This is a genomic window from Devosia submarina (genome assembly GCF_003056345.1).
Classification (GTDB): domain Bacteria; phylum Pseudomonadota; class Alphaproteobacteria; order Rhizobiales; family Devosiaceae; genus Devosia; species Devosia submarina.
On record NZ_PYWB01000009.1, the window covers coordinates 1 to 115343 of the forward strand.

General features: G+C 61.7%; 103 protein-coding genes, 2 tRNA genes and 2 pseudogenes (1 of these 107 running past the window's edge). 59 read left to right on the forward strand and 48 right to left on the reverse strand.

The window, feature by feature from the left end:
• The 3 genes and pseudogenes from DDE77_RS14015 to DDE77_RS14025 all read right to left on the reverse strand — a co-directional run.
• Positions 1-457: pseudogene (locus DDE77_RS14015) on the reverse strand (copper-containing nitrite reductase); the annotation flags it as partial.
• Between the two features lie 178 nt (positions 458-635).
• On the reverse strand, positions 636-980 hold the full coding sequence (locus tag DDE77_RS14020) for a hypothetical protein (protein WP_108398115.1): 345 nt from the start codon (positions 978-980) through the stop codon (positions 636-638).
• A gap of 10 nt (positions 981-990) precedes the next feature.
• Positions 991-1665 carry a helix-turn-helix domain-containing protein gene (locus DDE77_RS14025; RefSeq protein ID WP_170116527.1) on the reverse strand — a complete coding sequence of 225 codons (675 nt, stop codon included), beginning with the start codon at positions 1663-1665 and terminating at the stop codon, positions 991-993.
• A gap of 147 nt (positions 1666-1812) precedes the next feature.
• On the opposite strand from DDE77_RS14025, the gene DDE77_RS14030 reads away from it, so the two are divergent.
• Positions 1813-2544 (forward strand): response regulator, encoded by a 732-nt coding sequence (locus tag DDE77_RS14030; RefSeq protein WP_108398117.1) that lies wholly within the window; start codon positions 1813-1815, stop codon positions 2542-2544.
• A 1-nt stretch (position 2545) separates the two neighbouring features.
• Here the strand turns inward: DDE77_RS14030 and DDE77_RS14035 are convergent, their stop codons facing one another.
• The 4 genes from DDE77_RS14035 to DDE77_RS14055 form a co-directional block, all read right to left on the reverse strand.
• Positions 2546-4093 carry a PAS domain S-box protein gene (locus DDE77_RS14035; protein ID WP_108398118.1) on the reverse strand — a complete coding sequence of 516 codons (1548 nt, stop codon included), beginning with the start codon at positions 4091-4093 and terminating at the stop codon, positions 2546-2548.
• A gap of 106 nt (positions 4094-4199) precedes the next feature.
• Positions 4200-4646, reverse strand: a complete 447-nt coding sequence (locus DDE77_RS14040; protein ID WP_108398119.1) for a pseudoazurin — start codon at positions 4644-4646, stop codon at positions 4200-4202.
• A 454-nt stretch (positions 4647-5100) separates the two neighbouring features.
• Complete coding sequence (gene murB, locus DDE77_RS14050; RefSeq protein WP_108398121.1) at positions 5101-6093, reverse strand: UDP-N-acetylmuramate dehydrogenase; 993 nt, start codon at positions 6091-6093, stop codon at positions 5101-5103.
• Positions 6094-6215: 122 nt separating this feature from the next.
• The gene (locus tag DDE77_RS14055) at positions 6216-7325 is read right to left on the reverse strand and encodes a hypothetical protein (RefSeq protein WP_210204399.1); all 1110 of its coding nucleotides are present in this window, start codon (positions 7323-7325) and stop codon (positions 6216-6218) included.
• A gap of 209 nt (positions 7326-7534) precedes the next feature.
• On the opposite strand from DDE77_RS14055, the gene DDE77_RS14060 reads away from it, so the two are divergent.
• Positions 7535-7972, forward strand: a complete 438-nt coding sequence (locus DDE77_RS14060) for a DUF305 domain-containing protein (protein ID WP_108398122.1) — start codon at positions 7535-7537, stop codon at positions 7970-7972.
• An 89-nt stretch (positions 7973-8061) separates the two neighbouring features.
• Here the strand turns inward: DDE77_RS14060 and DDE77_RS14065 are convergent, their stop codons facing one another.
• Positions 8062-9624: an MDR family MFS transporter gene (locus DDE77_RS14065; protein ID WP_108398123.1), complete on the reverse strand. Its 1563-nt coding sequence runs from the start codon at positions 9622-9624 to the stop codon at positions 8062-8064.
• Positions 9625-9756: 132 nt separating this feature from the next.
• Between DDE77_RS14065 and DDE77_RS14070 the strand changes: the two genes are divergently transcribed.
• Positions 9757-10374: a MarR family winged helix-turn-helix transcriptional regulator gene (locus tag DDE77_RS14070; RefSeq protein ID WP_108398344.1), complete on the forward strand. Its 618-nt coding sequence runs from the start codon at positions 9757-9759 to the stop codon at positions 10372-10374.
• Positions 10375-10513: 139 nt separating this feature from the next.
• On the opposite strand, the gene DDE77_RS14075 is transcribed toward DDE77_RS14070, so the two are convergent.
• A complete protein-coding gene (locus tag DDE77_RS14075; protein ID WP_108398124.1) occupies positions 10514-11794 on the reverse strand; it encodes an NAD(P)/FAD-dependent oxidoreductase in 1281 nt (426 codons plus the stop codon).
• A complete protein-coding gene (locus DDE77_RS14080; RefSeq protein WP_210204400.1) occupies positions 11782-12786 on the reverse strand; it encodes a polysaccharide biosynthesis protein in 1005 nt (334 codons plus the stop codon). The genes DDE77_RS14075 and DDE77_RS14080 overlap by 13 nt, the downstream gene beginning before the upstream one ends.
• Before the next feature lie 405 nt (positions 12787-13191).
• Between DDE77_RS14080 and DDE77_RS14085 the strand changes: the two genes are divergently transcribed.
• Entirely contained in the window at positions 13192-14472 is a 1281-nt protein-coding gene (locus tag DDE77_RS14085; RefSeq protein WP_108398345.1) for a sensor domain-containing phosphodiesterase, read from the forward strand.
• A gap of 540 nt (positions 14473-15012) precedes the next feature.
• On the opposite strand, the gene DDE77_RS14090 is transcribed toward DDE77_RS14085, so the two are convergent.
• Positions 15013-16323, reverse strand: a complete 1311-nt coding sequence (locus DDE77_RS14090) for an MFS transporter (protein ID WP_108398126.1) — start codon at positions 16321-16323, stop codon at positions 15013-15015.
• Positions 16324-16529: 206 nt separating this feature from the next.
• On the opposite strand from DDE77_RS14090, the gene DDE77_RS14095 reads away from it, so the two are divergent.
• A complete protein-coding gene (locus tag DDE77_RS14095; RefSeq protein WP_108398127.1) occupies positions 16530-18368 on the forward strand; it encodes an ABC transporter ATP-binding protein in 1839 nt (612 codons plus the stop codon).
• Between the two features lie 45 nt (positions 18369-18413).
• On the opposite strand, the gene DDE77_RS14100 is transcribed toward DDE77_RS14095, so the two are convergent.
• Positions 18414-19544: a YihY/virulence factor BrkB family protein gene (locus tag DDE77_RS14100; protein ID WP_108398128.1), complete on the reverse strand. Its 1131-nt coding sequence runs from the start codon at positions 19542-19544 to the stop codon at positions 18414-18416.
• A gap of 186 nt (positions 19545-19730) precedes the next feature.
• On the opposite strand from DDE77_RS14100, the gene DDE77_RS14105 reads away from it, so the two are divergent.
• From DDE77_RS14105 to DDE77_RS14165, 13 genes are all read left to right on the forward strand, one after another.
• Positions 19731-22499, forward strand: coding sequence for a glycoside hydrolase family 2 protein (locus DDE77_RS14105; RefSeq protein WP_108398346.1), 2769 nt, complete (start codon positions 19731-19733; stop codon positions 22497-22499).
• A 177-nt stretch (positions 22500-22676) separates the two neighbouring features.
• Entirely contained in the window at positions 22677-23762 is a 1086-nt protein-coding gene (locus tag DDE77_RS14110; RefSeq protein ID WP_108398129.1) for an ABC transporter ATP-binding protein, read from the forward strand.
• Between the two features lie 171 nt (positions 23763-23933).
• Positions 23934-25211 carry an extracellular solute-binding protein gene (locus DDE77_RS14115; protein ID WP_108398130.1) on the forward strand — a complete coding sequence of 426 codons (1278 nt, stop codon included), beginning with the start codon at positions 23934-23936 and terminating at the stop codon, positions 25209-25211.
• 60 nt (positions 25212-25271) lie between these two features.
• Positions 25272-26150 (forward strand): carbohydrate ABC transporter permease, encoded by an 879-nt coding sequence (locus DDE77_RS14120; RefSeq protein WP_108398131.1) that lies wholly within the window; start codon positions 25272-25274, stop codon positions 26148-26150.
• A 26-nt stretch (positions 26151-26176) separates the two neighbouring features.
• Positions 26177-27037 (forward strand): carbohydrate ABC transporter permease, encoded by an 861-nt coding sequence (locus tag DDE77_RS14125; RefSeq protein ID WP_108398347.1) that lies wholly within the window; start codon positions 26177-26179, stop codon positions 27035-27037.
• A gap of 78 nt (positions 27038-27115) precedes the next feature.
• A tRNA-Cys gene (locus DDE77_RS14130) sits at positions 27116-27190 on the forward strand.
• 123 nt (positions 27191-27313) lie between these two features.
• On the forward strand, positions 27314-28615 hold the full coding sequence (locus DDE77_RS14135; RefSeq protein WP_108398132.1) for a PQQ-dependent sugar dehydrogenase: 1302 nt from the start codon (positions 27314-27316) through the stop codon (positions 28613-28615).
• 2 nt (positions 28616-28617) lie between these two features.
• Positions 28618-29619: an ABC transporter substrate-binding protein gene (locus DDE77_RS14140; protein ID WP_210204401.1), complete on the forward strand. Its 1002-nt coding sequence runs from the start codon at positions 28618-28620 to the stop codon at positions 29617-29619.
• Positions 29620-29645: 26 nt separating this feature from the next.
• Positions 29646-30392 carry an ABC transporter permease gene (locus tag DDE77_RS14145; RefSeq protein ID WP_245895271.1) on the forward strand — a complete coding sequence of 249 codons (747 nt, stop codon included), beginning with the start codon at positions 29646-29648 and terminating at the stop codon, positions 30390-30392.
• Entirely contained in the window at positions 30371-31081 is a 711-nt protein-coding gene (locus tag DDE77_RS14150) for an ABC transporter ATP-binding protein (RefSeq protein WP_108398133.1), read from the forward strand. Before DDE77_RS14145 ends, DDE77_RS14150 begins: the two co-directional genes overlap by 22 nt.
• Before the next feature lie 74 nt (positions 31082-31155).
• Positions 31156-31668, forward strand: coding sequence for a hypothetical protein (locus tag DDE77_RS14155; RefSeq protein ID WP_157959836.1), 513 nt, complete (start codon positions 31156-31158; stop codon positions 31666-31668).
• Positions 31669-31777: 109 nt separating this feature from the next.
• Positions 31778-33187, forward strand: coding sequence for a FecR domain-containing protein (locus DDE77_RS14160; protein WP_170116528.1), 1410 nt, complete (start codon positions 31778-31780; stop codon positions 33185-33187).
• Between the two features lie 43 nt (positions 33188-33230).
• On the forward strand, positions 33231-35912 hold the full coding sequence (locus DDE77_RS14165) for an EAL domain-containing protein (protein WP_108398136.1): 2682 nt from the start codon (positions 33231-33233) through the stop codon (positions 35910-35912).
• 134 nt (positions 35913-36046) lie between these two features.
• On the opposite strand, the gene DDE77_RS14170 is transcribed toward DDE77_RS14165, so the two are convergent.
• The 4 genes from DDE77_RS14170 to DDE77_RS14185 form a co-directional block, all read right to left on the reverse strand.
• The gene (locus tag DDE77_RS14170; RefSeq protein WP_245895273.1) at positions 36047-36460 is read right to left on the reverse strand and encodes a VOC family protein; all 414 of its coding nucleotides are present in this window, start codon (positions 36458-36460) and stop codon (positions 36047-36049) included.
• 75 nt (positions 36461-36535) lie between these two features.
• Positions 36536-37804, reverse strand: a complete 1269-nt coding sequence (locus DDE77_RS14175) for an RNA polymerase sigma factor (RefSeq protein WP_108398138.1) — start codon at positions 37802-37804, stop codon at positions 36536-36538.
• Positions 37801-38175 carry a YciI family protein gene (locus DDE77_RS14180; protein WP_108398139.1) on the reverse strand — a complete coding sequence of 125 codons (375 nt, stop codon included), beginning with the start codon at positions 38173-38175 and terminating at the stop codon, positions 37801-37803. Before DDE77_RS14180 ends, DDE77_RS14175 begins: the two co-directional genes overlap by 4 nt.
• 78 nt (positions 38176-38253) lie before the next feature.
• Entirely contained in the window at positions 38254-39174 is a 921-nt protein-coding gene (locus DDE77_RS14185) for an EamA family transporter (RefSeq protein WP_108398140.1), read from the reverse strand.
• Positions 39175-39384: 210 nt separating this feature from the next.
• Here DDE77_RS14185 and DDE77_RS14190 point away from each other — a divergent pair, with 210 nt between their 5' ends.
• The 6 genes and pseudogenes from DDE77_RS14190 (at position 39385) to DDE77_RS14215 (ending at position 46343) form a co-directional block, all read left to right on the forward strand.
• Positions 39385-40446, forward strand: coding sequence for an aldo/keto reductase (locus DDE77_RS14190; RefSeq protein ID WP_108398141.1), 1062 nt, complete (start codon positions 39385-39387; stop codon positions 40444-40446).
• On the forward strand, positions 40439-41122 hold the full coding sequence (locus tag DDE77_RS14195; RefSeq protein WP_108398142.1) for a fumarylacetoacetate hydrolase family protein: 684 nt from the start codon (positions 40439-40441) through the stop codon (positions 41120-41122). Before DDE77_RS14190 ends, DDE77_RS14195 begins: the two co-directional genes overlap by 8 nt.
• Complete coding sequence (locus DDE77_RS14200) at positions 41122-42210, forward strand: ATP-dependent DNA helicase (protein ID WP_108398143.1); 1089 nt, start codon at positions 41122-41124, stop codon at positions 42208-42210. Before DDE77_RS14195 ends, DDE77_RS14200 begins: the two co-directional genes overlap by 1 nt.
• A complete protein-coding gene (locus tag DDE77_RS14205; protein ID WP_108398144.1) occupies positions 42207-43097 on the forward strand; it encodes a transglutaminase family protein in 891 nt (296 codons plus the stop codon). Before DDE77_RS14200 ends, DDE77_RS14205 begins: the two co-directional genes overlap by 4 nt.
• Before the next feature lie 351 nt (positions 43098-43448).
• Positions 43449-45236 (forward strand): annotated as a pseudogene (locus tag DDE77_RS14210) (cation:proton antiporter domain-containing protein); the annotation flags it as partial.
• Between the two features lie 678 nt (positions 45237-45914).
• The gene (locus DDE77_RS14215) at positions 45915-46343 is read left to right on the forward strand and encodes an RrF2 family transcriptional regulator (protein WP_108398146.1); all 429 of its coding nucleotides are present in this window, start codon (positions 45915-45917) and stop codon (positions 46341-46343) included.
• A gap of 234 nt (positions 46344-46577) precedes the next feature.
• On the opposite strand, the gene purU is transcribed toward DDE77_RS14215, so the two are convergent.
• The 5 genes from purU to DDE77_RS14240 form a co-directional block, all read right to left on the reverse strand.
• Positions 46578-47432, reverse strand: a complete 855-nt coding sequence (gene purU, locus DDE77_RS14220) for a formyltetrahydrofolate deformylase (protein ID WP_108398147.1) — start codon at positions 47430-47432, stop codon at positions 46578-46580.
• 305 nt (positions 47433-47737) lie between these two features.
• Positions 47738-48547 carry an ABC transporter permease subunit gene (locus tag DDE77_RS14225; RefSeq protein ID WP_108398148.1) on the reverse strand — a complete coding sequence of 270 codons (810 nt, stop codon included), beginning with the start codon at positions 48545-48547 and terminating at the stop codon, positions 47738-47740.
• A complete protein-coding gene (locus DDE77_RS14230; protein WP_108398149.1) occupies positions 48548-49510 on the reverse strand; it encodes an ABC transporter permease subunit in 963 nt (320 codons plus the stop codon).
• 123 nt (positions 49511-49633) lie between these two features.
• Positions 49634-50782, reverse strand: coding sequence for an ABC transporter ATP-binding protein (locus DDE77_RS14235; RefSeq protein WP_108398150.1), 1149 nt, complete (start codon positions 50780-50782; stop codon positions 49634-49636).
• Between the two features lie 163 nt (positions 50783-50945).
• Entirely contained in the window at positions 50946-52037 is a 1092-nt protein-coding gene (locus DDE77_RS14240) for a polyamine ABC transporter substrate-binding protein (protein WP_108398151.1), read from the reverse strand.
• Between the two features lie 425 nt (positions 52038-52462).
• Between DDE77_RS14240 and DDE77_RS14245 the strand changes: the two genes are divergently transcribed.
• Both DDE77_RS14245 and DDE77_RS14250 read left to right on the forward strand, forming a co-directional pair.
• The gene (locus DDE77_RS14245) at positions 52463-53398 is read left to right on the forward strand and encodes a pseudouridine-5'-phosphate glycosidase (protein WP_108398152.1); all 936 of its coding nucleotides are present in this window, start codon (positions 52463-52465) and stop codon (positions 53396-53398) included.
• Positions 53395-54279 carry a carbohydrate kinase family protein gene (locus tag DDE77_RS14250; protein WP_108398153.1) on the forward strand — a complete coding sequence of 295 codons (885 nt, stop codon included), beginning with the start codon at positions 53395-53397 and terminating at the stop codon, positions 54277-54279. The genes DDE77_RS14245 and DDE77_RS14250 overlap by 4 nt, the downstream gene beginning before the upstream one ends.
• A 76-nt stretch (positions 54280-54355) precedes the next feature.
• Here the strand turns inward: DDE77_RS14250 and DDE77_RS14255 are convergent, their stop codons facing one another.
• Entirely contained in the window at positions 54356-55750 is a 1395-nt protein-coding gene (locus DDE77_RS14255; protein ID WP_108398154.1) for a M20/M25/M40 family metallo-hydrolase, read from the reverse strand.
• Between the two features lie 122 nt (positions 55751-55872).
• Here DDE77_RS14255 and DDE77_RS14260 point away from each other — a divergent pair, with 122 nt between their 5' ends.
• Genes DDE77_RS14260 through DDE77_RS14270 form a run of 3 tightly spaced genes read left to right on the forward strand, consistent with a single transcriptional unit; the run spans position 55873 to position 57745 of the window.
• Complete coding sequence (locus DDE77_RS14260) at positions 55873-56637, forward strand: FadR/GntR family transcriptional regulator (protein ID WP_108398155.1); 765 nt, start codon at positions 55873-55875, stop codon at positions 56635-56637.
• 30 nt (positions 56638-56667) lie between these two features.
• The gene (gene rhaM / locus DDE77_RS14265) at positions 56668-56985 is read left to right on the forward strand and encodes an L-rhamnose mutarotase (protein ID WP_108398156.1); all 318 of its coding nucleotides are present in this window, start codon (positions 56668-56670) and stop codon (positions 56983-56985) included.
• Positions 56986-56998: 13 nt separating this feature from the next.
• Complete coding sequence (locus DDE77_RS14270; RefSeq protein WP_108398157.1) at positions 56999-57745, forward strand: SDR family NAD(P)-dependent oxidoreductase; 747 nt, start codon at positions 56999-57001, stop codon at positions 57743-57745.
• Here the strand turns inward: DDE77_RS14270 and nudC are convergent.
• The 3 genes from nudC to DDE77_RS14285 all read right to left on the reverse strand — a co-directional run bounded on the left by nudC (position 57735) and on the right by DDE77_RS14285 (position 60358).
• A complete protein-coding gene (nudC, locus tag DDE77_RS14275) occupies positions 57735-58706 on the reverse strand; it encodes an NAD(+) diphosphatase (RefSeq protein ID WP_108398158.1) in 972 nt (323 codons plus the stop codon). The genes DDE77_RS14270 and nudC overlap by 11 nt on opposite strands.
• Before the next feature lie 21 nt (positions 58707-58727).
• Positions 58728-59846: an alpha/beta fold hydrolase gene (locus tag DDE77_RS14280; protein WP_108398159.1), complete on the reverse strand. Its 1119-nt coding sequence runs from the start codon at positions 59844-59846 to the stop codon at positions 58728-58730.
• A 68-nt stretch (positions 59847-59914) separates the two neighbouring features.
• Positions 59915-60358 (reverse strand): Rrf2 family transcriptional regulator, encoded by a 444-nt coding sequence (locus DDE77_RS14285; RefSeq protein ID WP_108398160.1) that lies wholly within the window; start codon positions 60356-60358, stop codon positions 59915-59917.
• Positions 60359-60524: 166 nt separating this feature from the next.
• On the opposite strand from DDE77_RS14285, the gene DDE77_RS14290 reads away from it, so the two are divergent.
• Both DDE77_RS14290 and DDE77_RS14295 read left to right on the forward strand, forming a co-directional pair.
• On the forward strand, positions 60525-62372 hold the full coding sequence (locus DDE77_RS14290) for a glycoside hydrolase family 2 protein (RefSeq protein ID WP_108398350.1): 1848 nt from the start codon (positions 60525-60527) through the stop codon (positions 62370-62372).
• A gap of 156 nt (positions 62373-62528) precedes the next feature.
• A complete protein-coding gene (locus DDE77_RS14295) occupies positions 62529-64193 on the forward strand; it encodes a diguanylate cyclase domain-containing protein (protein ID WP_170116529.1) in 1665 nt (554 codons plus the stop codon).
• 7 nt (positions 64194-64200) lie between these two features.
• On the opposite strand, the gene DDE77_RS14300 is transcribed toward DDE77_RS14295, so the two are convergent.
• The 10 genes from DDE77_RS14300 to DDE77_RS14345 form a co-directional block, all read right to left on the reverse strand.
• Entirely contained in the window at positions 64201-65823 is a 1623-nt protein-coding gene (locus tag DDE77_RS14300) for an MGH1-like glycoside hydrolase domain-containing protein (protein ID WP_108398162.1), read from the reverse strand.
• Positions 65820-66896 (reverse strand): ABC transporter ATP-binding protein, encoded by a 1077-nt coding sequence (locus tag DDE77_RS14305; protein ID WP_108398163.1) that lies wholly within the window; start codon positions 66894-66896, stop codon positions 65820-65822. The genes DDE77_RS14300 and DDE77_RS14305 overlap by 4 nt, the downstream gene beginning before the upstream one ends.
• Positions 66897-66907: 11 nt before the next feature.
• The gene (locus DDE77_RS14310; protein ID WP_108398164.1) at positions 66908-67801 is read right to left on the reverse strand and encodes a carbohydrate ABC transporter permease; all 894 of its coding nucleotides are present in this window, start codon (positions 67799-67801) and stop codon (positions 66908-66910) included.
• 3 nt (positions 67802-67804) lie between these two features.
• Entirely contained in the window at positions 67805-68698 is an 894-nt protein-coding gene (locus DDE77_RS14315; RefSeq protein WP_108398165.1) for a carbohydrate ABC transporter permease, read from the reverse strand.
• A 79-nt stretch (positions 68699-68777) separates the two neighbouring features.
• Positions 68778-70079: an ABC transporter substrate-binding protein gene (locus DDE77_RS14320; protein WP_108398166.1), complete on the reverse strand. Its 1302-nt coding sequence runs from the start codon at positions 70077-70079 to the stop codon at positions 68778-68780.
• Positions 70080-70166: 87 nt separating this feature from the next.
• Positions 70167-71021, reverse strand: a complete 855-nt coding sequence (locus DDE77_RS14325; protein WP_157959837.1) for a phytanoyl-CoA dioxygenase family protein — start codon at positions 71019-71021, stop codon at positions 70167-70169.
• Positions 71022-71316: 295 nt separating this feature from the next.
• Positions 71317-71946 carry a class I SAM-dependent methyltransferase gene (locus DDE77_RS14330; RefSeq protein ID WP_108398168.1) on the reverse strand — a complete coding sequence of 210 codons (630 nt, stop codon included), beginning with the start codon at positions 71944-71946 and terminating at the stop codon, positions 71317-71319.
• Positions 71947-72080: 134 nt separating this feature from the next.
• Positions 72081-72156: transfer RNA gene (locus tag DDE77_RS14335), tRNA-Ala, on the reverse strand.
• A 62-nt stretch (positions 72157-72218) separates the two neighbouring features.
• Positions 72219-73025 carry a siderophore-interacting protein gene (locus DDE77_RS14340; RefSeq protein ID WP_108398169.1) on the reverse strand — a complete coding sequence of 269 codons (807 nt, stop codon included), beginning with the start codon at positions 73023-73025 and terminating at the stop codon, positions 72219-72221.
• Positions 73026-73094: 69 nt separating this feature from the next.
• Positions 73095-74405, reverse strand: a complete 1311-nt coding sequence (locus tag DDE77_RS14345; protein WP_108398170.1) for an NAD(P)H-dependent oxidoreductase — start codon at positions 74403-74405, stop codon at positions 73095-73097.
• A gap of 152 nt (positions 74406-74557) precedes the next feature.
• Here DDE77_RS14345 and DDE77_RS14350 point away from each other — a divergent pair, with 152 nt between their 5' ends.
• The 5 genes from DDE77_RS14350 to DDE77_RS19510 all read left to right on the forward strand — a co-directional run bounded on the left by DDE77_RS14350 (position 74558) and on the right by DDE77_RS19510 (position 78619).
• Entirely contained in the window at positions 74558-74938 is a 381-nt protein-coding gene (locus DDE77_RS14350; RefSeq protein ID WP_108398171.1) for an STAS domain-containing protein, read from the forward strand.
• Between the two features lie 7 nt (positions 74939-74945).
• Positions 74946-75305, forward strand: a complete 360-nt coding sequence (locus DDE77_RS14355) for a response regulator (protein ID WP_108398172.1) — start codon at positions 74946-74948, stop codon at positions 75303-75305.
• Between the two features lie 37 nt (positions 75306-75342).
• Entirely contained in the window at positions 75343-77655 is a 2313-nt protein-coding gene (locus DDE77_RS14360; protein ID WP_108398173.1) for a chemotaxis protein CheA, read from the forward strand.
• A gap of 54 nt (positions 77656-77709) precedes the next feature.
• Positions 77710-78198, forward strand: coding sequence for a chemotaxis protein CheW (locus tag DDE77_RS14365; RefSeq protein ID WP_108398174.1), 489 nt, complete (start codon positions 77710-77712; stop codon positions 78196-78198).
• Positions 78199-78388: 190 nt separating this feature from the next.
• Positions 78389-78619: a hypothetical protein gene (locus tag DDE77_RS19510; RefSeq protein WP_157959838.1), complete on the forward strand. Its 231-nt coding sequence runs from the start codon at positions 78389-78391 to the stop codon at positions 78617-78619.
• 24 nt (positions 78620-78643) lie between these two features.
• Here DDE77_RS19510 and DDE77_RS14375 read toward each other — a convergent pair whose 3' ends face one another.
• Positions 78644-78997 carry a hypothetical protein gene (locus DDE77_RS14375; protein WP_108398176.1) on the reverse strand — a complete coding sequence of 118 codons (354 nt, stop codon included), beginning with the start codon at positions 78995-78997 and terminating at the stop codon, positions 78644-78646.
• 163 nt (positions 78998-79160) lie between these two features.
• Here DDE77_RS14375 and DDE77_RS14380 point away from each other — a divergent pair, with 163 nt between their 5' ends.
• From DDE77_RS14380 to DDE77_RS14435, 12 genes are all read left to right on the forward strand, one after another.
• Complete coding sequence (locus tag DDE77_RS14380) at positions 79161-79751, forward strand: hypothetical protein (RefSeq protein ID WP_108398177.1); 591 nt, start codon at positions 79161-79163, stop codon at positions 79749-79751.
• Positions 79752-79854: 103 nt separating this feature from the next.
• Complete coding sequence (locus tag DDE77_RS20090) at positions 79855-81396, forward strand: methyl-accepting chemotaxis protein (protein WP_108398178.1); 1542 nt, start codon at positions 79855-79857, stop codon at positions 81394-81396.
• Between the two features lie 47 nt (positions 81397-81443).
• Positions 81444-82289 (forward strand): CheR family methyltransferase, encoded by an 846-nt coding sequence (locus DDE77_RS14390; protein WP_108398179.1) that lies wholly within the window; start codon positions 81444-81446, stop codon positions 82287-82289.
• The gene (locus tag DDE77_RS14395) at positions 82286-83335 is read left to right on the forward strand and encodes a protein-glutamate methylesterase/protein-glutamine glutaminase (protein ID WP_108398180.1); all 1050 of its coding nucleotides are present in this window, start codon (positions 82286-82288) and stop codon (positions 83333-83335) included. Before DDE77_RS14390 ends, DDE77_RS14395 begins: the two co-directional genes overlap by 4 nt.
• Positions 83336-83451: 116 nt before the next feature.
• Positions 83452-83841: a response regulator gene (locus tag DDE77_RS14400; RefSeq protein ID WP_056233086.1), complete on the forward strand. Its 390-nt coding sequence runs from the start codon at positions 83452-83454 to the stop codon at positions 83839-83841.
• 216 nt (positions 83842-84057) lie between these two features.
• Positions 84058-86571: a methyl-accepting chemotaxis protein gene (locus DDE77_RS19940; protein WP_245895274.1), complete on the forward strand. Its 2514-nt coding sequence runs from the start codon at positions 84058-84060 to the stop codon at positions 86569-86571.
• Positions 86572-86735: 164 nt separating this feature from the next.
• Positions 86736-88808 carry a methyl-accepting chemotaxis protein gene (locus DDE77_RS14410; RefSeq protein WP_245895275.1) on the forward strand — a complete coding sequence of 691 codons (2073 nt, stop codon included), beginning with the start codon at positions 86736-86738 and terminating at the stop codon, positions 88806-88808.
• A gap of 30 nt (positions 88809-88838) precedes the next feature.
• Complete coding sequence (locus DDE77_RS14415) at positions 88839-89201, forward strand: methylglyoxal synthase (RefSeq protein ID WP_108398182.1); 363 nt, start codon at positions 88839-88841, stop codon at positions 89199-89201.
• 108 nt (positions 89202-89309) lie between these two features.
• Positions 89310-90092 (forward strand): ABC transporter ATP-binding protein, encoded by a 783-nt coding sequence (locus DDE77_RS14420; protein WP_108398352.1) that lies wholly within the window; start codon positions 89310-89312, stop codon positions 90090-90092.
• A complete protein-coding gene (locus tag DDE77_RS14425) occupies positions 90092-90796 on the forward strand; it encodes an ABC transporter ATP-binding protein (RefSeq protein WP_108398183.1) in 705 nt (234 codons plus the stop codon). The genes DDE77_RS14420 and DDE77_RS14425 overlap by 1 nt, the downstream gene beginning before the upstream one ends.
• A gap of 3 nt (positions 90797-90799) precedes the next feature.
• Positions 90800-91804 carry a branched-chain amino acid ABC transporter permease gene (locus tag DDE77_RS14430; protein WP_108398184.1) on the forward strand — a complete coding sequence of 335 codons (1005 nt, stop codon included), beginning with the start codon at positions 90800-90802 and terminating at the stop codon, positions 91802-91804.
• Positions 91801-93126 carry a branched-chain amino acid ABC transporter permease gene (locus tag DDE77_RS14435; protein ID WP_108398185.1) on the forward strand — a complete coding sequence of 442 codons (1326 nt, stop codon included), beginning with the start codon at positions 91801-91803 and terminating at the stop codon, positions 93124-93126. The genes DDE77_RS14430 and DDE77_RS14435 overlap by 4 nt, the downstream gene beginning before the upstream one ends.
• Before the next feature lie 408 nt (positions 93127-93534).
• Here the strand turns inward: DDE77_RS14435 and DDE77_RS14440 are convergent, their stop codons facing one another.
• Together DDE77_RS14440 and DDE77_RS14445 are read right to left on the reverse strand one after the other, a co-directional pair.
• Positions 93535-94452, reverse strand: coding sequence for an oxidoreductase (locus DDE77_RS14440; protein WP_108398186.1), 918 nt, complete (start codon positions 94450-94452; stop codon positions 93535-93537).
• 96 nt (positions 94453-94548) lie between these two features.
• The gene (locus DDE77_RS14445; RefSeq protein WP_108398187.1) at positions 94549-95757 is read right to left on the reverse strand and encodes an ABC transporter substrate-binding protein; all 1209 of its coding nucleotides are present in this window, start codon (positions 95755-95757) and stop codon (positions 94549-94551) included.
• A 230-nt stretch (positions 95758-95987) separates the two neighbouring features.
• On the opposite strand from DDE77_RS14445, the gene DDE77_RS14450 reads away from it, so the two are divergent.
• From DDE77_RS14450 to pyc, 3 genes are all read left to right on the forward strand, one after another.
• A complete protein-coding gene (locus tag DDE77_RS14450; RefSeq protein ID WP_108398188.1) occupies positions 95988-97007 on the forward strand; it encodes a glycine betaine ABC transporter substrate-binding protein in 1020 nt (339 codons plus the stop codon).
• Positions 97008-97137: 130 nt separating this feature from the next.
• Entirely contained in the window at positions 97138-97554 is a 417-nt protein-coding gene (locus DDE77_RS14455; RefSeq protein WP_108398353.1) for a protein tyrosine phosphatase family protein, read from the forward strand.
• A 224-nt stretch (positions 97555-97778) separates the two neighbouring features.
• On the forward strand, positions 97779-101219 hold the full coding sequence (pyc, locus tag DDE77_RS14460; protein ID WP_108398189.1) for a pyruvate carboxylase: 3441 nt from the start codon (positions 97779-97781) through the stop codon (positions 101217-101219).
• Positions 101220-101456: 237 nt separating this feature from the next.
• Here pyc and DDE77_RS14465 read toward each other — a convergent pair whose 3' ends face one another.
• Positions 101457-101708 (reverse strand): hypothetical protein, encoded by a 252-nt coding sequence (locus DDE77_RS14465; protein WP_157959839.1) that lies wholly within the window; start codon positions 101706-101708, stop codon positions 101457-101459.
• Positions 101709-101881: 173 nt separating this feature from the next.
• Entirely contained in the window at positions 101882-102649 is a 768-nt protein-coding gene (gloB, locus tag DDE77_RS14470; RefSeq protein WP_108398191.1) for a hydroxyacylglutathione hydrolase, read from the reverse strand.
• Between the two features lie 102 nt (positions 102650-102751).
• Between gloB and DDE77_RS14475 the strand changes: the two genes are divergently transcribed.
• Complete coding sequence (locus tag DDE77_RS14475) at positions 102752-103483, forward strand: class I SAM-dependent methyltransferase (protein WP_108398192.1); 732 nt, start codon at positions 102752-102754, stop codon at positions 103481-103483.
• Here the strand turns inward: DDE77_RS14475 and DDE77_RS14480 are convergent.
• Positions 103480-104196: a transglycosylase domain-containing protein gene (locus DDE77_RS14480; protein ID WP_108398354.1), complete on the reverse strand. Its 717-nt coding sequence runs from the start codon at positions 104194-104196 to the stop codon at positions 103480-103482. The genes DDE77_RS14475 and DDE77_RS14480 overlap by 4 nt on opposite strands.
• 76 nt (positions 104197-104272) lie before the next feature.
• Between DDE77_RS14480 and DDE77_RS14485 the strand changes: the two genes are divergently transcribed.
• From DDE77_RS14485 to DDE77_RS14495, 3 genes are read left to right on the forward strand one after another with little or no spacing between them, the layout of a single operon-like run.
• On the forward strand, positions 104273-105175 hold the full coding sequence (locus DDE77_RS14485) for a polyprenyl synthetase family protein (protein WP_108398193.1): 903 nt from the start codon (positions 104273-104275) through the stop codon (positions 105173-105175).
• Between the two features lies 1 nt (position 105176).
• A complete protein-coding gene (locus DDE77_RS14490; RefSeq protein ID WP_108398194.1) occupies positions 105177-105809 on the forward strand; it encodes an MOSC domain-containing protein in 633 nt (210 codons plus the stop codon).
• Between the two features lie 10 nt (positions 105810-105819).
• Complete coding sequence (locus DDE77_RS14495; protein WP_108398195.1) at positions 105820-106293, forward strand: YbaK/EbsC family protein; 474 nt, start codon at positions 105820-105822, stop codon at positions 106291-106293.
• A 139-nt stretch (positions 106294-106432) separates the two neighbouring features.
• On the opposite strand, the gene DDE77_RS19515 is transcribed toward DDE77_RS14495, so the two are convergent.
• Both DDE77_RS19515 and ispG read right to left on the reverse strand, forming a co-directional pair.
• On the reverse strand, positions 106433-106600 hold the full coding sequence (locus DDE77_RS19515) for a hypothetical protein (RefSeq protein WP_157959840.1): 168 nt from the start codon (positions 106598-106600) through the stop codon (positions 106433-106435).
• A 114-nt stretch (positions 106601-106714) separates the two neighbouring features.
• Positions 106715-107956 carry a flavodoxin-dependent (E)-4-hydroxy-3-methylbut-2-enyl-diphosphate synthase gene (ispG, locus tag DDE77_RS14500; RefSeq protein WP_108398196.1) on the reverse strand — a complete coding sequence of 414 codons (1242 nt, stop codon included), beginning with the start codon at positions 107954-107956 and terminating at the stop codon, positions 106715-106717.
• 172 nt (positions 107957-108128) lie between these two features.
• On the opposite strand from ispG, the gene DDE77_RS14505 reads away from it, so the two are divergent.
• Positions 108129-108482, forward strand: a complete 354-nt coding sequence (locus DDE77_RS14505; RefSeq protein WP_108398197.1) for a YkvA family protein — start codon at positions 108129-108131, stop codon at positions 108480-108482.
• A 56-nt stretch (positions 108483-108538) separates the two neighbouring features.
• Here the strand turns inward: DDE77_RS14505 and DDE77_RS14510 are convergent, their stop codons facing one another.
• From DDE77_RS14510 to DDE77_RS14530, 5 genes are all read right to left on the reverse strand, one after another.
• Entirely contained in the window at positions 108539-108997 is a 459-nt protein-coding gene (locus DDE77_RS14510) for a hypothetical protein (protein ID WP_245895276.1), read from the reverse strand.
• An 892-nt stretch (positions 108998-109889) separates the two neighbouring features.
• Positions 109890-111290 (reverse strand): class II fumarate hydratase, encoded by a 1401-nt coding sequence (gene fumC / locus DDE77_RS14515; protein ID WP_108398198.1) that lies wholly within the window; start codon positions 111288-111290, stop codon positions 109890-109892.
• A 126-nt stretch (positions 111291-111416) separates the two neighbouring features.
• A complete protein-coding gene (gene rpmF / locus DDE77_RS14520; RefSeq protein ID WP_035097219.1) occupies positions 111417-111596 on the reverse strand; it encodes a 50S ribosomal protein L32 in 180 nt (59 codons plus the stop codon).
• A gap of 130 nt (positions 111597-111726) precedes the next feature.
• On the reverse strand, positions 111727-112137 hold the full coding sequence (locus tag DDE77_RS14525) for a response regulator (protein ID WP_108398199.1): 411 nt from the start codon (positions 112135-112137) through the stop codon (positions 111727-111729).
• Positions 112137-113036 (reverse strand): DUF3426 domain-containing protein, encoded by a 900-nt coding sequence (locus DDE77_RS14530; protein ID WP_108398200.1) that lies wholly within the window; start codon positions 113034-113036, stop codon positions 112137-112139. Before DDE77_RS14530 ends, DDE77_RS14525 begins: the two co-directional genes overlap by 1 nt.
• Positions 113037-113259: 223 nt before the next feature.
• Here DDE77_RS14530 and ftsE point away from each other — a divergent pair, with 223 nt between their 5' ends.
• From ftsE to DDE77_RS14545, 3 genes are all read left to right on the forward strand, one after another.
• Complete coding sequence (gene ftsE, locus DDE77_RS14535; protein WP_108398201.1) at positions 113260-113922, forward strand: cell division ATP-binding protein FtsE; 663 nt, start codon at positions 113260-113262, stop codon at positions 113920-113922.
• Entirely contained in the window at positions 113915-114844 is a 930-nt protein-coding gene (locus tag DDE77_RS14540; protein WP_108398202.1) for a cell division protein FtsX, read from the forward strand. Before ftsE ends, DDE77_RS14540 begins: the two co-directional genes overlap by 8 nt.
• A gap of 77 nt (positions 114845-114921) precedes the next feature.
• Positions 114922-115343: the 5' portion of a lysophospholipid acyltransferase family protein gene (locus tag DDE77_RS14545; RefSeq protein WP_108398203.1), read on the forward strand. Its footprint extends 400 nt past the window's final position; 422 of the gene's 822 nt are visible here — the first part of the coding sequence; the start codon lies at positions 114922-114924; its stop codon lies off the right edge, out of view.

Consider the following 115343-nt stretch of genomic DNA (forward strand, 5'->3'; position numbering starts at 1 on the left):
CATTGTGGGCCATCCAGCTGTCCTCGGCATTGCGGAGGTAGCACTCAACCGTGTCGCCGACGCGCACGCGAATGAAAGGGCCCGGTACGCGGCCGTTGAACGTCCAATAGCGGTAGACGCTGTCCCCGCCGAGATGAGCTTCAAGTTCGACGGTCTCGAGATCCACGCGAATGGTCTGCGGCTCGCGACGACCAATCGGAGGCGGGATGTCGGTGGGATCATGTGCAATGTCGGCATGCTCCGTCATTCCGGGGTTCACCTGGTAGAGCCGGCCACTCAGGCTGGTGCCGCCAGCATGAGACATGTGGTGGTGCGCCGTTGTTTGTGCCTGGGCGGCAGCAACGCCCATGGCACCCAGGGTCAGCCCTGCTGTGCCCGCCAAAAGGCTGCGCCGGCTCAGGCCTGCTGGCTCACCTTGAACCGTGGTGTCCTTGATCGTCTCGCCTTTTTTAAACATGGTTGCTTCTCCAAGCACTTATCTATTTTGGCCCTGCCGGATGGAGCTGGTGAGCTCAACTTCCAGGGCGCTGAAGCAGGTTTAAGCTAGAGATTCCGCCCCATCCTTGCGCCAGATCAATCTAGGCGTGAATTCCTGAGATGGCCGGCTGGTTGTTGTCTGAGAGTGGGATGGGGCCTTAGGAGTTGAGCAGGCAATCATGAAGCTGGACCGCATCAGCATGGCTGGCGAGCAGTACTTCTGCGACAGCTTTTTCGGTGGCTCTGCCGCCGATCTCCGCATAGACCGCTATGGATCCGACCGCGATCCGCTCTGCGAGGGCTGATACCAATGTGCCAGGCAGCAAGGACGCAAGGGCACTGAGGTCGCGGCTGGGGAATCCCGATGCGCAAAGAGGCGCCGATTGGTTGGTCAGGATGGCAGGCTCACGCACGCCAACGCGTCGAAGCTGCTCCAGAGTTTCGTTGACGCCAGCCCGGTCGCTGAAAACAGCGATTGCAATACGTCGTGTTTTTCGAAGCATCGGCACCTCCCTAGTGCAGAGTTTCTTCGCCTTCAGCCATTTCGGAGAGCTTGGATAGGTTGCGCACGGCGAAGGTGCCGCGACTGGGCAGGTCGATCACGCGCAGCGCGCGCAGTCTGGTCATGTTCCGGCTTACCGTTTCGATCGTGAGACCAAGATAGTCAGCAATGTCCGCGCGGATCATCGGCAGGGGCAAGGCAGTACCGACGGGCTTGCCAGATGCTCGTGTGGCAAGGCTCAACAGGAAGCCAGCAACGCGCTCCATGGCGGTTTTGCGGCACAGCAGGATCGAGTGATCCTGCATGTTGGCCACTTCACCGCCGGCCGCTTCAAGCAGCTTGCCGGCGAGCTCGGGGCGTTCCCGTACGATGTGAAGCAGGGAGGCTTTGGGCACTGCGCGGACGCGGGTCGTGCCGAGGGCGTCGCAATCGAAACGATAGTCTTCGCCATGTCCGAAGCCGACGATATCGCCTTCAAAGGCAAAGGAGATGATCTGGCGGCGTCCATCCGCAAAAATCTTGTAGGAGCGCAGCACACCACTCAAAACCTCATAGAAGCCGGTCGTTTCTTCACCTTCCCGGAACAACACATCATGGCTTTCAAGGACCTGCACGCCTTCGGAACCCAGGCGCGAAGCCCATGGTGCTGGAGTAGCATTTACGGAAGCGCTCGAAATTGCATGCATTGTGCTGGTCCTTAGCCGGCAATGTTTGTGCCGGCTTGGACAATTAAACAGAGCCATGTAAGCAGCATGTGCGCTGTACGTATCAGTTTGTAACCGATTGTAACCGATTGTAACCGATCGGAGCAGGCGGCAAGAAATGGAGGCCGGATGAAAGAGGGGCAAGCCCACATCCTGGTGGTCGATGATGACGACCAAGTGCGCAAGCTCTTGCGCCGATGCTTTGAGAGCGAGAACTACCGGGTTACTGAAGCCAAGGACCAGGCAGGCGTCGACAAGGCCTTGCTCGACGAGGTCGATCTGATCACACTGGATCTTAACCTTGGCAGTGCTGACGGGCTGACAATCGCCCGCGAAATCCGCCAGCAATGGGACCTCCCCATCATCATGATCACGGGCAAGGGCGACATGATCGACCGGATTGTGGGGTTGGAGATCGGAGCAGACGACTACATAGCCAAGCCCTTTCACTTGCGCGAAGTAATTGCACGTGTTCGGTCGGTCCTGCGCCGGACCGGGTCACGAATTCCCACCGCCAAACCGGCTGCTGAGCCGCAGGGCGCCCAGATCAGTTTTGATGATTTCGTTCTGGATATGGACCGGCGTGTTCTGACCCGCGGGGGGCAAGATATTCGGCTCACGACAGGTGAATTCAATCTTCTTGCGCTTTTCGCCCGCCAGCCACACAAGGTGCTCAGCCGCGATCGCATCATGGATCTGCTGAAGGGCCATGATTGGGCGCCAAACGACCGCAGCATCGACAACCAGATCGCACGGTTGCGCAAGGTGATCGAGGCGGACAATCGCAACCCGTGCTTGCTCAGAACAGTGCGCGGGGCGGGCTACAGCTTCACCCCTCAGCATCACAGCAGCACTGAATAGCTTAGCGCCTTAACGCATCCGATACAGCCGCTGCCAGTTCGGCTTGCCTGTAAGGCTTGCGCAGGATTCTCAGCTGCTCGTCGGCCATAGGCTGCTCGCGCGCGAGCTCTTCGGCAAAGCCTGAAGTCAGCAGGATACGAATATCGGGATAGAGCTTGCGAACACGTGAGCTCAACTCGTAGCCCGAGAGCCCGCCGGGCATAACAATATCGGTAAAGAGCAGGTCCACCTTTGCTCCGCTCGAAAGAATAGAAAGCGCCTCGTGGCCGCTTGCAGCGGGCAAAACCTCGTAGCCCAACTGACTCAGGCGCGATACGGTCAGTTTGCGCAGGCGATCGTCGTCCTCCACCGCCAGCACGATCTCCCCGGTGCCAGCAGGAAGGCCCGTTTCCTCTCCAGATTGTTTCTCCGGCGCCGGAGCTTGGTAGCGCGGAAGGTAGATGCTGACGGTGGTGCCCCGCCCGGGCTCGCTATAAATCGCGCTATGGCCGCCCGATTGCTTGGCAAAGCCATAGATCATCGACAGCCCAAGACCCGTGCCCCGTCCCTGCGGCTTGGTCGTAAAAAATGGCTCGAAGGCGCGGTCGCGCACCTGCTCGGGCATGCCGGTGCCAGTGTCCGATACGGATAGCCTGACATAGTCCCCGGGAGCCAGGCCATCCAGTTCATCGGATTGCTGCGCTTCCACTCTTGCGTTGGCGGTCTCGATAATCAGCCTTCCGCCTTCCGCCATGGCATCGCGGGCGTTTACCGCAAGGTTCACAATGGCGCTTTCCACTTGCGAAGGATCAACGCGGGTAGACCAAAGGTTCGGTGCCAGGGTGTTGGACAGATAGATCGTTGCGCCCAGGGTGCGGTGCAACATGTCGGTCAGCCCAAGCACAAAGGAGTTGAGGTTTACGACTTCCGGCTCAAGGAGCGAGCGGCGCGAGAAGGCGAGGAGACGCGCCGTGAGGCGGGCCCCCAGTTCGGCCGCCTCCAGCGCTTCCGTGGCCAGTTCACGCTGGAGTGGAGTGGTCAATTGCCCTTCCAGCATCTCGAGATTGCCCAGGATCACCGTCAGGAGATTGTTGAAGTCGTGCGCAATTCCCCCGGTCAGCTGGCCGAGGGCTTCCATTTTCTGCGCCTGTCGCAGGGCCATCTCTGTTGCCTTGCTGGCGGATAGATCGTGGATGATGCCGGTGAAATAGGTGCGCTCATCCATTTCGAATTCGCTGACGGCCAAATGCATGGGAAAGAGCGATCCGTCTCGGCGGCGTCCGGTAACTTCGCGACCGATCCCGATGATCCTTTTGCGGCCAGTAGTGCGATAATTGTGGATGTAGCCATCATGTTCGGAATGGTATGGTTCCGGCATCAGGAAATGAACGTTTCGGCCGACAAACTCTTCCAGCTGGTATCCAAACAAGCGTGCTGCGGCTGGATTGACGGTGGTGATCAGACCACCGTCGTCGATCGTGATGATGGCGTCGACCGCCGACTCCAGAATGGCCTGCAATTTGCGGGCCTGACCCTCAAGCAAGGAGTTCAACTCGTTCTCTGCCGCCACTGCATGCTCCTAAGCGTTGAAGTGGAGTGGTATCGACAGGAAGGTCGCTGCACAACGAAAAACCCCGCAGGAAAACCTGCGGGGTTAGTAGCGGCATCGAAACGGTTCAGAGGCCAAGCGCAGTATAGGCGGCGTCGAAGCGCTCCTGGGCCTTCGGCGGTACTTTGACGCCCTTCGCCTCCTCAACGTTTACGGCGGGATCGCCCACAACAACCAAGGCCACCATGCCCATGCCAAAATGTGGCGCGCACTTGACGCCGTAGACGCCGGGCGCGTCCAGGGTAACTGTTATGGTTTCGTTGATCTTGCCTTTGAAAGCTTCGGCCCCTTCAGGCAACATGCCCTTGATGGTCTCTGCGTTGTGGCTCTTGTCCGTTGCAACAAAGGTCACGGTATCGCCCGGCTGAGCTTGCACGAATGCAGGCTCGAACACCATGGCCCCAGCCTTCCCCTTGTTCAGCATCTGGACCTGGTGGTCCGCGGCGAAAGCGGGAGCCGCCAGGAACCCAGCCATAACAACAACTAGGGCGGCGGTGTTGAAAGCGGTGCGCATTTGAAATCTCCTTGGCGCGAGGCCAACCCGGCCTCTTCGAAAGCTGTTCTAAGCCAAGCGCACCTTCGGTTCTTTGACCCCGATCAAAGAGTTCGTGTTTTGCAGGAACGTGCGGAGCGCATCGCCGCGGCGCATGCCTATCGCATGAAGCTTGCGTGCAAGAGCAAGGGGGGAGCATCGATCCCAGGCGATCCTAACATTGTGCGTTGCTTGCACACGTTCGAGCAGTTGAGCGACGATGGGCTCGGCAAGCTACTGGCTGGCGCAACTGTGCCCCGTATGCCTGTTGGTGGAGCTGTCTTGGAGCAGGACAGCTAGCCACACATTTCTTCCTTCATGGCCGCCTCAAGGTCACATAGGTCACGCCCGCAACCTGCAAGCGCAACGCTCGTGCATCGGAACTTGCTCTGCAGTGAATAATGCGCGATTGCCCAAAACGCGATCGTAGCCGCAGCTAGATGGTTTCAGGCTCTTGGTGCAGCACTACGCCGAAGCGCGCGAGCACCTCGGACTTGATGTTGTCTGCGAGGCTTTCGAGCTGCTCTTGGGTTCCATCACCGTAGTTGACCAGAACCAAGGCATGCCTTTCGGAAACGCCCACGCCTCCCAGACGAGAGCCCTTGAAGCCGCAACGCTCGATGAGCCACGCGGCCGAGAGCTTGCTCCGGCCGTCCTGCTGCGGATAAACCGGTGCGTCGGAGTGGGTCTTGCGCAGTTCCGCTGCGAACGCGCTCTCCACTATCGGATTATGAAAGAATGAGCCGGCATTGCCGAACTTCCGCCAATCGGGGAGCTTGCCGTTTCGCAGTGCTATTATGGTCTGCGCTACGGTCTGCGGATCGGTGTCCGGGCTCAATTCGGAAAGCCCCTGATAGCTAAGCTGGGGTGCCCAGTCGTTGGGCATTGCAAATGTCACCGAAAGGACGATGAACCGGCCCGCTGCCTTCTTGAAGACGCTCTGGCGGTAGCCAAAGCCGCAATCGTCCTTGTTGAAGACGATAGTGTTTTTGTTCTCCAGATCATAGGCGAGGAGTGAATGGAAGCGATCGGCCATCTCAAGGCCATAGGCTCCAATATTCTGGATGGGTGCTGCACCGACTTTACCCGGAATGCCTGCAAGATTTTCGAGCCCGGGCACATTTTGGCTTAGGGTCCACAACACAAATTCGTGCCAGTCTTCGCCGGCACCGGCTTGCAGCAGAGTATGCTCCCCCTGCCTGCCCAGGACGGAGCGACCCTTGATCTCCATCATTGCGATGATCCCGTCGAAGAAGGGCCTAAAGATTACATTGCTGCCGCCTCCAAGAACTCTAAGGGGCAGGCGGAGCGATTGGGCCTTTTCCCACGCGAGTTCAACATCGGTGGGCTGAGACAGTACTGCACTCCAGCGCGCCCGCGCAGGCAGCCCGAAAGTGTTGTGTCGTTGAAGGTCGAAATCAGGCTTCATCAATCGCTCAGGGCACTAGGGGAACATCGAGCATCGGACCGCAAAGCGGGTGAGCCGTGAAGCAAGCTCTAGAAAACACAAAGGGCGGCTGCAATGGGTGCAGCCGCCTTTTTATCTGTTTGCTACTGGGCTGGTGTCATCACCATGCCGTGTGGCTGCTCCGGATTGGGCAAATGCGTCAGCAATTGACCCTCTGCCGGTACCACTGAAGGGGTCTCGCCCGAGTAGAACAGGCTGTGCAATCCCCAGTACGAACCGGCAATGATAACCAGGGCCGCAAATATGCCTGCAGGAACGCTGCCGATCGCAGGAACCAGGCTCCGCACCCGTGGCCCCGAGGGCGTGGGATCGGCGGCGATCAGGAACAAGGTGCCCATGATCAGCGCATGCCCGACCAGATCGATACGGCCAAAGGGATAAACTGCGGCGGTAAAGATCACCAGCAGGGCAACAGCAGACAGGCGACGGATCAATGCCGTCCAGAGAAGGCCAAAGCCCATGGTGAACTCAGCCACGCCAGCCATGGGGATGAACACATCGCGCGGCATGCCGAAGGTCAGGAACGGACGTTCTTCAACAAGCGGGTAGAACCAGTCGGGGTAAGCGAACTTTTCCAGGCTCGACCACATCAAGGCAATGGCGACGCCCCAACGCAGCACTGCGAAACGCTTGTCGTACCATTTGCCTTGTGGATAGGCCGCCAGCACCAAGTAGGCAGCAACGCCGACGCCCAGAGCCAGGTAGTCCAGCAGATGGAAGAAGTCATAGTCCCGCAGCGCGATGACCCACAGGCCGATAATGCCCGCCGCAGCAAAAGGCATAGTACGCCGCGAGAATACCAGCATCGCAATCAGCAGCTGCAGCCAGGACACCCATTCATTGGGAGTTTGCAGATCGGGCGTGAGATAGACCCCGCCGACCGCGAAGACAGCAACAAAGAAGGCGCCGATTACCGCACGCATGAAATCATCGGGCCGGCGCCACAGGGGCTCGCTCACACGATCAAGACCCGACGAAAGAACTGCACCAAAAGGGGCTCTTTCTGCATAAACCGCAGCCGCGAAAAAGGCGACTACAAGAACGATACCGGTCCAGAACCAGCCATTGGTGAGCGTGTTGACGAGGGGTGCCGGGGAGGCTCCCACAACATAGGGCGCGAACCATTTAACGTGCGCGTGGGCTGGCGTCGCCGCACCCATAAAACCAAGGAAGGCCAGCAGGCCCGCAGCCAATGAGGGTGCTCGTCGGCTCAGAGGGCCGCTCTTCCAGTTGACACTCGGAGGTGCACCTAACTGTTTCAATTTTATCTCCTGGACGTCTGCAACCAATGCAGTTGGAGACGGCATATCATGAGAGAAAGATGCATCTTTGATCTGAGTCAAATCGGGGCGGATTAAGTTCCGCTACAAGAGCGGCAGAACATGGAAGTGGATTTTGAACTATGGACGTCATCAAAATAGGCACCGCTGCACTGCTGGTTGTAGCGTTTGCAGGCGCTTTGCTGGTGCGAGACGATCAAAGCATGGCCGCCAATGCAGCTGTATTGCCTGATATTTGCGGGGGTGAGCACGCGGGCCATGGCGCTAGCGCGGCGCCGGCCGACATGAGCCAGATGGCTGCGGGCATGGGTGAAGCACATGAGGCGCTGTTTGGCACCATGGAGCCGATGCATTCGGACATGATGCGCGGCATGAGCGCTCCCGAGTTCGAAACCGCATTTGTGTGCGGCATGCTCCCGCACCACAAAGGCGCAGTGGACATGGCGCTGGTCGCACAGAAATACGCCACCGACCCGTGGATAAAAATGTTTGCGCAGGAGATCATCGTCACGCAGCAAGCTGAAATCCGGGAAATGCAGGGCTGGCTGGATCGCAAGTGATGGTCTGACACCGAAGGGTGGTCCGGCAGGACCGCCCTTTTCAGCGGCGTAACAGCACTGGCGCGTTCATGCGTAGTCGACCAATGTCATCACTTCACTGGCGCGCCCGCTAGTGCCGCCGTCGCATTCACCTCAGCCTGGAGCTCCGCTTCGGGTTCCTTGCGCAGAGTTGTGGCCAGAGGGATCTCCTTGAGGAGCAAGGCAAGGCCGAAAGCCATGATCGCCGCTCCCGCGGCGGTGAAAAACACCGGGTGGAGCGCTGCGGCAAAGCTTTCGAGAACCGCAAGCCGGGCTTCCGCTGGAAGGGCCTGGATGGCTTCGGCGCTAAAGGCATTGCCGCCGGAGGGAGCCGTGCTACCGAGTTGGCTGGCCAGGCCGCTGGCGAAAATAGCGCCGAAAACCGATACGCCGATGGAGCCGCCGATCTGGCGAAACAGCGTGGTGCCCGCCGTGGCGACTCCGACAAGTTCGCGTGCCACGGCGTTTTGCGTTGCCGTCACGCTGACGCTGTTGATGGGTCCAATCCCGATGCCAACGATGAACATATAAACGGCGATCTGCCAATCGGGCGTATCGAGCTGCATCATGGCCAGCAGCAGCAAGCCTGCGAAAAGCATCGCCGAAGCCCCGATCGGCAGAAGCCGATAACGTCCCGTCTTGCTCATGATAAAGCCGGACAAGGTCGAGGCACCGATGAGGCCAATCATCATGGGCAAAAGCTGGAGAGCCGAACTGGTTGGCGAAACACCCTTGGCGATCTGCAGGTACATGGGCAGAAAGGTGATGGACCCAAACATCGCCATGCCAACCAGGAAGCCCACTGCATTGGTGACAAGAAAGGTGTTGTTGCGGAACAGTTTCAGCGGCAGCACGGGCTCAGCGGCACGCGCCTCGACCCAGATGAATCCTGCCAATGCAATAGCGGCAAGCACAACAAGGCCGATGATCTGGACCGATGCCCAGGGGAAAGTATTGCCGCCTAGGCTTGTTGCCAGGACAAAGGCCGATAGCGCAGTGGTGAGCAGGACAAAGCCGGCATAATCGATGCGGCGGGCGACGCGATTTACCCGAGGCTTAAGGGCAAGGCCAATCACCACCAGCGCCAGAAGGCCCAGGGGGAGGTTGATGATGAAGATCCAGCGCCAGCTCAGCTGCTCGACGATAAGGCCGCCAAGCAGCGGCCCGATCACCGTCGAAACGCCAAAAACGGCGCCAAAAATTCCCTGGATTTTGCCGCGTTGGCGGGCCGGGATCACGTCGGCCACCACGGTCATGGCAACCACCATCAGCCCGCCGCCACCAAGGCCCTGAACAGTGCGGGCGAAGATGAGGAAGGTCATGGAGCTGGAGAAGGCCGATAGTCCAGCGCCAAGGAGGAAGATCGCAATGGCCGCCTGGAGCACGATCTTGCGGCCATAAAGGTCGCCCAGCTTGCCATAGATCGGAGCGACAACTGTGGAACTGAGCAGATAAGCAATGACCACCCAGGTGAGGTGATCGAGCCCGCCCAGTTCAGTGACAATCGTGGGAAGAGCCGTCGAAACGATGGTCTGTCCAAGCGACGCCAGGAGAAGCGTGACGGCGACTGCAGTGATGATAGCCGGCACCGATTGGGCCTGTGGTTCTTGGGCGGTTTGCTCAGGCTCAGACATTGGATAATCCTTTGGCCCAGTGGATGCACAAGGCTGTGCCCACTTGCGGGATAAACGAGTGCCGCGTATATCTGCCCCCAGCAATTGCATGTCAACGGCATGCAATTGCTGCATGCATCCAAGGAGGCTCCGATGCCCGGTTCCGGCGGCACGATTGACGTCCACACTCTGCTGCACAGGGCGGGCATCGATGCCGCAACAATTGAGGCCGTAACCGGCATTGATGCGCTGATGCAGAACTGGCGCCGCCGCGCGGCAAAGCGCGAATTGGGGCACAAGGCTTTGGTTGATCTCAAGATCGGCATCGACCTGGCTCAACTGGATGTTCTTTGTGCCATCGAAGCACCGGCAGATGAGTTCGGGGAAATGGCAGGCGGGGAAACAATGGTCGCGTCTGTCGCCGAGCGGCTCGCGATCGATCCGTCCCGTGCCAGCCGGATTGTGGCCGAAATGGTTGAAATGGATTATGCTCGGCGCGCTGTGAGCCAGGCCGATGCGCGTCGCACGATTGTCGAGCTGACGGCTTCCGGCAAGGCTGTCGTGGCCGCCGTGCGTGCCTACAAATTCCTGATCATGGGTGATTTTTTCAGCGAATGGAGCGCAGAGGAACTTGGACGTTTCCTTCCACTCCTGCGAAAGTTCGCAAAATGGTCCGAGCATAGCGAACCGGCGGCTGCAAAGTTCGCCGCCGAGATCGCCATGCTGGCGCAAGGAATTGCATCGAGCCGGCTCGAGCCGCTGCGGGGATGACCGAACTCGTCAAGCAGTGGGACGAACGATTGTTCCAGCCATGAGGCAAGGCCGATCATTTGGCTCGGGCGTGCCATGGTCGGTCACCATCCACTGATTGAAGAGCGAGGCGGTACGAACCGCCTCGCCCCTAAGCGTCTTATCTTGCCCGACTGGACAAGTTGGCGACCGGCGCCACGTCGGCCGTCTGGGCTGGCGTACGGGTGCCCTCGAAGACTGGGCCGATCGTCGCCGTCCAGAGTTGCCGCGACAGGTGCGAGACAATGGGGAATGCCCGGCGGCGCGATGGCATGTACCAGGCAAAAAACAGGACGCGGATGACCCAGGCGAGGCGTCCGGTAAACTGGAGCGTAAACAGCTCGGTTATGCCACGCTGTCCAGCAAGGCCGGCAGACTGCCCGAGACCGCGGAAGTTGAAGCGCTTTGCCGGCCGCCCCTTGAGCACGCGCGCGATGTTAGAGCCGACGCAGTCGCCCTGCTTCATTGCCCACAGTGCATTGGCGGGGCAGGGCTCGCCCGTGACCGGATGCGAGACGGCGGCGATGTCACCAGCCACCCAGATGTTGTCCCGCCCGCCTACCCGCAGATCATTGCCGGCAATGATCTGACCTGCGGCATTGCGGGGCAGGGATTGAGTGCCAGCAAGGGTGCGGAAGCTCACCCCCGCCGCAACGATGGTGAGGTCAGCCGAGAGCGTCTTGCCATCGGCAAGCTCAACGTGATCCTCGAAGATTTCTGCGGCGCGTGCGTTGTGGTGAAGCTGGACACCTTGTTCGGTTAGGGTGCGCGTGGCTGTGTCGGCGATGTGGTTGAAGCTGGGGCGTAAACTGGGGAGCAGCTTTTCGCTGGAAGAGACAAGGTGGATATTGACCTTGCCCGCCCTGTTTTTGCCAAACCGGGCGGCAAGGGCAGATGCACTTTCGACGCCAGCCAGTCCACCGCCGACCACAACCACATTGCGCGTCCTTGTCGCCGCCGTGTCCCAGCTTTGAAGGTGGCCAACAAGCTTTTGCATGTCGCGCGTATCTTTGACGCACCAGCCATGTTCGCCCAGGCCCGGAATACGGTCGAACGGGTCGGTTGAGCCCGCGGCGATCACGAGGTGATCGAAGGCAAGCTCCTGATGCTCGCCCTCTTCGGTTACAACCGTCAAGGTGTTGCCCGAAAGATCGGCGGAGACAACTTCGCCTTGCAAAAAGCTCAGCCCCAAAATGGGTTGCAGCGGTGTCAGCGTGCTATTCACAGGCAGGTCGCCATTGAGCACTTCGCCGGTCCAGCCATGGTAAGTGTGGTACCCGTCCCGCGAGACAAGCAGCAGTTCCACTTCGTTGCGCGCGAGCGAGGCGCGCAGGCGCGAGCGAAGGGCGGAAAAGGCATGGAGGCCGGCATAGCCTCCCCCAAGGATCACTACGCGGCGCATGAGACAAGCTCCTGGGCAGGTGGGGGCATTGTGCGGGATGGTGCAGGATCGATCAGCCGCCCGAAGGAGCGGAATGGGGCAAGGTTGAACCCGAGGTGCCGGTACTCTTGCGCGAGCTTAAGGATATGCTCGGCCTGATCGACATGGGCGTCGCCCATGCAGAAGTGACCCTTATGACCCGACAGGGCCAACAGCATGGTTTCGGCAAGGCAGGCATAGGCGAGCTTGGGTGCAAGTGCGATCGAGCCGCGCAGATTGAACCCGGGGATTTCGACCAAGCCGCCATCGACGATCAACACGTCGGGACGCTCGATGAGCAGCCGTTCATCGGTGTTGCGCGGAACGGTGTCGTCCAGGACGATGGCACCACGCTTGAGATGTTCGCTGCGCAGCAGGGCGTCGGGCGAGGAGGTCAGCAGCACAACCAGATCAGCCTTGCTGACATCGGCCATATCGACGCTTACCGTCGCCTCAACACCATTGCGGCGCACGTCTGACGCAAGCGCCTCCAGGCGCCGCTCATTACGGGCCACCAGCAGGAGCCTGCCCGAGTGCTTGCGCGCATAAAGCCGCGTCAAGCAGCTACCGACGCTTCCGGTTGCACCCACGATGGCAATCAGCGGGTCGCGGCCCAGCGAGGCCGTCAGCTTTTCCATGGCCTGCAGCGTCATGGCTGCGGTGAAAGCGTTGCCATTGGTCACGCCAACGTCGTTCCGCTTGGCAAAGGCCTTGCCGCCGACCGAAGCGGGGGCTGTAAGGGCGCCAAGCCCGACCACCGAGGCGCCCAAGTCGCGCGCCAGATCCACGGCAGCTGAGATCCTGGCCTGAACCTGCGTTCGAGGCAGCGTGAGCAACTGCGTTGGCGTCAGCGGAACAGTGATGATCCGCCCGGAGATTTCGCCGGGAAGGTCCACGCGGGACATCTTGCCCGTGACCATGGGCGGCACCGGCAAGTGCTTGAGGGCCGAACGCCAGACAATTTCAGGAACCAAGGAAAAAGGGCGTCCCAACAGAATGCCCATATCCGCACGCAGCGTATTCCTTGGATGCACCAAGAACGCAAACTCAGACCGCATACCCCAACCCCGCATTGGTGGCCTCGCGAAGGCGAAACCGTGGAACGGGATTTATCACAATTTTAGATAAACATTAACCCATTCTTAACACAGTTTAAGCTTTGGTTAATGGCAGCGTTCCTTTTAGCTGACGAAATACTGACAATCGACGCAAAGCGCTGCATGCCCGCAAGAAAGGCTTAAGGCTTGGCCCATATAATCTGTGTCAGGATTATTCCGTAGCGCCTCGCACCGGATCGGTGGCGGCTGGCAGGCCTTGTGCCTCTCGCTTGATCATCATCATCGCTGCGCATGGCTGCGGCAAAGAGCGATGCTGGTCCAATGAGCGCAGACAAGTTTGACAGTTTTGATCTCAGGGGGCTCACGGCCGCCTTGGACGAACAGGCGGAAAACTCCCTCAAGCGCACACTGGAAGCGATCCGCGTCCATCTCGGCATGCAGGTGGCCTATGTATCGGAATTCGTCGGGGATCAAACCCATTTCCGCGAAGTCGATGCGCCCGGTCTTGAACATGTGGTCAAGGCCGGCGATTCCATGCCGCTCGACTATGTTTATTGCCGGCACATTCTGGAAGGCCGCCTCCCAGAGTTGATGCCGGACGTGCTTAACGAGCCGGTGGCTGCCAGCATGCAGTTTACCCATGATCTGGGCGTGCGGGCTCATATCAGCGTCCCGATCAAGCTAACGGACGGCAGCACCTATGGAATGTTCTGCTGCGTCAGTACCGAGCCGCAGCCGACGCTGAACCAGCGGGACCTGCGGATGATGCGGGCCGTGGCGGAGCTGACGTCCGTGCTGATCAGCAGGGAAGTCGAGGCGACAACCGAATACCGGACGAATTTCGAGCGGATCCGGCGCGTGCTCGACAATGACGAGCTCTCGATCGTCTTGCAGCCTATTATCCAGATCGCTGACCACAGCCTGCTTGGCTTTGAGTGCCTGTCGCGCTTCAGCGGAGCCGAGCAATGGACGCCTGATATCTGGTTCAAGATGGCGGCTTCGGTGGGCTTGGGCACAGAACTGGAGATGCAAGCAATCGAAAAGGGCATGGCGCTCCTCGACCTCTTCCCTGCCCATCTTTATCTGGCGTTCAATCTGTCGCCGGACACGATCACCTCCGGCCAGCTTGCCAAGGCTATTCCAAAGCAGGCGCGGCGGCGCGTGGTGCTCGAGATCACCGAACATGCCAGCGTCGAGGATTATGGTGCTCTTGGGGGCGCGCTCAAGGATTTACGGGCCCATGGCGTTCGGCTGGCGGTAGACGATGCGGGTGCAGGATATGCCAGCTTGCGGCATATCCTGGCGCTCCAGCCCGATATCATCAAGCTCGACATCAGCCTCACCCGCAATATTCAGGACGATCTGGCGCGTCATTCCCTGGCGGCGGCGCTGGTGCATTTCGGGCGTGACACCAAGAGCCAGATCCTGGCGGAAGGGGTCGAGACGGCGGCCGAGCTGGAATCCTTGCGCAAGCTCGGAGTTCAATCGGCGCAAGGCTATTTCCTCGGCCGGCCCATGTCTCCTGCCGACGCTCGGATGCTGGTGCAAAAGTTCGGCCTAGCCCAGGGGACCTTTCCCAAAGTTGTGCCGCTGACAGCTTAAACGGCGGGGTAGCTGGGAGCTATCCTCGGAAAAAGAAAAAGGCCCCGTCGCTCCTTAAGCGCCAGGGCCCTTCCTTGTGCCGGGGCTGCGTGGAGGGGAGTCGCGCACCGGCCTGAGCGATAGATAAGTCGCCGTACGGCCGGAACAAGAACGATCGCGCATGCGTGATGAAGAGCGCGATTTTGGCAGTCGCCTATGGCCTAGAATGGTTCAGCGCAAAAGCCTTGAAGGTGATCGTCTCGCTTGATGCGCGGGGGGCGGCGCAGCTTGGCGGGCGGGGAATGCCAGAGATTGCGGTTTGATGGTTCGGTTCCCCAAAGGACCGAAGCGGGCGTGGTATCGTGTGAAAATTGTGCGTGCGCGATCATCCCGGATCTCCGTCGGTGAAGACCAGCATGGCCGAGACGATGACGAGGGTGGTTGCGACTGCAAGGGCGATAAGCATGTTTGCCTCCATGGTTCGCAGCCGCAACGGGTGAGGGTAGCGAGCGATCCATGAAGCAGGCGGGTGGCTCTTATGAGCCAGATGCGGACCCGTTCTCAGGCGAGGGAAGCCTCACGTGTTTCGTGGTTGATCAGATAGGCCGCGACCGCCCCAAACAGCAGCAGGACGGCAAAGAGGCCGATTGCTACGGAGAAGCCCTGGGCGATCACCAGGGCAAGCGCTGATGGTGCAAGAAGGCCGCCCAGCCTTGCCATGGAGCCCGCGGCCCCCATGCCGGTCGCGCGGATGGCGGTGGGGAAGAGCTCGGGGGTGAAGGCATAAAGGGCGCCCCATGTGCCCAGCAGGGCAAAGCTCATCAGGAGGATGGAGCCGCCGACAGCAAGCGTGCTGGTGGCCAGAAGAAAGAGGCCGCAGCCTGCGGCGCTGAGAAGAAGGAAGGCCACCAGCGTTGGGCGCCTGCCCAATTGCTCCACTCCCCAGGCGGCCAAGGCGTAGCCGGGCAATTGTGCTAGGGCGACCAGGACCAGGAAGCCATAACCGCGAACATAGCCAAAGCCTTCCTCGGCCAGGCGCGCCGGCATCCAGGTGAAGATGCCGTAGTAGGAGATCGAAACCAGGAACCAGCAAAGAAGGATCAACAGGGTCCGCTGGCGCAGGTCGGGCGAGAGGAGGCTGGCCCTGCCGATAGCGACGGGCAGGCTCAGGGTTTCATTGGCGGCAAGCTCTGGCTTGTTGTTGGTGCGCAGGACCTGATTAAGGACGGCCTTGGCCTCGGCGGCTTGGCCAAGCCGCAGGAGATGCAGCGGTGACTCGGGAACCCAGAGGCGGAGCCAAATGCCGATCAGGGCCGGAAATGCTGTGAAAACAAAGATGTAGCGCCAACCATCTGCCGGAACATAAAGGCTCACGGCCCAGGCGGCGAGCGCTATGGCAACTGTGCCCACAGCCCAGAAGCCCTCCAGCATCACCAGCCAGCGGCCACGGGCGCGGGCAGGCAGGAACTCAGCCATAAGGGCATAATCGACCGGCAGGGTGCCGCCAACGGCAAGACCCGTGAGAAATCGCAGAACCAAAAGAACAGCAAAATCAGGCGCAAAGGCCGAGAGGAGGCCGAATATTGCGTCCATGGCGACCGTGATGATCAGGACGCGCCGGCGCCCGAAACGGTCGGCCAGGCGCCCAAAGAGCGTAGCGCCGATCAGCATGCCCAGGAAGAACAAGGTCCCGGTTTGCAGGGCTTGCGGGATGGTGAGGCCGAAGCTTTGGGCAATGGAGGCGCCGGTGAAGCCAACCGCGAGGACCTGCATGGCGTCGGCCGCCCAGACAAGGCCAAAGACGCCCAGGAGCCGTCGCTGAAAGGGGCCCGTGCCAGCGCGGGCAAGGATGTCTTCAACCTTGAGGGGCATGCGGGGGCCTCTTTTTGCCACAAAATGGGATCGAGATAGGCGGGTCGGCCGAAGGCCTGTTGTTCTAGGTCGGACGCCCGAGTGGCTAGACTTGCGCCATGCGCGCGCTTGGGCATAGTCTAACGCCAGCACCCATCAGGAGAGCGAAATGAAAACCTTGTTGTCCATCCAAAAAGGAGCTCAATTCCAACAGGACACAAAGTCTTATGCCATTTCCCTTTCCACGGGCGAGGACGGATGCAGACGCACGCCTTAGCCGCTTTTTCCAGCTTTTTGCAACACAAGGCTTAAGAACCGCGCCTCTGCGCGCCTCGAGCCTTCAACGTTTCCTGTCCTATTACCGGCCACACCTGCCGCTGCTTGTGGGTGATGTGGCTTGTGCCGTGCTGGTTGCTGCCACGGCCCTGGCGCTGCCGCTCTGCGCCAATTTTGTGACGCTCACATTGATCGGCTTGCCCGAGGCGCCGCAGGCCATCGGGCAGATCTTCCTTATGGGCGGGGTCATGCTTGCGCTTCTGGCGGTGCAGGTGCTGGCGATCTTTTTCGTTGATTATCAGGGCCATGTCATGGGTGCCAAGATCGAGGCGACCCTGCGCCAGCAATTGTTCGACCATTGCCAGAAACTGTCCTTCGGTTTCTATGACAGCCAGCGTGTGGGGCAGTTGATGAGCCGCATCACCAATGACTCGCTCTGGATCGGTGAGCTTTACCATCATGGGCCCGAGGACCTGCTGATCGCAGCGCTTAAGTTCTTTGGGGCGCTTACAATCCTGGTCTTCATCGATCCGGTGCTGGCCCTGATGATTGCGGCTCTGACGCCGTTTGCCGTTGCCTATGCCCTTCATTTTAATCGCAAGATGAACCAGGCGCTGGAGCAGAGCAAGGAACGGATTGCGGGAGTTAACGAGCGGGTGGAGGACTCCCTGGCGGGTATCCGGGTGGTGCAGTCCTTTGCCAATGAGGCGCTGGAGGCGAGGCGCTTCGAGGAAGCTAACGCTCTGTTTTTGCAGAGCCGCCGGGATGGCTACAGGAGTGAAGCGTTCTTTTCAGCGGGCAGCGAGACTTTTGCCCAGCTGGTCACAGTTCTTGTGATCGTCTTTGGTGCCGTGCGGGTGGTCACGGGCGATCTCAGCGTCGCCGAGATGCTGACATTTCTGCTGTGCGTGGCGGTGCTGGTGGATCCCGTGCAGCGCCTCGCCAATTTCGTGCGGCTCTGGCAGGAAGGCTATACGGGGTTTGTGCGGGCCATGCGCTTGCTCGATATTGAGCCCGATATCGCCGACTGCCCGGAGGCGCGGCCGCTGGAGCGGGTGCGGGGTGCGGTCAGCTTTCGCAATGTCCATTTCCGCTATGGCTCTGATGGCTTGCCGGTGTTGAACGGGCTCTCGCTCGATATCAGGGCCGGCGAGTTCGTGGCGCTGGTTGGGCCTTCTGGGGTTGGAAAATCAACGCTCTGCAGCCTTGTGCCGCGGTTCTATGAGGTCAGTGCGGGGCAGGTGCTGATCGACGGGACGGATGTGCGCGAGGTGACGCTGCAGGCGCTGCGGCGCCATGTCGGGATGGTGCAGCAGGACGTGTATCTGTTCAGCGGCACGGTGGCGGAGAATCTGCGCTATGGGCGGCCCGATGCCTCGGACGAGGAGATCGAGGCAGGAGCACGGGCGGCCAATGCGCATGAGTTTATTCTTCAGCTGCCACAGGGGTATGCGACCGATATCGGGCAGCGCGGGGTCAAGTTGTCAGGTGGGCAGAAGCAGCGTCTGACCATTGCCCGGGCGTTCCTCAAAAACCCGCCGATCCTGATCTTTGATGAGGCGACGAGCGCACTCGACAACGAGAGCGAGCGGGCGGTGCAGCAGGCCCTTCTGGCGCTGAGCCGGGGGCGCACGACGATCGTGATCGCCCATCGGCTCTCCACGGTGCGCAATGCCGATCGCATCATCGTTCTGGGTGAGAACGGGGTGCGCGAGCAAGGGCGGCATGACGAGCTCATGGCGGCCAATGGCTTCTATGCCAATCTGCATCACGTACAGGGAAGCATATAGGAAGGAAAGCCCCGCAATGCGGGGCTTTCCAGAAATTTCGGTGAGCTATTTGCGCTTGGAGCGCAGGGCCGAAAGGGCCAGAGAAACCGGCAGGGCGGCCGCCATGGCGCCCAGGGAATGGCTGCGCTGGGGGCGGTATTTACTCAGAGCGGCGTTGTAGCCGGCCTGCCAGTCGGCGCTCTTTTCTTCATGGTTTTCGCCGGCCTGGTCGCCTTCCTCGCCCACCGTATCGGCGGCATTGGCGCGGCGGTGACCCATGGGATCGCTGGCGCCGATTGTGGAATCCTTTTTGGTTTGCCGCTCGGCTTCGGAATTAAGTTCGGCCCCGATCAGCACGGCGATGATGCTGATCCACATCCAGGTCAGCATGGCGATGAGGCCGCCAAGCGAGCCATAGGTCTTGTCAAAATTGCCGAAATTGGCGGCGTACCAGCCAAACAGGAGCGACAGGACGATGATGGCAATGGCGGCCAGGATCGCGCCCGGCGTGATCCAGCGCCAGCGGGCCTGCTGGCGGCTGGGACCGAAGCGGTAAAGGGCCGCCAATCCGAGCAAAAGAGCGGCAGCCAGAAGCACATAGGTGCCGATGCGCACCAGCCATTCAAGCCCGGCGCCCAGGCCCACGAAATCCAGAACGATCGGCACCAGAACGGCGGCGCCAATCATGACGATGGCGCCCACAATGCCGGCTAGCGTGAACAGGAGGGCGGTGGCATTGAGCTTGAAGAAATTGCGGCTCTCGCGCTCGTCATAGGCAATGTTCATGGCCTCAAACAAGGTCTTGATGCCGGAGCTGGAGCTCCAAAGGGCAAGAGCGATGGAAATGATTAGGGCAAAGCTCAGCGCTCCTTCACCCGTCGTGCTGAGGCGGGTGAGTTGTTCGTTCAGGATCTCCATGCCGCCTTCGGGAACAAAGGAAGACAGGAGCTGGAGGTGCTCGGTGACCGTCGCCGGGTCAGTGAAAAGGCCATAGATTGACACAAAGGCGGTGAGGGTGGGGAAGAGGGACAAGAGGAGGAAATAGGTGACCGCGGCGGCGATCATGGTCACCCGGTCATTGTTGAACTCCTTGTAAGTCCTGAGCAAAATGTCCTTCCAGCCGGGTGGGGGAATCTGCTGTGGACTATCGGCGTGCCGACCCCTGCCGTGGTCGGAAACTTGATCTGCAGTGGCCATCTCGCGCTCCTTTGGCCACAGAACGATGCTGAAATGGTCGGGGTTGCACGCACCGCCGCTTTGTTAGCCGATGGCCCCTGACGTTAGCAGACTGTTAGCGTTGAGCATGCCCCAACGGCCACTTGCCTTCGCATCGGGGCACCCATATGCTGATAATAATATAACTAATAATGATTGAGGATGGAGATGGATCAGCAGGCGGTTGCAGCCCAGAGGCAGGCTATGGCGGGACGCCGCAGCCTATCGTTGGACGGCGTCTGGCGCTTCCGGCACGAAGATGGACCCTGGCGCGAGGCGCATGTTCCGTCCCCCTGGCAGGCCGAATTTTCCGACCTCGTCGATAGCTTCGGTAGTGCCGTTTATCAACGAAGCTTCAGCGTGCCCGAAGGGTGGGGCCAGGGCGAATTGGTGCTCCGGTTCGGCGCCGTTTCCTATTATTGCGATGTTCTGCTGAACGGGGAAAAGCTGGGCAGCCATGAGGGCGCCTATCTGCCGTTCGAGTTCGTGGTGCCGCCGTCTCTCGTGCGCGACCAAAACGAGATCGAAGTGCGGGTGGTGATGCCCTCGGCTGACCATCGCGCCTATCCCGACTATCCGTTCAGCGAAGTGCCGCATGGCAAGATGAGCTGGTATGGCCGCGTGGGTGGTCTTTGGCAGTCTGTGACGCTCGAAATGCGCGATCCCCGCCGTGTCGAGGCCGTGGTGATCACGGCCGGCATGGATGGGGTGTTGGACCTTGATCTGCGGTTTTCCCAAGCGGCGCTGGGGCAGCAAGCGCAGATTTCAGTGCATGATGCGCAGGGCGCGTTGGTTGCCAACACAAGCATGCCGGCGGCGGAGCAGGTGTCGGCAACGCTTCCTGTTGCAAAGGCCAAGCTTTGGTCCACCGAAGAGCCCAACCTCTACACGCTTACGATCGATCTGGGTGATGGCGCCCAGCCGCATAGCGAGAGCTTTGGCTTTCGGACGGTGGAAACGCGCGATGGACAGATCCTGCTGAACGGCAAGCCGATCTATATGCGCGGGGCGCTGGACCAGGACTATTATCCCGAGGGCATCTATTCGACGCCTTCGCTGGAGTTCCTTGAAGACCAGGCGCGCAAGGCCAAGCATCTGGGGCTGAACCTTTTGCGCTGCCACATCAAGGTGCCGGACCCGCGCTATTACGAGGTGGCGGATCGGTTCGGGCTGCTGGTCTGGACAGAAATCCCCAATGTTGCGAGCTTCACGACCCAATCGGCGCAGCGGTTGCGCGATACGATGACGAGTATCCTCGAGCGGGACCGCAACCATCCTTCGATCATTGCCTGGACAATCATCAACGAGGACTGGGGCACGCGGTTGGTGGAGAATGCCGAGCACCGCCAGTGGCTCAAGGACACTTATGATTGGCTCAAGGCCGAGGACCCCACGCGCCTTGTGGTCGACAATTCGCCGTGCTTCCCAAATTTCCACGTCAAGACGGACCTCAACGACTTCCATTATTATCGCTCGGTGCCCGAGCGGCGGCAGGAATGGGACGATTTGACGGCGCAGTTTGCCGCAAACGCCGATTGGACCTATTCTTCGCTGGGCGATGCCGAGCGCCGGGGCGATGAGCCGCTGATCGTTTCGGAGTTCGGTGTTTGGGGCTTGCCCGATCCAAGCAAGCTGCGCCGCCCCGATGGCAGCGAGCCGGACTGGTTCGAGACCGGTGCGCTTTGGGGCGATGGCGTTGCGCTGCCGCATGGGGTGGAAGAGCGTTTCGCGGCGCTCGATCTTTATCGCACCTTCGGCTCGTTCGAGGCCTTCGTTGAAGCGGCGCAATGGTACCAGTTCCGCAATCTGCGCTACCAGATTGAAACCATGCGCCAGCATGCCTCGATCATGGGCTATGTGATCACCGAGCTCACGGACGTCCATTGGGAAGCCAATGGGCTGCTCGATATCGAGCGCAATCCGCGCGTGTTCCACGATGTGTTTGCCGAAATCAACACGGATCTGGTGATCGTGCCGCGGCCGGAGCGTTTTTCGGCCTATGGCGGATCCAAGCTGCCGATCGAGGTCACTATCGCAACGGGTGGCGCGAGCGTACCCGAGGGTGCCGAGCTGCGCTGGAGCGGGGATGCGGAAGGCTCGGCTGTTATTCCCGCAACGGGATCGCTCGCCACTTATGTGAGCGTGCTGAACCTCCCCATGCCGCAAACATCAAGCAATCGTGTTGCCCATATCGAGTTCGTTCTGGTGGCGGGCGAGAGGGAATTGGCGCGCAACAGCCTTGATGTGTCCTTGTTTACCCCGCGCGACAAGGCCGCCTTGCCAAGCCTTGCGGTCGCCGACAGGGAGCTGGCCGATTATGTGCAGGCCTTGGGCTACCGCGTCGTGGGTGCAGGCGAAGCGGATGTGCATCTGGTGCATGCGCTCGATGGCGAGGATGTGGAAGCCATTAAGGCTGGGGCACGCTATGCCGTTTTGGCCGATGGAAGCGTGCCGACTAATGTCAATCTGCGCACCGACATGCCCGTGGGCGAATTGCCCCATCGCAGCATTGTGGCGGATGGCAAGCAATTCCGGCCGGCGACCGACCAGCACTTGCCGGGCATCAGCCTGGTTGAGCGCGATGGCACGATCTGGCGCGGTGACTGGATCGCGGGTTTTTCCTTTGTGCGGCGCGATGGACCGTTTGCCGATCTTCCGGGAAGCCCGATCCTTGATCTCTCCTTTTCGGGCGTGGTGCCGCATCATCTGCTGTTGGGTTTCCGCCCCTGGGAGTTCGGCAACAATGTGCATGCCGGCATTGTGGTGGGCTGGGTACACAAGGCCGCGGCGATCATCGGGGAAAAACGCGTGGGCCGGGGTGGCGTCGTTGCCACGACGTTCCGGCTGACCCGGGAGGCGCCGGGCGCGGACCCATTGGCCGCAGCGCTGCTGGATGGGGTGATCCGCACTGGCGCGGAGATGCCGGTGGATCGCTGAGCAAAACCGAAGCGCCCGACCTCCCGAGGAAAATACCTGGGGCCGGGCGCTTCAATTGCCGCTGATGGGATTGACGAGCAAGCCCTGCGGCTGATTAGTATGATAATTGTTGGTGAGCGGCCGAAAGAGCTGTCACCGTTCCGCATAACGGGCCCAAGCGCCCGCAGAGGAGAGACTATGTCCGATATTGTCCTCAAAGAGGTCAGCAAGTCCTTCGGGACGGTGAGCATCCTGGAAAAGGTGTCCATGCACATCAAATCCGGCGAGTTCATCGTGTTCCTGGGGCCTTCGGGCTGCGGCAAGTCGACCCTGCTGCGCATGATCGCGGGCCTTGAGCAGGTCAATGACGGCGAGATCTATATCGGGGGCGAGCGCGTCGACCAGCTGCCGCCCAATGAGCGCGGTGTGGCCATGGTGTTCCAGAACTACGCGCTTTATCCGCATATGAGCGTGCGCGACAATATGAGCTTCGGGCTGCAGAATGTCGGCACGCCCAAGGATGAAATCACAAGGCGCGTGGATGATGCCGCGCGCATGCTCGAAATCACCCAGCTGCTGGAGCGCAAGCCGGCGCAGCTTTCGGGCGGCCAGCGCCAGCGCGTTGCCATTGGGCGTGCGATCGTACGCGATCCCAAGGCGTTCCTGCTTGATGAGCCGCTGTCGAACCTTGATGCGGGCCTGCGCGTGCGCACCCGGCTCGAGCTGGCGCAACTCCACAATCGCATCAAGGCCACGATGATCTTTGTGACGCACGACCAGACCGAGGCCATGACCCTGGCCACGCGCATTGTCGTCATGAACAATCGTGGGATCGAACAGATCGGCACGCCAATGGAAGTTTATTCCCGGCCTGCAACCCGGTTCGTGGCGAGCTTTGTGGGATCGCCGGCAATGAATTTCCTGCCTGTGAGCGCCCTGAGCGATGCGGGGGGCCAGGCAAATGTTGCCTTTGGCGGGCAGAACAGCTTGCAGACCGCCATTCCGGCGAGCGGGCTTGGCAAGGGGCAATATACGCTGGGTATCCGGGCGGAATCGGCGCGCATCACCTATGGGGAAGGCGGCATCGAAGCCACGGTGGATGTGGTGGAGCGCCTGGGCGAGCGGACGCTGGTTTATGCGCGGCTGAGCGATGGCGCCCCAATTGTTGCCGAGGACGCGGGCCTCAGCGGGGTCAATGCGGGCGATGTTGTTCGCATCGCGCTTGATGGCAAGGCCGCCATTCTGTTTGACGAGAGCGGCAGGGCGTTTCACGCCGCAGCCTAGAGGAGGCGCGACGGGATCAATCGGGCCGGGCGCCTCGAGGGGCATCGGGCCGATCGGGAGAATTCAGCACCGCCCCGGCGGTGAGCTGAACACAAGGCGCGGCCCGTTTCGCCGGCAGGTCGCAATGCCCAAGGTTATGGCGCTGGGTGGAAAACCCAAGGGAGGTTTGACGTGAAGAATCTGATGAAGATCGCAATGCTGTCGACGGCGCTGCTGTCGGTGGGCGCCGTGCAGGCGCAGGAAACCGTGGTGTGGTGGGACTTCCTTGCCGGCGGTGACGGCGTGCGCATGAAGTCGCTGATCGAGCGGTTCAACGAGGAACATGCCGGCGAAATCACCATCCAGCCAACGACGCTGGAATGGGGTACGCCCTTCTACACCAAGGTGCAGACCTCGGCCGCCATTGGCGAAGGCCCCGATGTGATGACCTATCACCTTTCGCGCGTGCCGCTCGGGGTGGAATCGGGCGCGCTGGCGCCGCTCAGCACCGAAGACCTTTCCAGCGTCGGCCTCACTGCAGATGCCTTCCAGGCCGCAAACTGGGAAGCAGGCCAGAGCGACGGCCAGCAATATGCCGTTCCGTTCGATATCCACTCCATCATCCTTTACTACAACAAGGACAAGCTGGCCGAAGCAGGTCTGCTGGGTGAAGACGGCAAGCCGACCGGCCTCGATGGCGCCGAAAACTTCATGGCGGCGCTTGAGAAGCTCAAGGGTGGCTCGCAGTATTCGGTGTCGCTGCAGACCTCGGGCGACGGCACGCCATGGCGCGTGTTCTATTCGCTGTTTGGCCAGCAGGACGGCGTGTTCCTGGCTGAAGACGGCACCTTCTTCCCCGAGGACAGCATTCCAAAGGCCGTTGCAGCCGTTGAAACCATGGCCAGCTGGGTTGAAGGCGGCTATGCGCCCCAGCTGACCGAATATGAAGGCTCGGTTGCCCTGTTCACCAATGGCGATGCGGCCCTCCATATCAACGGCGTGTGGGAAGTGCCCACGCTGGTGGACCTCGAAGCCAAGGGCGAGCTCGGCTTTGAATGGGGCGCTGTTGCCCTGCCGACCTTCTTTGACCATCCGGCGACCTGGGCGGATTCGCATGCCTTTGCGATCCCCAACAATGCCGGCAAGGAAATGACGCCCGAAAAGAAGGCCGCCGTGCTCGAAGTCATCTCCTGGATGAACGAGAATTCGCTCTCCTGGGCTGACGCCGGCCACATCCCGGCCTTCAACGCCACTCGCGAAAGCGAAGAGTTCAAGACCATGGAGCCGAACGCGACCTATTCGATTCTGGCCGAAACCGCCGTGTTCGATCCCAAGTCGACCCTGGCTGGCGTGGCATCGCCCGTTTATGACGCCGTTGCCAACTACATCAGCCCCGCCATGAACGGCGAAATGGAACCGCAGGAAGCTATCGAAGAGATGAAGGCGGACCTGCAGGACCAGGCTGAGTAACAATTATTTCCGTCCGGCGGCTTGCGAGCCGCCGGACCATCTTCCAGGGGCCAAAGCACCATGATCAGGAACCAACGCCGCGAATGGGCGGTCGCTTTCCTTCTCGTCCTGCCGTTTTTGCTGACCTATGGCGTGCTGTTTGTTTGGCCAACCATCCAGATGGTGCAGCTCAGCTTCACCGACGCGCCCCTGATCGGGACAGGCGAATGGGTGGGTTTTGAAAACTACATCGAGATGTTCGATGATCGCCGGTTCTGGACCGCGTTCAACAACACGGCCTATTTCGTTGTCCTGACCGTTATTCCCAATACGCTGATCGGGCTGGCGATCGCCATGATGGTGTCGCGCCTTAAGGGCTGGCAGCAGAGCCTGATCCTGGCAATGTTCTTTCTGCCCTATATCCTGCCGGTTTCGGTGGTTTACCGTATCTGGAACTGGATGTTCAACGTGCAGTTCGGCATCCTGCAATACCCCATCAGCTTCTTTGCGGGGGAAACCATCAACGTATTCCGCACCCAGTGGATGTTTATGCCGGCCGTGGCGCTGGTGACCATCTGGTGGACTTGCGGGTTCAATATCCTGCTGTTTTTGGCCGGCCTGCGCTCGATATCGCCCGATATCTATGAAGCCGCAGCGCTCGACAATGCCAATCGCTGGACTATTTTCCGCAAGATCACCTGGCCCTTGATCTGGCCGGTGACGGCGCTGGTCTTGACCATCCAGCTGATTTTGCAGCTCAAGATTTTCGACCAGGTTTACCTGTTCGTGCAGGGCGGGCGGCCTGATCCGTCCATGGTGATGGTGCAGTATATTTATACCATGGCGTTCCAGCGCAATCAGGGTGGCTATGCCGCCGCCATTGCCGTGGCGCTGTTTGTGATCGTGATTGTGTTTTCCGTGCTGCAGTTCCAGCTGCTGCGGGCCCGAGGTGAAAAATGAGCGTGGCACAGCAAGAAGCAGGAACGATGACCTCGGCCCAGACAGCCAAGCGTGGGCGCTCGCGTGGATGGGATTTCGGAGCGCTGCTCTTGACCCTGGTGACGGTGGTGTTCGCCGTGCTTTGGGCCTTCCCGATCTATTGGGCGCTGGTGACGACGCTCAAGCCAGAGTCGCAGGTGATCGGCAAATCGCTCGATTTCCTGCCGCGCACCTGGACCTTTGATGCTTATTGGCACGTGCTGGTGAATACCCAGATCGGGCGGTGGTATCTTAATTCGCTGGTGACGTCGGTTGCGGTGACGGTGCTGACGTTGGCGATCAGCGCGGCAACGGCCTATGCGCTGAGCCAGCTCCGGTTCCCCGGGCGCAAGCTCATCTATTACACGATCCTCGCCAGCTTCATGGTTCCAATCGCGGCCCTGATCGTCAACCACTTCATCCTGATGGCGCAGTTTGGGCTGATCAATAATTGGCTCGGGGTGATCTTTCCGCAGCTGATCCACCCTGTGGTGATCATTGTCTACAAGAACTTCTTTGACTCCGTGCCCAAGGAGTTCCGCGAGGCGGCCAAGATGGATTCAGCCAGCGAATGGCGCATCTTCACCCGCATCTACCTGCCCATGAACTGGGGCATCACCACGGCGCTGGCGATCGTCACCTTTATCGGGGCGTGGAACAATTTCCTGTGGCCGTTCCTGGCCGTGTCCAGGCCCGAGATGATGAACGTGGCCGTTGGTATCACGCAGGTGAACGACGCCTTTGGGGTGGCCTATGCGCGCGAACTGGCGGGTGCAATCCTGGCGGCGCTCCTGGTGGCGGTGCTCTACCTCATCTTTCAGCGGCGCGTGACGCAGGCCATCATGCTGTCGGCCGGTATCAAGGGCTAGGCGGCGCTAAGGAACGGTTTATCCTCGTTGCTGCCCAGCATTGACGGGGATAAGCCTGATCCGTACCAATACGAGCATGGCCTCGTGGCGGAGGGACACGCAGGGGATTGCAAATCCCCAAACCCTTGGTTCAAGTCCAGGGCGAGGCCTCCATTTTCCCCTTTCGCGCAAAAAACGGCGGCTGCTGAAGCGCCGCCGTTTTCCCATCCTTAAGGCTGGTCAAGGGCCATCGCTGATGCCAAAAGACTGCCTAGGCTCGCCAATCAAGAGGCTTTCATGACCGAGACTTCCCTTTTCGCCCGTGTTGTTGCAGCTGTCGGGGCTGTTGCCGTTGCCGTTCGGCACCGGGGCGATGGTCCACGCTCTCCGGTTTATGGCACGACGCCGGCCATTCCCGAGCCCAAGCCGCAGGGTTCGATCCCCACGCTCAAGATGCCAACGGCCAAGGGCTGGGAAGGCGGGCGCACGCCCGTGCCGGCGCCGGGTCTCAAGGTCAATGCCTTTGCCGCCAGGCTCGATCATCCGCGCAACATGCTGGTGCTGCCCAATGGCGATGTGCTGGTGGCCGAATCCATGGGTGAATCGGGCAATCCCAAGACGCTGTTCGACCACGCCATGTCGAGCACCATGAAGCGGGCGCGCGCTTCGGGCGACAGCCCCAATCGCATTACCCTGCTGCGCGATGCCGATGGCGATGGGGTGGCGGAAACCCGCCATGCCTTTATCGAAAATGTGCGCCAGCCCTATGGCATGGTGCTGATCGGGGACACGCTTTATGTGGGCGCGAGCGATGCCGTTCTGGCCTATCCCTATCAGCCCGGCGCCACGCGCATCACGACGCCCGGGCGCAAGATCATGGATCTCGTCCCCGGCGGGCATTGGACGCGCAATCTGATCGCCAGCAAGGACGGCCAAAAGCTTTATGTGGCCGTGGGCTCGCTCAGCAATATCGCCGAGGGCGGGATGGCCGTGGAAGAAAACCGCGCCTGCATCCACGAACTCGACCTCCAAAGCGGCCAGTCCCGCATTTTTGCCGGTGGCCTGCGCAATCCGGTGGGCATGGCCTGGGAGCCGTCCACTGACACGCTTTACACCGTGGTCAATGAGCGCGACGGCTTGGGCGATGAAACCCCGCCCGATTACCTGACCTCCGTGCGCGATGGCGGCTTTTATGGCTGGCCCTATAGCTATTGGGGCCAGACCGTGGATGATCGCGTGCCGCAGGATGCCGCCAAGGTGGCATCGGCCCTTGCGCCCGACTTTGCCCTGGGCGGGCATACCGCATCCCTGGGCTTGTGCTGGCTGCCGCAGGGCACGCTGCCCGGTTTCCCCGCGGGCATGGCCATTGGCCAGCATGGTTCGTGGAACCGCTCGACGCTGAGCGGCTACAAGCTGGCCTTTGTTCCATTCGAAAACGGCAAGCCCACGGGCCTGCCGCGCGAAATCCTCACCGGCTTCCTGTCGCCCGACGAGAAATTCTCCTATGGCCGCCCGGTGGGCGTGGCGCTGGCAGCCGACGGCGCCGTGTTGATGGCGGACGATGTGGGCGATGTGATCTGGCGCGTGACGGGCGCTTGAGCGTGACGGGGAAAACAGCTGTGCTGCGTTTGGGCGTGCTGCCGGTTTTCGCCTCCGTTCTGGCGGGTTCGGTGGCCGTGGCGCAGGAGGCTTTGCCGACCCTTCTTGTTGGTGTGCAGGAAAGCGGCACCGTTCAATGGGAAATCGAGACCATCGAGGCGCTGGAACTCGACCAGAAGCATGGGCTGGATCTCGAGATCCGGCCCTTGGCCGATAGCCGGGCAGGGCAGATCGCGCTGCAGACCGGCGCCGTGGATGTGATCCTTTCCGATTTCGTTTGGGTGTCGATCCAGCGTGGGCAGGGCAATATGGTCGCCATGGTACCCCACTCGCTTGCCGTGGGTGGGCTCATGGTGCCGCCCGATAGTGCAATCAAAACCGTGGCCGACCTCAAGGGCAAGAACATTGCCGTGGCCGGTGGGCCGGTCGACAAGAATTGGGTGATCCTCCAGGCCTTCTACAACAGCGTTACCGGCGGCGTTCTGGCCGATGAGGCCAGTGCCCGGTTCGGCGCGCCGCCGCTCGTCAATGAATTGCTCGCAGGCGAGCAGGCCGATGCGGGGCTCAATTTCTGGCAATGGAATGCGCGGCTCAAGGCCATGGGAATGAACGAAGTTCTGCCCGCAGCTGAGATGTTGCGCGAGCTGGGCGTTTCCGAACAACCGCCGCTGCTGGGTTGGACCTTTACCGATGCAACAGCCGAGACCAAGAGCGAGGCCCTGACGCGGTTTCTCGATGCTTCGTTTGAAGCCAAGGCGGTTTTGCTGGAGGATGACGCCGTTTGGGATGGGCTGCGCGACCTGATGGGCGCGGCGGATGACCAGGCGCTCTTTGCGCAGCTGCGCGATGATTATCGCGCGGGCATTGTGCGCGGATATGATCCCGAGCATGTGGAAGCCGCTGAAGAGGCCTTTGCGCTTTTGGCGCGCCATGGCGGCGCTGATCTGGTGGGCGAGCAAACGGCGCTGGAGCCCGGCACCTTCTGGGCGGGATACCGGAAATAAATCGGAGCGCCGGACAGCCCTTGCGCGTGGAGCGACTGCTCGAGATTGTCTCGCTGCCGCTCCTGCTTCTGCTTTGGCAAATCCTGGCCATGGTGTTTACCCATCGGCTGTTTCCCTCGCCAATCGATGTTGCGCAAACCATGTGGGATTTGGCGGCCGGAGGTCGCCTGCTGCCGGATTTAGCTAAAACTCTCGCACGTGCGGGGGCGGGGTTCGTTTTGGCCATGGCGTTGGGGACGGCGCTTGGCATTGTGCTGGGCCGGGTGCGTTGGCTGGATCGCCTCTTTTCGGGTTGGCTGCTGGTGGGGCTCAATCTGCCCGCCATTGTCGTAGCCATCGTGCTTTATATCTGGCTGGGGCTGACGGAAACGGCGCTGGTGCTGGCTGTGGTGATCAACAAGATGCCGCTTGTGGCGACCACGATCCGCGAGGGCGTGCGCAGCTTTTTGCCCGAATATGAGGAACTGGCGCAGGCGCTGCGCCTGCCGTTGGGGCGCAAGCTGGGTCGCGTTTACCTGCCGCAATTGCTGCCCTTCGTGCTTGCCGCGGCGCGTACCGGGCTTTCGCTGATCTGGAAAATCGTCCTTGTGTTCGAGGTGCTGGGGAGCGATGGCGGCATGGGATACCGGGTGGGCGTGTTGTTCCAGTTTTTCGATATCGCCGGGATTTTGGCCTATACGACAGCGTTTATCCTTGTGGTGCTGCTGCTGGAGCATGGCTTGTTGCGCCCGCTGGAGCGGAGGGTGCTGCGATGGCGCGCGGACCCGGCTTAAGCCTTCAAATCGCCGAAAAGCGGTTTGCCGGCAGTGCCGAGCCGCTGTTCAGGGATTTGCGGCTCGATGTGGCGCCGGGAAGCGTGGTCGCAGTGCTGGGCCCATCGGGGGTGGGCAAATCAACGCTTTTGCGGCTGGTGGCGGGGATTGATCGGGCGTTTTCCGGCGCCATCACCATTGATGGGCGCCCGGCGCGTGAGGCAGCGCCGCCCGGCTTTGTGTTCCAGGATGCGCGTTTGCTGCCCTGGTTGACGGCTGCAGGCAATCTTCGGCTGGCAGCGCCGGACCTCGATGAGGCACGGGCAGAGCAGCTGCTGGGGCAGGTAGGCCTTTCCGGCGCGGCCGGGCTTTATCCCAGGCAATTGTCGGGTGGCATGCAGCGGCGTGTTGCCCTGGCGCGGGCCCTGGCGCCTGGCGGGGGCCTGCTGTTGCTTGATGAGCCTTTTGTGTCGCTGGACCGCGCCCTGGCTGATGACATGCACCAATTGTTGCGCGATGTTTTTGCGAGCTCGCAAGCCAGCGTGCTGCTGGTGACGCATGATCCGCTTGATGCGGCGCAATTGGCGGATCGTGCTCTTGTATTGGGCGGTGGACCGGCGCGTATCCAGAAGGATGTGGCTTTCCCCATTGGGCGAGCGGAGCGAGACGGGAGCCTCGTCCGCAATTATGCAAGTCAGCTTGGCGCCTAGCTTTTTGGCCTTTGTTCGCTTTTGGTTAACCATAAAAGTGCAAGATGGCCCTGTCGATCGATGGGATTACTTTGATGCGCGTCCTTGCTCTTGCCTTCGCCTTTTTGCCCTTTTGCGCCGGCGCCGCATTGGCCGGTCCCATGCCGGTCTTGCCTGATTTGCCGCCACTGCCCGAGATTTCCGGGACGATCGATAGCGGCGGGTTCTATGCGGGCGTGCTTGCGGGCTGGGGCGGTGGCGCTGCAGTCGAGGATGGGCTGGAGGCGGGCATTGTAGTGGGGGCGACCATGCCGGCGGCGGATCTGCTGATCGGGGCCGAAGCCCTGCTTTCGGGCAATCTGCACGGGGGCGGCGCCATTGAGGCGGGGCTGCGGCTGGGCTTTCCGGTGGGCGACAGCTTTGCCCTCTTCAGCACTGCAGGACTGGGTTATGATTTCGACCGGGATGCCTTTGCCGTTTTGGGCTTTGGCGCCGAGGCCGATCTTGGCGATGACTGGCTCCTGCGCGCCGACTATCGCGCCAATCTCGATCTCAGCGGTGAAGCCATTAGCCATCGCATTTTGAGCGGCCTTGTTAAGCGCTTCTAAACCCAGGTTTTCGCAAGCCATGACAGGTGCTTAAACCTTAAGCATTCGGTAGCCTAACGCAGCCATAGTCCCACCCAGCTACAAGAAATGAAGCTTGGGAGTGGCTGAAGTGCCAAAGACCATTTTATCGGGCATTGCTGTTGCACTGGCCTTGGGATTGAGCCTCACATCCGCGCTGGCTGATGAGTGGACCGCCGTGCGACTGCGCGGCGGTGTGTTTGCGCTGGAAAACGGCGCCTGGGTGCAGCTGAAGCGCGGCAGCGTGGTGCCCGATGATCGGGTGATCAAGAGTGCGCCAGGCGGGCGGATCACCCTGGTGCGTGGGGCGGAAACGATCGAACTTGGGCCCGACACCACCGCGCAGATCGAGGATCGGTCCGGGTTCACCACGGTCTACAATCACGAAGGCACGGTTGGCGTGGATGCCGAAGCGCGCAATGTGCAGCATTTTGCCGTGCAGACGCCGTTTCTGGCCGCCGTGGTCAAGGGGACGGCATTTACCGTTCAATCGACGCGTCGCGATTCCACGGTGACGGTGACGCGCGGGCGGGTGGAGGTCGAGGACGAGAATTTCGGCACCAGCGTCAGCGTGGGGGCGGGCCAGCAGGTTGCGTCCTCCGATGCAGAGCCGATCACTGCCGAGGTGATCGTCGCGGCTCCCGCCAATGCGCCACAGCCGCCGGCGCCGGCCTGGGAGCAGCCGCGTGTGGAGCCCGTGCGCACGCCCGAGCCGGTGAATGCCGGGAATGGACGAATTGAGCCGAACAGCGGCGATAATTCCGGTCGTGGGAACAACGGCGGGAATAGTGGGGGCAACCGGAACGACGGTGGCAACCGCGATGATGGCGGCAATGGAAACAGTGGAAACGGCGGCGGGAACAACGGCGGCCAAGGTGGCGGCAATGGTCAGGGCCGTGGGACCGGGAACTCCGACAATGGCGGAGGACACGGCAATTCTGGTCATGGCAATGGCAACGGCAATTCCGGTCAGAGCAACAGCAACGGACACTCTGGTCACAGCAATGGCGGCGGGAACGGGAACTCCGGCAATGGCCACGGCAATGGTGGGGGGAGTGGGAACGGAAATTCCGGCAATGGCAATGGCCACGGCAATTCCGGTCAGAGCAACAGCAACGGACACTCTGGTCACAGCAATGGCGGCGGGAACGGGAACTCCGGCAATGGCCACGGCAATGGCGGAGGGAATGGGAACGGGAACTCTGGCAATGGCCACGGCAGTGGCGGTGGGAATGGAAACGGGAACTCCGGCAATGGCGGGGGGAATGGCAATTCCGGGAATGGGAACGGAAACTCTGGGAACGGCAATGAGAGCGGGAGCTCCGGCAAGAGCAATAGCGAAGGACGCGGGAACTCCGAAAGCAGCAATGGCAATAGCGGGGGGAACGGAAATGCTGGCAATGGGGGCGGCAATTCCGAGAACGGCGGCGGGAACGGCGGCGGCAATGCTGGCGGGAACGGCGGCGGGAACGGGAACGGCAATGGCGGCGGGAAAAAGTAAGATGTTTACGCTAGCCCGCGTTTTTATCCCGCTGGCGGCGTAAGTGCGCGGGGCGCTCAGGGCAGGTTTGGTTTTTGGGCTCTTGCTGGTGGTATTGGTTGCCGGCTGGCTGGGCGTCTTTCTTCCGGCGGATCATGCTCTTTCGGGCCTGCGCTTCCGGGCCACCGACCGTGCGCCGAGCGGCGAGATCGTGCTGGTGGAAATCGATGGGCAGAGCCTTGCAGGCGTCGGGGTTTGGCCCTGGCCGCGCAGCGTGCACGGGGCAATCCTTGACAAGCTCATGGATGCCGGCGCGCGCGAGGTGGTGTTCGACGTCGATTTCAGTGCTGCCTCGAGCGAGGAGGAGGATGCGCTGTTTGAAGCGGCGCTCGAGCGGGCGGGGGGCTATGCCTTTCTGGCTGCGTTTCGGCAGCTTTCGGGCAACCAGATCATTCTGAGCTACCCGCTGGCGCGGTTTGCGCAATATGCCTCGGCCGTTCTGGTGAATGTGGAAACCGAGCAGGACGGGCTTCTGCGCAAGGTGCCGGCAGCGCTTTTGCGCGATGGCAGCCCTATTCCATCCATTGCCGTGGCGCTGGGGCAGCCGGATGGAGCGCTGCCCCAAACAATCGAGATCGACTTTGGCATCGACCTCAACCGCGTTGATCGCATCTCGGCCATTGATCTGCTGGAGGGCAAGATCAACCCGGGGCGGATCGTGGACCGGCAGGTGGTAATCGGGGCGACGGCGATCGAGTTGCGGGACTTCTTCAGCGTGCCGCGCTTTGGCATTGTTTCGGGGCCCATGGCGCAGATTGCCGCCGCTGAAACGGTGAAGGCGGGGCGGTCGCTGCAGTCTTATGGCCTGTGGCCGGCGCTTGCCGTGCTGGCGCTGCTGGGCCTTGTGAGCATCGGGCAGGGCGGCGCATGGTCGCCGCGGCGGCAGGCTGTTCTGGCCGTTTTCGTGGCGCTGGTAACCGAAATTGTTGCCTGGCTCGTTTTGCGGCAATGGGCGATCGGCTTTTCGACGGCGCTTGTTCACGCTGGGCTCGCGGGCCTTGTGATGCTGGCGTTCCTTGATGAGCGTGCCGTGCGGTTCCGGCAGCACCAGCGGGTCAGGGCGCAGCGGGCCTTGATGCAGCATATGCTGGCGCAGGTGGTGACGGATAATTTCAACGGCATCCTCGTGGTGGATGAAACGGGCACCATAGTTGCAGCCAGCGATGCGGCAGCGGCGATCCTGGGGCGGCAGGGTGAGCTGGTCGGGCAGGCGCCGGGCGCCGTCCTGCCGGCGGAACTGGGAGAATGGCTGGGGCCAGGGGTAAGTGGCGCCCAGCAATACCTTTGCCGGATCGGTTCGCGCGAGCGGATCCTTGATGTGGTAGCGACGCGGTCGCCGCTGGCGAGCCCCGATGGGGCGGCCGAGCAGCGCGAGGTGCTGTGCATTACGTTCAAGGATATCACCGAGGAGCGGCGCCAGGCAGAGCAACTGAGCTATCTGGCGAGCCATGATGCGGTGACGGGTGCGCTGTCGCGCTATGCGCTGGAGGAGCATATTGCGGGGCAATTGGGCAAGGTTCCGGCTGTTACGGCTGTGCTGGTGCGCTTGGACCGATTGCGCAATGTGAGCGCGACACTGGGGCACGATTTGGCTGATAGCGTTTTGTGTGCGGCCTATGAGCGGCTTCACACGCATCTGGGCGTGCCGGTGGGTCGGCTGGGGAGCGATCTTTTTGCGTTTTGCTGGCCCTTTGGCCTGGGCGAGGGGGAGCTGGCCGAAGAATTAGGGCGGCTCGGTGCCGCGCTCGAGGCACCCTATGAGATCAACGAGCATATCGTGGTGCTGGGTGCGCGGTTCGGTGTGAGTTCAACGCGTACGGCGCAGGGCGGAGCGTCTGATCTTTTGCAGCAGGCCGAGATCGCGCTGCGCAGCGCGTCGGATGCGGGTTTTGCGGTTTATACAGCGTCGGAGGGGGAAAAGACGCGGGCACAGCAAGCGCTCGATATCGCTATGCGGCGGGCGCTGGAGCACCGGGAATTCTTCCTGCTGTATCAGCCGCAGATGGCGCTCGAGAGCGGCGAGATGGTGGGCGTCGAAGCCCTGGTGCGCTGGCAGGATCCCAAGCGGGGCCTTGTATCCCCGGCGGAGTTCATTCCCCTGGCTGAAGAAACCGGGCTTATCATCGCCTTGGGCGAATGGGTGCTGCGCGCGGCCTGCCAGGAGGCGGCATCGTGGAACTGGAGCGGGCGGCTTTCGATCAATGTTTCGCCGCTGCAGTTCAAGCTGGCCGATGTGGTGGAGCTGGTGGAAGATGCCACGCGGCAGTCCGGCTTTCCTGCCAGCCGACTTGATATCGAGATCACCGAGGGGCTTTATGTGGGCAATGACAGCGCTGTTATCGCGGCGCTGGAGCGCTTGCGGGAGATGGGCTGCAAGATCGCCATTGATGATTTCGGCACGGGCTATTCTTCCCTGAGCTATCTTTCGGCGCTGCCTGCCGACAAGATCAAGATCGACCAGAGCTTTGTGCGCAGCCTGCCCGATCCGGGTAGCGAGGCTATTGTGGAAACCATTGCGGCCATGGCTGGGCGCTTGGGCTTGTCCGTGATCGCCGAGGGCGTGGAGACGGCGGAGCAGCGGGATTATCTGCGGGGGCTGGGGTGTCCGGTAGGGCAGGGATATCTGTTTAGCCGTCCGGTGCGCGCGGAGGAGCTGGGGCTCAAGGCGTTGCCAATCGCGGTTTAGATTTGGGCTGTAGGGAAGCTAGCTACGGCTCATCGTCATTACCCGGCTTGTCCGGGTGGTCCATTTCTGCCTGAGGTAGAATGGATTGCCCGGACGAGCCGGGCAATGACGGCTTCGGGACGGTCTGAGGAGGGTTAACTCCCTGCGCCGTCCTGCTGAACGGACTGGCCGATGGCCCAGGTGATGCCGAAGGGGTCCTTGAACTGGCCGTAGATGTCGCCCCAGAATTCTGTCTTGAGCGGGGAGGTAATTGTGCAGCCTGCGGCGATGGCGCGGTCCCACCACATCTGGGCATCGTCGACATGGATGTGGAGGTTGAACCCTTGCGGGGCGACCGGAGAATGGCCGTGGTCGGGGAAGAAGTCACAAAGGAACATTGGAGTGCCGTTGATGTCGATCTGGGCGTGCATGAGCCGGCCGCTGTCCTGGGCCGGCAAGGCTTCGCGCTCGATGGCGCCCAGGGCTTGCACGTAGAAGTCGATCGCCTTGCGAGCGCCATCGACATAAATATAGGGCGTCACGCCGGTCTTAGGGCGGAATTGACTCATGTTTGGGTCCTCCAATGCTTGTTCCATGCCCCTATGACGAAGCCAAATGGCGGCGTTCGACAGCCTCCTTTTGATTTATTTCAGCGCCAGGAGAGGCGATGGGGGCGTGGGCTTGCCCAGCCGGTCAATGTGGCTGCGGATATGGGCGGCTTCCGCCGGAGTGCCGGCCAGAGCCATGGCGCGGCAGAAGGCTTCGCGCGCCTCATCGATCCGGCCGAGCTGCGTCAGCAGGCCCCCACGCACGCCATGGAAATAGAAATAGGTGTAGAGCCGATCGGACAGCGGCTCGATCAGGGTAAGGGCCGCGGCGGGTCCTCGAGTTTTGCCCACGGCGACGGCGCGGTTGAGCGTAACGACGGGCGATGGCTGGAGCGTTTCAAGCGTCTGATAGAGGCGGTCGATGCTCCACCAGTCTGTTTCGGCGGCGCTCGATGCCCGGGCGTGCTGGGCTGATATGGCGGCCTGCACCTGGTAGATGCCGGGCTCGCGGTGGCGCAGGGCCTTTTCGACGAGCGCACGGCCTTCGGCGATCATGCCGGCATCCCAGAGTTCGCGGTCCTGATCTTCCAGCAGCACCAATTGACCTGAATTATCGATGCGGGCGCGGTTGCGGGCGTGCTGGAGGAGCATCAGCGCACAAAGGCCCATGATTTCGGGTTCGCTGGGAAAGAGGCGCAAGAGCAGGCGGCACAGGCGAATGGCTTCGTCGCACATTTGGGCGGCGCCGGGGTCGGAATGGCCGCGGGAATAGCCTTCGTTGAAGAGGAGGTAAAGCATGACGGCGACATTGCCCAGACGCTCGAGCCGCGTCTGCCTATCGGGCGGATCAAAGGCGACGTTGCCATCGGCAATGACGCGCTTTGCGCGGGTGAGCCTTTGCTCCATGGCCGCTTCGCTTACAAGGAACGCCCGGGCCAGTTGCTTGAGCGGCACGCCCGCCACGATGCGCAGGGCCAGGGCGATCTGCGCATTGGCGGGCAAGTCGGGATGGCAGCAGGTGAACAGGAGCCGCAGGATGTCGTCGCGGTAGTGCGCGCCATCGAGGCGCTCGGCGAGGCTGGTTTCGGTGTCCTCGGTGTCCGACAGCTGTTCTTCGGGCGGCAGGGGAACGTTGCGGCTCCGCTTGCGCAGCGAGTCGACACCCGAATTGCGGCCCACAAAGATGAGCCATGCCGTCGGGTCGCGCGGCGGCCCCTTGAGCGGCCAGGTGCGCACCGCCCGCAGGCACGCCTCCTGGAACGCTTCTTCGGCCAGATCGAGATTGCGGAAATAGCGCAGCAATGCGCTCAGCGCCCGGGGCCGTGCCGATTGGAGGGCAGCAGCGATCCAGGCATTGTCGGTCATCCGTCCACCTCGTTGGTGTTGTAGTAGCCGACGGGGCGGATCTCATAGGAGCCGAGCCCCGGATTGGCGACAGCGAGGTCCTTGGCGAACTGGATGGCTTCCTCGAGGCTATCGCAGTCGACGATGTAGAACCCGAGGAACTGTTCCTTGGTTTCGGCAAAGGGTCCGTCGATGATCAGCGGTTCGCCCGAGCCTTTTCGCAAGGTGGTGGCCGATGTGGTGGGCAGCAGGCGCGCGACGGGCCCGAGCTTGTTCTGGACGCGCATGGTGTCCTGGACCTTTTCGAGGCGCGCCATGCAGGCGTCGTCTTCTTCCTTGGTCCAGGCGGAAACAGCGTTCTCATCGTTGTAGCAGAGGATGGCATATCGCATCGTGATCCCTCGTCGTTGTGATGACGAGCGACTATGCCCGAAACAGACAGCGGCGGAAGGGGAAAATGGGGCGCTTCGTCAACCCACCGGGGGTGGCGTGTTGCGCGCGATGGTCACCGTAGCGCCCAGGGACGCCACGATGATGGCGGCAATACCGGCTATTTGCCAGAGGCTGAGCGTTTCGCCCAGGACAAGAAGACCCATGAGGGCTGCCAGGGCTGGTTGGCCGCTCATCAGGATGCCGAAAAGGCGCGAGGGGATGTGGGGCAGGGCGACCATATCGAGCGCATAGGGAATGGCGCTGGACAGGAGCGCAACGCCCAAGGCGATCGGGAGGATGGCGGGGTCGAGCAGCGTGGTGCCGGCCGTCGTGATGCCAAAGGGCAGGGCAATGATGGCGGCGATGGAAACGCCTAGGGCCGTGATGTGCGGGCCACCGCCTGTGCCGGCGCGCTGGCCAAAGATGATATAGCCGGCCCAGCAGCCGCCTGCGGCCAGGGCAAGAAGCACGCCCACCATGCTGAAATGTTCGGAGCTTTCGCCCAGGGGCAGGAGGGCGGCAAAGCCGAGAACCGCCATGGCAACCCAGAAGAAATCGAGCGGTTTGCGCGAGCCGGCCAGGGCGACGGCAAGGGGGCCGGTGAATTCAAGGGCAACGGCGATGCCCAAGGGGATGCTCGACAGGGCAGCGTAGAAAAAGAGGTTCATGGCGCCCATGGTCGCGCCATACAGCAGGACTGCGCGCCATTGGGCCGGATCGAGCTTTTGGCGCCAGGGACGGAAGATGAGCAGGAGCACAAGGGCGGCGAGCGTCAGGCGCAGCGTGGTCGCGCCGGCGGCGCCGACATGGGGGAAAAGTCCCTTGGCAAAAGACGCGCCGGTCTGGGTGAAGATCATGCCCAAAGTGATGAGTGAAACGGACAGGGGAACGGACGGGGTGCGCACGGGGAGGCTTTCGCTGGGATGGGCGTGCTTAGCAGGGTTATGGGCGGGCGTCATCGGGCGTCACATGTCGGGTCGTCACCCTTGGGCCTGACCCAAGGGGTCTACACTCGCGCGTTGATAGGCAAGTATAGAGCCCTCGGGTCGAGCCCGAGGGTGACGATTGGTGGGGGGCAGCGACACTGTGTTCATGAACTGCGTCTGCCCGATTGACCCGACTCCCAATGCGCTTTAGCGCTAGAGCGCCAGAACAAAGGAGGAATGCCGATGGAATATCGTTATCTGGGCCGTTCGGGGTTGAAGGTTTCGACGCTGACCATGGGCACGATGACCTTTGGCGGGTCGGAGCGCATCGGCAATACGGCGCAGGACGATGCGACGCGCCAGATCGACATGTGCCTCGATGCCGGGATCAACCTCCTCGACACGGCCAATGTTTATAATGCCGGTGTTTCCGAGGAAATGATTGGGGTGGCGCTGAGCGAGAACGGGCGGCGCGAGCGGACGCTCCTAGCGACCAAGGTGCGCTTTCGCATGGGTGAGGGGCCCAACCAGGTGGGCTTGTCGCGCCACCATATCATCGAGCAGTGCAAGGCAAGCCTCAAGCGGCTCAAGACCGACCATATCGACCTTTATCAGGTGCATGAATGGGACGGCATGACGCCCATCGAGGAGACCATGGAAGCGCTCGATACGCTCGTGCGCCATGGCCATGTCCGCTATATCGGCTGTTCCAATTATTCGGGCTGGCACATCATGAAGGCGCTGGCCGCGGCCGGCGAGCGCAAGGGCGAGCGCTTTGTTTCGCAGCAGATCCATTACACGCTCCATTCGCGCGAAGCCGAATATGAGCTGATCCCGATCACGCAGGACCAGGGGCTGGGCGTGCTGGTGTGGTCGCCGCTCGCCGGGGGCTTGCTTTCGGGCAAGTACCGCCGGGATGGCGGGCCGAAATCAGGCCGGCATGTGGGCGGGTTCCGCGAGCCGCCGGTTTATGATTGGGAAAAGCTCTATGACATTATCGATGCCATTGTGGCCGTGGCCGATGCGCGGGGCGTTTCGGGCGCGCAGGTGGCGCTGGCGTGGCTCCTGGGCCGGCCGGGCGTGACATCGGTCATCATTGGAGGGCGCTCGGACGAACAGTTCCGGGATAATCTGCTTGCCGCCGAGCTCAAGCTCACGGCCGAGGAGCGGGCGCAACTCGATGCGGCAAGCCAGCCGCCGCTGCTCTATCCCTATTGGCACCAGTCGTTTACCGCCCAGGATCGCCTGGGCAAAATCGATCTCGACCTGATCGGACCTTACGCAGAGGACTTCAAGCGTGGCTGATTTTTTGTTTGAGCCGCATGCGCCGGTGACCGTGCCGATTGCGCGCGGTGGGCTCTTTGCCGTGCGGCGCGTCTATTGCGTGGGGCGAAACTACGTCGAGCACATCCGCGAGATGGGCAATGACGAGCGCGAGCCGCCGTTCTTTTTCAGCAAGCCGGCTGATGCTGTGGTGGTGGGAGGCGCTTCGGTGCCCTATCCGCCGCAGACGGCGGATCTGCACCATGAGATCGAGCTGGTGGTGGCCATAGGCAAGGACGGGCGCGACATTGCCGTCGCCGATGCGTTGACCCACGTCTATGGCTACGCGGCCGGGCTCGACATGACGCGGCGCAATCTGCAGGCCGTCGCGAAAAAGGCCGGGCGGCCTTGGGAAATGGCCAAGGCCTTCGACTATTCTGCGCCGATTGGGACGATCGAGCCAGCCGACGCGATTGGACATCCGGACAAGGGCGCGATCACGCTCAGCGTCAATGGGGAGGTGCGCCAGCGTGGCGATCTCTCCGAGCAGATCTGGAGCGTGGCAGAGGCAATCTCCTACCTTAGCGGCTTTGTCCAGTTGCGGGCGGGCGATCTCATCATGACGGGTACGCCCTCAGGCGTTGGCGCCGTGGTGCGCGGGGATGTGCTGGAAGGCACGATCGAGGGTGTGGGCACCGTGCGGACGATGATCGCTTAATGCCCGCCTGGTCTCCCCAGCAGGATGCGGCGCTCAAGGCGGTTTCCGCCTGGCTCAAGGACAAGAACGGTCCGCAGGTGTTTCGCCTGTTTGGCTGGGCGGGCACCGGCAAGTCGACACTGGCCGTGCATCTGGCGCAGGACGTCCGCTCGGTGAAGTACGCAGCCTTCACCGGCAAGGCAGCGCTCGTCATGCGCAAGCGCGGTTGCAAGGGCGCCCAGACCATCCATTCGCTGATCTATACGCTGGTGAGCGAAAAGGACGGCGAGCCGCGCTTTGTCTTGGATGATGAATCCCCGGCCGCCGACGCCGATCTCATCGTGATCGATGAGGTGTCGATGGTGGACGAGCAATTGGGCAAGGACCTCCTGTCCTTTGGCGTCAAGGTGCTGGTGCTGGGCGATCCGTTTCAGCTGCCGCCGGTTCAGGGAGCGGGGTTTTTCACGGCCGACGAGCCCGATGTGATGCTGACCGAAATCCATCGGCAGGCGGCGGACAATCCGATCATCCACCTCTCCATGCAGGTGCGCGAGGGCGGGTTCCTCGAGCGGGGGAGCTATGGGGAATCCATAGTGGTGGGCCGCGAGCAGGTGGATCGCAATGCGGTGCTCGACGCCGACCAGGTGCTGGTGGGGCGCAACAAGACGCGGCTGCAGTACAATGACCGACTGCGCGAGCTCAAGGGCTTGCCGTTCCATGAGCCGGTGGTCGGCGATCGCATGGTGTGCCTCAGGAACAACCCGCGCAAGAAGCTGCTGAACGGGCAGATCTGGATCGTGACGGAGGCCACACGGCGCCAGAACGGCAAGTGGAGCTTGTTGCTGGGTGCCGATGAGGGCAAGGGGGAAGCCAAGGTGCTCACCCACAAGGCCTTCTTTTCGGGCGAGGAGGATGCCATGGGCTGGCCCGAGCGGCGGCAGTTCGACGAGTTCACCTTTGGCTATTGCCTGACCGTCCATAAGGCGCAAGGCTCGCAATGGGACAGCGTTTATCTTTTTGACGAGAGCTTTGTGTTTCGCGAAGAGCGGGCGCGCTGGCTTTATACCGGCATTACCCGCGCCGCTGACAAGATCACGGTTGTTTCTTGACCCTGCTTTCGGTTCACCACGAGACGGTTTATCGCTATGCGCGCCCGGTAAAATTTGGCGAGCACCGGATGCTGCTGCGCCCGCGCGACAGCATGGAGCAGACGCTTGAAAGCTTTTCGCTGTCCATTTCGCCGCGACCGGCTTCCGTGCGCTGGATCCATGATGTGTTCGGCAATGGCATTGCCATAGCCGAGTTCGCCGAAGGGGCCGAGGAGCTGCGCATTGTTGCCAGCATGGTGCTGGACCATACACCGGACCTGGCGCCCAATTTCGAGATCGAGAACCGGGCCAAGAGTTTTCCGTTCGATTATGGCGATGTGGATGCCATTGATCTCGCCCCCACGCTGCGCCGGCAGTTTCCCGAAGATTGGGAGGTCGAGCACTGGGCGCGGCGGTTTTTGGACCCCCGGGGCACGACCGATACGGGGCATTTGCTGGCCAATATTACCTTTGGCATCAAGGAAAGCTTTCGCTATTCTCGCCGGACGGAACCGGGCACGCAGCGCCCGCTGCGAACGCTGGAAACGCGGCAGGGCACGTGCCGTGACTTTGCGCTCTTGATGATGGAGGCGGTGCGCTCGCTCGGCTTGGCCGCGCGGTTTGTCACGGGATATCTTTATTCCCCGGCACGCGACGGAGAGCACAAGGGGGGTGGGGCAACCCATGCCTGGTGCCAGGTCTACCTGCCGGGCGCGGGATGGGTGGAGTTCGATCCAACCAACGGGATCATCGGCACGCGCGATCTGATCCGGGTGGGCGTGGCGCGGGAGCCGCAGCAGGCAATCCCGATCGCGGGCACGTTTATCGGCGGGTGGAATGATTTCCTTGGAATGGACGTGGAAGTTGTGGTGGAGCAGGTGCGCTCCTTGCAGGATGGGATGGGGTGAGCGCCCGGGCGCCTTCATGGTGAGGGGGACGGGAACGCCGTTCGCCCGGCCTGTGGTTCAACGGGCTTACCATGAGGGCTCCTGCGGTTTGGCGCTGATGTGGTTCTTGCATTGGCGGCGCTCACGGCGCGGGTAGTTCATAGCCCCGACTGCACAATCGCGCGTCTTGCATGACCGGCCAGCCATATCCCGACGAGGGCTTTAGGTTTTACCGTGGCTCGCCAACTGGTGCCAAGTTGGCCATTTTGCTGACGTTTTCGCCCACCACAACGCTTGCGCGTAATCTCAGCATACCGCATCTTGGTAGTCGAGATTTCCCCCTTACATCTGCCCGTATTTGCAGGAGGCAAAATGCACCACGACACACCCCTGATCTCAACGATCGTCGCGGGTCTGGTGCTGGCTTATATCCTGGGGATGGTGGCCAACCGGTTCAAGATGCCCCCGCTTGTAGGCTATCTGGTGGCTGGGGTGCTGGTGGGGCCCTATACACCGGGCTTTATCGCCGACCAGGCGCTGGGGCTGGAGCTGGCGGAAATCGGCGTGATCCTCCTCATGTTCGGGGTGGGGCTGCATTTTTCGCTCAAGGATCTGATGAGCGTGCGCTCGCTCGCCATTCCCGGCGCCATTGCCCAGATTGCGCTGGCGACCCTTTTGGGTTTGGGGCTGGCGCTCCTTATGGGCTGGAGCCTGGGCGCTGGCATCATCTTCGGCCTTGCGCTGTCCGTTGCTTCCACCGTGGTGCTTCTCAAGGCGCTGCAGGATCGGCGGCTGATCGAGACAGAGCGGGGGCGGATCGCCGTCGGCTGGCTGATCGTGGAAGACATCGCCATGGTGCTGGCGCTGGTTCTGATCCCGGCCTTTGCAGGGCTGGGTGCAGGCGAAGCGCAGATCCATGATCCCTTCGTTTCGTTTGTGGAACGCATCCTGGGCAGTGACGTGGGGATCTGGGGCGTTCTGGCGCTGACCCTGGTCAAGCTTGCGGCGTTTGTTGGCTTTATGCTGGTGGTGGGGCGCCGTGCCATTCCCTGGACGCTGCATTTGACGGCTCATACGGGCAGCCGGGAGCTGTTCCGGCTGGCGGTTCTGGCGATAGCGTTGGGCGTTGCGCTGGGCTCGGCGGTGCTGTTTGGCGTGTCGCTGGCGCTGGGGGCGTTTTTTGCCGGCATGATCCTGTCGGAAAGCGAACTCAGCCACCGTGCCGCGCAGGAGACCCTGCCGCTGCGCGACGCTTTTTCCGTGCTGTTTTTCGTGTCGGTGGGCATGCTGTTTGATCCCAGCATCATCCTCACCAACCCCCTCCCCGTGCTGGGCACGGTTTTCATCATCATCATCGGCAAGTCGGCTGCGGCCTTTGCCATAGTGGTGCTGTTCAAGCGTCCGGTGGCGACGGCTTTGACGATTTCGGCGTCCCTCGCGCAGATCGGCGAATTCTCCTTCATCCTGGCAAGCCTTGGCGTATCGCTCGCCATTTTGCCGCCCGAGGGGCAGAACCTTGTTCTGGCCGGTGCGCTGATCACCATTATTCTTAATCCCCTGGTGTTCTGGGCGGCCGATCTGGCGCGGCCAATGGTGGAGGCGCGGGCGGCCCGGTTCCGAGCCCATCAGATGGAGCGCGATGGGGTGGTGCGGATCGAGCCGGGTGAGGCGCCGGCCGCGGCGAGCGGGCCGCTCACCACCGACGCACCCACTGCCGCGGCGATCGACAGCGGCGCTGCGGGCGCGGATGACGATGTACCCGAGCCGACGCAACAGACGGGCCATACCGTGCTTGTGGGCTATGGGCGAGTGGGGCGCGTTGTAAGCGAAGGCATGCTCCAGGCGGGGGCGCCGCTGGTGGTCATCGAGGATTCCGATCATTCGGTGGCTGCGGCGCGGCAAACGGGCATTGAAGTTGTGGTGGGCAATGCTGCAAGTGGCGATGTGCTGCGGCTGGCCAATCTTCCAGCAGCGCGATGCCTGCTGATTGCCATTCCCAACGGCTATGAGGCCGGTTCCGTGTGCGAGGCTGGGCGCAAGCTCAATCCTGAAATCCGCATCATTGCGCGGGCGCATTCGGACGAGGAGGAAGCCCATCTGCGCGGCTTTGGCGCCGATGAGGTGATCATGGGCGAGCGCGAGATCGGGCTGGGCATGCTGGCGCTGCTGGATGGCCGGAGCGACCGGCGAGCCGCCGAGGCGGTTGCCGCGGCCGCGGCGACGCAGCAGCCGGTGCGCGATGATGTTATGCAGGCTGCTGGTGCTGTTGCGCCGGTAATTGCCGCCCAGGCTGAGCCTGTGGAGGCGCAGCCTGAGGCGCCGGCGGACGGAGCGGCAGATGCTCCAAGTAATGTCGAGGCGGTGCTGGCTGCTGATATCCCAGGGCTCGATACGCTGGAGCCGGAGGATTTCGCGCCTGATGCCGATCTGGCGGTCGCAGCGCCCCAAGTTCCGGAAGCCGAGTTGGTGCCGGTTGAAGTGGCGTCAGAGCCGGAGGCGATTGCGGCTGAAAGCCCCGAGCCCAAGTTGGCTGAAGAGGCTGAGTCGGTCGAGGCGGATGAGCCGGCAGTTCCCGTTGAAGAGATCGTGGTGCCGGTCATGCCCGTGAGTGCTGGCGGCCCGGTGTTCGTGGAGCCGACGCCCGTGCTGGCGCATGACATGGCCGATCTGGTGTCGCCAGCAGCGGAGGAGGGGCAGGAGGTAGAGGCGGTTGTGGAGGCCGTTGACGATGCTCCACCGGCAGCGTCTGCCGAGGGCGAAGAGCGGGAAAACGATGTTCCCCCTGTTGTGCCGGAACCCAGGAGCTAGCGCCGTGCCGCACCGGACCATGCCAAGACAATGATTTCGCAAAAAGCCAAATATGCCCTGCGTGCCCTGGTGTCCCTCGCCCGTGCTGGGCGGGGCGAGACCATGATGATCGGGGAAATCTCCAAGCAGCAATCAATTCCCAAGAAGTTCCTGGAGCAGATCCTGCTTGAGCTCAAGCGAGCCGGGTTTGTCGCGAGCCGGCGGGGACGGGCGGGGGGCTATGAGCTATTGCGGCCGCCCGAGCAGATCATGTTCGGGGAAGTGCTGCGGCTGATCGATGGGCCCATTGCGCCGCTGCCGTGCCTTTCCAAGATCGCGTACCGTAAATGCGAGGATTGCCGGGACGAGGAATCCTGCGAGATCCGGCATGTGTTCGAGCGCGTGACGCTGGCAACGCGTGCGGTGCTGGACCAGACGACGCTGGCCGACTCGTTGCGGCTGGAGGATTTGCCGGTCTAGGGGGGCCCACCTAGCCTCCCCCTGGGAGGGGGAGGGACCGCGCAGTGCGTGAGGGAACAATAGCTTCAACACTGCGGGGGTCGTCCCGGCCCTGAGACCGGATCCATCTCGAGATGTTTCCGCAGCCGCAAGGTGATTGGTGCCCGGCTGATACCATCCAGTCCTGTTCCCATCTCAGGACGGGCCCCGGCTCAAGGCCGGGGTGACATCGGGGATGGGGAGAGATCTTGTCAGTTAGCCAAACACCACGGTCTTTTTGCCGTTCAGCATGACGCGGCTTTCCAGGTGCAGCTTGACGGCGCGGGCGAGGACGCGCGATTCGATGTCGCGGCCGGCGGCGACGAGATCGTCGGGGCTGAGGGCATGGGTGACGCGGGCGGTTTCCTGCTCGATGATCGGGCCTTCGTCCAGGTCGGGGGTCACGTAATGGGCGGTGGCGCCGATGATCTTGACGCCGCGCTCATGGGCCTGGTGGTAGGGCTTGGCGCCCTTGAAGCTGGGCAAGAATGAGTGGTGGATGTTGATCACCTGCCCGAAGAGGCGGGTGGAAAGATTGTCGGACAGCACCTGCATGTAGCGCGCCAGAACCACGAGATCGGCGCCGGTGCTCTTGACCAGCGAGAGGACCTGTTCTTCCTGTGCGGCCTTCGTTTCAGGCGTGACGGGCAGCAGGTGGAAGGGGATGCCCTCGGCTTCGGCGAGCTTGCGGGTGGTGTCATGGTTGGAAATGATCGCGGCAACTTCTGCGTCAAGCCAGCCCACCTGGATTTGGTAAAGCAGGTGGCGCAGCGTGTGGTCGAACTTGGAGACCATGATGACGATGCGCTTCTTGCGTGCTTCGTCCACCAGATTGGTTTTCATGGAGAAGCGCTCGATGGGGGATTTGAGCGCACGCTCAATCGTGTCGCGGTCGACGCCCTCGGGGGCGGTGAAGGCCAGACGCATGAAGAAACGGCCGGTTTCGCGGTCCCAGAACTGGTTGGACTCAGCGATATTGGCGCTGAGCGCAGCTAGTTCCGTGGTGACGGCGGCGACGATGCCGGGGCGGTCGGCGCAGGAAAGGGTCAAAACGAAATTGGCCGGGGACATCGCACACTCCAGGGAAGGTCGGAGCGGTTTTCAATGGCTTGGCGCTGTTCGTCAAGCCCAGACAAAAAGGGCTGCCCCTTGCGGAGCAGCCCTTCTCTTGAGTCTTAGGCCTCGAGGCCTTTGGAGGTGTGCTAGACGGGCATCCCCATAGCCAGCACTTCAAATCCAAGACCTTCTACGAGAACCGTAATCTCATGAGACACTGGATCACCTCCTTTGCATTTGTTGAACATGAAGGGAGAGTGCCCCCGTTTTTCCCCCGTGTCCAGTCACACATTTTTGCAGATCCAAGGCCTTGAAATGGCTCAGGCCCGCATCTTCCTAGGGCGCGAGCGCAGCTGGAACAGGGTGGCGCCCAGAACGCCCAGAGCGACAATGCCGATGATGATGGTGGCCAGAGCATTGACGTCCGGCGACACGCCCAGGCGCACCTTGGAGAAGATCACCATGGGGAGCGTGGATGAGCCGGGGCCGGACACAAAGCTTGCGATCACGAGGTCATCAAGCGAGAGGGTGAAGGCGAGAAGCCAGCCCGAGACCAGTGCCGGGGCGATGATGGGCAGGGTTATGTCGAAAAAGACGCGGATCGGGGAGGCGCCCAGATCCATGGCGGCTTCCTCAAGGCTGAGGTCAAGATCGGAAAGGCGCGACTGAACCACCACGACCACATAGGCGGTGCAGAAGGTGGAATGGGCAATTATGATGGTGAGAAGGCCGCGCCCTGCGGGCCAGCCCAGCGTTGCTTCCATGGCCACGAACAGCAGGAGCAGTGCCAGCCCCGTGATCACGTCGGGCATGACGAGGGGGGCGGAGGCTGTGCCGGCAAGAACGGTGCGGCCGCGGAACTTGCGGAAGCGGACGAGGGCCACGGCGCAGAGCGTGCCCAGCACCAGGGCAATGCAGGCAGCGGCAAAAGCGACCTGAGCACTGCGCCAGGCCGCGTCCAGCAATTGCCGATCGGCCAGGAGCGCGCCGTACCATTTGGTGGAAAAGCCCGACCAGACGGTGACGAGATTGCTTTCGTTGAACGAAAACACGACGAGCGAAATGATGGGCGCATAAAGGAATGCAAAGCCCAGGCTTGCTGCGATGGGAATAAACCAGCCGCGCCGCATCTATTTGGTCCTTTCGCGATCCTGCACCGCATCCTGCGCCTTTTGGAGGAGCATGATGGGGATGACGACAACAATCAGCATGGCCACTGCCACAGCGGAGGCGCGCGGCCAATTGGTGTTGCCAAAGAACTCGTCCCAAAGGACACGGCCGATCATCAGCGTGGATGGGCCGCCTAGGAGCGAGGGGATGACGAATTCGCCGATCGCGGGGATGAACACCAGCATGGAGCCGGCGATGATGCCGGGCATGGACAGGGGCAGGGTGATGGTGAGGAAGGTGCGCAGGGGCTTGGCGCCCAGATCTGCGGAGGCTTCCAGCAGCACGCTGTCGAGCTTCACCAGATTGGTGTAAAGCGGCAGGATCATGAAGGGCAGATAGGAATAGATTATGCCGACATAGACGGCAAAATCGGTCTGCATCATCACCAGCGGCTCGATGCCGAATAGCCCCAGGAACTGGTTGATGACACCATTGCCGCGCATGAAGCCGGTCAGCGCATAAACGCGCAGGAGAAACGAGGTCCAGAACGGCAGGATCACGAGCATCAGCAGGACATTGCGCCACTGGTCGGGCGCGCGCGCAATGGCATAGGCCATGGGATAGCCGATGCACAGCGTGATGATGGTGGAGATCAGCGCGATGCGGATGGAGGAGACATAGGCCGAGACGTAGAGCCCGTCGGTGAAGAGGCGGATGTAATTGTTGAGGTGCAGGGTGAGTTGCACCGTGCCGTCTTCATTGGTGAGGAGCGGGGTATAGGGCGGACGGCCGAACTGCTTGACCGTCAGCGAAATGCCGAAGACGACCAATAGGGGGATCAGGAAAAAGACGGTGAGCCAGATGGCGGGCGCAGCAATCACCAACGCCTTGCCGGAAAGGCCGATCGCGGCCAAGGCGCGCTCAACCGCCGTCCAGGGGCGGCGGCGGCGCGGAGCCGGGGATTCGGTGTCATAGCTGGACATGGGGCATCCCCGCAGAAGTAGACCTCATCCTGAACATGTCGAAGGACGAGGTCGTGGCACGATGGGTGACAGGCCCTCGTGGTTCGACAGGCTCACCATGAGGGCAAACGAGCTTGGCGCCCATCATACCGTCAACACCGATCCGGCGCTGTCGCCCCAGCTGAGATAGACCTGTTCGTCCCAGGTGATGGCGTCGGGATTGCCGCGGACCGTGTTGGTCTGGGTGACACGGATGTGCTTGCCGCTTTCGAGACGGATTTGGTAGACGCTCATGTCGCCGAGATAGCCGATTTCCTCGACAATCCCTTGCGTGACATTGGCGTCTTGCGCGTTTTCGGGCTTGTCGCGGCTGAGCATGATCTTTTCGGGACGAATGGCCCACCACAGGATCTGGTCGGGGGCGCAATCGACGCCGTGGCCGACAAAGATATCGCAGCCCAGCTCGGCTGAGCGGATGCGGACATGGTCCGGCTCGTCCTCGATGACGATGCCTTCCACCATGTTGACCGAGCCGATGAAGCCGGCGACGAATTTCGAATTGGGGAATTCATAGATGTCAGTGGGCTCGCCGATCATGGCGATCTCGCCATAGTTCATCACCCCGATGCGGGTGGCCAGCGACATGGCTTCTTCCTGGTCGTGCGTCACCACGATGAAGGTGACGCCCAGGGTTTCCTGGATCTTGACCAGTTCGAACTGGGTTTCCTCGCGCAGCTTCTTGTCGAGCGCGCCCAGGGGTTCATCGAGCAGCAAGAGCTTTGGGCGTTTGGCGAGGGCGCGGGCCAGGGCCACGCGCTGGCGCTGGCCGCCCGAGAGCTGGTGCGGCTTGCGCTTGCCGTAGTCCTGCAGCTTGACGAGGGCGAGCAGTTCCTCGACGCGCCGGTGGATCTCGTCCTTGGGAAGGTGATCGCGTTTGAGGCCATAGGCGATGTTCTGTTCCACATTCATGTGGGGGAACAAGGCATAGCTCTGGAACATCATGTTGACGGGGCGGTTGTAGGGGGCCACGTCCGTCATATCGACGCCGTCGATCTCGATCGTGCCCGATGTGGGTTGTTCGAAGCCGGCCAGCATGCGCAGCAAGGTCGATTTGCCCGAGCCCGAGCCGCCCAGAAGGCAGAACAGCTCGGACTTGAAGATGTCGAGCGACACATCGGAAACGGCATAAACGTCACCAAATTTCTTGGTGACGTTCTTGATGCGGACAAAGGGCTTGGCGTCGGGATCGCGCCAAGGGCGGGTGTCGGCTGCGATCTGGGGCTTCTTGGCCATGTCAGTCCCTAGCAATTCTATCCATAGACCTCATCCTGAGCCCGTCGGAGGACGAGGTCGTGACTGGATGGTGCCATGCCCTCGGGGTTCGACAGGCTCACCATGAGGGCTGCTGGTGGGCCAAAGACTGAGGGACGGCCCGAAAGCCGCCCCCCTGGTTTTGTTACTGGCCCGTTTTGATGCGGGTCCAGGTGCGGGTCAAGACCTCTTCGTAGTCCGGGGTGTGAGCATTCATCACAAAGGCTTTGGCGATGGTCTCGGCCGGTGGGTAGATGCCCGGATTGCCCTTGACTTCCTCGTTCACAAACTCGGTCGCTGGCAGATTGGGGTTGGCGTAGAACACGTAGTTGGTGATCGCAGCGACGACCTGTGGCTCAAGGATGTAGTTGATGAACTTGTGCGCATTGTCGGGGTGCGGTGCATCAACGGGAATGGCGAGGAAGTCGAACAGGGTCGCAGCGCCTTCCTTGGGGATGACGTATTGCACTTCAACGCCCGCATTGGCGGCGGCAGCCGCGTCGGCAGCGATGAAGATGTCACCGGAATAGCCCAGCGCCAGGCAGATTTCGCCATTGCCCAGATCGTCAATGTACTGCGACGAGTTGAAGTAGCGGATGTGTGGCTTGATCGAGGTCAGCAGTTCCTCGGCCTTGGCGAGGTCCTCTTCGCTTTCCGAATTGGGATCAAGGCCCAGATAGTGGAGCGCAATGCCGACCACTTCGGATGGGCTGTCGAGCAGGCTGATGCCGCAGGACGCGAGCTTTTCGGCATATTCGGGCTTGAAGAGGAGGTCCCAGCTGTCGAGCGGGGCATCGGCGCCCAGGATTTCGGTGACCTTGGCGACATTGTAGCCAAAGCCGATCGTGTTGATCATGTAGGGCACGCCATGGGCGTTGTCCGGATCCTGCTCGGCGGCGGTAGCCATGACGGCGGGATCGAGATTGCCGAGATTGGTGAGCTTGGATTTGTCGAGTTCAAGGATCAGGCCGGCCTGGATCTGGCGCTCCAGGAAATTGCCCGATGGCACGACGATGTCATAGCCCGAGGAGCCGGCCAGCAGCTTGGCGTCGACGATCTCGTTGGTGTCATAAACGTCGTAATTGACCTTGATGCCGGTCTGCGCCTCGAAATTGGCGATGGTGTCCTCGGCGATATAGTCAGACCAGTTATAAACGTTGAGCACGGGCTCTTCCTGGGCCAGCGCGGGGCTGGCGACCATGAGGGCACCCAAGGCAAGGGCGAGCGATTTGTTCATTGTCTTAAGGGCTCCTGTTCGAGGGTCGGTGGATAAGTGTTCGCTGCGCTCACGCGCAGCATGGAATAATCCCTGCCCAAGGCGGCAGGCGCGACAGCATGCGCTTATCTTGTAGTGATCGGCGGCTTGGAAAAAAGGGATGCGGCGGCCCGGCGCCTGAAGGCGCTGGAGAACTTGGCTGAACTCTGCCCCGGGCGGGGTGCGTATCGATCGGTTGAATCCAACCAATCAACAATGAGCGTCTGCAGCGAAGTGCCCTTTCTCGCCAGAACAACAGGGGGGACCCTAAGGCTAAATTGCCCTTGCGACAAGCGGTTTAGCCCACCATTTTCGAAGGGCTTGACGCGTTGTCGCAGCAAGGAGCAAAACCTTTGGCAAGAGGGTCCCCCGCGGCCCGGACGAGCCCTAACAGAGAGCCCAGACCCATGAGCGCAAAGGCCTATTTGTCCATCAGCCCGGAGGTCCGGCAGGCTCTGCATGACGGCAAGCCTGTGGTGGCGCTGGAATCCACCATTATTACTCATGGCATGCCCTATCCGCAGAATGGGGAAATGGCGCGCAATGTGGAAGGGGTGATCCGCAGCAATGGCGCCGTGCCAGCAACCATCGCCATCATGGATGGGCGCTTTTGCGTGGGTGTTTCGGGGGAAGATCTGGAGCGATTGGCGCTGGAGGGCGGCAAGGCGGCCAAGGCCTCGCGGCGCGATGTGTCGGCGCTTTTGGTGCAGGGTGCAATTGCGGGCACCACGGTTGCGACCACGATGCAGATTGCGGCGCTAGCGGGCATTCATGTGTTTGCCACGGGTGGCATTGGCGGGGTGCACCGGGGCGCCGAGGAAACGTTTGATATTTCGGCGGACCTTGAAGAATTGGGCCGCACGCCGGTAGCGGTGGTTTGCGCAGGCGCCAAGTCGATCCTTGATATCGGCAAGACGCTTGAAGTGCTCGAAACCAATGGCGTGCCGGTGCTGGGCTATGGCACGGAAGACTTTCCGGCCTTCTGGGCGCGGCGGAGCGGGCACAAGGTCGATCACCGGTTCGATGATGTGGCAGACATTGCCAAGGTGATGCACACGCAGATCGCGCTGGGGCTGGGCGGCATTTTGGTCGCCAATCCGATCCCGGTGGAAAACGAGCTCGATGCCGAGGCGATCGAGGCGCGCATCGCCGAGGCGATCCGTGGTGCCGAGCAGGAGGGTGTGTCGCGCAAGGCGCTGACGCCGTTCCTGCTTAAGCGCATTTTCGAGCTTACCGAAGGCAAGTCGCTGGTAGCCAATATTGCGCTGGTGGAAAACAACGCCAAGGTGGCCGCGCAGATCGCGGTGGCTATGAGCAAGAAGCCGCAGATTTTTACCGCATGAGCGGTCGGATCCTCGTTGTCGGGGATGTGATGACCGATGTGATCGTGGTGCCCGAAGGCCCGATCGTGAAGGGATCGGACCGGCGCGCCCAGGTGCGCAGTCGCCCCGGTGGGTCGGGGGCGAACCAGGCTGTGTGGCTGGGTGCAATAGGGGCAGACGTTTTGTTTGCAGCGCGGGTGGGCGCTGACGATAAGGCGGGGCTCGAAAGCTATTTTCGCGGGCGAGGCGTGGAGCCGCGGCTGGCGGGGGATGACGAGCAGCCTTCGGGGGTGCTGGTCACTATTGTTGATCCCGATGGGGAGCGCAGTTTTCTGACTGACCGCGGGGCAAATCTGCGCCTTTGTGCCCAGGACTTGCCGGACGAATTGCTCGATGGCGTGCACCTCGTGATGGTGTCGGGGTACAGCTTTTTTGCGCCGGGACCGCGTGGGGCGGTGATGGATTTGTTTGCGCGCGCCAAAGAGTGGGGCATTGCCCTTGCGGTTGATGCGGCGTCGGTGGGGTTTCTCGCGGAGGTCGGGCCAGCGCCATTTCTCCGGTGGACTGCAGAGGCGGATTGGATCTTTGCCAATCAAAGCGAGGCCGAGGCGCTGACGGGTTTCGCGGGTCTTGAGGAGCAGATGCGGGTGCTGGGTGCCCATTACGGCAATGTCGTTGTCAAGCTGGGTGCGCAGGGGGCGGCGCTGGGCGGGTGTGATGGCGTGCGGCTCACGCTCCCCGCCGAGCTTGTGCAGGTGGTTGATAGTACCGGGGCAGGCGACGCCTTCGCCGCCGGGTTCCTGGCGGCGCATGTGCGGGGCGAGGGTGAGCGGGCGGCGCTGCTTGCAGGCATTGCGGCGGGAGCCAGGGCCGTGCAGACCTTGGGTGGGCAGCCCGGGTAGGCCGACCGTACATCTCGGGATGGATCCCGGGTCGAGCCCGGGATGACACTGTGGATGGGATAGGGTGGGCGGACCTCTACGCCGCGAAGGTCGCCAGGACGCGCACCCAGGAGCGGATGCCGCGGTGGAAGCTTTCGAGATCGTATTTCTCGTTGGGCGAGTGGATCTGGTCATCCACATGAGCAAAGCCGATCAGAAGCGTGTCGAGGTCGAGGATCTTCTTGAAATCGCCAGCGACGGGGATTGAGCCGCCCGAGCCGGTGATCACGGCTTGCTTGCCCCATTCGCCCGATAAGCCATCAAGCGCCTGGCGGAGGTGGATGCCTTCGCTGGGCACGGTGATGGCGGGGGAGCCACCATGGGGCGTGAAGGTGACCGAGCAATCGGCGGGGATGCGATCCTGGACATGCTTGCGGAAAGCGGCGCGGATCTTTTCGGGCTGCATGCCTGAAACTAGCCGGAAGCTGATCTTGGCGCTGGCCTTGGAGGGGATGACGGTCTTGAAGCCGTCCCCGGTATAACCCCCGCTCATGCCGTTGATTTCGCAGGTGGGGCGAGCCCAGATCGTTTCGAGCACCGAGCGGCCTTGCTCGCCTGCGGGCTGTGACAGGCCCACATCGCCCAGGAACTGCTTCTCGTCAAACTCCAGGCCCTGCCATTGCGCCTTGAGCTCGGGGGAGATTTCGGCAACGTCGTCGTAGAAGCCCGGAAGCGTGACGCTGCCGTCAGGGGCGCGCAGGCTTGCAACAATTTCGGCGAGCACCTGATTGGGGTTGCGCGCGGCATTGCCGAACATGCCGGAATGAAGATCCTTGTTGGCGCAGGTGATCTCGATTTCCTCGCCCACCAGGCCGCGCAGCATGGTGGTGACGGAGGGGGTCTGGCGGTCCCACATGTCAGTGTCGCAGATGAGGGCAATGTCGGCGGCGCCCAGTTCGTCACGATTGGCTTCCATGAAAGCCGGCAAATTCTTGCCGCCCGATTCTTCTTCGCCTTCCAGCATCAGCGAAACCTGGACGGGCAGGGAACCGGTCGCGGCCTTCCAGGCGCGGCAGGCTTCGATAAAGGTCATCATCTGCCCTTTGTCGTCCGAAGCGCCGCGGGCCACGATGATCTTGCGGCCATTGCTATCGGTCTTGAGCTGGGGCTCGAACGGATCGGTGTGCCAGAGGTTGAGCGGATCGATGGGCTGTACGTCATAATGGGCATAAAACAGCACATGGGTGCCCCCTGCCGGAGGAGCATGGGCGACCACGACGGGATGGCCTGGCGTAGGGCGGGCGGCTGCGTCAAAGCCCAGGCCCGACAATTCGCTCACGATCCAGTCGGCAGCGCGCTGGCATTCGCTGGCATAGGCCGGATCGGTGGAGATCGATTTGATGCGCAGAAGTTCATAAAGGCGGTTGAGGCTTTGCTCGAGGTTCTGATCGACCTGGGCAAGCACGCTGTCGAGCGTTGTGGGGGCGGTCATGGGCGATTCCTTTTTGCCGCTAACCTCCTAAACGGCGCTGCCGCTGTCCAGCACAAGGTAGCTAATTCATATTGTAACACTTATGCACGCGTGCTTAGTTCGAGGATAAAAAGGGGGGAAGCATGGCGGCGCGGCACGCAAATGGCGGCACATCCGGCGATCTGATCGCATCGATTGCTGGACGCGTGCCTTTGCGCAATCTCCATTCGCAGGTGCTCTGGCAATTGGGGGTGGCGATCGTGGGCGGCGCCTATGCCGAGGGCGAAATCCTGCCCTCGGACACCGAATTGCTGCAGCGTTTTGCCGTGTCGCGGACGGTGCTGCGCGAGGCGCTAAAGACATTGGCCGCCAAGGGCATGATCGAGGCGCGGGCGCGGGTGGGTACGCGTGTCTTGCCACGCGAGCGCTGGAATTTGTTTGATGCCGACGTGCTGGCCTGGCATTTCGAAACGGGGCCGGATCTCGATTTCCTGCGCAGCCTTTCGGAAATCCGCATTGGCGTGGAAGTGGAATCGGCGGGGCTGGCGGCGGAGCGCCGGAGCGATGAACAGGCGGCGCGGCTTCTGGCCTGTGCCAGCAAGCTGGGTGAAGCACGCTCGGCCGAGGAATTTGCCCGCATCGACCTCGAGTTTCATCGCGTGGTGGCGGAAGCCTCGAACAATCCCTTCATGGCCTCGATCAGCGCGCTGGTGGAACTAGCCCTAACGGCCATGTTCACCATCAGCTCGCCCATGCAGGACGACGAGGCAATGGTCAGCACCGTGCAGGCGCATAATCGGATCGCCCAGGCTATACATGCCCGCAATGCCGAAGAAGCGCGCGAGGCGATGAAGACGGTGATTGCGCAAGGGTTCGGCCGCGCGGCCGACCGCATGCCTGCTGGCTAATCAAGAAATACAAGGACCAAGGAGAGGCTGATGGCCGAACGCGTGGCATTTCGCATGCGGGTGCATCCCGGCAAGATCGCCGAATACAAGAAACGCCATGACGAGATCTGGCCCGAACTGGCGCAGGCGCTGCGGGATGCCGGGGTATCGGATTATTCGATCTGGCACGATCCGGAGACCGATTACCTTTTTGCCACGCTGATCCGCTCGGACGACCACGCCATGGCCGATCTGCCCAAGACCGATGCCAATAAACGCTGGTGGGCCTTTATGGACGATATCATGGACTACAATGACGATGGCACGCCGACGCAGGTCGATCTCGTCCAGGTCTTTCACCTGCCATGATAAGGATAGGCGCATGAACCAGATCGATCTTCAGGGCCGGGTGGCGGTTGTTACCGGAGGGGCGCAGGGGCTAGGCTTTGCCATTGCCCGTAGGCTGGTCCTTTCGGGCGCACGGGTCAGCCTTTGGGACCTCAACACCGATCTTCTGGACGCGGCCCAAGCCGAGCTGGGCGAGGCAGCTTCGAGTGAGCAGGTGGATATCACCAACTATGATGCTGTGGCCGCTGCAACGGCAAAGGTCGGGGCGGATCTGGGCCGGCTCGATATCCTGGTCAATTCGGCTGGGATTGCGGGACGCAATGCGCCGCTGGAAGAATATGACCTCGACGAATGGCGGCGAGTGATCGAGATCGACCTCAATGGCGCGTTCTATGTCAATCGCGCCGTGTTGCCGGGCATGAAGGCGCGCAATTATGGGCGCATCGTCAACATCGCCTCCATAGCCGCCAAGGAGGGCAACCCCAATGCGTCGGCCTATGCTGCCGCCAAGGCCGGGGTGGTGGGGATGACCAAGGCAGTGGGCAAGGAATGTGCGCGCTTCGACATCGCCGTCAATGCCATTACCCCGGCCACGGCCAAGACGCGGATCCTTGATGAGCTCAAGCCAGAGTTCATTGACTATATGCTTAGCCGCATCCCGCGTGGACGGTTCCTCGAGGTGGAAGAGGCTGCCAATATGGTGGCCTGGCTCGTGTCGGCGGAAAACAGTTTTACTACTGGCGCGGTGTTCGACCTGTCCGGCGGGCGGGCTACCTACTGAGTTCGCCGTCCCAATAGGCGGGATCGAGCAGCTTGCCTTCGGCCCAGGCGCGGATGAGGCCGCCCGCAATGGCGCCGGGGCGGGGGGTGTTGATGGTGTCGTGGGTGCCGGCGAGGATAGAATGCACCTCCTCGCGCGTGACCCACCGGGCGTCCGCAAGCTCCACCGGATCGATGGTGATCGCTTCCGATGCGGCCTCGCCCTGGCAGCCGAACATCAGGGACATGGGGAAGGGCCAGGGCTGGCAGGCGACATAGCGCACCGGCCCAACGAGGATGCCGCTTTCTTCCACCACTTCGCGCCGCACGGCTGATTCAATTGTTTCACCGGGCTCAACAAAGCCGGCAAGGAGCGAATACATCCCTTGTGGCCAGGAGGGGCCACGCCCTAGCAAGAGCTGGTCGCCGCGGGTGATCGCCATGATCACGACCGGGTCGGTGCGTGGGAAATGCTGGGTGGCACAATCGGGGCATTTGCGCACCCAGCCGGCGCTTTCGATTTCCGTCGGCTTGCCGCAATTGCTGCAGAAACGGTGTGTGCCGTGCCAGCCAAGGAGCGCCCGTGCAGTGGCGACGGTTTCCCCCTCAAGAGGGAAAAGGGTCGGCATTAGCCCGCGAATTTCAGCGAAATGGGCCTGCGGCCAGGCGGGGTGGACCTGCTGGCTTTGATCCACGAATTCGCCGATCGTCGCCGCATCTTCGGGCGGTGACCAGAGCGGCAGGTCGACGGCAAAGCGCGGGCCCTCTGCCGTTAGACCCAGGAACACCGGAGCCTCACGGGCATCGCCCAGCGCCGGATGGTCGAGGCGTGCCAGCACGGGATCCCCTTCTCCGTCCGCCAGGAGCTTGCCGCGCCAGAACACCAGCGTTTGGGCATTGCTATCGGTCCGCGGGCCGCCGCCGGGACGCAGATGGGCGGCCCGGTCCAGAAAGCCCGAGGTGAAGGCGAAGCTTGGGCGCATGGGATGATACTCTGTTGCGGCTCAAAATACCGACTGAAAGAAGCGGATCATGGCAGCGTTGTAAACGTCCGACCGCTCCATCAGGCCCATGTGGTTGACCCCTTCAATTGTCTCGAGACTGCTGGTGCGGGCTTGGCCCGAAATGTCGACGCTGGCAAAAGGCTTGGTGACGATGTCGAGCTCGCCGGCAAGCAACAGGACAGGCACGCTGGCCGAAGCAAGGGCGCCCGTGGCGTCCCAGCGGAACATGGCGAGATTGCCCTTCTGGATATTGCCCGGCGGGTTCTTGGTGGACAAAAGCGTCACGTGGTCGAGCTGGCTGCGCGTCACATATTTGCCGAAGCCCAGGCGGTTGGCAATGTGAGCGGTGCCGCTGAGATAGCTCTGCCACATGCTGAGCCACGCCAGCGGCTGCAGCAAGATGGTCAGCCGCATGACGGGCTCAAGCAGGGGAAAGCGGATCGCCTGCATGAAGCGCGCCAGGATCATGGTCTTGAGCGGATTGGTATAGGTGGTGTTGACCAGGACGGCGCCCGCAATCCGGGTGTTGAAGAAGGCCGGGTTGTCGCGCGCCAGGGTCTGGATGGTCATGCCGCCAATGCTGTGGCCGACAAGGCCCACCCGCTCGGCGCCTGTATGTTCCACGATGGCGGCGAGATTGCCGGCAAAGCTTTCAAGCGAAATCTCCCCTTTGGATTGGCCGAGCCCCGGCAAATCCCAGACTATGACGCGGAAGTGCTTGCTTAGATCGCGCTTGGCATAATGCCAGATCGTGTTGTCCATGGCCCAGCCATGGGTGAGGATGATCGTGTTCTGGTTCTCCGTTCCCAGCTCCTCGACATAGAGCTGTGCCCCTTGGGCGCCGGGGATGATGCGGCCGGCGCCGCGGTCCTGCCGGGATGGTTCGCCGCGATCAGGCTTGGCAAGAAGGGGCAGAACGAGGAACTTGCCCAGAAACGAAAAGGCACCCAGGGCGAGGGCTGTCCACAAGCGCCAGTCTTCCCTTACGCGAACAAGGTCGCCGTCTGCCTCCTGAACCAGATCGCCCTGATTCCAGCTCCACAGAAGGTAAGCCACGAAGCCCAGGATGATGAGGGACAACAGGGTTGTAAGGAAGCGTATCAGGGATAGGAGGGGCATGGTTGGCTCCGAGGGCAGGAGCCTGTTTAACCCGGCTTGTCTAGGATTGTTCCTTGCGGGGCCAAGGGTTAGCCGGTGTGGCCGTGATGGCTCGCCATATCGGGCTTCCAATTGGCGACGAGGTCGGCAACCGAAACTCCCTTGAGCTCTTCCTCGAAATGCTGGCGCGCTTTGGCAAGGGCATCCGATGTGGCGCTGTTGGCGGCGCGAGCCAGAACGCAGGTGGTTTTGTCCCCATCGGTGCCGATGGCGAAAAGCGTGGGGGAGCCCAGCGCCTGGTAGATTTCGAGAAGCGAGATTTCGCTAAGCGGCTTGCCCAGCGACCAGCCGCCGCCATGCCCCTTTATGGCAACCACAATCCCGGCGCGGCGCAGGCCTGCCATGGTGCGGCGGACCGTTGAGCCATTAGTCTGGAGCATTTGCGCGATCAGATCGGACGTGGCGGGCGCATCCATCTGATCCAGGTGGAGCAGGGCATGGAGCACTCGGGGGAGGCGGCTGTCATAACGCATGTGCGTTCTCGTTTGTTGTTCTTGCAGGCATTGCATCGCTCGGGAGATGGCATTCACACCATAACATCGATTGATGGGCAGCAAGACCCTGTTGCTGCCTTGGCAAGATGGCTATTTTGGCGCGACAAAGCCGGGCGAAGCACCGGGGAATACGAGGAGACACGACATGAAAGACCCCCAAAACGCAGCCAATTGGCATAATCCCCAAGTGCGCCGCAGCGGCGAGGTCGATCTGTGCGGCGAATGGGGCTTTGCCCATGACGACGGCAATCAGGGCATGCACGAAGGCTGGTGGGAGCGCAGCGATGTGTTCGACCAGGCCATTATTGTCCCTTATCCGCCGGAGTCCAAGCTGTCGGGCCTGCGCGCCACGGGCTTTCACCCGGTGATATGGTATCGCCGCAGCTTTGCGGCTCCTGCGCGCGGTGAGGGCGAGCGCGTGCTGATGACGTTTGGTGCGGTGGACTATGCCGCGCGCGTCTGGGTCAACGGGCAATGTGTCGCCACCCATGAAGGGGGCCATGTGCCGTTTACGGCTGACATCACCCATGCGCTCGTTGAGGGCGAGGAACAGGTGGTGGTGGTGCGGGCCGAGGACCAGCCAAAGGACGTGCGCATTCCCCGCGGCAAGCAGGACTGGCTCGAGGAGCCGCACAAGATCTGGTATCATCGCACCAGCGGCATCTGGCAGCCGGTGTGGCTGACCGTCGTGCCAGACCTCTATATGACCGACATCCACTTCACCCCCGATCTCGCCAATGCGCGGGTGCGGTGCGACATCCGCCTCAATACTGTGCCGCAGGCGCCGGTGAACCTCTCGATTGCGCTGCGCACTGGGGATGGACAGGTGCTGGCCCAACAGGCGGTGAGCATTGCCGATAGTGAATGGGGCTTTGACATTGCTGTGCCGCATCTCGAGAACGGCATTCACCGCGATCATTTGCTCTGGACGCCCGAGAATCCCAATCTTGTCGATGTCGACCTGGTGCTCGAGGGTGCGCGCGAGGATCGGGTGGAAAGTTATCTGGGCCTGCGTGGCGTGGCCGTGGGCAAGCGGCGGTTTTTGCTGAACGGAATGCCCTATTATTTGCGCATGGTACTGGGGCAAAATTATTGGCCAGAATCGCATCTGGCCGCACCCAGCCCCGATGCGCTCCGCCGCGAGGTGGAGCTCATCAAGGAGATGGGATTCAACGGCGTGCGTATTCACCAAAAGATCGAGGATCCGCGGTTCCTGTTTTGGTGCGATGTGCTGGGCGTGCTGGTCTGGGAGGAAATGCCAAGCGCCTATGCCTTTTCTGCTTCGGGCGTGGAGCGGCTGTCGCAGGAATGGGCGGCGGCTATCCGCCGGGACAAGAGCCATCCCTGCATCGTCGCCTGGGTGCCGCTCAACGAGAGCTGGGGCGTTCATTACATCGCCGACCGCCCTGACCAGAAGCATTATGCCAAGGCGCTCTACCATCTGACCAAGGCGCTCGATTCAAGCCGCCCGGTCATCTCGAACGATGGCTGGGAAATGGTGGAGTCCGATATCCTCTCGGTGCATGACTATGCCCCTGATGGAAAGGGGATCACCAGTCGCTACCACCATCCAGCGGATGTGGAAGAGATGTTGGGCAGCATGGCGCCAGCGCGCCGGCGGATTGTTCTGGATGATCCCCAATGGGGCGATGCGCCAGTCATGCTAACCGAGTTCGGGGGGCTGAGCTTCCTGCCCAAGCAGGGCGAGCGCTGGCATGGCTATTCAACGGTGGCTGATCCCGCCGAGTTCGAAGCGCGGCTCAACGACATCTTCACCGCCATTGCCGAAAGCCCGAGCCTGGCCGGCTATTGCTATACCCAGCTCACCGATACCGAGCAGGAGGTCAATGGTCTGCTAACGGAGAGCCGCGAGCCCAAGCTGCCGTTTGAAACGCTGCGGGAGATCACGACAAAGCCATCGGCGGGCCTGCCGCATGAGCAGATCGACAATGCTCGTCGGCTTGCACGCAAGGCTGCTGCCGGACAGGGCTGACGCTCCTTGCTTGTTCCGCGCCTGCTCAAAGCGGGCGCGGGATATCGGTCTATTCCATGACAATGCGGGCGGCCATTGATGGGAATTTTTTACCCTTCAATGGCATGATCGACCAACTGACCTGTGTTGCAGATGGCCCGCGAAATCAAACCCCATATGGCTATATCGCCCGTGGCGCCGCCGAACGGTCCGCTCCAAAGCCTTGTTTCGCACCTGCCATATCCCGCGGCGGTGATCGGCCGGCAGGGGCATGTGCTTGGGGCCAATGGGGGGTGGAAGAAGCTCAACGGCGCGCCGCCGGCTTGCCTTGAGGATATTGTTGATCCCGATGCAGCTGAACGGGTGAACGCCCTTTTGCAGGCAACGTCGGGGGAGCAAGCGAGTTTTGCCTGCCGGATCGGGGCGCCCGAGGGGCTGGGCGCGGGCCACGTGCTGTTGACGGCGGCGCGGCTTGTGGATGGGGAAGCCGACCTGGCGCTGGTCCAGCTGATGCCGCTCGATGCCGATGAAGCGGAACAGCGGGAGGTGGCGCAGCGCGAAAGCCGCTGGAGCCATGCGCTGGAAGGGGCCGGGCAGGGCGTGTGGGATCATGATCTGATCCGCGACAAGGTCTACCACTCGCCGGCCTGGTACCGGATGCGCGGGTTCGAGTCGGGCGATAACATCGAGGCTGAGCTGGGTCCCTGGATCGAGCGGGTGCATCCCGACGACCGTCCGTTGATCGCCTCCTCCATCGAGCGGCAGGACAGGGGCGAATTGCGCTTCAATGCCTTTGAATATCGCGAGCGCCACCGCAATGGCAGCTGGATATGGATCCTGAGTCGCGGGCGGCCGGTGGAACGGCTACCCAATGGTGCCGTGGCGCGGATCGTGGGCACGGACACCGATATCACCGCGCTTAAGCAGATCGAAAGCCAGCTTGCCGATGAAAAGGAGCGCCTGCGCGTGACCCTGCAGGGCGTTGCCGATGGCATCATCGCGAGCGACGCCCAGGGCTATGTGACGTTTCTGAACCCCGCGGCGGAGGCGCTGACCGGTTGGAGCCTGTCCGAGGCAGTGGGCAAGCCCGCCGTCCAGGTGCTGACGCTTCTGCGCGATGACGGGTCCATTCCGCCATGCCCGGTTCTTGATTGCATCACGACAGGCGAAGCGCTTTCGGTGGATGACAGCAGCGTGCTGGTGCATGCCAGTGGGGACATACGGGATATCCGGCTGACGGCGTCGCCGCTCAAAAACAGCTCAGGCGCGCTGATGGGAGCGGTCGTTGTGTTTCAGGACATCACGCGCAGCCGCAATCTGCAGCGCGAACTGGCCCATTCAGCCAGCCATGACCTCCTCACCGGCTTGCCGAACCGGGCGGCCTTTGACCAGGCGCTGCAGGGTGCAGCGGCGCTGGCCCGGGAAGAAAACCGGCAACACGCGCTTTGCTATATTGATCTCGATTATTTCAAGCAGGTCAACGACACGGCAGGGCATGCCGCGGGCGACGAATTGCTGAAACACATTGCCGACCTGATCCGCCAATCCTGCCGGAACGGGGATTTTGCAGCCCGCATCGGGGGCGATGAATTCGTGCTCCTGCTGCTCGATTGCTCCTTAGACGATGCGCGGATTGTCTGCGAAAAGCTGGTGCAGGCGATTTCCCAATTTGTGTTCACCTGGGAAGGGCAGAGCTTCACGGTGGGGGCGTCCGTGGGGATCACGGCCGTGACGTTTCGGGAGCCCTCCACGTCCCAGCTCACCAAACAGGCCGATGCCGCGTGTTACGCCGCCAAGCGCGATGGTCGGGGGCGGGTCCGGCTGTTCGACGCGGCGGACTGAACGGGGGTTATTCGTAGCAGGGATAGACGATCCCCGGCGATCGTCTCACCTGCCAGCAGCCGTCCTCAAAAACCAGTTCCTGGTTGGGCTCGATGGTGAACTCGATGATCTTGCTATTGGTCTCTATCTGACCACTCTGCGGGCGTGCGGAAAGTGACAGGATGGCTCGCAACTGGCCGCGCCGATCGGTCACGAGGCGCAGGCCCGCGGGGAAGCGGTAGAGCTGGTTCCCGTCTCGATAAACGGTGCAATGGGTCGGTGTGTTGACCAGTTCAAACCCTGTGCCGTCCACCGTTCGGCCATAAGCGGTTTGGTGCTCTTCCTGGCGGTGGATGACCGATTTGGGGATAAGACCGGTGAACCAGAGCGTTCCATCGGAACGTGGCATGATGCCCGAAAGGCGCTCCACGAAGTCCAGATAGCAGAGGATCGAAGGAGAATATTTCTCCGTGAACCCAGCCTTGCCCGTGAAGGGGTTCAGCGTCTGGGGGAAGGTTTCCATGTCAGCGAGTGCTGCAAGGATGGGCTGCATGACCCAGGTAAGCTCGGCATGGTGGCCATGATGCTCGAAGGCGTGGGGCGCCCGGATGATGCTGAGGAAATTGGACGGGCCACCCCAGCTGTTGTGATCGAACGCCGGATCGAAACGGGGATCATCAAGGGCGATCGAGGTGAAGGGATATTTGGGGAAGAATTTGCGTGTGTTGAGCAGATAGCGACGCAGGGATGCGGCGAAGAACTCCGCGTCCCCGATTTCGCAGGCGAGGACGCGCAGCAGCACATCGGATTGGAGGCGGACGACCTGCCCATGCCGATCGCGGTCGTAGAAGAAGCCGTCTTCGGGGTGGAAACACTGCTGGTAGAGGGCTTGCTCTGTCTGCCCGGCCCTGTCGCTCCAGTTTTGCTCCGCGCCCAGCTCCCGGGCGATCAGTGCGAGATAGCGCCGCTGGCAAACAACATTGGCGGTGAGGTCCGGTGCGACAAAGGGCAGGATTGGATTGCTGGGGTCGGCCGTCGCGGCGTCATTGCCCAAGGGCGTGTCGGGGACATGCCAGAAGCGGGGGGAGAGATCGTGCCCCGTGTCATAGGTGCAAAAGGCTTCGACGGCGCCAGTGCCCAGCGTGTTGCGATAGCTGGCGAGCCAATCATCGTAGCGGCTCATGGCACGATACATCTGCCCTAGCCATTCGCGGCCGGGATTGTTGAGCCGGTAGTGGTTCCAGATACAGCGGGCGAGGGGAGTGACCAGCTGGATCTGCGAAAAGCCCGGGCCTTGCAGCGTGAGCTTATAGGGGATCAGCCCGTCTGCGCGCTGGTGGGTGGCAAAGGCCTCGTAAGTTGCGGTGGCAATGTCGGGCAGGAAGCGGGAGAGCAGTTCGGTGTTGATGGTGCCGGTGCTTTCGAGCCAGCAGCCATGATAGACGCCACCTTCATGCAGGATCGGCGTGTTGTCGACGGCGGGCTTGATGCAGTCGAAGAGTTCGCGCACGGCTTGGTAATAGCGGCTGGTATAGCGCTCGGAGCGTGCGACGAACCGCACGCCCGACTGCGCCCAGGCTTGCTGCAGGGGATTGCTGCCGAGTTCGTTGCGTATATCGATCCCGCGCAAGCGCTCAAGAAGATCGCTCAAGCCTGAGCCCTTTCCAGCCGAAGGCCAGCAGCATCGAACAGGTGTATATCGTCTGATCGCAACGCAAGGGTGATGGGATCGTCCTTGCGGAACGGGGCATTGCCTGGCGCCTGGGCCAGCACGGTCTGCCCCGTGGAGAGCAGGACATAGAGGAACACTTCGCTGCCGAGATATTCCACCAGCGATACCTTGCCAGGAAGCTCCAGATCGCCATCGGACCCGCCGGGGACGAGATGTTCGGGCCGCACGCCGAGCGTGATCTTGCCGCGCGTGGTGATCCCCGCCGGGAGGGTCAGATGGCCAAGGCCTGCAAGTTCAGCCCGCCCGTCGGCGCCGACTTCGGCTTGAAGCAGATTCATCTTGGGCGAGCCGATGAAGCTTGCGACAAAGAGGTTTCGGGGATGGTTGTAGAGCTCGAAGGGCGTTCCGACCTGTTCGAGCCTGCCCTTGTTGAGCACAGCGATGCGGGTGGCCATGGTCATGGCCTCGGTCTGGTCGTGGGTGACATAGATCATGGTGGTGCCCAGCCTGTTGTAGAGGCTGGCCAGTTCCACGCGCATCTGCACGCGCAGTTCGGCATCGAGGTTCGACAGGGGCTCGTCGAAGAGAAACAGCTGCGGCTCGCGCACGATGGCGCGGCCGATGGCGACGCGCTGCTTTTGCCCGCCCGAAAGCTGGCGCGGCTTGCGCTCCAGTAATTCCTCGATCTGAAGGATGCGGGCGGCTTCCGCCACGCGCCGCTCGATCTCCGGCCGTGCCATGCGCAGATTGCCCAGGCCAAATGCGAGGTTCTTGCGCACGCTCATATGGGGGTAGAGCGCATAGCTCTGGAACACCATGGAGAGATTGCGCTGGGAGGCCGAGAGGTCGTTTACGATCCGATCGCCGATCGCGATCGTGCCGTCGGTGATCTCCTCGAGCCCTGCGATCATGCGCAGCAGGGTGGATTTCCCGCACCCTGACGGACCTACCAGCACGAGGAATTCGCCCGAGCGGATCTCGAGGTCGATGCCGTGAATGACAGGGTGACCCGCGTAGGCTTTGCGCACTTCATTGAGCGTAACTGACACCATAAACGTTTTCCTTACTTAAGGCCGCTCATGGCGATGCCACGGATTATAAGACGCTGGAAGACAACAAAGAACAGGATGATGGGCAGGATAGAAAGGATCGACATGGCGAACATCGGGCCATATTGCGAAACGCTGTCCTGGCTCACGAACATGCGCAGGGCGAGGGGGACGGTGTAGTCCTTCATGTCGTTAAGATAAACCAGCGGCCCAAGGAAATCCTCCCAGGTCCAGATGAACGAGAAGATCGCGGCCGTGGCCATGGCGGGGAGCGAGAGCGGCATGATGATCGCCCAATAGATCTTGAAAGGCGAGCAGCCATCGATCATGGCGGCTTCATCGAGCTCGCGCGGCAATTGCCGGAAGAACTGGATCATCAGGAATATGAAGAAGGCATCGCCGGCAAGGAAACGCGGCACGATCAGGGGAAGATAGGTGTCCACCCAGCCGAGCTGCAGGAAGAGCAGATACTGGGGGATGAGCACCACATGATAGGGGATCATGAGAGTCATCATCATGAGGGCAAACCAGATCGTCTTGCCGCTGAATTCAAGGCGGGCAAAGGCGTAGGCTGCAAACGAGCACGAGATGACATTGCCGATGACCGAGAGGACGGTCACGACAGTGGAATTCCAGAAGAAGGTGGTGAAGCTCACGGGAAGAGCGTTCCAGCCCTGCCAGTAATTTTCCCATTCAAAGGTCGCGGGCCAGAGCGAGAGATCGCCAAAAATCTGGTTCTCGGGCTTGAGCGAACTCGAGAGCATCCAGAGGAGGGGATAGATCATGATCAGCGAGGTGATGATCAGGAAGATGTGCTTGAGCAGGCCCGCGCGGCGGGCGCGGCGCAGCTTGAGCGTGCGGTACTGGCTAGCTAGCGCTGAGGTGTTGCTGAGGGTCGCGTCAGTCATGGCTCAGCCCCGCTCGTTTTCATAGTGGACCCAGTATTTGCTGGTCCAGAAGGCGATGGCGGTGAAAAGGGCGATGATGAGCAGAAGCACCCAGGCGAGCGCCGAGGCATAGCCCATGCGCAGGAACTGGAAGGCTTCATTGTAGAGATAGACGGTGAAGAACAGGAGCGAGTCCAGCGGTGCGCCCGCGCCGCCCGAGATCACGAAGGCGCCCGAAAAGCTCTTGAAGGCCTCGATCATCTGCAGGACGAGATTGAAGAAAATGACGGGCGCCAGCAAAGGTACGGTGATGGCAAAGAATTTGCGCACCGGGCCTGCCGCATCGATCTCGGCGGCTTCATAAAGATCGTTAGGGATGGCGCGCAGGCCGGCCAGGAAAATCAGCATGGGCGAGCCGAACTGCCAGGCGGCCAGCACAATCAGCGTCCAGAGGGAATAGCGCGGATCGCTCAGCCAGTAAGGGCCATCGATGCCGAACCAGCGCACAACGGCGTTGATCACGCCATTATAATCGAAGAGCTGCCGCCAAAGGATCGCAACGGCGATGGAGCCGCCCAGGATGGACGGCAGGTAGAACAGAGCCCGGTACCAGCCAATGGCGCGCACACCCTTGTCGAGCGCCATGGCAACGGCAAGGGCAAAAATCAGCTTGGCGGGCACCGAGATCACCACGAAGGTGAAGGTGACCTGCAGCGCCTTTTTGAACCGGTCGTCGAACTGGAACATATAGAAATAATTATCGAGCCCGATCCATTGGGGTGGGCGGACAATGTTGTACTTGGTGAAGCTGAGATAGAGCGAAGCCACGATCGGTCCCAGCGCGAGCAGGAAAAAGCCGATCAGCCAGGGTGCCAGAAAGGCGTAACCGGCAAAGTTGCGGCGAAAGAACTTTTCCATGCGGCTCCAAAAGGCTTGTTGCAGATAGGCGAGCCGTGGCGCCACCCCAGGGAGTAATGGGCAGCGCCACGGTTCAGGGTTAAGCCCGGGCGAGGATCGCCTTGGCTTGAGCAAGGAAGTCGCTCGCGACTTCGGGTATGGAGCGCTCGCCGAGCAGGACCGAGACGGCCACGCGCTCAAAGGTCTGTTCCACCTCTGCCGAGCCGCTTGGCGGCGGCGCGGTCAGGGGCGCGGTCTTGCCTTGGATCGCATCAAAGAAGGCAACCGACACCGCTTCGGGCGGGGTGAGGCTCGACTGGAGCGCTGCGCGGACATCGCTGTTGGAGGGGATGCCGCGCTCAAGCCCCAGCACAGCCGTCATTTCCGGGTCATTGACGAAGGCGCTCATATAGGCGGTGGCCGCTTCAGGATTGCTGCTGTCGCGGCTGAGGCAAACGAATTGCGAGGGCTGGATCACCGAGCCCGGGATCATCTCGGGCGTATTAGGATACATGGCGGCGCCCAGCGGATCCTGCATCAGGCCTTGCGCGCCCACCAGTTGGTTGCTCCAGAGGTAGGAGGTCGCCGACTTGCCGGTGACGACGCCCAATTGGCTCAGTTCAGACACGCCAGCGAGCCCTGCAGACTCCGGCCCCGGAGGGGTGCCGCCTGCGTCGCGGATGCCTGCCCAGATGCTCCAATATTCCTCGACGATCTCCTGGGTCGGGCCAAAGGAGCCGTCTTCGTTGTAGAGATTGGCGCCCTTCTGGACGGTAAAATCGGAGAAGTTCTGGTAATCGGCGGTGTTGTCGTCCGTGCCGGGCACGCCTGTGGCATTCTTGATCTCGACGGCAATGCGCTTCAGGTCATCATAGGTATAGCCATAGGGGTCGAAGTTCTCGCCGACTTTGATCCCTGCCTCCTCGTAGAGGCGGGTGTTGTACATGGCCATGTGGGAATTGGCGCCGATGGAGAGGGCATAGAACTTGCCATCGACCGTGCCGGCCTGAATGGCGCTTTCGTCCATCTTGCTGATGTCGAGCGACTTGCCCACATAATCATCCAGCGGCACGACGGCGCCATTGGCGATGTATTCGAAGAGCACGCCATAGCCCTGCTGGATCACATCGGGCATGTTGCCGCCGGCGATCTGGGTGGTGAGCTTGGTGAAGTAATCGGCAAAGCCCAGGGACTCACCGGACACCACCGTGCCGGGATTCTTTTGGTTATAAAGGTCGATTACCGCGAAGGTGCGCTTATCCCGCTCGGGATTGCCCCACCAGAAATGGCGGATGGCAATGTCCTGCGCAAAGGCACGACCACCAAAGGCGGCAAGAACCGCGAGCGAGCCTGCCGTACCTGCTGCCCCTGTCATAAAGCGTCGGCGATTAAGAATGCTCATGATGTCCTCCCGGTTGAGCAAATTCTTTAGTTCAAGGCCGTCCTATTCCTCCGCGGGCGGCCTGCCTTCATGAATGTCGAACCTTCCTCAGGCTCGCGCCGCCAGCGGCGGCTGATGCGGCATGACGATCCGGCGCTGCTCCGGCGTGAGCCGCGCCAGTAGTTCGGGGCTGGGCACGAAGCGGTGGCGGAAATAGCCCCAGCTTGGGCCATAGCGATAAACCGTCATGCGGCGCTGGCCTTGGTTCACCCGTCGGGCGGCGCCATGCATGATGGCATCTACGAACATCAGGGCGTCGCCGGCTTTGAGATGCACCTCAACCGCGCCTTCGATGCCATCGACCGAAGTCTGCTGGTCGCGCTGGTCCAGCGCGACAGTTTGCGGGTGGCGCAGATTGGATTTGTGGCTGCCGGGGATGACCATGGTGGCGCCATCGCCGGGGCCGATATCGTTGAGCGCCACCAGCACATTGACCTGGCCGCAATGGAATTTGCCGGCATGAAAGCGATATTGGGTGCGGATAGTGCCGACATGTCCGCCCGAATGGAGCCGCAGCGCCTGCCCCGGGCCGCGGATCGAGGCAAAGCACTCATCGATAAAGGCCGGGCCATGATGCCCGTCGAAATTCTCTGGATCATCGGAGCCGATGAAGTGGACGGCCTTGGGGAACCAGCTGGGATGGTCGATCATCCGCTCCCAAACGGGGCCAGCCTCATAAACCTGCTGCAGCAGGATGCCTTCCTGCCGCTTGGGGTCGTTGTAGAGATGCACATGGCCGTGCCAGCCATCGCCGACAAAATCCTGCACTTCGTCGAGCGTGCCGTTGCAGCTGGCGACCTCTTCGGCCGAGAGGGCGTTGGGTATGACGATGAAGCCGTTGAGATCGAACAAATAGCGTTCCATCTCGGTCGGGGCCTGCCCAACCGCGCTGCTGTTGTTCACCTTCATCCTCCCGCTCACCTGCCGGTTCTGCCGGTGTTCAAATGCGGTGGCGAAGGGAAGAGCAACTGGGCCTTTCCACCAACCGCGACCGCACGGTTGAGTTCTTTGCGGGCCTCTCGGAAGGTCGATACGAGCATCTGTCCGTGCTTACCGGTCAAACAGAAGACGTACCGCGTAGCTCACGCTTAACCACATACCCTGGCTGGGCCAAAAGGGCCCATGACGTGTCTCCGGCCGTTCCCGAGAGGTTGTTCCCACTCAGATGCGGGGAGAATTGCCTGAACTACCATACTAGTCAAGGGGCGACGTCTTCGCGCTTTCGCAGCAGGATCACATTGTCCAAAACGTGCCCGGACTTGCCTTGCTGCTCCGGCGCTCGTTCGTGCGCCTCGACCCGCACGCTTTCCCAGGAAGCGTCCAATTGGAGCGATGCCAGGGTTTGTTCCACCGTGTTGAAGGGGGTTGTTCCCCCATGTGACGCCGGATCGGGAACGCTGTGTTCCAGAAGAAGAAAATAGCCCCCGTCCGCCACCGCCGCTGTCGCCTGTTGCAGCACCTTGTCGCGGGGAAAAGCAATGGGAGACTGGAAAAACAAGGCCGTCACGAGATCGAACCGGCCTCGGGGAAAGCTCTCTGCAAGATCATGCTGCTCAAAGCGCGCGCGCTCGGCTAGACCCAGCGACTGCGCGCGATCCCTCGCAACGTCCAACGCCGTCGCCGAGATATCAACGCCCAAAGCCTCCCAACCGCGGCTTGCGAGCCAAAGCACATCGTCCCCCCGGGAACAGCCCAGATCCAGCGAACGGCCAGGCGGCAAGGGTGGCAACAGCTCCACCAGCTTGGCAGTCGGCCGCCCGGACGGCGGCTTGCTCATTGCGCGATAGCGCTCTTCCCAGAATTGCTGATGGGTCTGATCGAGGGTCACGGCGGGCTCCTGAGCTTGAGCAGCAAGTTAGTATCATCAAAAGATACATACTGGCTAAAGGAGCGTCAAGCTGTGCTGACCAGTGCGGTCGCTTGCTAGCGCGGTTCAGAGGGTTTGGGGACCAATTGCCGGAATGGTGGAGCTGAGCGGGATCGAACCGCTGACCTCGTCATTGCGAACGACGCGCTCTCCCAACTGAGCTACAGCCCCGTTCCGACCCCATTGATATGAACAATTATTGCCGGCCCGGCAAGAGGCCGAGCGCTGGCGTGCTAGTGCGGCTCCTTGGCGTCGGCGACGCCCAGGAGCCAATAGCCGGCGGCCTTGACATATTCGGGGTTGAAGCCGCGCTCTTCGGTGAGGTGGGCGCGTACGGCTTTGCTGATGGACGACTCACCGGCGATATAGGCGTAGGCCGTGCCGCTGGGGAAAGCCTGGCGCTTGACGGCTTGGAGGAGGAGATCGGTGGTTCCGGCGGCCAGGCCGTTGCGGTGGCAGTAGATGAGATCAAGGTCGGTCTGCGTTTCGAAACGCTGCTCTTCGGCTTGATCCGCCACCTCGATGATGGCGACGACGCGAGCGCCGGCGGGCAGTTCCTCGATGCGGCGGCCAATGGCGGGGAGGGCGGTTTCATCGCCGACAAGGAGATACCAGTCGAACGCCGCCGGCACCACAAGCGAGCCGCGCGGGCCGCCGATCACGAGCTTCTGCCCGATCTCGGCCTGAGCGGCCCAGCTGGAGGCCGGGCCATCGCCATGAAGCACGAAATCAAGCTCAAGCGTGCCTTTGGCCACGTCCCAATAGCGAGGGGTATAATCCCGCATCTCCGGTTTTTCACCCGGGGCAAACTCTGCGCCGCGCTCGCCGATGGGTGCGGTATGAGGCTCCACGCCGTCGGGGAAAAAGAAAGCCTTGATGTGGTCGGCGTGTCCGGCCGAGGCAAACCCCGTCATGTCGCCATGGAGCGAAATGCGGCGCATGCGCGGGGTGATATCCACCACATCCGTCACTTCGAGCAGCCGCATGCGCGTGTCATGGCGAATGCGGATGGGGGCGCGGGGGTCAAGGTTTTCGGTCATAAGCTATATTCCTGAGCGGCAGCGTCAGGAATTATAGGCAGAGCCAAGGCTTGGCAAGTTCTCTCGGGGCTAGAGCAGGCCCAGCATGCGGTCCTGCTCCAGGCGCAGGGCATAAAGGCGGGTGGATTGGTCCGGCTGGCTGTTGAGGGCCGTCAGCAACTCACCCTTTTTGACGGGCGCCGTCACCCTGCCGCCCTCTAATAGCCCCACGGGAACGGCCTTGGCGGCGCGGCTGTCGGTGATGGTCATGGTATAAGAGCGGTAGCAGGTTTCCCCGATCGCATCCAAGCTCTCGCCTATTTGCAGATCCCGCTTTGCCACGGCACAGACTTCGGCAACGGGCTGGGGCAGGGGGACCATGTCTGGCTTGCCATGAAGCATGATGCGCGCGCAGGTCAGCGGCACTTCAAGGCTTGTGAGGTGATAGGGGCGGAAGAAGCTATAATAGGGGCCATGGCCGATATGCAGATCGTCCATGCGCTCGATAATGCGGGGGTGCTCGGCCTTGACGATCACAAAGACGCCAGGGGCCACCCCCTTGCCGATGGTGTAGTCCACTACGCCCATGCGGTTGAGAATGCCGCCATCCTCGCGCGGGATCAAAACCTTGGCCATGTCGTCGCGATCGGCCTTGGGGCCGTGCATGCCGGGAACGTCGGGAACAAGGCCCGTCGCATTGGCGATGGCGCACATTTCAACAGCGGTTTTCGAGCCGTCGACGAACTCCACCAGCATGCGCGGGTTCATGTTGCGGCGCGTGGCTTCTTCGCGGTATTCGTCCGGAACGGCATCGTGGCGCAGCGGATTGTTCTTGCCCTTGCCCGCGGCAACGATGGGCAGCCCCAGCGCTGAAACAAATTCGATCAATTCCATGCACGAGCTTGGCTCGTCCCCGGCCCCCACGGAATAAACCACGCCCAGCTTGTCGGCCTGCGCCTTGAGATAAGGTCCGATAGTCACATCGGCCTCCACATTCATCATGACGAGGTGCTTGCCGTGTTCCATGGCAAGGAGGTCATAGTCGGCCGCAACGCCGGGCTTGCCGGTGGCATCGATCACCACGTCGATATTGGGTGTGGTGACCAGGGTTTCGGCCGAGGTGATGGCGATCTTGCCTGCTTCAATGGCAGCCAGCGCCTGTGCCGGGCTGTCGGCCGTGCGGCCCTTGCTGTCCTCGCCATAGGCGATCCGCATCGCCTCGAGCGCTGTATGCGGACGGCGGGTCGCAATGGCGGCCATTTCAATGCCTGCCATCAACGACATCTGGGTAACGAGGTCAGTGCCCATTTCGCCCGAGCCGATCACGCCCACCCGGATCGGCTTGCCAGTTTCGGCACGAGCGGCAAGGTCGCGGGCGATCCCGGTCAGGGCAATGGTCATGTTGTCTTCCAGTGTATACCTGCTCCCTGCCTAGCCTTGGCTGCTTGCCCCGTGCAAGGAAAACTATGTCCCAGGATACGTCTCAGGCACCGCAATGGTTCAGCCTTGATTGTGGGGCCATACAGCTTTTGCTTGCTGCGGAAGCCAAGTGATTGTGCAAGGCGCGGGCGAACTTAGCACTTCTTAAACCGTTCCCGTGGAAACTGCCGAGCGGAGAGGAACTCCAGGGGCAGCATCTCATCATGGTCAGCAAGGGCAGAAAACCAATCGCTTTGCCTGCGATCATCGATCTCGACTCGCTTGATGGCATTCGGGACGGATTGATTGACGCGATCGAGGAGGGGCCGGTCACGGTTGACGCCAGCGCCGTGGAGCGCGTGTCGACCAATGCCCTAATCATGCTGATCAGCGCCGCCGAGACGGCCCGCCGAAACCAGTTTGACTTTGCCATAGAGCAGCCGAGCGCGACAATGATGACCGCGATCGATCGATTGGGCCTGGGTGCCCAGTTTTCCCCAATGATGAGAGGGTAACAAGACTGTGCGCGTTCTGACAGTGGACGATTCAAGAACAATCCTGGCCATGCTGCACCATACGCTGAGCAATGCAGGATTCGAGGTATTGCAGGCCGAGGACGGCCAGCAGGGGCTCGATGTGCTCAAGACCCAGGACGTGGATGTGGTAATCACCGACATCAACATGCCGGTGATGGATGGCATCGAGTTCATCCGCAATGTGCGCGCCAGCGGGCAGCACCAGAGCCTGCCGATCCTGATCCTGACCACCGAGACCTCACAGGACAAGCGCGACCAGGGCAAGGCTGCGGGCGGCACGGGCTGGATCGTAAAGCCCTTTGATCCGGAAAAGCTGATCTCGGTGATCCACCGCGTCGTCCACTGAACTACGCCTGAACCCAGAAGGGTTGAATGAGCCTCCCATGAGCGATCTGGACGACTTCAAAGCCACCTATTTCGACGAGTGTTCCGAGCTTCTGACCGAGCTTGAAGAACAGTTTGCCGCCATTGAAGCAGGTGAGCGCGATGCCGACCGGCTCAATGCCGTGTTCCGCGCTATCCACTCCATCAAGGGCGGCGCAGGGGCGTTCGGCTTTTCCGCGCTTGTGGGCTTTGCCCATGCCTATGAAACTCTTCTTGATTATGTGCGGGATGGGCGGATCGAGCTCAGCGACGACGTGGTCGTCCTTTGCATCCGCGCCAATGACATCGTCGCCGACCATGTGAAGGCCGCTCAAACGGGCGATGCCCTGCCGGCCGAATACGGGCTTGATGAAAAGGCGCGCTTTGACGCGCTGGCACGCGGCGATTCCATCGGGGACGATGATGATTCTGGCGGCGAGCCGATGGACGAGTTCGACATCGATTTCACGCCCGTCATGGTGCGCCTCGATGCCGCCGAAGACCAAAGCGAAGAGCTTCCTGACACGTTTGAAATGCCCCCTATGCAGGCCGAAGCCGGCCATTGGGAAATCCGCTTCACTCCCTATCGTGCGCTTTATGCGCGCGCCAATGATCCGCTGCTGCTGTTTCGCGAGCTGGCTGCCCTGGGCGAGATGCACGTGCGCGCCATTCTGGGCGAGGTCCCGCCGCTTTCGGACTTTGAACCTTTTGCGGTTTACTGCTCCTGGGAAATCACCCTGGTCAGCGCGACCCTGACCGAAGCGGCCATTCGCGAAGTGTTCGAATTCGTGGATGGCGATTGCGACATCAGCATCGTCCAGGTGGGCAGCCAAGGGACAGCATCGGCGGCCATTATCGCGCCGCCAGCCTTTGTTGATGCTGAACTGGCGCGCCTGCGCTCGCAGGAACAAAATCTGATGGCGCTGGCCGATGATGAAATGGGCGAGTTGCTGAGCTTTACGCCCGAGCCGGCGCCCGCGGCCCCAACGATCCAGGACAATTTTGAAGCTGCGCCTGCGCTCAGCTTTGCCGAACTTGCTGAAACCATCCAGCCCAAAGCCGCCCCTCAAACCGCGGCCAAGGCGAACCCGCCCAAGCCAACCCTTGTGCCAGCAGCACCTGCAGATGGCGAGGAAAGCCATGGCCGCAGCGTGGGCGTGCAGTCGATCCGCGTTGATCTCGACAAGGTCGACCGCGTGGTCAACATGGTCGGCGAGCTCGTGATCACCCAGTCCATGCTGACCCAGCAGATGGATGAAACCCTGCGCGCGCGCTATACCGAACTGGTGCGCGGGCTCGAGGTTCTGGCGCAGACCACGCGTGGCCTGCAGGACTCAGTGATGGCTATTCGCGCCCAGCCGGTAAAATCGGTATTTTCGCGCATGCCGCGCCTCGTGCGCGAGCTGGCCAACAAGACGGGCAAGCGGATCAAGCTCGAAACCATTGGCGAGAATACCGAGATCGACAAGACGGTGATCGAGCAGCTGAGCGATCCCCTTACGCACATGATCCGCAATTCGGCCGACCATGGCATCGAAACGCCCGAAAAGCGCTCGGCCATGGGCAAGCCCGAAATCGGCACGGTTCGGCTTTCCGCCGAGCAGGCGGGCGGCAATATCCTGATCGTTGTGGAAGATGATGGCGCGGGCATCAACCGCGAGCGCGTGCTGCAGCTGGCGCGCGACAAGGGCATCGTGGCGCCCGACGCCAACCTTTCCGACGAGCAGATCGACCAACTGATCTTTGCGCCGGGCTTTTCCACCGCCGAAGCGCTCAGCGATATTTCGGGCCGCGGCGTGGGCATGGACGTAGTCTTGTCCAACATCAAGAAAATCGGCGGCTCGGTGCATGTCCGCTCCTGGACGGGCAAGGGTACACGCATGACCCTGCGCCTACCGCTGACGCTTGCGGTGCTCGACGTCATGCTGGTCAAGGTCGGTGAATCGCCATACGTCGTGCCGCTCTCTTCCATCGTCGAAACCATCCAGTGCTCGCGCGCGAGCTTTGAGCGGGTGCCGAGTGGCGAACGCGTGCTGCAGGTGCGGGGCGAATATGTTCAGGTGATCGACCTGGCGCAGCGCTTCAACATGGCTGGCGGCTCGGCGCATGACGACCGGTTCGTCGTGCTGTGCGAGGCCGAGGGCAGCCACAAGGTGGCGCTGATCGTCGACGACATTATCGGCCAGCAGCAGGTCGTCATCAAATCTCTGGAAGAGAATTTCGAACGCGTCGACGGCATTGCCGGCGGCACGATCCTGGGCGACGGCAATGTCGCGCTGATCGTGGACGTGCAGGGGCTCAAGACTGCGATTGTCCACAAGAATGCAGCTTAGCCGCTGAGTTTATGCGTAGTCGCCCAGAACAGGCGGCAGAAAGGCTTGAAAGAAATGGAAGCGCTCGGTTTGCGCGACGATATGGGCGATAAATCGGCCTTGGCCGCCCACAATTCCCTCCAGCTGATCGCTTTTTCTATTGGCGAGCAGACCTATGGCGTGGAAATCACCACGGTGCGCGAGATCCGCGCCTGGAATGGGGCAACACCCCTGCCCAATACGCGCGAATTCGTGCGTGGCGTCATTAATCTGCGCGGCACCATCGTGCCCATTTTCGATTTGCGCGCCCGCTTTGGCGACGGCCAGACCACGCCCACCAAGAACCATGTCGTTGTGGTGATGAGCGTCGGCGACAAATGGGTTGGCATACTGGTGGACGCTGTGTCCGACATCCTCACCGTCTCTCGTGACGACATTCACAATGTCCCCGAAGGCAATTCAATCGATACCGAGCTGCTCAACGGCATTGTCACCCACGACAGCCGCATGGTGGGGCTCATCGATCTGCACGCGGTTGTGTCGGGCGCCAAGGTCGACGCGTAAGCGGCTCAGTGTCGGCTTCAGAAGGGCGCTCCGGCGCCCTTTTTGTTTGCTGGCGTATAAGAACATTGGTGAACAGCCATTCCAGTTGGACGCAGCTGTTCCAACGTCCAACCAGGCTTGCGACCTTGGGCGCATTCTTGCCTGCATCCATAGCCAGCGATCTGCGTTGGTCAATGGACAGGAGGTGACGATGACTAGTGAACCGGCAATCCTGATTTGGCTTCCAATCGGCGACGTGCCTCAAGAGCCATCCTTTGCTGCGGCCAGTGCCGTGGCCTATTCCTCGCTCGCCGACGCACTGACCGCCGCCTACAAGGAAGACAGGCCGGAGGTTCCCTGGATATCAACGTCGCAGGCCGTCTACAGCCCTGAAAAGATCAGGTTGATGGCAGAGGCGGCCATCGACGGCGAGTCGGACTAAAAACCATCGGCAGGTTCGCCCAGGCTAGAACAGCTCGGCATCCCCATGGCTTTGATGGGCGGCGATGCCCGAGAGCGCCGGAACGCGCAATTCATCCAGCGTCAGGCTCGCCCAGATCTCGTCATAGACGCTGTCGGGGGCAGTTGGCGGCAAAAGAGCGAACTGGCGCACGGCAAGGGCCATGTTGTGGCAGCGCTGCTCGATGCGGTCCTGGCCCTGGAGGGCCGTGATGATCATGCCCACAGCCTGGCGCACCGAAGCGTCCCTGCTAACGTCGCTGTCGGCCAGAAGCTCGAGCGCTTCTGTTATGCCTTCCAGCATGGAAGCGGTTTGGCGTGCCGTCTCGTCGAGCTCTCGCGCGAGTTTCTGCAGTGACATTCAAATACTGATCCTAGCCCTGGGAGCGACACTACAGCGCAATGTCTAAAGCGAATGTTGCAAACAGGGGAAATGACCGCTCCCATGGCCACGTGGTTAGCGATTGGCTAACGGGTTTTCCTTTAGTGTCAGCATATTATCTTATCGGGATTCTGCCAGTTCGATGCCATTGCCCAATTCCTTGCCGCCCGAATTTGACCGCGGCGTTGTCACGACAGTGCATCAGGGCGATTGCCACGTATCGGATGCAACCGATCTCACCTATTCCACAGTGCTGGGCTCGTGCATTTCGGCCTGCGTGCGCGATCGCGTGGCCAATGTGGGCGGCATGAACCACTTCCTTCTTGCCGAGCAGTCGGGCTCCGCCAAGGACCGCTATGGCGCTTCGGCCCGCTATGGCGCCTTTGCCATGGAGCAGTTGATCAACAAGGTGCTCACGCGGGGGACCGGGCGAAAGGGCAATCTCGAGATCAAGGTCTTTGGTGGCGGCAAGATCAATTCTGCGCTGGATGATGTGGGCGCCAAGAACATTGAATTCGTGCGCCAGTTCCTAGCGCTTGAAGGCTATGTCGCTACCAGCGAAGATCTAGGCGGCAGCTATGCGCGCCGCGTCCTGTTCAAGCCCCATTCTGGGCGCGCTTTCGTGAAACGCCTCGACAGCGATGCGGGCGCCAATGTGGCGCGTGAAGAAATCGCCTTGGCCAAGCGGCGCATTATTGTTCCGGCGCCGGTGGACGATATTGAATTGTTCTAGAGCAATCCTTCCGAAAGCTTGGTGAGCGAAGTCTTACCGGTTCATTGGCCGTTATAGATTTGATTAACCATTCTTGGACTAAGGTCTTGGGCAATCAATCCCGGTGGACGATCGGATTTTCGGCACCATGCCCCATCTGCGCCTAGCGCTGATCACTTCGGCCCTGTGGCTGACGGCTTGCCTTGCGGCGGGCGGCATTGCTGCGCTTCTGGGACCTGGGCCGATCTGGATGGGCGTGGCCGTGCTGCTGCCTGTTCTGACTGTCCTGCTGACGCTGGTTGGCGCCGTGATGATCGACCAGCGGCAGAATCAATCGCTTGCGGCCCTCGCCACGGCAGCCGGGCTGAGCGATCTGGGCGATGACCGGATCAGCATGGGTGCTATTGTAACCCGCCTCGGGCGCCGGCTGGAGCGGGCGCAGCATTTTCGCAGTGCCATTATTGCCCTGGAACGCCCGGTTCTGGTTGCCGACGAGAAAAACATCATTGTGGCGCTGAGCGCCGGACTGGAGCGCCTGACGGGCAATGTCGCCGAAGGGGCGAGCCTTGATGCCGTGTTTGGCGAAGGCTATCTCGATGGTGGCGGCGGCCCGCCCGAGCATGGCATGGTCATGCTCGACGACCGGCGCTTCGAGGTCAAACGGAGCTTTGTCGCCAATAATCGTGCGCTGCTCGAGTTCGTCCCTGCCGGCGTTTTCATTGAGGATGATGACCTCGATGCCTTTGTTGGGGCGCTGGGCAATGGGCAAACCAGTTTCCGCTTTGAAAGCGAAGCCATGCGGCGCAACGGCGCCCTCCTGGCACTGAACGGAGCCATGGCGGCAATCGACGCTGCCCTGGCGCAGCTCGACCGGGTCGCAGGCGGGCATGACGAACTCCATGACGCGCTGGATGGGCCCCTAAGCGGGGTGGCGCGGCGCCTCAACGATTTTGCCTCCGTTGTGGTGGACCAGCTCGCCGAAGAACAGGCGTTGCGCCAGAAGCTCGAGACGCGGCTCGCAGCTGTTGGCAAGCTCGTGCAGGGTTTTGAAGCGCGGCTGGCTGAACTCGGCTCGCAGAACGCCCTGACCCAGACCGATGCCGCGGCCACCGGCCAAGCCCTCGCACAAGGCAATCTGCGCCTGAGGCAAGCCCTGGCGCTGGGCCGCGATGCGCATACCATTGCCAGCGCCGCAGAGCTCGCCGTGCGCCGCACCCATGCCGTGGCCGGCGAAGTGGACCAGATGACGCGCCAGGTCGACGAGATGATCCAGGCCATCGAGGACGTGTCCTTCCGCACCAACCTGCTGGCCCTCAATGCTGCCGTGGAAGCAGCGCGCGCCGGGGAAAAGGGCGCGGGCTTTGCCGTTGTGGCCGATGAAGTGCGCCAATTGGCCCAGCTCACCAATCGCTCTGCCAAGGAAATCCGCACTGTGGTGACCCATGGCCGCCACCAGGCCGCTGCGGGGGTAGCTGAGGCCCAGTCCTTGCAAAAAATGATGGGCGAGCTCGAGGCTTATTTACGCAATCTTGGCAATGAAACCGGCACAATCGCCTCCGCGCTGGATGAAGGCGAGATGGCTATGCGCCGGCTCTCCGCTCGAATGGCGTCGTTTGGCGAAGCACCGCACAAGCCGGAACGGCTGGAGCTTCGCGCGAGCGCTTGAAGACGAATTGCCACCGGGCGGTTCGGGGCAATCAGGATGCGCCAGCGATGGAACAGGCAGAAATCTCCCTAAGCGAGCGCGAATTTACGCGCATCAAGACCCGCGTCTACGAAGTTGCCGGCATTTCCCTCAGCGACGCCAAGCGCACACTGGTGATTTCGCGTCTGAGCAAGATCGTGCGTGCCCTGGGGCTGCCCAGCTTTGACGCTTATGTCGATTATCTTGAGCGGGGCGGCTCGGCGCAGGACAGCCAGGAATTCGTCAATGCGCTCACCACCAACCTCACGCGGTTCTACCGCGAGGATCACCATTTCGCCCATTTGCGCACCCATGTGGCGAGCCTTCTGAGCGAAAAACCGCGCGGCACGCGCCTGCGGATCTGGTCGGCTGGCTGCTCCACGGGGCAGGAGCCCTATACAATCGGCATGGATCTGCTGACGGCCTTTCCCGAACTCAAGCGCTGGGATTTCAAGATCTTGGCCACCGATATCGACACGGCCGTTCTCGCCAAGGCGGCAAGGGGCATTTATCCCCAGACCGAACTCGCAGGGCTATCGGCCGAGCGCATGCGCCCGTTCGTCAAGGGCGATGAAGGCATGGTGCAGGTGCCCGAAAGCGTGCGCGAGCTGATCGCCTTCAAGCCGCTCAACCTCATCGGCCCCTGGCCGATGAAAGGACCGTTCGACGCCATTTTCTGCCGCAACGTGGCCATCTATTTCGACAAGCCCACGCAGGGTGAATTGTTTGGGCGCCTTGGCAAGATGCTGGCCCCGGGCGGTTTTCTTTACATCGGACATTCCGAAAACCTCGGATCGGGCGGCGAGGGTTTCCGCCTTGTCGGCAAGACCGTTTATCAATCCAAAGCAATCGCCAGCAAACGAGAAGCAGCATGAGCATCAAGGTCCTTGTCGTCGACGATTCGGCGCTGATCCGCGAGGTGCTGACCCGCATGCTGATGCGGGACGGGGATATCCAGGTTGTCGGCACGGCAACCGACCCCATCGAGGCGCGCGAAAAGATCAAGACGCTCAACCCCGATGTGGTGACGCTTGATATCGAAATGCCCAACATGAACGGGCTGCAATTCCTCGACAAGCTGATGCGCCTGCGGCCCACGCCCGTGATCATGGTGTCGACCCTGACCAAGAAAGGCGCGAGCGAAACCCTTTTGGCGCTGGAACTGGGCGCCGTTGATTTCGTCGCCAAGCCTGGCGCTGACCTCGAAGGCGGCATTGAAAGCTTCGGTGCAAGCCTGCGCGACAAGATTCGCGCTGCGGCAAAATCGGATGTGCGCGGGCGCTCCGCCAGTCGGTCCGAGCCGCCCAAGACGGCGCTGCGCACGGCAGCTGGTCCCGCTGGTTCGCTGATCGCCATTGGCGCCTCGACCGGGGGCGTTGAAGCCATTCGCGCTGTTCTGACCCAGATGCCGCCCGATTCTCCGCCCATTCTTATCGCCCAGCACATGCCACCAGGCTTCACCGGCCGCTTTGCCGCCCGGCTCGATGAATTGTGCGATCTCAAGGTCGTGGAAGCCGAAGACCGCTTGGTGCTCCAGCCGGGCCACGCCTATGTGGCACGGGGCGATCATCACCTGCGGGTGGAGCGCTCCTCGGGCCAGCTCAAATGCAAGCTATCGCAGGACGAACTGGCCTCGGGCCACCGGCCCAGCGTTGATGTGCTGTTTGAGTCGGTCGCCCGGGTGGTTGGACCGCTCGCGGTTGGCGCGATCCTGACCGGCATGGGGCGGGACGGGGCGCGGGGCCTCAAGCTCATGCGCGATGCCGGTGCTTATACGATCGGCCAGTCGCAGGCCTCGGCCCTGGTTTATGGCATGCCGCGCGTCGCCTTCGAGGAAGGCGCGGTCATGGAACAAGCACCGGTGGATGCGATCGCGGCCCGGCTCGCCAACGCCTTGGTGCGCCTCAAATCTGCGGCATGAAGCGCCTCTTGCCGGCAATGTCCGAGCCGGGTTGAGAGAATTTAAACCTCTGATCCCTAGTGTTTTCCCATCATTGCGGACCGGTCCGCTTCTGACGCAAACAAGGTAAAAAGACCATGCCAAAAGCCAGTGCTGTCAGCGTTCTTATCGTTGATGACCAGCAATCCATGCGTGGTATTTGTAAGTACATCCTGACCCAATTGGGCTTCAAGGACATCATCGAGGCCAAGAGCGGCCGCGATGCCCTCGGCAAGCTCGAGAAAAGCAATGTCGACCTCATTATTTCCGATTGGAACATGGAAGACATTGACGGGCTGACGCTCCTAAAGGTGATCCGCAAGCATCCGCGCACCCAGGCCATGCCGTTCATCATGGCGACTGGCCGCTCCGACAAGGAACAGGTCAAGGAAGCCATTTCCTTTGGCGTCAACAATTACATCATCAAGCCATTCGATGCTTCCACCATGAAAAAGCGCATCGAGGCGGTGATCGGCGCGCTGAGCTGAACAAACCCGCTCCCCATCGAAGGCCATCCCGTGGGATGGCCTTTTTGTTTGTGCTAAATTTTTGATCAGGCTGAACAAGGGTAAGGCGCGGTTAAGCCTCATATGTATATCGTTTTCCCCGGCCACTTCTGTGGCGTTGGGGGATGCCCGCCTGGGCTGCAGCAAGCAGCTGGTCATGCCAGCATGACGAGACGCGGGAACGTATTGGAGTGTTCGATGGGATTTCTGCCGCAACTCAAGATTGCGCAAAAACTGCCGCTGGCCCTGGTCGGGTCGGCCCTGGTGGTGAGCGCGGGCGTTGGCATTGCCAGCTATTTCATTGGTTTGCAAACGGTGCAGAACCAGCGCGATGCGGCCATGCAGGCGGCTCTGCAGACCTCCGCCTCGGCTGTCGAAAACTACTACCGCACGGTGGAAGTCGATCTGCGCCTCTTTGCGCAGCGCTCCGACACGGCCAGCGCCGTCAAGAACATGATCCGCACTTTTGATCAGATGCGCATGGGCATTGGCGATGGCACCAAGGCCCTGTTCCAGACGGCCTATGTGGAAGGCAATCCCAACCCTGAAGCCGGCTGGGAAATGCTTGAATCTGGCGGCAAGGCAGCTGGCTATGATGCCCAGCACAAGAAATTCCATCCCGGCTTGCGCGCGCTGCTGCTGGAGCGCGGCTATGCCGACATTTTCCTTCTTAGCCCGACGGGCGAGATCATCTATTCGGCCGCCAAGCGCAGCGATTTTGCGGGCAATGTCCTGAGCGAACCCGCGCTGGCCCAAACCGGCCTCGCCCAGGTCTTCAACGCCGTCAAGGATGCCCAAGCCGGCACCACGAGCTTTGCCGATTTCACCACCTACGGCCCGCGCGGCGATCTGCCGACCAGCTTCATGGCCATTCCCGTGTTTGATGAGGAAACGCCCATGGGCGTTCTGGCCGTTGCCGTTGCTTCGAGCACGCTGGGCACCCAGCTATCGAGCGTTTCTGGCCTGGGTGAGGGCGGGGAGGCGCTGCTGGTGGGCAGCGATGGTTTCTTGCGCGTTGATTCCGACTACACCGAGGGCGATGACACGCTGGTCACGGCGCTTCATTCTCCCGTTGTGACGGACGCGGTTGCAGGAACCCCGGGGCAGGGCACCATCAGCGATTACCGTGGCACGCCCATGGTGATCGCGGCCCAGGGTGTGTCCGTCCAGGGCACCAATTGGGCCATTGTTGCCGCGCAGCCTGAAAGCACGGCGATGGCGCCGATCATCGAGATGCGCAACACCATGCTCCTTGTGGGCGGCGTGCTGCTGGTCCTGGCGGCGCTGGGTGGATATCTGGTTTCCCGCTCGATCAGCCGGCCCCTGTCGCGCCTCACCAACACCATGGACGAGCTGGCCAATGGCGAGCTCAACCTCGATGTGGCGGGCCAAGCCCGCTCCGACGAGATCGGCGCCATGGCGCGCGCCGTGGAAGTGTTCCGCCAGAACGCCGTGCGCATTGCCGAGATGACGGAGGCAGAGGCTGCTCAGATCATCCGCAACCAGGCCGAGCGCGCCGCTATGATGCAGGATCTGCAACGCGCTTTCGGCGCTGTTGTGGACGCCGCCATTGCCGGCGATTTCACCAAGCGAGTCGATGCCGAATTCCCCGATGACGAGCTCAACACGCTTGCCCATTCGGTCAATTCCCTGGTCGAAACCGTAGACCGTGGCCTTGATGAAACCGGCTCGGTTCTGTCGGCGCTGGCCAATACCGACCTCACCCGCCGCATGGAAGGCGATTATCTCGGTGCCTTCGCCAAGCTCAAGGCCGACACCAATGCGGTGGCCGACAAGCTCAGCGACATTGTGGGCCAGCTCAAGGAAACCTCCTTGCAGCTCAAGACCGCCACGAGCGAAATCCTGGCCGGCGCCAATGATTTGAGCGAACGCACCACCAAGCAGGCCGCAACCATCGAGGAAACCTCTGCGGCCATGGAGCAATTGGCATCAACCGTGATGCAGAATGCCCAGCGGGCGCAGGAGGCGAGCAAGGCCGCGGCAGGCGTCAGCCAGACCGCCGAAGAAGGCGGCCAGATCATGCATCAGGCCACCGAAGCCATGGAGCGCATCACCCAGTCCTCGGGCAAGATCTCCAACATCATCGGTCTCATTGATGATATCGCCTTCCAGACCAATCTGCTTGCACTCAACGCTTCAGTGGAAGCCGCCCGCGCTGGCGATGCCGGCAAGGGCTTTGCCGTGGTGGCCGTGGAAGTGCGGCGCCTCGCGCAGTCGGCCGCCAGCGCCTCGGCCGATGTAAAGCTTTTGATCGAGCAGTCCGCGGGGGAGGTCAAGAGCGGCTCCAAGCTGGTGCTCGATGCTGCCGCAAAGCTCGGCACCATGGTTTCGGCCGCCCGCACCTCTAACGAGGCCATGACCGGGATCGCGCGAGAGAGCCGCGAACAGGCTGGCGCGATCGATGAGGTCAACACGGCCGTGCGCACCATGGATGAAATGACCCAGCACAATGCCGCGCTGGTGGAAGAGATCAACGCCGCCATCGAACAGACCGAGGCGCAGGCAACCGAGCTCGACCGGATCGTGGATATTTTTGCCACCGAGCCGGACGCGGCGCCCAAGGCAGAAATCGCAACTGCCGAGCCCGCGCAGACCGGCGCCCGCGGCCTGCAGAACCGGCTCAAGAACGTGGCCCGGACCTATCTCAGCCACGGCAATGCCGCGATCAAGGAAGACTGGAACGAGTTCTAGTCTTCATTCCGAAGGAACAAGGCAAAGGGGCGCTTCGGCGCCCCTTTTTGGTTCGAGCCACCGGCGGATCATGCACAACGATCAATTAACCGCCATGCCGTAAATTTCCCTTCAAGCACAATGGAACAGCGCCGTGTCGCTGCACCGCAAGGGAATAAAACTGAATGCGCAAATTCGCCAACTTTTTGGGCAATATCCGTATGACCACGGCGATTGCCGCCCTTGTTCTGATCTCGATCGTGGGCTCGATCGCGGCCGTATCCGGCGCCATCTACCTTAATCTGCGCGAGCGCTCCATTGCCGAGGGCGAGCTGCAGCAGGACACCAATCTGGGTGTCGCCGCCACCATTCTCGAGCGCCGCATTTCGGGCTCCGTGCTGAACTGGACGCCTGAGGGCACCATCGACGCCTTCCAGAGCTGGGCCGTTCCCCCGTTCTATGACACCGAGATCATCGACTCGGTCACCCGCGTGACCAAGCAAGACGCCACCATCTATGTCCTTGATGTCGCTTCGGGCAATCTCGTGGGCAAGACCACGAGCCTTGTGGCGCCCGATGGCAGCCGCGCCGCAGACCTCGTGCTTGATGCCGCGAGCCCCGCCTTTGCCCCGCTCATGGCTGGCGAAACCTATTCCGGCCCCCTGCCGATCAATGGCGTCGAATACTTCGGCGCGCTGCAGCCTATTGAAAAGATGAGCGGCGAAGTGATGGGCGCGATCTTTGTGGGCACGCCCATGGCTCAGATCAATGCAGCCGCCAATAGCGTGTTGAACCTGATCCTGCTGGTGGGCGGCATTGTCACCCTGGCTCTGGGCCTGCTGGGCCTCCTTCTTTCCCGCCAGATGACCAAGCCTATTCCCCAGCTTGCTGGCGCCATGGATGCCATTGCCGAGGGCAATTACGAAGCCGAAGTGCCGTTTACCCAATGGGGTAACGAGGTCGGTCGCATGGCCCGCTCGGTGGAAGTGTTCCGCCAGAACGGATTGCGCGTCAGCCAGATGACCGAGGCGGAAGCTGCCCGCATCATTGCCGATCAGGAAGAGCGGCAGAAGATGATGAGCGAACTGCAGCGCGCCTTTGGCGAAGTGGTCGATGCGGCCATTGCCGGCGATTTCACCCAGCAGGTCACCGCCGAATTCCCCGACGCCGAACTCAATAGCCTTGCCGAAAGCGTCAATGCGCTGGTGGCCAACTTCAATCGCGGCGTCGCCGAGATCGCCCATGTCCTGGGGGCGCTTGCCGAAGCCGATCTTACCAAGCGCATGGAAGGCGATTATGAAGGCGCCTTTGCGCGGCTCAAGGCCGACGTCAATCGCGTGGCCGACAAGATGGCCGAAGTGGTCGGGCAGCTGCGCCACACTTCCGGCTCGCTGCGCACCGCCACGGGCGAGATCCTGAGCGGCGCCAATGACCTTAGCGAACGAACCACCAAGCAGGCCGCCACTATCGAGGAAACTTCGGCTGCCATGGAGCAGCTGGCCGCCACGGTGACCAAGAATGCCGAGCGCGCCAAGGACGCCAGCGTCAACGCCACCCAGGTCACCCGCACCGCCGAGGAAGGCGGGCAGGTGATGGATGCCGCGACCCACGCCATGGAGCGGATCACCCAGTCCTCGGCCAAGATTTCCAACATCATCGGCATGATCGACGACATCGCCTTCCAGACCAATCTGCTGGCGCTCAATGCCTCGGTGGAAGCGGCGCGTGCGGGCGATGCCGGCAAGGGCTTTGCCGTGGTTGCCGTGGAAGTGCGCCGCCTAGCGCAGTCGGCAGCCCAGGCCTCGAGCGAGGTCAAGGTGCTGATCGAGCAGTCGGCCGGCGAGGTCAACACCGGCTCCAAGCTCGTGAGCGACGCCGCCGGCAAGCTCAAGGCCATGCTGGATGCGGCTCGCGGCAACAACAGCATTCTCGAGCAGATTGCCCAGGACAGCCGCGAACAGGCTGCGGCCATCGAAGAGGTCAGTGTCGCCGTGCGCACCATGGACGAGATGACCCAGCACAATGCGGCCCTTGTGGAAGAAACCAATGCCGCCATTGAGCAGACCGAAGGCCAAGCGCGCGAGCTGGACCAGATCGTTGCCGTCTTCACCACGCTCGACAAGGAACCGGTTTCCACCATGCGGCCCAAGCAGCAGCCGGCAAGTCCCGCACCCAAGCCCGCCAGCGCCCGCCAGGCCGCCCGGACCTACCTCTCGCAGGGCAATGCCGCGATCTCGGCGGATTGGAACGAGTTCTAGCGCCGGCTAGAGCAAGGTTTGGAGGCTCCCATGGCGCGCATCGGTCTTGTGGCCCATGACGATAAAAAGGACGAGCTTTGCGATTGGGCGGTGGAGCATCAAGGCAAGCTCGCCCAGCATGAGCTCTGGGGTACGGGCACCACGGGCGGGCGCGTCATGGCGGCGACGGGCCTGTCCGTATCTCTGCTCAAGAGCGGCCCGCTCGGTGGCGATCAACAGCTTGGCGCCATGATCGCCGAGGGGCGGCTTGACGTCCTGATCTTCTTTATTGATCCGCTTTCAGCCCAGCCGCACGACGTCGACGTCAAGGCTCTCACCCGGCTCGCCACGCTTTATGACGTCCCTTGCGCCTTCAACAAAGCCACGGCCGAAGCGGTGCTGGCGTTTATTTGACCAGCCCGCCCCGGTTGACCGTTTGCCGCTCTTATGCGCATGTGCCGCAAAATAGCCCGAATATAAATCGGGCAAACCTTGGCATTTCAGGAAAACGGGACGAATTTGGTGTCCTCTGATCTAGTGATTGACGTTCGCAACGTCAGCAAACGCTTTGGCGGCTTGACGGCCGTCAACAATTGCTCGCTCTCGGTTCGGCGTGGCTCGGTGACGGGTCTCATCGGCCCCAACGGGGCCGGCAAGTCGACGCTGTTCAACATCGTCGCCGGCAATATCGTGCCCGATAGCGGCTCGGTGATCTTTGATGGCGAAGATGTGACGGGCCTCAAGCCGCACCAGCTGTTCCGCACCGGCATGCTGCGCACCTTCCAGATCGCGCATGAATTCTCCAACATGACGGCGCTTGAAAACCTGATGATGGTTCCGGGTGACCAGCCCGGCGAACATCTCGTCAATGCTTGGTTCCGCCCCGGCCTGGCCCGTTCGCGTGAAACCGAAGTGCGCAAGAAGGCGCTGGACGTCATCGACTTCCTCAAGCTCGGCCATGTGCGAAACGAGCTCGCCGGCAATCTTTCGGGCGGGCAGAAAAAGCTCCTCGAGCTTGGTCGCACCATGATGGTAGATGCCAAGGTCGTGCTGCTCGACGAGGTGGCCGCCGGTGTCAACAAGACCCTGCTCAATGACCTTGCCAGCAATATCGAGCGCATGAACACCGAGCTCGGTTACACCTTCTTTGTCATCGAGCATGACATGGACCTCATTGCGCGCCTTTGCGATCCGGTGATCGTGATGGCCCAGGGCGAAAAGATCGCCGAGGGGCCCATGGCCGAGATTCGCGCCAACCCCGCGATCGTGGAAGCCTATTTCGGCACCCCGGTGGAAGCTGCATAATGCCCCTGATTGAACTGAAGCACGTGGTGGGCGGCTATGGCGGCGCACCGATCCTTAACGGCGTCAACATGGCCATCGAAGCCAGCGATATCGGGGTCATTGTCGGCCCCAATGGCGCGGGCAAGTCGACGACGCTGAAAGCCATTTTCGGTCTGCTCCGCGTAACCGGCGGCACGATCGATTTCGGCGGCGAGAACATCGCTAATTCCCTGCCCGACAAGCTCGTGCCCAAGGGCCTGAGCTTCGTGCCGCAGGAGAAAAACGTCTTCACCTCGATGACGGTTGAAGAAAACCTCGAAATGGGTGCCTTCACCCGTTCCGACGATTTCCGCCCGACCATGGATTGGGTCTATGGCATGTTCCCGGTTCTCGCCGAAAAACGCCGCCAGCCGGCGGGGGAGCTTTCGGGCGGCCAGCGCCAGATGGTGGCCATGGGCCGCGCGCTCATGAGCAAGCCAAAGCTGCTGATGCTGGACGAGCCCTCGGCGGGCCTGTCGCCGCGCTATGTGATCGAGATTTTTGAAACCATCGTGCGCGTCAACAAGGAAGGCGTCGGCATCCTGATGGTCGAGCAGAATGCCCGTCAGGCGCTGGCCTTTGCATCCAAGGGCTTCGTGCTTGCGCAGGGCCAGAACCGCTTCACCGGCACCGGGCCAGAACTGATTGCCGATCCCGAAGTCGCCAAAAGTTTCCTCGGGGGCTAGGAAATGGACGAACTCATATTCTTTATCAATCGCGTGCTGATTTCCGGCACCGTTCTTGGCTCCATCTATGCCCTGGGCGCAGTCGGCGTTACGCTGATTTTCGGCATCCTGCGTTTTGCCCATTTCGCCCATGGCGACATGATGACCATGGGGGCGTTTGTTGCCTTTGTGCTGGCTGCCGCGCTGACCGCCATGGGCATCGTTACGCCCTTGCCGATGGGCTTTGTGGTTCTGCCGCTGGCCATGATCATTACAGCCGTTCTCGCTTTGGGACTGGACAAGGGTTTTTATGCGCCGCTACGCGAGCGCGGGGCCAGGCCCGTTACCCTCCTGATCGCCTCCATCGGCGTCACGCTGATGATCCAGGGCCTCACGCGCCTGATCTTTGGCTCGGGCACCAGGACGTTCTTTGAAAGCGAATCCAAGGACATCTTCCGCATCGACATGAGCTGGGCCGGCGGCTCGCGCCCCATTTCGATCACCGAACCTCAGATCATCATGTTCGTCGTGACAGCGCTGATTGTGGTTGCGCTGCACCTGTTTCTCACCCGATCGCGGCTGGGCAAGGCCATGCGCGCCATGGCCGACAATGCGGCACTGGCGCAGGTTTCGGGCATCAACACGGCTCTTGTGGTACGGGTCACCTGGGTCATCGCCGGCGCTCTTGCCTGCGTTGCCGGCACCATGCTGGCGCTGGACGTGGCGCTTATGCCGGATCTGGCGTTCAACATCGTCCTGCCCATCTTTGCGGCGGCCATTGTTGGCGGGCTCGGCCATGCCTATGGCGCTATCGTCGGCGGCTTCCTGATTGCCTTTGCCGAAACCATGGCCGTCTTCAACTGGACAGCCGTTCTGCGCCCGCTCAACGGGATCCTACCCGAAGGCATGGCGCTGCCGGCCAATCTGGCCGTGGTGCCCACGGAATATAAGCTCACCGTCGCCTTTGTTATCCTGGTCATTACCCTTCTGGTCCGCCCGACCGGTATCTTCAAGGGAGCCTCGACATGAGTGCGGCGGCAACAACTTCCCCCAAGGGCTGGGACAGCCCCCTGCGGCGCGGCTTGATGCTGTTTGCCGCCATGTTCCTTGTCGTGGTCGCGGTGGGCGTCGCCCAGGGCACGGCCTCCATGCTGCTGATCCTGGTGCAGGCCACCGCCTTTGCCCTGATCGCGCTGGGCCTCAATATCCAGTGGGGCTATGGCGGGCTGTTCAATTTCGCCATCATGGGCTTCCTGATGGTGGGTGGCGCCTCCACCGTCTTTCTGTCCTATCCGGTCAACGCCGCCTTTTGGGATAGCGAAGGCCCCATGATGCTGGGCCGCGCGCTGCTGGCGTTCCTTGCCGGCCTGGTGCTGGTGCTTTTGGCGCGCCAGAGCCACCGCATCGGGCTTAGGGGCAAGGCAAAGACCACGCTTGTCGTTCTGGCCTGGATTGCTGGCTACATCATCTATCGCTCGCAGATCGATCCAGCCGCGGCCTATATCGAATCAACCGCCGGCTTTATCGGCGGCCTTGGCCTTCACCCCGTTTTGGGCTGGGCCTTTGGCGGGCTTGTCTCGGCGGTGATCGCCTTCTTTATCGGCAAGATCAGCCTGGGCCTGCGCACAGATTACCTGGCCATTGCCACGATCGGCATTTCGGAAATCTTGCGTGCCCTGATCAAGAACATGGACTGGCTGACGCGCGGCACCATGACCGTGTCCCCCATGCCCTGGCCCACGCCCTTGCCGCAGCAATTGCAGGCCTGGGGAAGCTCCATTCCGGAAAGCTTCATGCTGGCCCGTGTCTGGTTCCTGGTGCTGGCGACAATTGTTCTGATCGCTGCCTTCATTATCGTCGAACGCGCCTATGGCGGGCCTTGGGGCCGCATGATGCGCGCCATCCGCGACAACCACATTGCCGCTTCCTCCATGGGCAAGGACGTCACCGGGCGCCAGCTCGAGCTCTTTATCTTCGGCTCGGTGCTGATGGGCATTGGCGGGGCGATCCTTGCCACCTTTACCCAGATCTTCGACCCTTCCGGCTATCAGCCGATCAACCACACCTTTATGGTCTGGGTGATGGTGATTGTCGGTGGCGCGGGCAATAATTGGGGCGTTGTGCTGGGGGCGTTCCTGATCTACATCGTCTGGATTATTTCCGATCCGCTGGCGCAGCTGATCTTCCTTAATCTTTCCAGCCTCACCGAAAGCATTGGCTGGGGCGCCATCCCCGAAATCGACTCCCGCTCCCTCCAGATGCGCGTGTTCGTGCTGGGCGTCGTCATCACCATCGCCCTGCGCTATGCACCAAAAGGCTTGATCCCCGAAGTGGTGCGCCGGGAAGGCTAAGGAGCCTGGAAGAATAGGGCTGCGCTGTGGCTGGCACACCCGCGCCCCAGTAGACCTCATCCTGAGCCCGTCGAAGGACGAGGTCGTGCCCCCCGAAGCCTTCACGCGCTCGACCCCGGGTGAAGCCCGGGCAGGCTCTCGTGGTTCGACAAGCTCGCCATGAGGTCTCCTGTAGTCTGAGCCTCTCCTTGGAGTACTGACCGCCCAGTCGACACCCTCCCCCTCGCGGGGAGGGATCAAGTGTGGGGGGCGACTAGCCCAAATTTCAGGCGCATCTCCGGGATTACCCAGCAGACCTCATCCTGAGCCTGTCAAGAGACGAGGTCGTGCATCCCAAGCCTCCACTCGCACGACCCCTGGTTCGACAGGCTCACCATGAGTCTCTTTCCAAATCCAAGGCCCAGCCCCCTAGTCCCCAAACCGCACCCCCGTCAAATTCTCCGAAACCTCCCACAACCGCCTGGCCGCCGCATCGTCCTCTGCCGCTGGTGGCAGCTTCACCAATGTGGGCTTGCCGCGCCACCCTCCCGCGCCATCAGGCCCAACAAACGAGAGCGGGGCGAGATCCATATCGGCAGCGGCAGCCACGCTCGGCAGCGCGCCATCAAAGGCAGACTGCGCCACCAGCTTGTTGAAGAACCCGCCAATGCGCGCGGCAGGGCCGTTGCCCATGCCCGAGGATATCAGCCCCGTGGAGGACAGCCCCGGATGGCTCGCGAGCACGCTGAGGCCCCAGCCATTGCGATTGCTCGCTTCCTGCAGGCTACGCATAAACAAAAGGTTCGCGAGCTTGGATTGCCCATAGGCGCGCCAGGGGGAATAGCGGCGCTCTGACTGAAGGTCCTCGAAGGCCATGCGGCCCCGGCGGGCGGCATTGCTTGATACCATCACGACACGGGCGCGCCCCTCTTGGAGGCGCTGCAGGAGCCGGCCGGTCAGGGCGAAATGGGCGAGGTGGTTGGTGCCGAACTGCAGCTCATAGCCATCTGTGGTGGTCTTGCGCTGCGGCGGCATCATCACGCCCGCATTGTTGACCAGGATATCGATCTGCGCATGCATGGCGGTGATGCGCGCGGCGGCGGCGGCGACATCGGCGAGATCGGCCATGTCGAAGCGTTCGAACTCGATATGCCCCTTGATCTTGCTCGCGGCAATGTCGCGCATGGCGGCGACGCCCTTGTCGGCGTTGCGGCCCGCCAGGATCACATGGGCACCAGCCTGAGCCAGCATGCGGGCGGTTTCAAGCCCGATCCCGCCCGTTGCACCGGTGACAAGGGCGATCTTGCCGCTCAGATCTGGAATATCCGCCTGGCTGGTGATGCGCATGGGGTTTGGCCTTTGGGTTGGGGAAGGTTTGTGAGCTTAAATGAAAACGGCCCGGGATCGCTCCCGGGCCGCAAAGATTTGCCATGAAGCGAAGAACTATTCGATCAGGCCCTTGTTGACGACCGAGCCGCCTTCAATGACGTAGTAGTTGATGGCGCCGGCGACATCGCCGACATCGTCGAACTCGACGCTGCCCGAAGCGCCTTCATAGTTGATGTCGGTGCCAGCAGCGATCAGCTCCTTGGCCTTGCTCCATTCGCCCGGCAGGATGGTTTCGCCGGGGGCGTTGGCCACTTCGCGCAGGGCTGCAGAGATGCCTTCACGGTCGGCCGAGCCGGACTTCTCGATGGCAAGACCGAGCAGGAACACCGCGTCATAGGAGTTGGTAACATAGGTGCCATTGGGGTCCTGGCCGGCAGCTTCGGTCAGCGCAACCAGCGCATCAAAGGCTGGGCCTTCGGCCGGAGCGGCCTGGGTCAGGATCATGCCTTCAAGGCTTGCCGCATCGCGGTTGGCGACCAGGGCCTCGCCGGCCATGCCGTCGCCGCCGACAAAGAGGTCGAACGAGCCGGACTCGACGGCCTGGTTGAGGATGGCGCCGCCGCCGGCGTTTTCATAGCCATAGATCACCAGCGTGGTGGCGCCGGAAGCTTCGATCTGGCCGATTTCGGGGCGGTAGTCGGCCTTGCCGTCTTCATGGGCGACATTGGCCAGAACGGTGCCGCCGCCAGCAGCGAAGGCATCGGCAAAGGCGCCAGCCAGGCCCGAACCATAGTCATTGTTGACATAGGTGAGGCCCACTTCGGTTACGCCCTGGGCGAGCAGCAATTCGGCAGCCTTCACGCCCTGGATGGAGTCCGGAACCACGTCGCGGAACACAAGGTCATTGTCGTCAAGCTCGGCCACGGCCGGAGCCGTGGAGGCAGGCGAGATCATCACGACATTGCCGGGGATGGCCGAGCCATTGGCACCGGCAATGGTGGCGCCGGAGCAATAGCCACCAAAGATCGCCACAACCTGCTCGCTGTTGACCAGGCGGTCGGCAGCAGGGCCGGCCGTGCCGCCGTCGCAGGCGCTGTCGGCAACAACCGAGGTCAGGTTCTGGCCGTCAAGAACGCCGCCCTGCTCATTGATATTGCTGATCGCCAGATTGCCAGCTTCCACCATGCCGGGCGCAAAGCCAGCGATGGGGCCGGTTACGTCAGCGAGAAAGCCGATCTTGACTTCCTGGGCCATGGCTGGCGCTGCGACCAGCAGGGTCGTGGCGGCAACGGCCAGGGTCAGGGTCTTGTTCAGTTTGAGCATGTTCATCCCTCTTGTGGCTCGCTTCCTGGGGCGGCTCTTGCCTGAGCCGGTCTTTCCGATGGAAGCAAGGCGATAAGCAGGCGCCCGTCGCGCCTGGCTGGGGGGAATGTTGCACATTTGCCCGTGCCGAGTCACCTTGTATTGATTGGGAAATACCCGTTGTCTCGCGGTTGCTTAACGCGAGGGGTTTTCGCATAGAGTGCGCCTGGCAACAAAGGATAAGCGGACCCATGACACGCCTTTTGGCCCTTTTCGCTTGCGTGCTCTTTTCCCTGTGCGCCACTCCGGCCTGGGCACAGCTCACCGTGCTGGACCAGGCGCAGGACGTAGTCTCAGATCCTGCCGCTCCGCCGCCCCCCTGCGGCACCCAGACGCTCAACATTGCCCGCATGAGCTGGCCTTCGGCGGAACTGCTGGCCGAAATCCACGCCCGCATCCTAGCCCGTGAATACCGCTGCGACGCCCGCGTCATTCCGGGAGATCTCGCCGCCACGGCTTCGGCCATGGGCTCCACCGGCCAGCCCGCCGTGGCGCCCGAAATGTGGATCACGCGCATTGCTGAAGTCTGGAATGCCGGGGTTGAACGCCAGCAAATGCGCCAGACCGCGCCGACCTTTGGCGAAGGCCAGCTGGAAGGCTGGTTTATTCCAGCCGAAATCGCCGCGGCCCACCCCGAACTCACTGCCGCTTCAGGCCTCGCCGAGGCCTTGCCTTCCATCCAGCCCGAGGGCAGGACGCGGTTCATTTCCTGCCCGCCCGATTGGGCCTGCGCCCTGATCAACCGCAATCTGATCCGCGCCCATGGGCTCGAGAACCTCCTCGAGATCGTGGAGCCCGCCAATCGCTTCGAGATGGACACGTTGATTGCTGAAGCCATGAGCCGCAACGAGCCCGTGGTGTTTTACTATTGGCGCCCCAATGCCATTCTCGCCCAGTTCGAATTCCGTCCGCTCGACATGGGCGCCTATGACGAAGAGGCCGCCAAATGCCTGGCGCGTCTCGTCTGCGAGGCGCCAAAGCCCTCCGCCTTTCCTAGCGAACCTGTGGTGATTGCGCTCAGCGAATGGGTGTTTTCAGAAGCGCCGGTGGTCGCCTCCTATTTTGGGCGCGCCAGCATGCCGCTCGCCGAAATGGACCGCCTTCTCGCCCAGCTCAACGAACCGGGGGCAAGCGTTGAGGGCATTGCCGACCGGTTTGTTGCCCAAAAGCGTGATCTTTGGGGACCCTGGCTTGGTGCCATTGCTCCATAATCGGGCAAGCCGAACGCTTGAGCCTGCATGACAGCTTGACGACAGCCATGCGTCCGTTCCAGTTGCACTCATTATGCGCGGATGGATATAAGGAGCCGGGAAGCCGGCTTTGGCAGTGGGAGTGAATGCCTTGGATTTGAAGCGGATCAACGATCACGTCAGCGTCTCGGGACAGATCATGCCCCAGGATATTCCTGCGCTCAAGGACGCCGGTTTCGTCGCCATCATCAACAACCGTCCTGACGATGAATCGCCTGACCAGCCACAAGGCGCCGAGATCGAGGCTGCCGCCAAGGCGGCAGGGCTTGCCTATCATGCGATCCCCCTGGGTCGCGAAGGCGTCTCGCCGGAAATGGTTGAACAGACCAGGGCCGTGCTCGAGGGGAGCAATGGCCCGGTGTTCTGCTTCTGCCGTTCGGGCACGCGTTCCACGACCCTTTGGGCCTTGAGCCAGGCCGGCGAAATGGACAGCGGCGAGATCATCTCGCAGGCCGCCGGCGCCGGCTACGACATGAGCCACCTCGCAGGCCATCTGAACCGCGAATGATTGCTGTGCTCGGATAGATTTGTGAAAGACCTCATGGTGAGCCTGTCGAACCATGCGGTCGGGCGAGTGGAGGACCTTTGCGCCATAGATGCGTGGTGCGACGGACGCTCCATAATGCCTACTGCAAGAAACCTGCTCGCACCGCCGTGACGGCGTCTGCGATTACCGCCTGAGCCGGGCCCCGCCCAGGGGTCCCTGATCCCCTCCTGCTCGGACCTTTATCGATGCCAATCAAGAAAATCCTCGTCGCCAACCGCAGCGAAATTGCCATCCGCGTATTTCGTGCTGCCAACGAGCTGGGGCTCAAGACCGTCGCGGCCTATGCCGAGGAAGACAAGCTGGCGCTCCATCGCTTCAAGGCCGACGAAGCCTATCTGATCGGGCAGGGCAAGGGGCCGGTCGAAGCCTATCTTCAGATCGACGAATATATCCGCATCGCCCGTATCTCGGGTGCCGACGCGATCCACCCCGGTTATGGCCTGCTTTCGGAAAGCCCCGAGTTCGTTGATGCCTGCGAGGATGCCGGCATTATCTTTATCGGCCCGCGCGCGCAGACCATGCGCGACCTCGGCAACAAGGTCGCCGCGCGCAACATGGCGATTGCCTCCAATGTTCCCGTGGTGCCCGCCACCGAAGCGCTGCCCGACGATCCCCAAGAGATCAAGCGCCTCGCCGCCGAGATCGGCTATCCCCTCATGCTCAAGGCATCGTGGGGCGGCGGCGGTCGCGGCATGCGCCGCATCATGGATGAAAAGACGCTCCTGGCCGAAGTTTCGGAAGGCAAGCGCGAGGCCAAGGCAGCCTTCGGCAAGGACGAAATGTACCTCGAAAAGCTGGTCGAGCGCGCCCGCCACGTGGAGGTGCAACTGATCGGCGACGATCACGGCAATCTCGTGCATTTATTCGAGCGGGATTGCTCCGTGCAGCGCCGCAACCAAAAAGTGGTGGAGCGCGCCCCGGCGCCTTATCTCAGCGATGCCGTTCGCAAGGAACTGACCGACGCGGCCGTGCGCCTTGGCAAGGCTGCGAATTACCGTGGCGCTGGCACGGTCGAATTCCTGATGGATGCCGACACCAACCAGTTCTACTTCATCGAGGTCAATCCGCGCATCCAGGTCGAACATACCGTCACCGAAGAGGTCACCGGCATCGACATCGTCAAGGCGCAGATTCACCTGCTTGATGGCGCCGTCATTGGCACGCCGGAATCGGGTGTTCCCACCCAGGACAAGATCCGCCTCAACGGCAATGCCATCCAGTGCCGCGTCACCACCGAAGACCCAGAAGAGAACTTCATCCCCGACTATGGCCGGATCACCGCCTATCGCGCGGCGACAGGCTTTGGCGTGCGCCTCGATGGTGGCACGGCCTATTCGGGCGCCGTGATCACGCGTTTTTATGATCCGCTCTTGGAAAAAGTCACCTGCTGGGCACCTTCGGCAGACGAGGCTATTTCGCGCATGCACCGCGCCCTGCGCGAGTTCCGCATCCGGGGCGTGTCCACAAACCTTGCGTTTCTTGAAAACATCATCACGCACCCTGACTTTGTTGAGAACCGCTATACGACGCGCTTTATCGACACGACGCCGGAGCTGTTCAACTTCAAGCCGCGCAAGGATCGCGCGACCAAGCTCCTCAGCTACATCGCTGACGTCACCGTCAACGGCCATCCCGAAGTGCGCGACCGGCCGCGGCCACCAGCTGATGCGGCAGCGCCCGTCGTGCCGGAATTCCCGCCGCTCAGCGTCGTCGATGGCAGCCGGCAGATCCTTGATCGCGATGGCCCGGCGGCTCTCGCCCGCTGGATGAAAGAACAAAAGCGGGTTCTTTTCACCGACACCACCATGCGCGACGCCCACCAGTCGCTCCTTGCCACGCGCATGCGCTCCTTCGACATCACGCGGATCGCCCAAAGCTATTCACGCGGCCTGCCCAACCTTTTCAGCCTCGAATGCTGGGGCGGCGCGACTTTCGACGTCGCCATGCGGTTCCTCAATGAGGACCCGTGGGAGCGCCTCGCCAAGGTGCGCGAGGGCGCGCCCAATATCCTGACGCAAATGCTGCTGCGCGGCTCCAATGGCGTGGGCTACACCAATTATCCCGACAACGTCGTGCGCTTCTTCGTGGAGCAGGCGGCCAAGGGGGGCGTTGATATTTTCCGCGTCTTTGATTGCCTCAACTGGGTCGAGAACATGCGCGTCTCGCTCGATGCGGTGATCGAGGCGGGCAAGGTAGCCGAAGGCGTCATCTGCTATACGGGCGACGTGCTCGATCCCGATCGCGCCAAGTACGACCTCAAATATTATGTCGGGCTCGCCCAGGAGCTAGAAAAAGCAGGCGCCCATGTGCTTGGTCTCAAGGACATGGCGGGCCTGCTTAAGCCTGCCGCCGCGCGTAAGCTGATTTCCACCCTGCGCGAGGAAACAAGCTTGCCCATCCATCTTCACACCCATGACACATCGGGCGCCGCCGCCGCGACGGTTCTCGCCGCTGTGGATGCCGGGGTGGATGCCGTGGACGCCGCCATGGATGCCCTGAGCGGCACAACCTCGCAGCCAACGCTTGGCTCCATCGTCGCAGCCCTCGCCGGTGGCGAGCGCGATCCGGGGCTCGATGCCAAGGCGATCCGGCAGATCTCGTTCTACTGGGAAGCTGTCCGTACGCAGTACCGCGCCTTTGAGAGCGATCTCAAGGGCGGGGCTTCGGAAGTGTACCTCCACGAAATGCCCGGCGGGCAGTTCACCAATCTCAAGGAACAGGCTCGCTCGCTGGGTCTTGAAACGCGCTGGCATGAGGTCGCCCAGACCTATGCCGACGTCAACCAGATGTTTGGCGATATCGTCAAGGTCACCCCATCCTCCAAGGTCGTGGGCGACATGGCGCTGGCCATGGTCTCGGCCGGCCTCAGCAAGGCCGATGTGGAGGACCCCAATCGCGACATCGCCTTCCCCGATTCCGTTGTCGGCTTTTTTGCCGGCGACCTCGGCCAGCCACCCGGCGGCTTCCCCCAGGCGCTGCAGAAAAAGGTGCTCAAGGGCCGCACGCCGCTCACCGAGCGCCCTGGTTCCTACCTCAAAGATGTAGACCTTGAAGCCGAGCGCAAGAAGATCGAAGCGGAAGTGGGTCATCCCGTCGATGACTATCGTCTCGCCTCGTACCTGATGTACCCCAAGGTCTATTCTGACTTCGAAAAGACCCAGGAGCGCTACGGCCCAACCGAAGCCCTGCCGACGCCGGTCTACTTCTATGGCCTGCAGGAAAACGACGAATTGCTGGTCGACATCGAGAAGGGGAAGACCCTGGTAGTCAACTATCTTGGCCGCGCCCCGACCAACGAAAAGGGGGAAGTGCGCGTCTTCTTTGACCTCAACGGTCAGCCACGCACCATTTCCGTGCCCGACCGCCTCAAGGTCGGCGAAGTCAAGATCCGCGCCAAGGCCGCAATAGGCGATCCCAAGCAGATCGGCGCCCCCATGCCCGGCGTGATCTCGAGCCTGGCCGTCAAGGAAGGCCAGAAGATCTCCGCGGGCGATGTCCTGTGCACCATTGAAGCCATGAAAATGGAAACGGCGATCCACGCCGAGATCGACGGCGTCGTTGCCGAACTGCTGATCAAACCCGGCGACCAGATCGACGCCAAGGATCTGCTGGTGCGGTTGGAGTAGGATTTTGCAGTCGACACCCTCCCCCTTGCGGGGAGGGATCAAGGGTGGGGGGCGGTTAGCCCGGATTTTGTAGCTCGCAGCACCCCCTCCCGACCTCTTCCGTCAAGGGGGAGGTGCAGCGCGGCGCCTCCCAAAAATCTTGCCGATAACACCCCAGTAGCTCTCATCCTGAGCCTGTCGAAGGACGAGGGCGTGGAACGTAAACCTCCCCTCGCCATCGGGCTTGGCCATGTCTGCCTATGCCACAATACTCGTCCGGTACCCCATCGGCATGCGCTTGACTGCGATCTTGGCGCCGCTGCTATAGGCCCCCACCGCACCTTCGGCCGTGTTTCGGCGTCGAGCCCGTTGTGGCTGCATATTGCCCCGCTCGGCCAGCAACTGGCTGATAAACGGCGCAGCACTTTCGCTGCGCTTCAGCGAGGGTCGGGCCGAGGAGGCCTCGACCACAACCGGAAGTTTAGGCAGCTCTGTTTCATCCTGGGCCATGACCGTCTCGCCTCTTTCAAAGCGGGCCGGTGTCTCGGGGACGATCCATCCGGCCGTATGCCCCATGCGGGGCGATGTCGTGCCAGATGCTAACAGTCTGCTAGCCAATTTGGATGCAAAAGTTACCGAAAGGTTAAGACCGGACGGTTACCAGATGCTTAAGCGGGGCGGCCTCAAAAATTATCTTTCCCCTTGCGGATTGCCGCAAATACATCCCCCGGCGCCGCCCCCTCGAGCCCATAGAACTTGGCCAGTTCCGGCGCATCGGCGCGCAAGAAGGGATTGGCCTTTTTGTCCTCGCCCAAATTAAAGGGGATCGTCGGTTTTCCCTGTTCGCGCAAGGCCTTGACCTCTGCCGCCCGCTTCTGCAAGGCCGCATTTTCCGGGTCGATCGAGAGGGCAAAGCGGGCATTGCTTTCGGTATATTCGTGTCCACAATAAACCAGCGTGTCATCGGGCAGGGTGCGCAAGAACTTTATCCCGTCCCACATCGGCCCTGGCGTACCCTCGAACATGCGACCGACCCCTAGGGAAAACAGGGCATCGGCCGTGAAAAGGTGCTTGTTGGTGGCATCGTGAAAAACAATATGCCCCAGCGTATGGCCGGGCGTATCGTAGACGTCGAACTGGGTCTCGCCCAGCTGGACGCGGTTGCCGCCGGCCACCAGCTCGTCGAGATCAGCAATCTTGTCGGCTTCGCCGCGCGGCCCTACCACGCGCGCATTGTATTTTGCCTTGAGCGCGGGAATGGCTTCCACATGATCGATATGATGGTGGGTGATGAAGATATCGGTCAGTGTCCAGCCCCGGCGCTGCAGCGCCGCCTCGATGGCTGCCACCTCGGGCGCATCGATTGCAGCCGTGCGGCCGCTGGCCTCGTCATGCACCAGATAGCCGAAATTGTCGCTTCGGGCTCCAAACACATCGACGGTCACGCTCATGGGCTTCTTCCTTTAACAATGACGAGCCTTCTAGCTAGGCGGCCCGGCGCCCGATCGCAACCGCCATTAGACAAGTGTGGCGGAAAGCGGCACAGTTAGGCCATGAGCACGGACGTCCAACGCCTGATCAGCTATTATAAATCTCCCCTCGGCCGGATCTCCCGCGCGCTGGTGCGCGAACAGGTCATTGGCCTTGCCGAAGATGTCACGGGCAAGCGCATCCTCGGCCTGGGCTTTGCCACGCCCTATCTGCGCTTCACGCTGGACAGGGCGGAGCGCGTCTTGGCCTTCATGCCGGCGCGTCAGGGGGCTTCCGCCTGGCCGCGCGAAGGGCCGAGCCATACGATTCTTTGCGATCCCCTCGAAATGCCGCTCACCGACAGCGCCATCGATCTCACCATCGCTATTCATGCCCTCGAGCACGTGGCCGACGAGGAAGAGTTGATGCGCGAACTCTGGCGGATCACGGCGCCCAATGGCGAGTTGATCCTCGTGGTTCCCCGGCGGCGCGGCATCTGGGCGCAGCGCGACAACACCCCCTTTGGCCAGGGCAATCCTTATTCGGGCAGCCAACTCGACAAGCTCCTGCGGGACCACAGCTTCGTGCCCGAGGCGTGGCGCGATGGCCTGTTCCTGCCGCCCATCCAAAGCGCGCTCGTCATCAAATCTACCCGCCTCTTCGAGCGGGCAGGGCGCCTGTTCGGCCCCGCCATGAGCGGCGTTATCTGCGTTCGTGCGCGCAAGGAGGTCTTTCCCGCCATTCCCCGCCGCAAGCGCGAAGAACGTTTCGTGCGCGTCCCGGGCATGAGCCCGGCCGCAGCGCGGCAAATCTAGAGCGCCAGCCGCCCATTCTCCCCCACACAGGCAGCGCGGTCGCCATATTGCTGCACGCGCTGCTCCACAATGCCAGCAATCCTGAGCATTCCCCGCGATGGCCGCGCCGGCTGGCGCAACATGGGATTGGGCAGCGCCGTCACCAGCAGGGTTGCCGTGCGCCAGTCCAGGTTCTGCGGCTCGATGCCGAAGGCGCGCTCAGCGCCTGCTGCCACGCCGAATTGCCCCTCCGGTCCCCATTCGGCAATATTGAGATAGATCTCCATGATCCGCTTCTTGGGCAGGATGAGGTCGATATAAAGCGCCAGCGGCACTTCGAGCGCCTTGCGCACAACGCTTTGCCGGTTCCACAAAAAGAGATTCCGCGCCACCTGCATGGTGATGGTGGAAGCGCCGCGCGCATCCTCGCCGGCCATGTAGCGCTCCACCTCGTCGCGCAGGGCGCCGATATCCACGCCCAAATGTCGGCAGAATTGCCCATCTTCGGAAAGGATCACCGAGGCCTTGAGGCGGTCTGAAATATCCTCGATTGAGCGCCACTCGCGCACCACCGGACGGCCAGTGACATAGCGCTCGAACATGGGCACCGACACAGGCGGCACGAAAAGGTAGATCGGGGTCAGCACCAGAGGAATGGCGATCAGCGCGGCCACAGCCATGCCGAGCCATCGCAAAATGCGCCAGATACCTTTCGCTTTGCGGTTTCGTGCCATGGCCACTCCATAGCGAAGCCTTGCGGTGCATGCCACCATCTTGCCGCCGCCTGCCTGAACGGCTAGCAACATCGGCATGTATGATTTTGCCGCTGACATTGCCGATTGCGCCCGCGCCGTTGAAACCGCGCTGGAGCGCCAATTGGTGCTCGGGCGGTTGTCCGGCCCAGGGCCCGCCGCCGACCGGCTCATCAATGCCATGCGCCATGGCAGCCTTGAAGGCGGCAAGCGCCTGCGCCCGCTCCTTGTGCGCCAGGCCGCCGCCATCTTCCATGTGCCCCCGCATCAGGCCCTGATGGCCGGTCTGGCCGTCGAGATGGTGCATTGCTATTCCCTGATCCATGACGACCTTCCCGCCATGGACAATGACGATCTGCGCCGCGGCCGGCCAACGGTCCACAAGGCCTATGATGACGCGACGGCCATTCTTGCGGGCGATGCCCTCCTCACCCATGCCTTCGGTCTTCTGGCCGATCTCGAAACCCATCCGGATCCAACCGTCCGCATCCGGCTGGTTGCCGAACTGGTTGCCGGTTCGGGAGCCGGGGGCATGGTGGGCGGGCAGATGCGCGATATCGAGGGGGAAAAGGGCGGCTTTACGCCTGATGACATCTCCACCATGCAGGCCATGAAAACCGGCGCCCTGATCCGCGCAAGCGTGCGCATGGGAGCGATCCTTGGTGGTGCCGATGCACGCGCCCTGTCGGTCGTCACGGCCTATGCAGAAGCCGCCGGCCGCGCATTCCAGCTTGCCGATGACATCCTTGATGTCACCGCCACAACCGAGGCCATGGGCAAGGCCACGGGCAAGGATGCCGGCATGGGCAAGCAGACGCTGGTGGGGCAATTGGGCGTCGAGGGCGCCCGGGCCAAGCTTGCCCAGATCGTCAACGAGGCTTTGGGGTGCCTGCGCACCTTTGGGCCCAAGGCCGATGGGCTGAGGGCCACCGCGCGCTATTTTGCGAGCCGGGAGAAATAGCATGCCCAGCCTGCAAAGCGTAAATTTGGGCTCCCCCCGAACCATTCCCACCAAATCGGCCAAAACGGGCATCTACAAGGAGCCGGTCGGTAGCGCCACGCTGACTGCCCGAGGCGTCGAGGGCGATGCGGTGATGAACCGCAAGCACCATGGTGGGGTGGACCAGGCGGTGTACCTTTATTTTGCCGATGATTACGAGTGGTGGCGTGGTGAGCTTGGGCCTGATCTCGCGCCGGGCACCTTCGGAGAAAACCTCACCATCGAGGGCGTCGAGGGCCGCGCTGTTGCCGTGGGCGACCGTTTCCTGATCGGGCCAACGGTTCTTGAAGTGACGAGCCACCGGACGCCCTGCCATGTCTTTGCCCTGCGCATGGGCGATCCCAGCTTCGTCAAGCGCTTCCACCGCGCCAATCGTCCTGGCGCCTATTGCCGCGTGCTTGCTCCGGGACGTGTCAGCGCCGGCGACGCGGTTCAATACATCCCCTATGCGGGCGAGCGGATCACCGTTTCGGCGCTGATGGCGCTGGATGGCGTCCGGGAGATTGATCCCGACTTCATGCGCCGTGCCCTGACCGCGCCCGTGCACCACAAGATGCGGTCCGATTACGAAAACCGCCTCGCACGCTTGTTCTGAAAGACTATCAATGAGCCTCCAATCCGTTCAAGCCGATCTGGCCAGCCGTGCGCCTGACCTCCAGGTCGAAGTCACCGAAGATTCCACCGCAACAGTCCAACTGGCTGCCGAGGTTCATGGCGTCGAACCCGGCCAGATCGCGAAAACCCTGTGCATCCGCGTCAATGGCGAGGAAATGCTGCTGGTCACACGGGGCGATGCTCGGCTCGACAACGCGAAATCCAAGGCTGCCTTCGGTGGGCGCCCCCGCATGCTGGGCGCCGAGGATGTGCTGCGGCTAACGAGCCATCAGGTTGGCGGTGTCTGCCCGTTTGGCCTCCCGGCGCCCTTGCCGATTTTCTTGGACACTTCGCTCAAGGTTTATGAAGTGGTGATCCCCGCGGGCGGGGACATCCACGCTTCGGTGCGGCTCTCGGTCGAGCGCCTTGCAGAGCTCTGCGGCAATCGCTGGGTCGATGCGTGTCAGCCACCGATGGCAGTCTAACGTTCCGACCACCAAAGCCCAAGAGACCTCATGGTGGGCCTGTCGAACCACGAGGTAGCGCTCGCCGGCCGTGCCAAGACCTCCCCGTTCCACAAGCTCAGGATGAGGTCTACTGCTGTTGCTGCGAGCAAATTGCTCCCTAGCTCACACCCTTCTCAGGTACCGTAACCGGCGCGACCGAAGCCGTTGCCGTACCATCAGTCTTTGCCGGGGCGGGCAGGAGGCATACAACAAGCCCCACCACCACAAGGGCGGCAAACAACATTCGCTGGCGCCGGCGCTGGCGCACGATCGGACTGGTATACACTGGTAAGATCCCCTGCTGATCCCTTATGGGTCAGGCAGGAAATCCATATCGCAGAACCGCTCCCCAATGAAGCAGAGCAGGCAGAGTTTTGCCCGTTATTGTTAAAACCGGCACTTACTCGGCGGCGTTCTGCTGCCCGGCGCCAAACTTGCGCTCGATGTAGTCGGCGACCATCACCTTGAACTGGTCTGCCACGTCGGCGCCGCGCAGAGTCGCGACCTTTTCGCCGTCCACGAACACTGGCGCTGCCGGGGTTTCGCCCGTGCCTGGCAGGGAAATGCCGATATTGGCGTGCTTGCTTTCGCCCGGACCATTGACGATGCAGCCCATGACCGCAACCGACAGGGTCTCGACGCCGGGATAGCGTTCCTTCCATTCAGGCATGGAGGTGGACAGGTGATCCTGGATTTCCTTGGCCAGTGTCTGGAAGGTCGTTGATGTCGTGCGACCGCAACCGGGGCAAGCGGCCACCACGGGCAGGAACTGGCGGAACCCCATGGTCTGGAGCAATTCCTGGGCCACCTTGACCTCAGTGGTGCGGTCACCACCCGGCTCGGGCGTGAGGGAAATGCGGATCGTGTCGCCAATACCCTGCTGCAGGAGAATGCCAAGAGCCGCCGAGGACGCCACCACACCCTTGGTGCCCATCCCGGCTTCGGTCAGGCCCAGATGGAGCGCATAGTCGCAACGGGCCGCCAAATCCTGGTAGACCGCGATCAGGTGTTGAACGTCGGATACCTTGGTCGAAAGAATGATCCGATCACGCCCCATGCCCAGCGCTTCGGCACGTTGTGCGCTCAGAAGGGCCGACTGGATGATAGCTTCGCGCTGCACGGCGGCAGCAGAAATCGGATTGGGCGAAACGGCATTCTCGTCCATGAGGCGCGTCAGCAGCTCCTCATCGAGCGAGCCCCAGTTCACGCCAATACGGACCGGCTTGCCATAGCGATTGGCAATGTCGATCAGCGTCGAGAACTGCGTGTCGCGCTTGGCCTTGAAGCCCACATTGCCCGGATTGATGCGGTATTTCGCCAGCGCTTCGGCGCAGGCCGGGTGATCGGTTAGCAGCTTGTGCCCGATATAGTGGAAATCACCCACTAAGGGCACGTCATAGCCCATGAAGGCCAGCCGATCGCGAATGATCGGCACGGCAGCCGCCGATTCATCGCGATCCACCGTGATGCGCACGATTTCCGAGCCGGCGCGGGCCAGCTGCATGACCTGTTTCACTGTCGCGTCGATATCGGCCGTGTCGGTATTGGTCATGGATTGCACCACGACCAGTGCGCCGCCACCCACAGTGACGCCGCCGACATTTACACCCACCGATTGCCTGCGCGCCAAGGGGCCAGCCATGAAACACCTCAAAATAGAAGAGCCAGAAATAGGCTCTTGAGCGCAAGGGTGCAATGTTTCTCAGAGAGGATCATACAGGCAGCCCCAGGCGGGCTCATAGGACGCTCAAATTGTTGCAATGATGTGATCGGTGAAATCTTGAACCAAAGCTGCGAATGGCCATTTAAGGGGCATGAAAAACCCATTCTCGCCTTTGGCCCTGCTCGGTCGCTTCACCATCGGCCGGTTCTTTATCTTCCGCAAGGAATTGCTGACGCTGTGGCGGGCTTTCCGCCATCCGGCGACGCCCATGCCACTCAAGATGGCGATGCTGCTGGTGCCGCTGTACCTGATCAGTCCCGTGGACTTGATCCCCGATTTCATCCCGCTCCTGGGCATCATGGATGATTTCGTGGTGGTGCCGCTGCTGATGAGCTGGCTCGTATCCATGCTGCCGCTCGAGGTTACCGGCGTTAAGGTTCGCGCCACGGCGCCAAGCCGCCGAAATCAAGGCGCAACAATCGACGGCCACTCGCGCCGCCTTTGATTGCTGCAGGCAGAAGTTTTCCAACGCCGGTCCCACAAGGGCCGGCGTTGTTGTTTTCAGCTCATGGAAACGTCGCGATGGGCGCTGGTGATGGAAACGGTGAACCCTGCCACCACATCGATCAGGCTCATCACCATCAAAAGGAAAAATACCGAACTGCTGGCAGCGCCGACGAGCAGGAATTCCACCAGGAACAAGACAAAGACCACCATGGAGAGCATGTGTTCGACGATGGACGAGCGCGCTGAATTGGTGGATTTGAGCACTTCAATGAAAAGGCAGATAATGCCCACGACCAGCAGGAAATCCCCCGCGCTCACCGCCCAGGGCATGCCAGAAGGCATGGGCACGGCAAACATCCCCGCGCCCCAATTCACCGGATTGCCGCGAAAGAGCGTAAAGACCACCAGATTATAGGCCAGAAACGGCAAGATCAGCAGCGGCGGAACAAACCGATTGCGGCGTGGAGCGCGATGGCCTTGGGGCGGGATATAGACGGTCTCGTTGTCAGTCACGGCGCGCTCCGGTGTTGAATTGGGGGAGCATGCCAGAGGCGGACGCCGGGGTGAAGGGCTGGAACAGGGTTCGGGTAATGAACTGGGAGGATCGCTCCTCCAATACCCAAAGGTCTCATGGTGAGCCTGTCGGACCACGAGGTTGGGCGATTGGAGCCTTGTGTCCCACGACCTCGTTGTTCAATAGGCTCACCTTGAGGGCCACTGAGTGAACCCAACCTGCCACGCACCCACCCATCGTCACCCTCGGGCTTGACCCGAGGGGCTCTACACTTAGCGATTGCTCCGCAAGTGCAGTCTCCTCGGGTCAAGCCCGAGGATGACGATCGAAGGTGTAGCAACATCTCGCCCCACCCACAATGTCACCCCGGGCTCGACCTGGGGTCCATCCCGAGATCCCACCCCAGCCGCAAGGTGGTTCAAACGATCCACCTCCGTTCACCCCACCATCTCAGGATGGATCCCGGATCAAGTCCGGGATGACATCGCGCTTTCGGCCGATCCACTGAACTGAAGTCCCTCCCCCTCCCAGGGGGAGGCTAGGTGGGGGTCCTCTGTCTCACCACAGGGACAAAGTTATCCCTCTTCTCCCCCACGATCCGCCCTGCGCTATCCTCCCCTCACTGCCTTCACGAACCAGCGGGTCGCGCGAACCGGCTTGTGAAGGGGCAGAAGGGGCGGGGATGTCGCGATCCCCGTAGGACGGCGGAAGTGATTGTGGGGGCTATTGACGCCTCTCGTCCAGAGTCGCGCCGGGATCAGCCTAAAATCCTATCTGATGTGGCGAGGCTTTGCCTCACTACACTATCTACCTCCGGGGCAGGGCCTCGCCACATCAACGCTGCTCATCACCGCACTTGGGGCGGCGCTTCGGCACGCCCCAATGTCGTCCTTACGACTTGAGCTTGAGCGGGCCGACCATCTGCTCGGGCTTGACCTCGGCATCGAACTCTTCGCCCGTGAGAAGGCCGAGGTTGATCGCTTCTTCGCGCAAGGTGGTGCCGTTCTTGTGCGCGGTCTTCGCGATCTTGGCGGCGTTGTCGTAGCCGATGCGGCGGTTGAGCGCCGTCACCAGCATCAGCGACTGGTCTACGAGCTGCGTAATGCGCTTGCGATCGGGCTCGATGCCAACGGCGCAATTGTCGTTGAACGACTTGGCCGCATCGGCCAGCAGGCGAACGGTTTGGAGGAAATTATAGGCGATCACCGGCTTGAAGACATTGAGCTCGAAATTGCCCTGCGAAGCGGCAAAGCCGATGGCGGCGTCATTGCCCATCACCTGGGCCACGACCATGGTCATGGCCTCGGACTGCGTCGGGTTGACCTTGCCCGGCATGATGGACGAGCCGGGCTCGTTTTCAGGAATAGTGATCTCGCCCAGGCCCGAGCGGGGGCCGGAGGCCAGCCAGCGCACGTCGTTGGCAATCTTCATGAAGGCCGCAGCGAGCTGCTTGAGCGCGCCCGAAGTACCCACAAAGGCGTCGTGGCCGGCCAGAAGCGCAAACTTGTTGGGGCCGGTTACAAAATCATGGCCGGTCAGTGCGGCGATCTCGCCGGCAACGGTGACGGCATAATCGGGATGGGCGTTGAGCCCCGTGCCCACGGCCGTGCCGCCAAGCGCCAGTTCCTTGAGCTGGGGCATGGTCGCTTTGATGGCCGCGATGGCATAATCGATCTGGGCCACCCAGCCGCTGATTTCCTGGCCCAGCGTCAGGGGCGTTGCGTCCTGAAGGTGCGTGCGGCCGATCTTGACCACATCCATGAACTGCTCGGACTTGGCCTGGAGCGTATTGCGCAGCACTTCGACGCGCGGAAAAAGATAATTCTCCAGCGCTTCCACGGCCGCAATATGCATGGCGGTCGGATAGGTGTCGTTGCTGGATTGGCTCATGTTGACATGATCATTGGGGTGCACGGGCTTTTTGGAGCCCATGGTGCCGCCGGCCAGCTCGATAGCGCGGTTGGAGATCACCTCGTTGACATTCATGTTGCTCTGCGTGCCCGAGCCGGTCTGCCAGACGACGAGCGGGAAATGGTCATGGAGCTTGTTGCTGATCACCTCGTCGGCGGCAGCAACGATGAGGTCGCGGGTTTTCTCGTCAAGCAGGCCCAGCTTGTGATTGGCGAGAGCCGCTGCCTTTTTCAGGATGCCGAAGGCATGGATGATCTCACGAGGCATCTTTTCGCCGCCAATATCAAAATTGGCCAGGCTTCGGGCCGTCTGCGCGCCGTAATATTTGTCGGACGGCACATTGATGGTGCCCATGGAATCCGATTCAACGCGCATGCTCATGAGGAAAACTCCAATCTCTGGCCGCCAAGGGGGAGCGGCACGGCAAAACGAAACGGCCGACCCAGTTTTACCGGATCGGCCGCTGCTGTAGCGTCAAGGCGCGCATTGCGCTACCTGTCTTTCGGCTTATTTCTTGACGTCGAGAATCTGACGGCCGCGGTACATGCCGGTCTTGAGATCGACATGATGGGGACGACGCAGCTCACCCGAATCCTTGTCTTCGACATAGGTTGGGTTGGCAAGAGCGTCGGCCGAACGGCGGAAGCCACGCTTCATCGGCGAGGTCTTGCGTTTTGGCACTGCCATGGTCGGGTCCTTCCGAAATTCAATATCGTTACGCCGCCGGAAGCGGCCCAGAGACGTAGCTCTGTTGGGGTTGCTGGGCTCTATAGAGCAAGAGCGGACGCTTGGCTAGGGGGATTTGCGCGTGATTTCGCTAGCTTTCGCGGGCCTGCCGCCCCAGGGAAACCACTTCCACTGGCTTGCCGGCCAGGGCGTCATCGATCTTGCCCAGCAACTCAGCGAGAGTAAAGGGCTTGACGATGACGTCATAGATCAGCGCGTCGAGCCCGTGGGCGCGCTCGCGCTGGTCGGCAAAGCCCGTCATCAGCACAATGACGACCTTGGGGAATTTGGCCGCGACATGGAGCGCCAGGGCAATGCCGTCCATGATGGGCATCTTGATGTCGGACAGCATCAGGTCGAACCGCCCTTCTTCGGCGTCCATGGTTTCGGCGGCCAGCCCGCCATCTTCCTCGGCAACGACCTCATGCCCCTTCATGGTCAGGGCGCTGACCACAAAAGCGCGAACGGAGGGATCGTCCTCGGCAACAAGAATACGGGCCATCAATGATGCTCCGGTGTGCTGGTGGCGTGCGGGGCCGCGTGGGCGGTCGCCGGAGCCGGATGGTAAAAAGATTGTTGGTTCGGTTCACCATGCGCCGGGGCGGCGGATGCAGCGGGTGCCGGGGCATTGTCGGCAAAGCTGAGCCGCACACGCTGCGCATCTCCCGGGGGCATGGCCAATTGCGTATCGAAGGTGGCCCGTTCGCCCGCCATGAGATCGGAAACGGACGGGGCTATGCTCCAGGCATAAATGCTTTGTCCATGGCTATCGAGCAGCGTCACAACAATCGCTGGCACCGGCGTCGGCGCGGCATTGAGGCCCAGGATCTGTGCCGAAACGATCAACACATCCTTGCCGTTGCGCAGGCTGCGTTGGGTTTCGACATCGGTGAAATCAAGGCCAAGCACGTTTACCGGCAGGCCAATAGCCTCATAGGCACCCGCCATGGCGGGAAAGCGCGCAACGATCGGGACACGGGCAAAAAAGGCGGCAGCACAAACTATGCCGAGCAAGAGCGCCAGCCCGATACGCACTGCACGGCGCGTTTGCGCCAGGGGCTGGCTCGCGGCGATGGCGCTTTGGCGCTTGGTGAAAGCGCGCTGGCGATTTCGGGCGAGCGCCGGGTCGATCTTTGCGGCCGCTTCCGCCTTGCCACTTTCCTCGGCAAGGCGCTTGGCACGATCGGCCGAAACGGCCTGTTCTTCGGCCAAGAAGGCTTCATCGAGCCCGTCTTCGACGAAACTGTTGATATTGATCTGATCGGCACCGGGCGGTTGGGCCGGGGGTGGCTGTTGCCAGGCTTGCTGGCATTGGGCGCACTGCACCTTGCGACCGGCCGATCCGATGGCCTCATAGGTCACCTGGTACTTCGTCTGGCAATGTGGACACGCAATGATCATGGGGCCGGACGGAATGGTGCCGTTGCAAAAAGAGGCGTTCGCCACTCTAGAGCCTGGGGGGTTAACACTCCTCAAACCGCGCAAGCGGGGCAGAAATCCACCACATTTACGCCGATTTCGTGCCGCCAAGGGTGCCTTTTGGTCCAACAGGGCGGCAGCGCTGCTATGGTGGCCCAACGCCTGATTCGTGTATTTGGTCAGACCTTTTGGGGAGCCTGCATTTTTGATCGAGTTTTCCGATGTGGGCCTGCGCTATGGCAATGGCCCGGAAATCCTGCGGGACCTGACGTTTTCCGTCGAACCCGGCTCCTTTCACTTCCTGACCGGTCCGTCTGGCGCAGGGAAAACCTCGCTGCTGCGCCTGCTCCTTCTGTCGCTCAAGCCATCACGCGGCAAGGTGACCATGTTTGGCGAGGATGTGAGCAATCTGACGCAGGACCGCCTGCTGCAGATGCGTCGCCATATCGGCATCGTGTTCCAGGAATTCCGGCTGCTCGATCATCTAACGACATTCGAGAATGTTGCCCTGCCCTTGCGCGTGCTGGGCCAGCCCGAGCACGAATATCGTCCCAATGTCACCGAATTGCTGGAATGGGTTGGGCTAGGCCAGCGCATGGATGCCTTGCCATCCCTTTTGTCGGGTGGCGAAAAGCAGCGCGCCGCCATCGCGCGCGCCGTGATCGCCAGGCCCAAAGTGCTGTTGGCGGACGAGCCGACGGGCAATGTAGACCCCGAACTCTCGAGCCGGCTGGTGCACCTTTTTGCCGAACTCAACCGGACCCTGGGCATGACGATTATTCTGGCAACCCATGAATTGCCCCTGCTCGATAAATTTCCCTATCCCCGCATGCTGCTCAGCAAGGGCGAGTTGGTGATCCATGATTGAGCGCGTCCTGGCCCTTCTGCCCCGCCGCAAGGGCGCTGCCCCCATTGTTCCCGAAAAAAGTGTCGCCGGCCGCACACTTCTTTTCATGATCACCATCATGAGCTTCCTTTCCGCCGTGACGCTGGGCGGCGTGGTGCTGGTGCAAAAATCGGCCATTGCCTGGTCTGCCGATGTGGGGCGCGAAGTAACCATCCAGATCCGCCCTGTTGAGGGCGAGGTGATGGACAGCAATCTGCGTACCGCCGTGACGCTGGCCGAAACCACGCCGGGCGTTGCCTCGGCTCGCGCGCTCACCATCGAGGAAAGCCAAGCGCTGCTCGAGCCATGGCTTGGGGCAGGGCTTGATCTTAGTTCCATCGAGATCCCGCGCCTGGTGGTCGTCCAACTCACCGATCCGCAGGACGCCGATATCGAATCGCTCCAGCGCAATCTCGCCGCGATCAATGGCGCGAGCCTTGATACCCATGCTGCCTGGCGGCAACAGCTCAACACCATGGCGGGCACAATCGTGTTTTCGGGCCTTCTGGTCCTGGTGCTGATCGGGGCGGCCACAGTGCTCGCGATCATTTTCGCCACGCGAGGCGCCATGGCCACCAACCGCGAGATCGTGGACGTCCTCCATTATATCGGGGCGTCCAACAAATTCATCGCCGGCGAATTTCAGGGGCGCTTCCTGTCCATCGGCCTGCAAGGGGGACTCCTGGGTGCAACGGCGGCCCTCCTGTTTTTCGCGCTGATCGGTACCGCTGCCGGCAACATGCTTTCCAGTGAAGCAGGTGCACAGGTCGGCGTGCTGTTTGGCCGTTTCGCCCTGGGCTATGACGGCATTATCGGCATTGTCGCGGTAATCCCGGTTATTGCCGCCTTGACCGCGATTACATCGCGCATGACGGTACGGCGGTTCTTGAGCGAGACCTCCTGAAGGTTGAGGCTCGCCATGAGCGCGGCCGACCATTATGGAAAGCGAGGGGCCGCCGCCCCGTCCCAGGAGCCAAAAGCATGAAGCTGATCCAGGCCGTTCGCACGGCATTGTTCTATCTGCTGTTTATCGGCCAAACGGCGGTAGTCGCCATTGTTATCGGCACGCTTGCGCTGATCCGCGGCAGGACCAAGCTTGGCTGGGCCCTGGCGGTGTATTGGTGCCGTTCCAGCCTTGTTATCCTGCGGGCGTTAACCGGCGTGCGCACGGAAGTTACGGGTGCAGAGCATATCCCGCCGGGCGGCTGCATCATCGCGTCCAAGCACCAGAGCGATTGGGATGTGTTCGCCATTTTCCCCTATACGGGCCGGCCCGCCTACGTGATCAAGAAGGAGCTGATGAACATTCCCTTCTTCGGCTGGGCCGCACGTGCAATGGACTGCATTGAAGTGGACCGCAAGCGCGGTGCTGAAGCCATCCCCTTGATGATGGTACAGGCCCA

Coding starts and splice junctions, on each gene's coding strand:
- DDE77_RS14430 (WP_108398184.1), top strand. CDS start 90,800: ATGGACGAACTCATATTCTTTATCAATCGCGTGCTGATTTCCGGCACC.
- fumC (WP_108398198.1), bottom strand. CDS start 111,290: ATGAGCATGCGCGTTGAATCGGATTCCATGGGCACCATCAATGTGCCG.
- DDE77_RS14075 (WP_108398124.1), bottom strand. CDS start 11,794: ATGCGCCGCGTAGTGATCCTTGGGGGAGGCTATGCCGGCCTCCATGCC.
- DDE77_RS14025 (WP_170116527.1), bottom strand. CDS start 1,665: ATGCATGCAATTTCGAGCGCTTCCGTAAATGCTACTCCAGCACCATGG.
- DDE77_RS14070 (WP_108398344.1), top strand. CDS start 9,757: ATGCCCGGTTCCGGCGGCACGATTGACGTCCACACTCTGCTGCACAGG.
- murB (WP_108398121.1), bottom strand. CDS start 6,093: ATGAAGCCTGATTTCGACCTTCAACGACACAACACTTTCGGGCTGCCT.
- gloB (WP_108398191.1), bottom strand. CDS start 102,649: ATGAGCGTGACCGTCGATGTGTTTGGAGCCCGAAGCGACAATTTCGGC.
- DDE77_RS14380 (WP_108398177.1), top strand. CDS start 79,161: ATGCCATTGCCCAATTCCTTGCCGCCCGAATTTGACCGCGGCGTTGTC.
- DDE77_RS14110 (WP_108398129.1), top strand. CDS start 22,677: ATGTCCGATATTGTCCTCAAAGAGGTCAGCAAGTCCTTCGGGACGGTG.
- DDE77_RS14270 (WP_108398157.1), top strand. CDS start 56,999: ATGAACCAGATCGATCTTCAGGGCCGGGTGGCGGTTGTTACCGGAGGG.
- DDE77_RS14445 (WP_108398187.1), bottom strand. CDS start 95,757: ATGCTCAAACTGAACAAGACCCTGACCCTGGCCGTTGCCGCCACGACC.
- DDE77_RS14200 (WP_108398143.1), top strand. CDS start 41,122: ATGCCCGCCTGGTCTCCCCAGCAGGATGCGGCGCTCAAGGCGGTTTCC.
- DDE77_RS14120 (WP_108398131.1), top strand. CDS start 25,272: ATGATCAGGAACCAACGCCGCGAATGGGCGGTCGCTTTCCTTCTCGTC.
- DDE77_RS14190 (WP_108398141.1), top strand. CDS start 39,385: ATGGAATATCGTTATCTGGGCCGTTCGGGGTTGAAGGTTTCGACGCTG.
- rpmF (WP_035097219.1), bottom strand. CDS start 111,596: ATGGCAGTGCCAAAACGCAAGACCTCGCCGATGAAGCGTGGCTTCCGC.
- DDE77_RS14090 (WP_108398126.1), bottom strand. CDS start 16,323: ATGCCCCTCAAGGTTGAAGACATCCTTGCCCGCGCTGGCACGGGCCCC.
- DDE77_RS14345 (WP_108398170.1), bottom strand. CDS start 74,405: ATGACCATTGCCCTGACCGGGATCGCCCGCGACCTTGCCGCTCGTGCC.
- DDE77_RS14390 (WP_108398179.1), top strand. CDS start 81,444: ATGGAACAGGCAGAAATCTCCCTAAGCGAGCGCGAATTTACGCGCATC.
- DDE77_RS14395 (WP_108398180.1), top strand. CDS start 82,286: ATGAGCATCAAGGTCCTTGTCGTCGACGATTCGGCGCTGATCCGCGAG.
- DDE77_RS14155 (WP_157959836.1), top strand. CDS start 31,156: ATGCGCGTCCTTGCTCTTGCCTTCGCCTTTTTGCCCTTTTGCGCCGGC.
- DDE77_RS14020 (WP_108398115.1), bottom strand. CDS start 980: ATGCTTCGAAAAACACGACGTATTGCAATCGCTGTTTTCAGCGACCGG.
- DDE77_RS14465 (WP_157959839.1), bottom strand. CDS start 101,708: ATGGCCCAGGATGAAACAGAGCTGCCTAAACTTCCGGTTGTGGTCGAG.
- rhaM (WP_108398156.1), top strand. CDS start 56,668: ATGGCCGAACGCGTGGCATTTCGCATGCGGGTGCATCCCGGCAAGATC.
- DDE77_RS14495 (WP_108398195.1), top strand. CDS start 105,820: ATGAGCCTCCAATCCGTTCAAGCCGATCTGGCCAGCCGTGCGCCTGAC.
- DDE77_RS14105 (WP_108398346.1), top strand. CDS start 19,731: ATGGATCAGCAGGCGGTTGCAGCCCAGAGGCAGGCTATGGCGGGACGC.
- DDE77_RS14425 (WP_108398183.1), top strand. CDS start 90,092: ATGCCCCTGATTGAACTGAAGCACGTGGTGGGCGGCTATGGCGGCGCA.
- DDE77_RS14525 (WP_108398199.1), bottom strand. CDS start 112,137: ATGGCCCGTATTCTTGTTGCCGAGGACGATCCCTCCGTTCGCGCTTTT.
- pyc (WP_108398189.1), top strand. CDS start 97,779: ATGCCAATCAAGAAAATCCTCGTCGCCAACCGCAGCGAAATTGCCATC.
- DDE77_RS14255 (WP_108398154.1), bottom strand. CDS start 55,750: ATGACCGCCCCCACAACGCTCGACAGCGTGCTTGCCCAGGTCGATCAG.
- DDE77_RS14320 (WP_108398166.1), bottom strand. CDS start 70,079: ATGAGCATTCTTAATCGCCGACGCTTTATGACAGGGGCAGCAGGTACG.
- DDE77_RS14280 (WP_108398159.1), bottom strand. CDS start 59,846: ATGCCCCTCCTATCCCTGATACGCTTCCTTACAACCCTGTTGTCCCTC.
- ispG (WP_108398196.1), bottom strand. CDS start 107,956: ATGGCTGGCCCCTTGGCGCGCAGGCAATCGGTGGGTGTAAATGTCGGC.
- DDE77_RS14305 (WP_108398163.1), bottom strand. CDS start 66,896: ATGGTGTCAGTTACGCTCAATGAAGTGCGCAAAGCCTACGCGGGTCAC.
- DDE77_RS14225 (WP_108398148.1), bottom strand. CDS start 48,547: ATGCGGCGCGGCTGGTTTATTCCCATCGCAGCAAGCCTGGGCTTTGCA.
- DDE77_RS14260 (WP_108398155.1), top strand. CDS start 55,873: ATGGCGGCGCGGCACGCAAATGGCGGCACATCCGGCGATCTGATCGCA.
- DDE77_RS14490 (WP_108398194.1), top strand. CDS start 105,177: ATGCCCAGCCTGCAAAGCGTAAATTTGGGCTCCCCCCGAACCATTCCC.
- DDE77_RS14245 (WP_108398152.1), top strand. CDS start 52,463: ATGAGCGCAAAGGCCTATTTGTCCATCAGCCCGGAGGTCCGGCAGGCT.
- DDE77_RS14315 (WP_108398165.1), bottom strand. CDS start 68,698: ATGGAAAAGTTCTTTCGCCGCAACTTTGCCGGTTACGCCTTTCTGGCA.
- DDE77_RS14095 (WP_108398127.1), top strand. CDS start 16,530: ATGCCATTTCCCTTTCCACGGGCGAGGACGGATGCAGACGCACGCCTT.
- DDE77_RS14180 (WP_108398139.1), bottom strand. CDS start 38,175: ATGCGATATGCCATCCTCTGCTACAACGATGAGAACGCTGTTTCCGCC.
- DDE77_RS14530 (WP_108398200.1), bottom strand. CDS start 113,036: ATGATCATTGCGTGTCCACATTGCCAGACGAAGTACCAGGTGACCTAT.
- DDE77_RS14230 (WP_108398149.1), bottom strand. CDS start 49,510: ATGTCCAGCTATGACACCGAATCCCCGGCTCCGCGCCGCCGCCGCCCC.
- DDE77_RS14290 (WP_108398350.1), top strand. CDS start 60,525: ATGAAAGACCCCCAAAACGCAGCCAATTGGCATAATCCCCAAGTGCGC.
- DDE77_RS14060 (WP_108398122.1), top strand. CDS start 7,535: ATGGACGTCATCAAAATAGGCACCGCTGCACTGCTGGTTGTAGCGTTT.
- DDE77_RS14435 (WP_108398185.1), top strand. CDS start 91,801: ATGAGTGCGGCGGCAACAACTTCCCCCAAGGGCTGGGACAGCCCCCTG.
- DDE77_RS14215 (WP_108398146.1), top strand. CDS start 45,915: ATGATTTCGCAAAAAGCCAAATATGCCCTGCGTGCCCTGGTGTCCCTC.
- DDE77_RS14505 (WP_108398197.1), top strand. CDS start 108,129: ATGAAAAACCCATTCTCGCCTTTGGCCCTGCTCGGTCGCTTCACCATC.
- DDE77_RS14485 (WP_108398193.1), top strand. CDS start 104,273: ATGTATGATTTTGCCGCTGACATTGCCGATTGCGCCCGCGCCGTTGAA.
- DDE77_RS14085 (WP_108398345.1), top strand. CDS start 13,192: ATGAGCGCAGACAAGTTTGACAGTTTTGATCTCAGGGGGCTCACGGCC.
- purU (WP_108398147.1), bottom strand. CDS start 47,432: ATGTCCCCGGCCAATTTCGTTTTGACCCTTTCCTGCGCCGACCGCCCC.
- DDE77_RS14185 (WP_108398140.1), bottom strand. CDS start 39,174: ATGACGCCCGCCCATAACCCTGCTAAGCACGCCCATCCCAGCGAAAGC.
- DDE77_RS14310 (WP_108398164.1), bottom strand. CDS start 67,801: ATGACTGACGCGACCCTCAGCAACACCTCAGCGCTAGCTAGCCAGTAC.
- DDE77_RS14475 (WP_108398192.1), top strand. CDS start 102,752: ATGAGCACGGACGTCCAACGCCTGATCAGCTATTATAAATCTCCCCTC.
- DDE77_RS14250 (WP_108398153.1), top strand. CDS start 53,395: ATGAGCGGTCGGATCCTCGTTGTCGGGGATGTGATGACCGATGTGATC.
- DDE77_RS14040 (WP_108398119.1), bottom strand. CDS start 4,646: ATGCGCACCGCTTTCAACACCGCCGCCCTAGTTGTTGTTATGGCTGGG.
- DDE77_RS14440 (WP_108398186.1), bottom strand. CDS start 94,452: ATGCGCATCACCAGCCAGGCGGATATTCCAGATCTGAGCGGCAAGATC.
- DDE77_RS14295 (WP_170116529.1), top strand. CDS start 62,529: ATGGCTATATCGCCCGTGGCGCCGCCGAACGGTCCGCTCCAAAGCCTT.
- DDE77_RS14400 (WP_056233086.1), top strand. CDS start 83,452: ATGCCAAAAGCCAGTGCTGTCAGCGTTCTTATCGTTGATGACCAGCAA.
- DDE77_RS14065 (WP_108398123.1), bottom strand. CDS start 9,624: ATGTCTGAGCCTGAGCAAACCGCCCAAGAACCACAGGCCCAATCGGTG.
- DDE77_RS14175 (WP_108398138.1), bottom strand. CDS start 37,804: ATGACCGACAATGCCTGGATCGCTGCTGCCCTCCAATCGGCACGGCCC.
- DDE77_RS14410 (WP_245895275.1), top strand. CDS start 86,736: ATGCGCAAATTCGCCAACTTTTTGGGCAATATCCGTATGACCACGGCG.
- DDE77_RS14235 (WP_108398150.1), bottom strand. CDS start 50,782: ATGGCCAAGAAGCCCCAGATCGCAGCCGACACCCGCCCTTGGCGCGAT.
- DDE77_RS14365 (WP_108398174.1), top strand. CDS start 77,710: ATGGAAGCGCTCGGTTTGCGCGACGATATGGGCGATAAATCGGCCTTG.
- DDE77_RS14375 (WP_108398176.1), bottom strand. CDS start 78,997: ATGTCACTGCAGAAACTCGCGCGAGAGCTCGACGAGACGGCACGCCAA.
- DDE77_RS14150 (WP_108398133.1), top strand. CDS start 30,371: ATGGCGCGCGGACCCGGCTTAAGCCTTCAAATCGCCGAAAAGCGGTTT.
- DDE77_RS19940 (WP_245895274.1), top strand. CDS start 84,058: ATGGGATTTCTGCCGCAACTCAAGATTGCGCAAAAACTGCCGCTGGCC.
- DDE77_RS14240 (WP_108398151.1), bottom strand. CDS start 52,037: ATGAACAAATCGCTCGCCCTTGCCTTGGGTGCCCTCATGGTCGCCAGC.
- DDE77_RS14125 (WP_108398347.1), top strand. CDS start 26,177: ATGACCTCGGCCCAGACAGCCAAGCGTGGGCGCTCGCGTGGATGGGAT.
- DDE77_RS14540 (WP_108398202.1), top strand. CDS start 113,915: ATGATTGAGCGCGTCCTGGCCCTTCTGCCCCGCCGCAAGGGCGCTGCC.
- DDE77_RS14285 (WP_108398160.1), bottom strand. CDS start 60,358: ATGCGTTATGACAGCCGCCTCCCCCGAGTGCTCCATGCCCTGCTCCAC.
- DDE77_RS14360 (WP_108398173.1), top strand. CDS start 75,343: ATGAGCGATCTGGACGACTTCAAAGCCACCTATTTCGACGAGTGTTCC.
- DDE77_RS14415 (WP_108398182.1), top strand. CDS start 88,839: ATGGCGCGCATCGGTCTTGTGGCCCATGACGATAAAAAGGACGAGCTT.
- DDE77_RS19510 (WP_157959838.1), top strand. CDS start 78,389: ATGACTAGTGAACCGGCAATCCTGATTTGGCTTCCAATCGGCGACGTG.
- DDE77_RS14480 (WP_108398354.1), bottom strand. CDS start 104,196: ATGGCACGAAACCGCAAAGCGAAAGGTATCTGGCGCATTTTGCGATGG.
- DDE77_RS14100 (WP_108398128.1), bottom strand. CDS start 19,544: ATGGCCACTGCAGATCAAGTTTCCGACCACGGCAGGGGTCGGCACGCC.
- DDE77_RS14030 (WP_108398117.1), top strand. CDS start 1,813: ATGAAAGAGGGGCAAGCCCACATCCTGGTGGTCGATGATGACGACCAA.
- DDE77_RS14135 (WP_108398132.1), top strand. CDS start 27,314: ATGACCGAGACTTCCCTTTTCGCCCGTGTTGTTGCAGCTGTCGGGGCT.
- DDE77_RS14170 (WP_245895273.1), bottom strand. CDS start 36,460: ATGAGTCAATTCCGCCCTAAGACCGGCGTGACGCCCTATATTTATGTC.
- DDE77_RS14450 (WP_108398188.1), top strand. CDS start 95,988: ATGACACGCCTTTTGGCCCTTTTCGCTTGCGTGCTCTTTTCCCTGTGC.
- nudC (WP_108398158.1), bottom strand. CDS start 58,706: ATGCGCCCAAGCTTCGCCTTCACCTCGGGCTTTCTGGACCGGGCCGCC.
- DDE77_RS14340 (WP_108398169.1), bottom strand. CDS start 73,025: ATGACCGAAAACCTTGACCCCCGCGCCCCCATCCGCATTCGCCATGAC.